This is a genomic window from Nonomuraea sp. NPDC049750 (genome assembly GCF_040659625.1).
In the GTDB taxonomy this organism is placed as follows: domain Bacteria; phylum Actinomycetota; class Actinomycetes; order Streptosporangiales; family Streptosporangiaceae; genus Nonomuraea.
The window spans coordinates 114108-226512 of record NZ_JBFANB010000012.1 but is presented as its reverse complement, the minus strand read 5'-3'; the positions used below and the strand labels follow the sequence as shown (position 1 = coordinate 226512).

Sequence of the window (112405 nt, the reverse complement as noted above, 5' to 3'; positions counted from 1 at the left end):
ACACAGCAGCGCCGGGACGATGCTCAGCAGGAAGGTCCAACGCCAGCCGGGGCCGTCCACCAACCACCCGCCCAAGAACGGCCCGAGGGCCGCGCCGATACCGCCGAAGCCCGACCACAGGCCGATCGCGCGCGGCCGGTCGTCCGGGTGAAAGGATGCCTCGATGATCGCCAGTGAGCCGGGGGTGAGCAGTGCGCCGCCGACGCCCTGCAGGGCCCGGGCAGCGATCAGCGTGGTGGCGTCCGGAGCCAGGCCACACAGCAGGGAGGCCGCCGCGAACCACACGATGCCCACGACGAAGATGCGCCGCCGCCCGAAACGGTCGCCCAGGGACCCGCCCAGCAGGATGAGGCCCGCCAGGGTCAGCATGTAGGCGTTCACCGTCCACTGGAGGACGGCGAGGTCAGCTCCGAAGTCGTCGCCGATATGCGGCAGCGCAACGTTGGTGACGGTCGATCCGAGCAGTACGGCACTGGACCCCAGCACGGTGGCCAGCAGGGTCCACCGGCCACGGGCACTGCTGACGCGGAGGGAGGCGGCGCCGTCTGTGGCGGGGGAGTGAGTCATGGTGTGTCCTGGCGTCGTCCGACGAAGCGCTCGCGGCCGGCGTTCTCCCGCCGCAGTTCGCGCACGTCACGAACGGCCGTAGCGAATGCCGCGGGACGCTCCTGCGGAAGGTTGTGGCCGGCCCCCGCCACTGTGCGGTGGAGCCGGAGGCCGGTGAAGTGATGGGCGGTCGGAGAACCGTCCGTGACCGGAAAGTTGCCGTCGGCCACGCCCAGGACGGCCTGCTGACCCGAGCGCGGAGTCGAATCGGAAAGAAACCTCGTGGGCCCGTGGCCCCGCAGATAGGGGACGACGACCCGGAACCCGCTCTCCGCGAGCAGCGGGGCCACGGCCACGTAGCTGTGGATGTCGTAGGGAAAACCGTGCAGGAGCAGCACGGTGTCGTTCGCCGCAGAGCCCGTCTCGTAGTAGGCAACTTCGAGTACGTCGGTGCGGACCCGGCGGAGCGGCGCAAGTGTGTGGTGTTCGGACATGCGAGCCTCTGGTTTCTGTTGCCCGTGGGACGGACGGTATGTGTCCGGGCGGGTCGGAGCGGCCGACTCAGCCGAACATGCCCGGTGTGTAGTCGCCGGCGGGCTGCCGGTTGATGACGTTGATGCGGTTGTAGGCGTTGATGACGGCGATCAGCGAGATGAGAGCGGCGAGCTGGTCATCGTCGTAGTGCTTCGCGGCGTTCGCCCATGCCTTGTCCGACACGCCGCCCGCGCCGTCCGCGATGCGCGTGCCCTGCTCGGTCAGCTCCAGCGCCGCGCGCTCCGCGTCAGTGAAGATCGTGGCCTCGCGCCACACGGCCACCAGGTTCAGACGCTGCTGTTCCTCACCCGCGGCGAGGGCGTCCTTGGTGTGCATGTCGGTGCAGAAACCGCAGCCGTTGATCTGGCTGGCACGGATCTTCACCAGCTCCTGAGTAGCGACTGGGAGGGCCGTCCGCACCGCCGCGCCGGTCGAGCTGAGGTGTTTCATGACCTTGCCGGCGAGGGCGTTGCCGAAGTAGTCGATACGCGCTTCCATGACGGATCTCCCTGGGTACGGAATAGTTGCCACCTAATGACCGGGAGCCTCCCGAATCTGTGACAACCCGCGCGTACGCCGGCACGGAACACGTGTGAAGACAACCTGTGTTTGTGGCCCCGACCTCGAGAACCACCGACGTGTGCAGTTGCCGGCATCGAATGCGTGGGCGAAGGCCGTCGGCCCGGCGTCACTCCGTCAGGGCTGGTGCGGGATGGTTTCCTCCTGGAAGTCGCACCCCGGGTTCGGCGCGTCCACCGAGAGCGGCGCGCCGTGCGGGATCACGTACAGCACTTCCATGACGACGGGCTTGTCGCCCCGGTGCTGGCCGCTGTGCTCGATGATGGTCTGCCCAGCCTGGTACACGCCGTCGGACTCGCAGGTGAAGTCGAAGTGGCTGAGCGTTCCCATGCGGATGACGCCGTCGTGGTAGTGCCAGCCGGTGCTGCCGCCCGGCTCGACCGTGATCTCGCGCAGGATGTAGTCCTGGTCACCCCCTGTCCTCTGGAAGCGGACCGTGGCGTTGACGCCGCTGCTCGGGGTGGCGTTCGCCGTGCCGGGAAGCAGGGCGATGAGGCGTGGCCGCCGTGGGCTTGGGGGGCGGCCGCCGGTTCGTCCCTGCAGACAGGGCAGCTCCCGATCTTGTGACACGGCTCCGCGACGTTACCCGGGGGCGACCACGCGCGGGGAGGGACGGGTGCCGGTCAGCGCGGGATGGTGTCGCGGTGGGCGGCCAGCCACGTGTCGAACGACTGCAGCCTCGGGTTGAGCTTGCGCAGCAGCTCGAAGTCGATGAGCTCGGCGATGTCCGGGGCGGCCGCGATCAGGTACTGGAGCATGTTGCCGACCTCGCCCGCGCCCGGGAACCCCGCGGCCCGGATCATGTCGGGGCTGACCGCCTGGTAGGTGACGGGCTCGCCGAGCGCCAGGCTCAGCGCGGCGGCGTACTGCTCGCCGGTGAGCACGGACCCGGCGACGCTCACCCGCCTGCCGGCCATCCCGATCCCGTGGCGGAAGATCCCCAGCGCGGTCCTGCCGACGTCCTCCGCAGCTTGCGCGGCCACCCGCGCCTCGTCGAACCCGAGCGGCAGCACCAGCGCGCCCGTCTCGTCACGCCGGGGCGCGAACATGTCCCGGAACGCCTCGTAGTAGACGTTCGCCTGCAGGAAGGTGGTGGGCACGCCCGACTCCAGGAAGAACCGGTCGGCTTCGGCCTTGCCGTCGGCGTGTGGCACCTTGTACGAGCCCTCGAAGCTCGGCGTCCCGTCGCCCGGCCGGAAGTAGCCGCGGGTGTCGGACAGCGTGGACCAGACGAAATGCCGTACGCCGGTCTCCTGCCCCGCCCGCGCCGCGTTGCCGGCCTGCTCCCGCTCCTTGATGGTCGCGGGCCGCGCCCGCTCCTCCTCGGGCATGCGAGGCTCCCAGAAGTTGGTCACCACGAAGGCGCCGTGGGCGCCGTCGAACGCCTTGCGCAGGCTGCCCGCGTCGTCGAGATCGGCCCCGACGACCTCGGCCCCGAGCGCGGCCAGCTCCCTGGCCCGCGCCGAACCCGGGTCCCGGGTCAGGGCTCGCGCGGCGAACCGTCCACTGCGGTCGTCGAGGATCGCGCGGACCAGCCCGCCCCCTTGCGCTCCGGTCGCGCCCACCACGGCGATGATCTGCTGCTCGCTCACAGAGACAAACCCCTCACGTGTTCAGGTTGATGTATCAACCGGATCACCATACAGCCCCAGGTTGATACGTCAAGCAACGGGTAGAGTGGGGGTCATGGGATGGGAACAGGAGCTCGGCGAGGCCGACCGGATGTGGCGCACGTACATCGAAATGGCCAAGCACCTCAACTCGCACCTGCAGCAGCACCTGCAGCGCGAGTGCGACCTGTCCGCGGCCGACTTCGAGGTCCTGGTCCGGCTCACGGAGTCGGAGCGGCGGGAGATGCCCGTCGCGGCGGTGGCCGCCGCGACCCAGTGGGAGAAGAGCCGCCTGTCCCACCAGCTCACCCGGATGGCGCAACGCGGGCTGGTCGAGCGAGTGGACTCCAACGACCGCCGCTACCCCGACGTGCGGCTCACCGACAAGGGCTACACGGCGATCAACAAGGCAGTCCCCGAGCACACCGAGATGGTTCACGCCCTGGTCGTCGACGTGCTGGGGCCCGAACGGCTGGCCGGCTTCGCGCAGGCCTGCGCCGACGTGCTCCGCGCACTCGACGAGCACCGGGAGCGGGACTGCTCGTTGTGATCACGAAGTAGCCGTCGGCGTTGGGCACGGGCCCGCCCGACGCGGAAGGGACCGGCGCGTAGTCCGGAAGGCCGGGCGAGTCGGTCGCGGCAGCGGTGCCCGAGAACCGCCGAGCAGCGAGGCGGCGGTGGGAACTGCGGCGGCGACCGACGTGCGCCTCAAGAACGTGCGGCGGTTGGTTGTGCTCGTCTCTTCAGGAGGGGTGAAGTTCGACAACGACGCGATAGCTGGCAGGTTCTGAGGTGATGTGAAGGCCCGGATCGTCGAACATGCGCTGCAGCGAGGCATGCCACTCGGGATTGCCGGTGGCTTTGTCGAGCGCGGTGCCCGAGGTCCACTCGGCGATGTGGACGAACCGCGCCTCAGGGGCGTCGGCGAGTGGCCTGTGCAGGCGGGAGCGGAGGAAGCCGGGCTGGGTCGACATGATCCGGGCGTTCTCCTGGTACACCTCGACGAAATAGTCGGCTTCGTCCGCCGGCACGGTGTAGCTCTTGATCACAGTTACTGGCCCGTCAACGCCGGTCTTCGATTCCAGGGATTGACTCATACCCATGGAGACCGGCGACGCCTCGAATTTGTGACACCAGCCGGCTGTTGACCTCGATGCCTCAGCCATCAAGCCGACTCGGGTGAGGGCCTCCGCTTGGCGGTGGTTTTCGCCTGACCATCCGTTTTGTGTTTCCGTACGGCGTGTCGTGGACGCCCGAGGCGCTTGGGTGGGCGTCGGCTTCCATGGGCCCAGGGCGGTGTGGTCACTCCTTCGGTGCTCGGCGGGGTGTCTTTGCGCTGGTCAGCCGGGTGCTGGGAGCGCCTCGCGGGGGACGACGGGAGCGGCCATGGACCGTCCCTGCGTGCGCGGGGGGCACGGGCACGTACTGCGTGCCAATGAGGCCGGTCGAGGGACCATCCCCGCGGCTGAGGTTGAAGCCATCCGCGCCTCCGCCGCCCAGCAGCGCATGCGTACAGCCCTGGCCGAGTGGGAGGAGGCGGACGCCATCGCCTGGGAAGCACTCGCTCGCGCGGACGACGGCGACCGCCCGCGCTGAGCAATCCGAGCAGACCGCCGAGGGCCGGTGTCACTCCCCTATTGGATCTGGTCGGTCGGGCGGATGAGGATCTCGTTGACCGCGACGTGCTCCGGCTGGGTGACCGCGTACACGACGGCGTTGGCGATGTCCTCGGGCTGCAGGGTGCGCATGGAGGCGGCCATGTTCTGTGCGGCGGCCCGCATCGTGGGGTCCGTGTTGTGGCCGGTCAGCTCGGTGGCGACGAAGCCGGGCTCGATGGCCACGACACGCACACCCCGGGTGGTGACCTCCTGCCGCAGCGACTCGGAGAAGGCGGTGATGCCGAACTTCGTCGCGGCATACACACCGGCGTAGGCCGACGCGATCCGGCCCGAGGTCGAGGAGACCTGCACGATCGTGCCCCTGCGCTCCAACAGGTGGGGCAGACTCGCATGGACCATGTACATCGAGCCGAGCAGGTTGGTCTCGACCATGCGGGTCCATTGCGTGATGTCCGCACCCACGATCGGGCCGTTGAGCATCACCCCGGCGTTGTTCACCAGGACGTCCAGGGCGCCGAAGCGCTCGACGGTCGCCGCGACCGCGGCCCGCACCGACTCTTGGTCGGTCACGTCCAGTTCGAGGGCCAGCACCTCACCGGGCGCCTTGCGCGCCAGCGACTCCAACCGGTCGGCACGCCGGGCCCCGACCGCGACACGTGCCCCTTCCGCTGAGAGGGCCAGCGCAGTGGCCTCGCCGATGCCCGACGACGCTCCAGTGACGAGGATGACCAGTCCATTCAACGTGTTGCTCATGGCTTCCTTTCCGGAGGGGTTCACAGGTTTGGTCATGCCGCAATAGCTCGGCCGTGCTCAGGACGGGCGAGGAGCGCGGCGGTACTTGCATTGAGCGAGCTCTTCGTCGTCCACCAGGACGAGCACCGGCTTGCCGGGGCCACACAGCATGGTGGCCGTGAAACGGACCGGGAGTCCTCGCGGTTGTCGCCGTCTTGATAACGGCTCACGTCACTACCAGGAGTGCGGGTGCGGCGGCGCCGATCTTCATCGGGATCCCTTTCATCCGCCGGGCCACCTGATTGCCCCCGGTCGCCAGCTAAGACCGGACAGCCTCCAGGCTTGTGACAGCTGCCCTTCCGGCACCGCAGCGCGACGCCCTCGAGACGGTCTTCGGGATACGAGGGGGAACGCCGCCCGAACGCTTCCTGGCCGTACTGAGCCTGCTGTCTGACGCCTCGGAGAAGGGTCCCCTGCTCTGCGTGGTCGACGACGCGCAGTGGATGGACCGGGCCTCGGCGCAGGTCCTCGCCTTCGTCGCCCGGCGGCTCCTCGCGGAGTCTGTCGCCCTCGTCTTCGGCTCTCGCAAGCGGTCCCAGGACCTGCTCGGACTGCCGGAGCTCGAGGTCACAGGCCTGACAGCGGAAGACGCGCACGCCCTGCTGACCTCGGTGACGCACGTCCAGATCGATCAGTACGTCCGCGACCGGTTCGCGGCCGAGACCAGGGGAAACCCGCTGGCCCTGCTGGAGCTGCCGCGTGATCTGGCGGGCGGGTTCGGCCTCCTGGACGCCGAGACGCTGCCTGGCCGGATCGAGCAGAGCTTCCTGGACAGGATCGACGGCCTGCCCGCGCAGACCCGGCTGCTCCTGCTGGTCGTCGCGGCCGAGCCGGTCGGCGACCCCTCGCCGGGAGAGCATCCCGCCGATTCCCGCCGAGATCGCGGCGCTCATGCGCGAGGTCTCGACCGTGGGAAAGCTCGTCGAGTAGCCGGATCTTGTCACAAGTGCCGGGGCTGTCCTGTCTTAGCTGGCAATCAGGCCACATCACTGAACGGGGGAAGTTGTTGTGACCGCGTTGGCGATGGTCGCCGAGTTCGACGATGTCGCGGGCTGGACCGCCGACGCCGTCGAGCTGCTCGGGAAGCGGCATGCCGTACCGGCTGCCTGCCGTGCCAGCGCGAGCCCCGCGGCGCTGGCATGGCTGGCCGAGGCGTGCGAGCTGGCGCACGGGATGCGGCTGCTCGATGTGGGCGCGGGAGTCGGCGGGCCGGCGGCCTGGGCGGCCGAGCGGTTCGGGGTCCGGCCAATCCTGATCGAGCCGATGCCGGCCGCCCCGCAGGTTCTCCAGGCCCCCGACGGCAACCACTTTCCCACCTGCCGGGAGCTCGGCGCGCTGCTCGAAGGCGCCGGGTTCGAGGTTTTCGAGCAGCTCGACCAGCCCGTCCGGGCGCCTCTGTCGTGGTCGCGGCGCGCCGACCAGGTCGCCGCGGTAGTCGCCCGCCGCCACCGGGCTGATCCCGCCTACGCGCTCGCTGCCCGCCAGGGCGAGCGCTTCGCCCGCCTGTTCGCCACCGGCCAGATCGCCGTCCGGCTGATCCACGCGGTCAGCAGGCCGGCCGTACAACCCATGGAGGAGACATGTGCACCCCGAACGGTGAGAACGAGGTCCTGTACGAGCTCCACGTCGAGATCGAGGAGGAGCTGATCATCGCCGAGGCCAGCCACCCGGAGGAGGAGATGGAGCGGCCGGTCACCGAGTGGCTGTACGACCCGGCGGACGTCGAGCGCGAGGAGATCGCTCTGCGGGTGCTGCGCGACGCGGTCGTGGTGCTGGAGGACGGCTCGCGGCCGGGTGGCGACGTTGCCTGAGCCACGGATCGACACGCTCGACAGCCTCCGCGAGCACCTGCAGTGGGCGATCGAGCTGGAGCACGCGACGCTGCCGCCGTACCTGACCGCGCTGTACTCCCTCGACCCGGAGCGCAACCCGGCGGCCGTCGAGGTGCTGAGCAGCGTCTTCGTGGAGGAGATGCTGCACCTGGCGCTGGCGGCGAACCTGCTCAACGCCGTCGGCGGCGCCCCGCGGCTCGACACGCCCGAGATGCTGCCGCCTCACCCCCGCAAGCTGCCCCACGGCGACCTCGAGCTGTCGCTGGTGCCGTTCGGCCCGGAAGCGCTGGAGATGTTCCTGCGCCTGGAACAGCCCGCACCGCCCGGAGCCCCGCCGGAAGACGATAACTACGAGTCCATCGGGCAGTTCTACGCGGCGATCGAGCAGGGGTTGCGCTACTTGTGCGACACGCTCGGCGAGAAGGAGGTCTTCTCCGGCGACCCGGACCGGCAGGTGAGCGGCGGCCACTTCCGCCATACCGGCGGCAGGCTGGTCGCCGTCACCGACCTCGCCTCCGCGCTGGACGCGCTTGAGGAGATCGTCGAGCAGGGAGAGGGCACCGCCCGCAGCGAGGTCTGGGACGGTGACCAGGACGAGGTCGCCCATTACTACCGCTTCATGGAGCTGAAGCTCGGCCGCCGCTACCGGCGCGGGGACACCCCTGAGTCCGGGCCCACCGGTGAGAAGCTTTCGGTGGATCTCACGGCGGTGTTCCCCATGACGCCCAACCCCGCGGACCGCGCCGCGCAGGAGGAGTTCAACCACACCTACTGCGCGATCCTGCACCTGCTGGAGGTGGCCTTCAACGGCAGCCCGAGGATGCTCGCCGTCGCTACCGGGGAGATGTACGCGCTCAAGGCCCAGGCGCAGGTGCTGATGCGGCGGGGCGGCCTCACCTTCGAGTACGTCCCGCCTGAGCTGCGCCGCTGGAGCGCGGGCGACCACCAGCGGATCGTCGTGCTCCGCAACGGACCGTACGTCGTGTACGGCCGCGTCCCCCTGCGGCGCAAGCGGAAGATCGTCTCCGCCGAGCAGAAGAACGCGCTCACCTGGAAGACCGGCGAGCCGCTGGAGACCGAGGAGACCTATGCGCTGTGCCGCTGCGGCCATTCGGGCGCTAAGCCGTTCTGCGACGGCACCCACGCCGCGATCGGCTTCGACGGCACCGAGGCCGCGCCGATGCGGCCCTACCAGGAGCTGCAGCACGTGCACGACGGCGTCGGCATCTCCGCGCAGCGGGTGGGCGAGCTGTGCGTCCACGCCGCCTTCTGCATCGGCCGCGCCAGGCCCATCGCCAAGATGCTCGACGACACCGCCGACAGCGACGTGCGCTCCGACGTCATGGGCCGCATCGATCACTGTCCCTCCGGCTCCTACAGCTACGCACTCGAACGCGGCGGAGAGACGATCGAAGCCGACCTCCCGCGCGCCATCTCGGTGCTGGAGGAGGAGGACGGCCTGGCCAGCGCGCTGTGGGCGACCGGCGGCATACCCATTACCCGGTCGGACGGCCGGCCCGTGGAGACCAGGAACCGGATGACGCTGTGCCGTTGCGGCCACTCCGGCAACAAACCGCTGTGCGACGGCACCCACCGCGAGATCGGCTTCCACGAGTGAACAACCAGAAAGGCAATCCCATGAACCAACCCGTCGTCCTCCTCGTCCACGGCGCCTTCGCCGAGTCGGCCAGCTGGAACCGCGTCATCCAGCGCGTGCGCAGCAACCAGCTCACCACGGTCGCCGTGGCCAACCCGCTGCGCAGCGTGGAGGGCGACGCCGCCTACCTGCGCGACGTGATCAACGGCATCGGCGGCCCTGTCGTCCTGGCCGGTCATTCCTACGGCGGCATGGTGATCAGCCAGGCGGCGGCGGGCAACCCGGCCGTGCGCGCCCTGGTCTACGTCGCCGCCTTCGCTCCCGAGCCCGGCGAGAGCGCGCTGCTGCTGTCGAGCAAGTTCGAGGGCAGCACGCTCGGCCAGGCGCTGCAGGCCTACCCGGTGGCCTCCGGCGGCAACGAGCTCCGCATCGACCCCGCGAAGTTCCACCGCCAGTTCTGCGCCGACCTCGACACCGAGGAGGCCGCGCTGATGGCCGCGACCCAGCGGCCGGTGACCGAGCGCGCCCTGTCCGACGGGCTCGCCGTCGACGAGGCGCCCTGGCGCACCATCCCGTCCTGGTTCGTCCACGGCGACGAGGACCTCAACATCCCGGCCGCCGCACTGCGCTTCATGGCCGAGCGTGCGGACTCTCGCGGCACCCGCGAGGTCGCCGGCGCCTCCCACGCGCTCGCGGCCTCCCAGCCCGACGCCGTGACAGCGACCATCCTCGACGCTGCCGCCCACGCGCGAGGCTGACGAACCCCTGCCCAGGCCAACGGGCGAATCGATGTGGGGCACATGAACGCGGAATCCCCGGAACAGGCGAACGCTCTCGATCGAGCGGCGTCCGCCTTCGTCGAGCTGCGCCCGCGGCTGTTCGGCATCGCCTACCGGATGCTGGGCAGCGCGGCCGAGGCCGAGGACATCGTCCAGGAGGTGTGGCTGCGCTGGCAGGGCACCGACCGCGAGACAGTCGAGAACCCGCCGGCCTTCCTCGCGCTGGTCACCACCCGGCTGGCCATCAACCTGGCCCGGTCCGCGCGCGTGCGGCGCGAGTCCTACATCGGCCCCTGGCTGCCGGAACCCGTGGACACCAGTCTGGACCCCACTGTCGGCGCCGAACGCGGCGAAGCGCTGGAGCTGGCCTTCCTGCTGCTTATGGAGAGGCTCAATCCCACCGAGCGCGCCGCTTACGTCCTGCGCGAGGCCTTCGACTACCCCTATCCGCAGATAGCGGAGATCCTGCGGCTCACCCCGGTCAATGTCAGGCAGATCGTGAGCCGTGCCCGCAGGCGCCTGACCGCCGTACGCCACAAGCCCATCGACAGGCTCCAGCACCGGCGCATTCTGGAGACGTTCCTCGACGCCGCCCAGACGGGAAATGTCGGCGCCTTGGAGGAGCTCTTCGCCGCCGACGTCGTCAGCTCCTCCGACGGCGACGGCATCAGGGGATCGGCCAAGTTCCCCGTGCTGGGCAATGAGCGGGTGGCCAGGTTCGTGGCCGCGTTCTCACCGCGGTTCTGGCCGGGCACCGCCATCACGTGGGTTGAGATGAACGGGCTGCCAGGCGTGCTCGTCACCCGGGGCGGCAACGGCGTCGCCCTGCTCGCCATCGAGGCCTCCAGGGAGGGGATCCACCACCTGTTGTGGATCCTCAACCCGGCCAAGATCGAGGCCTTCGAGCGGTCTCGTAGCCGCTTTGTCACAACGTAAGGGGCCATCCGGTCTTATCTGCCAACAACGAAGGAGGCGGCAGACCATGACCGAGGCGGGCCCGAGTCGCTGGCGGAGATGCTTGACGAACGGCAGCACCTGCTCGAGATCGCCCTGTGGATGTTCGGCTCGGACACCACGGCCGACCACGTCGTCCAGGAGACCTATCGCCGCTGGTACGCCCTTGACCAGGAGGAGCGCGCCGCCATCGCGGTGCCACGCGCCTCGCTGACGCGGACAGCGGGCAGCATCTGCCTGGAGCTCCTCGCCGACCCCGACCACGTGCCCGGCGGCCCGGTGACTCCGGCCCAGCCCGTGCCCGGTCCGACCTCGCACCAGGCCGGATACGGCCAGGCGATGCTCGCCAGGCACGAGCGGGTGGCCCGCAGGTTCGCCGCGGCCTGCCAGGCAGGCGATACCGAGGCGCTGCGGGAAGTCCTGGCCGCCGACGCGATTGTCATCAGCGATGGCGGCGGCAAGGTGCGCGTCGCCGTACGGCCGACTTACGGCGCGGAGGCGGTCACGCGGGTCGTCACGGCGTTGCTGATCGACCAGCCAGAAACCGAGCCGGCCATCGGGTCGGTGAACGGCAGGACGGGGCTCGTCCTGCGGCGGGCGGGCAAGGCCGTGGCGGTGGTCAGCGTGAGCGTGGCCGGAGCCGAGGTCACGGCGGTATGGATCATCCTCAATCCCGACAAACTCCAGCGCTGGCGCTGAAGGGCATACCAGATCCTCTCCACTGACCACGACTACAACGGGGCGGAATTCAAGCCGCTCTACTCCACGCCCGTCGCCGTGACCGGCGGCAGTTCCTTACACGGATGGGCGAGCGGCCAGGCCAGATCCGCTGACGGCGGCTGGGCGAGCGCCGCTCGCGCGCGGTGTCCGGCAGGCCGACCACGGGCTGGGACAGCCTGACCGCCTCCGAGCTGCACATCGTCAGGCTCGTCGCGGGCTGCGCCACCAACAAGCAGGTCGCCGATCGGCTCTACCTGTCGCCGCACACGGTCAACACCCACCTGCGGCACGCCTTAACCAAGCTCGAGATCAGCTCGCGCGTCGCGCTCACCAGGCTCGTCCTCGAACAGGAGGCAGCCTGTCACAACTGAGAGGGGCTGCCTTGTCTTAGCTGACGACAGGGGGCGCACCACAGCGCCCCGAAAGCCAGAAGGGTGCCCACAATGAAAATCGTGGTGATCGGCGGGACCGGGCTCATCGGGTCGAAGCTGGTGAAGAAGCTGGGCGAGCACGGCCACGAGGCCGTGGCCGCGTCGCCGAACACCGGCGTCAACACGCTGACCGGCGAGGGCCTGGCCGAGGTGCTGAAGGGCGCCCAGGTCGTGATCGACGTGTCGAACTCGCCCTCGTTCGAGCGCGAGGCCGTCATGAAATTCTTCCAGACCTCCACCGGCAACCTGCTGGCGGCCGAGGCGGCCGCGGGCGTGGGCCACCACGTGGCGGTGTCGATCGTGGGGACCGAGCGGATGCCGGAAAACGGCTACTTCGCGGCGAAGATCGCCCAGGAGAAGCTGATCGAGAAGTCGGGCATCCCGTTCTCGCTGGTGCACTCCACCCAGTTCTTCGAGTTCGCCCGCGGCATCGCCGACGAGAGCACGGTCGACGGCAAGGTGCACATCGCGCCGGTGCTGTTCCAGCCGATCGCGGGCGACGACGTGGCCCAGGCGGTCGGCAGGACCGCGGTGGGGACGCCGCTGAACGGCCGGATCGAGATCGCCGGATCGACCCAGTACAAGATGGACGAGTTCTTCCGCAAGGCGCTGGCCGCCTGGGGCGACACCCGCGAGGTTCTCGCCGACCCGCAGGCGCGCTACTTCGGCAGTGTGCTCGGCGAGCGGTCGCTGGTGCCCGGTGAGGACGCGCAGCTCGGCACCATCACCTACAAAGACTGGCTCGACCAGTCCACCGCGAAGTAGGGCCGGGCGATGGACAAGCCGCGATCGACCGCGTGGCAGACGGCGCTGACCGTGCTGCAGGAGGCACAGCCTCCGTTCATCCCCGAGGGCGCGCACGCGATGACCGTGGTCATCGAGTACCCGCCCGGAGACCCGGGCGCACCGCCGCATCGCCACCCGGGTCCCGCCTTCGGCGTCGTCCTCGAGGGCGAGAACACGGTCACCATGCTGTGCGAGTCGGGCAAGCCGATGTTCACGCTGGTGGAAGAGGCCGAGCCGGCCCAGCGCAAGGACCGCCGCGCGCCACGCCCGTCCTGAACCCCGGCGAAGTACCCGCAGCGTGACGGCACCGGCTGCCGTCATCGCTGCCTGATCCCAGGATCGAACCAGGCAGCCGGCCTACCGGCCGGCGGTCCGATCCGCCATGCCAACAACCCGAGGTATGACACGAATGAACCACGAACGACCGGTTCGGATCGACACGCTCGGCAGCCTCCGTGAGCACCTGCAGTGGGCGATCGAGCTGGAGCACGCGACGCTGCCGCCGTACCTGACGGCGCTGTACTCGCTGGATCCGGAGCGTAACCCGGCGGCGGTGGAGGTGGTGAGCGGCGTCTTCGTGGAGGAGATGCTGCATCTGGCGCTGGCGGCGAACCTGCTCAACGCCGTCGGCGGCACGCCGCGCCTGGACATGCCGGGGATGCTGCCGCCGCACCCGCGCAAGCTGCCGCACAGCGATCTGGAGGTGTCGCTGGTGCCGTTCGGCGCGGAGGCGCTGGAGATGTTCCTGCGCCTGGAGCAGCCGGCGGCACCTAGCGCGCCGCCGGAGGACGAGGGCTACGAGACGATCGGGCAGTTCTACGCGGCGATCGAGCAGGGGGTGCGCTACTTGTGCGACACGCTCGGCGAGAAGGCGGTCTTCTGCGGCGACCCGGTCCGGCAGGTGAGCGGCGCCCGCTTCCGTCACACTGCCGGATCGCTGTTCGCCGTCGAGGATCTGGAGTCCGCGCTCGGCGCGCTGAAGGAGATCGTCGAGCAGGGGGAAGGCAACGCCCGCAGCGAGGTCTGGGACGGTGACCAGGACGTCCTCCGCCCCGAGCGGGACGAGGTCGCCCACTACTACCGCTTCCAGGAGCTCAAGCTCGGCCGCCGTTACCAGCGAGGCGACACCCCGAACACCGGCCCGACCGGCGAGGAGGTCGGCGTCGATCCGGACGGCGTGCTCCCGATGACACCCAACCCGCGGCCCGCCGCGCAGGGCAGTGCCGTACGGGCGGCGCAGGATCTGTTCGACACCACCTACAGCACCCTGTTGTCCCTGCTGGAGCAGGCATTCAACGGCGACCCGAACCGGCTCACGGACGCCACCCGCACCATGTTCACGCTCAGGGCCCAGGCGCAGGCGCTGATGGCGCTGCCCGGCGGCGCCGGTCCCACCTTCGCCTACGTGCCGCGCGAAGCACGTAGCTGATCCATAGCGAAAGAAGGCACATCATGAACAAGCACATCCTCGAGCCCGCCGCCTGGGAGGTGGCGCAGGCCACCTCGAAGCCGCCGTTCCTGTACGAGCTCGGCCCCGAGGGCGCCCGCAAGGTCCTCGACGACCTGCAGGCCGCCCCGATCGCCAAGCCGGACGTGGACGAAAAGTGGATCGTCGTCCCCGCCGGGGTCGGCAACGTGCGGGTGCGGATCGTCAAGCCGGTCGGCGCGATGGGCACGCTCCCCGTCGTCCTGTACGTGCACGGCGGCGGCTGGGTCATCGGCAACGCGGGCACCCACGACCGGCTCGTGCGCGAGCTCGCCGTCGGCGCGAGCGCGGCCGTCGTCTTCGTCGAGTACGACCGCTCGCCCGAGGCCCGCTACCCGGTGGCCCTCGAGCAGGCTTACGCCACCGCACGGTGGATCGTGAAGTTCGGCGCCAAGGAGGGGCTGGACCCCTCCCGGCTGGCCGTCGCGGGCGACTCGGTCGGAGGCAACATGACCGCGGCGCTGACCATCCTGGCCAAGCAGCGCGGTGACGTGCATTTCGTGCACCAGTCCCTGTACTACCCGGTCACCGACGCCGGCCAGGACACCGACAGCTACCGCGAGTTCGCCGACGGGCCGTACCTGACGGCCAAGGCGATGGCCTGGTTCTGGGACGCTTACACCACCGACGCCGCCCAGCGCGCCGAGATCACCGCCTCGCCGCTGCGCGCCTCCCTGGCCGACCTCGAGGGCCTGCCGCCCGCGTTCATCATCGTCGACGAGAACGACGTGCTGCGTGACGAGGGCGAGGCCTACGCCCGCAAGCTGATCGCGGCCGGGGTGCCCACCTCCAGCGTCCGCTACAACGGCACGCTGCACGACTTCATGATGCTCAACCCCGTCCGCGCCACCGAGGCCACCAGCGCCGCCATGGCCCAGGCCATCGACGTCCTCAAGACCGCCTTGAAAGCCGGAGAATCTCGGCGAGAATCGGCGCCGGTGTTGTCGACTACGCGCTGATCTTGGTCTACTTCGCGATGGTCCTGCTGGTCGGGGTGGCCGTGCGAAGGAGAGTCTCCAGCAGCCTCGATTTCCTGCTCTCCGGGAGGTCGTTGCCCGCTTGGATCACCGGGCTCGCCTTCATCTCGGCCAGTCGCGCGGCTACCGGGATGCCGCTCACCCCCGAACTGGGCCAAGATCCTGCCGACGTGCTCCTTCCTAGCCGACATGATCACCGCTCTGATGTCCATCGAGAAGGAGGACACCACCTGACGCCATGTGCGAGCTCACCAGACGGCAGGCTGCGAAGAGGCCCGCGTGGACGGCGGCAGCGCTCTGTGGCGACAGGTGTCCCAGGTGCCGACAACACCGCCCGCACCCGACATCCGGTCATCTCCCGGCACGTGCCGGGCCATCGAGGGAGGACCGACGCCTCATGCACCCGCTTCCCGGCGGCATGGCTGTCGGTATTCGAAGTCGTCTGCACGAATACGCGAAGTGGTCTGCACGCCCGCAGCGTGCAGACCACCTGGTGACGTACGGCGTAGGTGGCCCATCGCTCGGGTCGGAGCGACGGGACGCAAGGTAGCTCTGTGTAGCGGTCGTGGCTGTTTGTGTTCTCAGAAATGGCTCATTTCTGAGAACGCCAGGCGGCTCAGCCGCGCGGCGCGTACATGATCACCAGGACGCCGGCCAGGCAGATCAGCGCGCCCATGACATCCCAGCGATCGGGCCGGAAGCCGTCGACGACCATGCCCCAGGCCAGCGATCCGGCGACGAAGACGCCGCCGTAGGCGGCCAGGATGCGGCCGAAGTTCGCATCCGGCTGCAGCGTGGCGACGAACCCGTACAACCCCAGGGCGATGACGCCGGCGCCGACCCAAGCCAGGCCGCGCTGCTCGCGGACGCCTTGCCAGATCAGCCAGGCCCCGCCGATTTCGGCGAGTGCGGCCAGGGCGAACAACACCAGGGAACGGACGATCGTCATAACAGGCAGTACAACGCATCCCAGCGGCCAGCCCCTCACCGGGCTGCCGGGGCTGGTGCAGCGTGGCGGGTGTTCAGCATCCGCAGCCGTTCCCGCTGCATCCGCGGCTTCCGACCGCGGCGGACCCGCCGACCGGGTCTCGGCCGGGTGGATCCGGCTACGGGCTGAGGTGTGCGCTCAACGCCGGTTGCCGCTGTCCGCTCCGTCACAGCGAGCGTTTCAGGAAGGCCACGGCCGGCGATGCGCCGTAACGGCGCCGGGCCCCGTGCGGGTCAGAGGCCGTCTCCCTGGAGGCCACCGACCCTGTACGGCGGGTGGCGCCAGCCCGGCGGTGCCGTAAAAGGAAGGACAAAAGCATCGGGACGGAGGTCACGTGGCCACGTGGACGAAGTGACCGCGGCGGGTGGGGAGGACGGCGGGGGACGCGTCGGGCTCGTCGAGCCCGGCCAGCAGGATTTCGGCGAGTTGGCGGCGCTGAGAGCTGGTCAAGGTCATGGGCAGCACGATGGGCATCAGCTCGATGGCGTCGCCGGGTAGCTCGCGGACATGGCAGGGCAGGAGGAGAGAGGAGTGAAGCACGACCCCACTATCGCAGCCGCCACCGACAGATCGCGGCTACTTGGTCTCACCGAGACCTGAGTGAAGCCTGCCCGACGCCGAAGGAGCGCGATTACCCCTCCTGACCTTGGGTAACAGGACCAGAACAAAGGGGGAATCATGATCAAAATGCTCCACAAGATGGGCATCAGGTCCAGTCATATGTACGCGGCCGGTTTCGCGTCGATCGGTGCGTCCGTCACGTCCTGGTTGATGTCGAGGAACCTGGAGAAGGCCAGCCTCGCCCGGGCGGATCGCTGGGGGATCTTCGTCGGCCAGTGGGCGCCCACGTTCATCGGCCTGGGCGTCGCGCTCCGCATCGAGGAGACGCACGCTGAGATCGACGAGGAGGCGAAGGTCGAGATGTTCGACCGCGCGTCCGGCGGCGTGCGCCAGCGGACGCACGCGGGCACGTAACGCGAGCTGGACACACGGCACGAAACGACCGCAGGCCGCCTCTCACCGAAGCGGCCTGCGGTCTCATGCCGAGAGAAAGCCAGCCCCCGAGCCGAGAGACAACCGAGCGGCAGAGAGGGCTAGCGGTGCTCGGCCAGGCGCTTGAGCGGTTCGTCGGTCAGTCTGAACATCGTCCACTCGTCGAGCGGTACGGCGCCCAGCTTGCGGTAGAACCCGATGGCCGGTTCGTTCCAGTCGAGTACCGACCATTCGAGCCGGTGGTAGCCGCGTTCGGCGCAGATCCGGGCCAGCTCGGCCAGCAGTGCCTTGCCGTAGCCGGACCCGCGCATCCCGGGACGGACGTACAGATCCTCCAGATAGATCCCGTGTGTCCCCCGCCAGGTCGAGAAGCTGAGGAACCACACCGCGAACCCGGCCACCTCACCGTCGTGTTCGACGACATGCGCGAACACGGCGGGCTCAGCGCCGAAGAGCACCTCGCGCAGCTGCTCCTCTGTCGCCCGCACCTCATGCGCGGCCTTCTCGTACGTGGCCAGCTCATGCACGAGCTGGAGCATCGCGGGGACGTCGTCAACAGTGGCGCGGCGAATCATGGGCCTCAGAGTAGTAGGGGCAGGCAAACGCCAGAACACCGGAACCGGTTGCAGTGATTTCGGCGCTTAGAGACCCGATGTTTCATGTCCGATAATCCCTCGATCTGGATGTTTCCAAATCCTATCCCTTGTCACATCCGACCTTTGAGCCTAGCTTGAGCGTCAGGTCTGCAACCGACTGTCAGGCAGGAGCACACACCCCCATGAGCGAATCCGCCTTACCAAGAGCAGCCGCATGGGTTGCCGCCGTCGTTCTGGCGATGTTCTCGATCGTCATCCCCGCTCAGCCCGCGGGGGCGCTGGCGGTGTTCAACGTCAAGGACTACGGAGCCACCGGCAACGGCTCCACGAACGACACCTCCGCCATCAACTCGGCCATCACGGCGGCCAACAGCGCCGGCGGCGGGACCGTACAGTTCCCGTCGGGCACCTACAAGTCCGCCAACACCATCCACATGAAGAGCAACGTCACCCTCCAGCTCGACGCCGGCTCCACCATCATGGGCGCCTCCAACGACGACTACGACGCGCCGGAGTCGAACCCGAACGACAACTACCAGGACTACGGGCACAGCCACTTCCACAACGCGATGATCTATGGCGACCGCCTCACCAACATCGGGTTCGTCGGGACGGGCACCATCGACGGCGGCGGCAACCTCATCACCGGCAACCCCGACTCAGGCGAGGCGGACAAGATCATCTCGCTCACCCGGTGCGACGGGCTGACGGTCAGCGGCATCCGCCTGCGGCGCGGCGGCCACTTCGCGATGCTCACCAACGCCTGCAACAACATCACCTCGGACGACCTGCGGATCGACACCGCCAGCGACCGTGACGGCTGGAACGTCATCAGCGCCCAGAACGTCACGATCCGCCGCCCGAACATCGCGGCCAACGACGACGCCCTCGTCTTCAAGAGCGACTGGGCACTCGGCCAGACCTATGCGAACGGGAACGTCACCGTCACCGACGCCCAGCTGTCGGCGGTGTGCTGCAACGCGCTGATGTTCGGCTCGGAGACCTGCGGCAACTTCACCGGCTACCACTTCGAGCGCATCTCCATCAACGGCTCGAACAAGTCAGGGCTCGGCATGGTGTCGATGGACGGCACGGTCATCTCCGACGTGCACTACAAGGACATCACGATGACCAACGTACGGGCGGCGATCACCGAGAAGATCGGCACCCGCAGACGATGCGGCGGCAGCCCCGGCGTCGGCCGCATCGAGAACATCACCTACGAGAACGTCACCTCCTCCGGCCAGAGCGGCAACAACTTCACCGCCACCCTGTGGGGCGAGTCGAACACCAGCAACCGGATCCGCAACGTCACGTTCACCAACGTCGACCTGACCGTCCCCGGCGGCAACGGCTGCATGGGCACCGGCGTGCCGAGCAACGACGCGACCAACTACAACCCGAACAGCATCGGCACCCGGCCGGCGTACGGGTGGTACATCCACAACGCGCACGACATCAAGTTCGTCGACAGCTCGGTCCAGTTCAACTCCAACGACTGCCGGCCCGCGGTGATCGCGAACACGGGCAGCACGGTGTCGTTCGACCGGTTCACGGCCGAGCGGGGCAGCAACAGCCCGAACGACATGGTCTTCCAGACGATCACCGGCTACTGCGTCCAGAACAGCCAGAACACCGCCGGCGGAGCCCTGCGGGTCAGCGCCACCGGCTCTTCCGACACCTGTACGCCGGGCAACCCCGGCACCGAGTTCCTGGAGGCGGAGGACGCCACGATCTCCCAGGGCGTCGTGGAGTCCAACCACGCGGGCTTCAGCGGCACCGGCTTCGTCAACGGCGACAACCTGGTCGGCAGCTACGTGGAGTGGAGCGCGCCGGCGACGCAGGCGGGCAACACCACGCTGACCTTCCGCTACGCGAACGGCACCACGTCCAACCGGCCGATGGACATCACGGTCAACGGCGTGCTGGTCGCCGACGAGTTCCCGTTCCCGCCGACCGGGGCCTGGACCACCTGGCAGTCCGTGACGGTGACCGCGCCGTTCAACGCGGGCGCGAACGCCGTACGCGCCGCCTCCACCACGGCCGGCGGCGGCCCGAACCTCGACTACCTCGACACCGAGGTGGCCGGGCCCGCGCCCACGGAGTACCAGGCGGAGAACGCGACGATCTCCCAGGGCGTGGTCGAGTCCAACCACGCGGGCTTCACCGGCACCGGGTTCGTGAACTATGACAACCTGGTCGGCAGCTACGTCGAGTTCGCGGTGACGGCCGCCCAGGCGGGCAACGCCACGGTGGTCCTGCGCTACGCGAACGGCACCACGTCCAACCGGCCGATGGACATCACGGTCAACGGCGTCCTGACCTCCGACGAGCTGGCCTTCCCCACCACCGGGGTGTGGACGACCTGGAGTACCGCGACGGTGACCGTCCCGCTCAACGCGGGTGCCAACGTGATCCGGGCGACCTCGACCACGGCCGGCGGCGGCCCGAACCTGGACAAGATCTCGGTCGCCTGAGCGAACCTTCCCCCTTCCGCCTTCCTGCGGGCGGAACGAACCGCCGCCCCGCCTCCACCGGCGGGGCGGCGGCTTCGTGAAGAGGCCCGGGAGCTAGCTCGGCGGCTTCGTGAAGAGGCCCGGGAGCTAGCTCGGCGGCTTCGTGCAGAGGCCCGGGAGCCCGGCGGCTCGGCGGCAGCGGCGCGCGATATAAAGATCACCAAGGAAAGCGCGCCATTTGGGAGCGCTCCCATAGGCCGAAAACAGGAGGATCTCTCCTTTGTTCCACAACCGCATCGCCGCGGTGTTCACCGGTATGGCACTCGTGCTCTGCACCATCGCCACACCCAGCTCGGCGACCCCGCCCACCACGACCAACCCCGCGAAACCAACCAAGCCCAGCACCGTCACCCTCATCACCGGCGACGTCGTCGACTTCACGCCGGGCGAGAACGGCGAGCCACCGAAATTAGCCACCCGGGCAGCGCCCCGGCCCGATGGCTCGACGGTGACGTTCGCCACGCTGCCCCACCGCGACGGAGGCACCCTGGTCATGCCGTCCGACGCCGCCGACCTGGTGGCCGCGGGCACCCTCGACGAGGAGCTGTTCGACGTCGAGACACTCGTACGGGAGAACCGCGCCAAGGCGATCCCGCTGATCATCACGTACAGCGGCAACCCCGGCGCGAAGGCCGCCGAAGCCCTGCCCGGCACCGAGCGCACCCGGACGCTCGACATCATCCACGGCGCGGCCATGACGGTGCGGACCACCGAGTCCGGCAAGCTGTGGTCGGCACTCCGGCCAGGAGCCACGCTCAAGAGCGGCATCTCCAAGATCTGGCTCGACCGCCGCGTCAAGGCGTCCCTCGACCAGAGCGTCCCGCTCATCGGCGCCCCCACCGCGTGGCAGAAGGGCTTCGACGGCACCGGCACCAAGGTCGCGGTCCTGGACACCGGCATCGACGCCGAACACCCCGACTTCGCCGGCCGCATCCTCGCCACGGAGAACTTCTCCACCACTCCGGACACCACCGACGTGGTCGGCCACGGCACCCACGTCGCCTCCACCATCGCCGGCTCCGGCGCGGCCTCCGACGGCAAGTACCGGGGAGTCGCGCCCGCCGCGTCGCTGCTCGTCGGCAAGGTGCTCGACGACGACGGCTACGGCGAGCTGTCCTGGCTGATCGCGGGCATGGAATGGGCCTCGGCCCAGGGCGCCGACGTGGTGAACATGAGCCTCGGCGTGTGCTGCGGAGACGGCACGGACCCGACGAGCCAGGCGGTCAACGAGCTGACGAAGAAGTACGGCACGCTGTTCGTCGCCGCCGCGGGCAACGAGGGCGAGCCTCAGACGGTGAGCGTCCCCGCCGCCGCCGACAAGGCGCTCGCGGTCGGCGCGGTGGACAAGGTCACCGGTACGACCCTGGCCCCCTTCTCCAGCATCGGGCCCCGCCTCGATGACGCCGCGGTCAAGCCGAACATCGTGGCCCCCGGCGTCAACATCGTCGCCGCCCGCTCCGGCACCTCCGGCCAGCCGTCCATTCCGGGCAACGACCGCTACACCTCCTTCAGCGGCACCTCGATGGCCACGCCGCACGTCGCGGGTGCCGCGGCGGTGCTGGCCCAGCAGCATCCCGACTGGGACGCCGACGAGCTGAGCGCCGCCCTCGTCTCCACCTCGGCGCGCAACGCGGAGCACAACTGGTTCGAGGAAGGCGGCGGGCGGCTGGACCTCGGGCGCGCGGTCACCCAGAGCGTCTTCGCCGACCCGGTCGTCGACTTCCTCCGCCTCGAACGGGGCAAGGGCAGCGTCACCAAGAAGGTCACGTACCGCAACACCGGCGCCGCGCCCGTCACGCTCGCGCTGAAGGCCGACACCCGTGCCTGGAGCGGCGGCCCCACCCCGGCGGGCGCGATCCGCCTGGGCGCGGAGACCGTCACCGTCCCCGCGAACGGCACCGCCACCGTCGACCTCACCGTGAACCCGGCCCTCGGCCCCGAGGGCGCCTACGGCGGCTGGGTCACCGCGACGGCGGGCGACGCCCGGCTGGCCACGCCCTTCAGCTACTACACCGGCCCGGACACGCACCTGCTGAAGATCTCCCTGACCAACTCGTACGGCGCCAAGGAGTTCTCCTCCCGTCCCGGCCAGGGCGGGCGCCTCGGGCCGCTGGTCTACATCATCCCGCTGCGGCGGAGTAACAGCCCGGATGACCCCTTCCATCCGTACGCGTACTACTACGGCCGCCTCGACCTGACCGGGAACGGCGAGCAGTACCTCCCGGACGGTGACTACGAGGTGATCGCCGTCGCGAACGAGACCTACATGAGGACCCGCACCTCCCTGGTCATCCGCGATGTGACCCTGAAGGACGACCAGACCCTCGACCTGGACGCCCGCGACACCGCCCCCCTCAAGCCGACCTCACGCACCGCCATGGACGCCGAAGGCAAGGTCCAGTACGTCCGGACCTTCACCGACCGCCCCTCCCCCGTCACGATCACGGCGAGCACGGAGAACGGCAGGCACGTGGACCTGTACGCCACGCCGGTGACGTCGGTCAAGGCGGGCACGATGAGCCTGTCGCACATGTGGCAGATGGAGCCCGGCGTGCTGGCCGCCGCCACCGCCGGCCCGCTCACCCTCGACCCGTCCTACGAGGTCGACACGGTCCGCTCGCTCATCACCAAGCCCACCGCCTATCCCCTGGTCTTCGCCGGTCAGGGCAGGCCAGCGGACTTCGAGGGCCTGGACCTCACCGGCAAGCTGGCCCTGGTGGGCGTGCCACTGGGCACCGGCCCGACGCCGTACAGCGACGCGACCCCGCGGATGGACGAGGCGTCCGCGCTGGCCAAGCAGGGCGGCGCCGCCGGTTTCATCGGCTTCTACGACGCCGACGGTGCCGGGACACGGCTGCCGGGCTTCGCCGACACCAGGTTCCTGCGGTTCGGGCTGGACGCGGCGCAGGGTCGCGCGCTGCGGGCCGTCGTCCAGCGTGGCGCTACCTCGCTGCGGCTCACGCCGTACTCCGGGGAGCCCTCTTTCTACCGGCTACGGTACGACTCGAAGGGGAAGATCCCCCGCAAGCCGGAGAAGCTGGACCGGGACCGCCTGGCCCGCGTCGAGACCCGCTACCACGCCGACCAGCCGAACGCCCAGGGACACCTGCTGGTGACGACGTCGGCCGGTGGCACCGAGCTGTCGTTCGGGCAGTGGGTGACGATGCCGTTCGAACGTACCGAGTACTACGGCCCGGCCCGCGATGACGTGCGCTGGTCACGCGCGGTCGGCAACCAGGGCTTGGAGCTGCGCTCGCAGGACACGTTCGGGCGGGCGGCCGGTACGGACGAGGACTGGTTCAAGGCCCCGCTGGTGCCCGGCGCCGCCGCCGGGCCGGCGCCCTGCGCGCTGTGCCGGGACGGAGACCGGTTCGTACCCGCCGAGCAGTGGCTGGACTCGGACCCGCGCCACTACAGCGACCTGAGCACGGTCTCCTCCGCTCCCCGTCTCGTGGCGGGCGGCACCGAGATCCCGGTGCAAGGCTGGGGCCCCCGCTCGTTCACCGTGCCCGCTGGACCGTCGGCGTACCGGCTGGACACGGTGGACACCACCTACCGGACCTTGTCCCCCAAGGTGACCTCCGGCTGGCGGTTCACCTCGACGGGAGCGCCGTCCGGCAAGCCGCGCGACCATACGTGCAGTTTCGGTCCCGCCTGCGCGTTCCAGCCTGCTCTGGTGCTCAGGTACGACCTGCCGGTGGACCTGCTCAACCGGGCCTCTTCCGGGCGGCCTTTCACCTTCGAGCTGACCGCCCGCCCGGCGGCGCGTTCGGCTTCGGAGGCACGCTCGGCCCGGGTGGAGTACTCCGTCGACGACGGCACCACCTGGCGCCAGGCCGAGAACGTGCGCAAGCTCGGCGACGGCCGTTTCCGAGTGCGCATCCTCCACCCAGCACTGGCCGCCACCAGCGGCTTCGTATCACTGCGGGTGAACGCTGAAGACAAGACTGGCGGCACGGTCACCCAGACCGTCGACCGCGCGTACGGCCTGAAGTAACCTCTTCGGCTTCGGCGGCCACGGGATGCTCGCGTTCCGTGGCCGCCTACCCGCATGTCCAGTGCCAGCCGTTCCGGCACAATGGCAGCGAATTTGAGCCCGAGAACGCCGCGACGGTCGACGTTCGCGAGCATGACGACCTTGTCATGTCCCGCGCTGCACGTCGCGACACGCATGCTGGACTTCAGCAGCCCAAGGACACCCTGGCCTCGCCGGCTCCGGGACGTCAGCTCTTTCTTCACCCTGGAGGAGCTCCACTGGCCGGCACCTGGGTCGACCGCCGGGTGCTCTCCCAGTCGGCGGTCGACTGGCAACGGCATGCGGTCGAGCGTCTGTTCGGCGATGATCCAGCGCTCGGTTCAAAGGCTTTCGTCGAGAGCTCCAGGACTGCCTACGCGCTACCCTGACCATCGCCAGTGACAGTCGCCGGAAGCTGCGCCACCTCATCGACCTGGGCCGGCCCGGATACCCCGAAAATTCCGCCGGGGGAGCCGCCATACATACGCCGAAGTCGTGGTGTCACTGGTAGAGCCACGACTGAAGTACCCGCACTACATGCTCAAGAAGAAGGACCGTCGATCACGGTGAGCTTCGGGAGTACTCGACGGCGCTCAGCGGCCGCGATGACGGCCACGTCGAGCAGACGGAGCGAAAGGCCCTCAAGGGGTGCTTTCTATGGCCTATCACGCCGATGTGAAGCGGGGGTGGCGTCCTTGATCTACAGTGACAGTTCGGCAGAACGCCCAATTGGGTGGAACTACTCCGCCCTCGCAACCAGTTCTTCAGGAAGGCCCCGGCGGATGACCTGGAATGCATGGATGGGCGTACTTCACTGGGCAGCGTTCGTCATGGCCTGCGCGGTCGGGGCGTTCGGTTTGCTGGCGCTGAACACTAAGCTGCTGCATGCACGATGGCAGCGTCACCGGGGTGGAATCAGAGCGGGCCAACTGATTGCCAAGGCCGCCTGCTTGCTAGCGGTGTTTCTGATGGCCATGGCTAGCATTGCCCTCTTCGACTTTCCTCGCTGGCTGGTGCCGGCTCTGATCCCGCTTCAACTGGTATGCCTCGGCGGCTATATATGGTTGTGGTTGGTGGCACAGAGGATTAGATCGGAGAATGCGCCTCAATGAGGCACACCCCATCATGCTGGCGGAAACGGCCTGCACATTGGCCTTCGCCTCCGCCTCGGTCACCCAGACCACCGTCGCCTCGTCCTCATGAGCCACGGACAGACTCTAGAACCCCAAACCCATCCCGATCAGGTGATTTCGGGAAGTTTCCGCCGCACCGAGGCCAGGATCTCGCGAACCCCTGGTGACTAGCTGCTGATCCAGTGAAAGGGTCTCGTTCATGGACGAGCTTAGAGAATTGATCGAATCCTTCTTCAAGGCGGTCTCGTTCGACAAGGGTGGCCGGCCGTCCTACGCCGCGATCCACGATCTCTTCATCATGGACGGCAGGCTGATCAGGAGCGGTCCCGGCGACCCGGAAATCCTCACCGTCGCCCAATTCGCGACTTCTCGCGGCAAGCTGTTCGAGGCGGGCGAGCTCACATCCTTCCGCGAAACCGAGTCGGCGGCGACAACGGAGACATTCGGCAACGTGGCTCATCGTTTCAGCACCTACCGGAAAGAGGGCGTCTTGAACGGGGCGCGGTTCACCGTAGAAGGCCTCATCTCAACTCAGTTCGTCCGGTTGGCGGGCGAGTGGAAGATGAGTTCCATGGCCTGGGACGATGAACGCCCCGGCCTGGTCATCCCCCAGCGATACAGATGACCAGGCAATACCGGCGACTGATCCGCAGGCGCCGGATCAACCCACCACGCCGGGCACGGCGTACTTACCTTCCGCGTGGAGCGGGAAGAGCTCACGGGCCTTCCCCGTCCGCACATTCACCGCGTAGGCCACCTCTGACGCACCGCTCGTGGACGACTGCTCGACGGCGATCAGCGTGATCTCGTCGGCCGTCAACCAACCGCCCAGCTTGTCCGGCAGCATGTTCTCCGGAAGGCCGGACACCGCCACCCGCTTCTGGGTGGCCCCGGTGAGGGCGTCGAAGATGACGATCGTTCCGTCTCTCCGCACCATGGGCGCCGTACGGCGCAGGACCTGCCCCACTCGAACGAGCGTGCGGCCATCGGGGTTCAAGGCGCTGAAAGCGTAGGTGAAGTCGGGGATGGTGACCGGCTTATGGCCACGCACCCAGACCTGGGTGGTGTTGTCGTACGGCTTGGCCAGCACCACCGGGCCGTCACCATCTGCCACGCTCACCGGCCACCAGCCCTTGTCCAGTTCCTCCACTGTCCCCTGCTCGACGTCCACGAGCATTTTCGGCTGACGCCGGCCACCCCAACCGGAGACGATGAAACGCAACCCGTTGGGTGACATCCGAAGGGCGTACTCGTCGGCGAAGTCCTCCTTCGGCTGCTTCAGCGGTGACTTCCAGATCCGGCCACTGGCCAGGTCGCGCACCACGATTTCGCGGCTCTGCACGCTGTAGTAGGCGATCCGGCGACCGTCAGCCGTGGCCGTCACCGGCCCCGGTCCGGCGGGTAGCTGGTAGATTTCGCCGCTTTGGGTGACGATGCGCCACCCGTCCTGCTTGCACCCTTCTGCGCAGGACGGCCGATAAGCCTGCTGTACCGGCGCGACCCCCTTCTCGGGCAGCGGGAGCGCCTTGGTCTCCGGTGGTGTGAGTACGACCGGCGGCACCCGCCGTACCTCTTGCTGGAGCAGTATGACGGAGCCGCCGGCGATCCCGACGACCACCGCGGCTGCGGCGGCCAGCGACAGGCGGACCACACGGCTGCGGCGGCGCGCTCCCCTGATCGCCAGGTCGGCCAGGTCGACGTCGGGAACATGGGCGGCCAGCTCGTGCAGATCATCACGGAGCGTGTTCATCTGTCCGCCTCCTGCGGGGTGAGCGCGCGCAGCTTCGACAGCGCGTAATGCGTCTGACTCTTGACCGTGCCCAGCGAGACGCCCATGAGCTGGGCGGTCTCGTGTTCGGTGCGATCTTCGTAGTAACGCAGCACGATCACCGTCCGCTGTTTCGGGGTGAGCTGGGCGAGCGCCTGAAGCAAGGCGAGCCGCCGCACGGTCGCCTCGTCGTGCGACTGGCCGACCTCCGGCAACTCGCTTCCCGGCAGCTCGACCCGCTTGCGTCTGCGCCAGGAGATGTTCTGGTTGACCAGGGCCTTACGGGCGTACGCCTCGGGATTACCGCCCTTGGTGAGCTTGGGCCAGTGTGAGGCGACACGGGTGAGGACCGTCTGCAACAGATCCTCGGCGAGATGGGTGTCTCCAGTGAGCAGGTACGCCGTCCGCATCAGCGATTGCTGACGGGCACGCACGAACTCCTGGAACCCCTCAAAACGGTCCATGCTCTTAAGAACTCCGGGGAAGACTCCGAAGTTGGAATGCTCGCTTACATAGGGCCACCAGCACTACTGGACGTGCCCCTGAAGGAGCCGTTCCCACAGCCGCTTCGCGTCGGCGACCCGAAGCCAAGGACTCTCACTGAGACGGATGCCCTCCGACGACCTCTCCGTACGGCGGATGTGGTGGACTTACTCAGGCGCTCCCGTACTGGCCGAGACGTTCGAGCCATGCAGAGCTCCGGCGTCCCCTATGTCAGGAATCGAGACGATCAGAACACAACTCTCGCCCTCCTCCTCGCCCTGATCGCCACCGCGCATCCCGCCGAACGACACCTCCCCGAGATAACCGCCATACAGCTCCATCGCCTGAACTCCTTTCGCCTGCCTCCGTTGTGGCACAACCTTAGGCTCACCTATACCCACCTGTCTAGGACTAGCCTGGGCGCGACCTGTACTGTTTGGTCTATGTATGTAAGTAGGTGACGGTCTAGGGTCCGCCTGTGATGTTGCCTGACACGCCCTGGACTTCCGACGACTGGAACCCCGAGTTCTACCGATACGAGCAGATAGCCGACTGGGTTGGAGAGCGCATCCAAGCCGGCGACTACCCGCCACGTACTGTGCTGTCCGAGGTACAACTCCAGGGCTACTTCGCCGTCGGCCGTGACACCATCCGCAAAGCGTTCGCCATCCTTCGCGAACGTCAGCTGATCATCACCAAGCCCGGCAGGGGATCCGTCGTCGTACGCCGCGATGACAACGAATCCTGAGACAGCCAGCTTCTTGGAGTTCGAATAGACCACCACTTAGTTTTGTGGTCGAAAGCCCTTAGCGGCTAGGCGCCTTATGGCCTGCACGTAGCGGGCCGATTGCCGAAACCATCTCTCACGCTTGATCGTCTAACGGTGCGTTCCGTTTCTTCGCGATCTGAGGACACACCGATGCGGCAACTTCGCCCAGCACTCCCCGCCCTCTTCGTCATCATTTGCCTCACCGCGTGCGGGCCCATCAACTTGCCCGCACCGGGCAAGACGGTCGCCGGGTCAGATCAAGCACCCACCGCCACCGCAACCAAGGCCACCAAAGCGAAAAAGCCCAGCCCGACCACAGAGGCGAAGGCGTCGAAGAAGAAGCTGCCGAATGTCGTCGGCATGAACCTCCAAGCAGGCCAAGACAGGTTGCAAGCAGCGGGCTTCTACATCCTCAACGACAAGGACGTCACTGGCCAGAACCGTTTCCAGGTGTACGACCGCAACTGGGTCGTCACCCGGCAATCCCCTGCCGGCGGCAGCCGGGTCAGCACCTCCACGCTGATAACCCTCTATGCGAAGAAGTACGGCGAATAACGCACCATAGTTGCATCAGCCCAGGCGCCAGAAAAAGCGCCGCCACCCATGAAAGGGCGGCGGCGCTCATGGCTCAAACGTCAGGTGCGGTGCACGTCAGGTGCAGTGTTCGAAGGGGCTGTTGTAGGTGGACGCACCGGCCTTGCCGCCCCACTTGACGCACTTGTCCGCCGCGCTGGCGACTACCGGGCCCGCGTAGTAGGTGAAATTGCCCGTGTCGGTGGCCCGCGTCTTGCCCTTCACCTCCAGATAGGCGCTGGTGGCGGTGGCCTTGCCGAGGGAGGTCGACTTGATGGTGGCCACGCAGTTCTTGCCGTTGGCCGAGTTGAACAGCAGGTAGACCTTGCCCGCCGTGCCCAGGGCAGCCGAGTCGATCACCTTGTAACCGCTGCCGCACACCGACTCGGCAGTGTTGGGGTTGCCGCCGCCTCCGCAATTCTTGGAGGTGAGGGTCTGGTTCGGGTAGCCGAACGTGACCCCGTTGAAGACGGCCTTCTGGATGTTCGACGGGTAGCTGCTGCCCTTGCGCACCTCGAAGTGCAGGTGCGGCGAGATGCCGTTGCCCGGCTTGCTGGTGTTGCCGACCGCGCCGATCTTCTGACCCTGGGTGACCTTGGCGCCGGCGGCGACGGCGCGCGAGTTCAGGTGCGCGTAGAAGGTCGTATAGCCGCCCCCGTGGTCGATCTTGACCAGGTTGCCGTAGCCGTTGGTCGAGCCCTGGTGGGCCGAGATGACCACGGTGCCCGCCGCGGCGGCGACCACAGTGTCGCCGAGGTCGGCGTTCGCCGTGCTGCCCCGGTTGAAGTCGATCTCATACGACCGGTGCGCGCTGCTGCCGCTGGAGTTGCCGGTCCACTTCTGGCCGCAGGGGAAGGGGAGCTGGAAGCGCGGGGCGGCCAGGGTCGACACCTGCGGCCCCTCCACCTGGTTCGGGGGGTCGTTGTTGTCCGTCCCAGAGGTCGGCGTGGGGGTGGCGGTGGCGGTCGGCGTAGCGGACGGCGTCGGAGTGGCCTCGGCCCCCGTCGTGCTCGCTAACGCGCCCTGGCCCGATGCGAGACAGATGAACAGGGCGAACCCCGCCGTGAGCACAGCTTTGGGTCTCATACCAATCCTTTCAACGCGTGCCGGAGCCGCGCATGGGTCTATGGGGTCGTTCCAAGCGCTCTTGCTGGAGATCAAGAGTGCGGATGAGCCATACAGAGAACATCCAGAAGCCGCATAGAGGACCATCCGCGCCGAGCACACGCCGGCCGGGAAGCACAGTTTGACCTGCGGTTTCAGCCCGCAGGCTCCTCCCCTTCGATCAGGACCCCCTTCGGCCGTGCGGGCAGGAGTGAGACCGTGCCCAGCAGCCAGTCCGCCAGCCGATCGCGTTCGACCAGGATCAGCGGCTGCCGGGCACCGAGCGCCTCCAGCCGGGCCTGACGGGTCAGCTGCCCCGAGGTGACCAGGACGCCGATGTGCCCGGCGAAGGTGTTGGCGAGCGCGCCCAGGAAGTTGCGGACCTCGGGCGCGCCGACGGTCTTGCTGTAGCGCTTGCACTGGATGGCGTACTGCCCGTGTCCGGGAGCGACGGCGGTGATGTCCACCCCACCGTCGCCACTACGGCCGCGTTCGCGGACCTGCCGGAAGCCATCGGCGATCATCCGCTGGGCGACCAGATGCTCGAACTGCGATCCGGACATCCGGTCGATCTTCGCCAACTCGACGTTGGCCGCCAGGAACTGCCGTCTGCGCGCCTCGATGGCCTGGTAGCGCAGGAGCAGCCCGCCGCCGAGCACCCCCAGGACCAGGCAGACGATCGCCGCCGCCCAGACCGGATGGTCGCGGACGAACGAGACCACGACCGCCCCTGCGATGGCCACGCCCGCGACTCCCAGGACCCATATGTCCTGTCTGCTCCTCGACTTTCCCCGTCTGGATCCCCTCGCCATGGGTTCCCCTCCTCAATGGGTGGTGTCCATGGCGAGTGTGAGCCACCGGTCCGACAAAAAACATCGATCAGTAGCCCGCAGGCGCCGGCCAGTGGCGCTCGACCCCGATCCTGTCCAGCTCCCCGGTGAACTCCTCCAGCAAGGTCTCCTTCTCCCTGACCTCCTGCGGCTCCACCCCCCGGCGCAGGCAGTACGCGGCCAGCCGGCCCGCCGCCTCGCCCACGTTCCACTCCACCGGATGCAGGCGGAAACACCCGTTTGAGATGTGCGTGGTGCCGATGTTCTTGCCCGCGGGCAGCAGGTTGCGCATCCTGACCGGCAGCAACGCGCCGAGCGGGATCTCGAAGGGCACGCTGGCGATGTCGATGTAGTTGTCCCCGCCGGTCGACGGGTGCAGGTCGATGCGGTACGCGCCGACTCCGACGGAGTCATGGTGCCGCAGCGTGCCCCGGTCGCCGAGGATGGCCCTGGAGACGTGGTGTTCGGTGACGGTGGTGACCGCGCGAATGCGCCTCGATTCCCTGACATATGCGGACTTCGCCAGCCCGTCGGCGGTGCCGACCACGTCGTGGCGGAGCCGGAGCCCCGGGAAGCCGGTGCCGCCGCCAGGGCGAGGCGCTTCGGTCTGGAGCCAGTACAGCACCGACAACGACAACTGCTTGGCCTCCTTGTGCGCCAGCGCCGCCGTGTCGGCGTCGACCTCGATGATCGGGCGCAGCCAGTAGTCGTTCAGCGGCCAGTTGACCAACGTGATATCGGAGGCGGCGAAGCCGGGCTCGAACAGGTCCCGAGCGAGGATCCTGCGGAACATCCACAGGTCCTTGTCCCCTGATTGGGCACTCTGGTCGGCCAGCACCGCGCGGGGGTCACCGGTCGGGTTGGGGTCGAACCAGCGGGCTTCGGCCTCCAGGGTGCGCGGGTCCGGCGCGCTGAAGCCGAGCAGCGGTCCGGGCCAGAAGTCGGGCCGGTAATCGCGCCAGAATCCGTAGTCCGCGGGCCGGTCGATGACATGGTTCTCGCCGTCGTGATGGGAGACGGCGAAGCAGTAGGTGATGCCCTGCATGTTCAGCGGCTGGTACTCCTCCGGCGCGTGCGGCTCGTCGTACTCGTCGTGGGCCTCCGCGCCCGTGACGTACTCCGTCTTCGCCAGCGGCAGCAACTCGCCGGTCTCCGTCGCGTCGAGGACATAGGCGGCGGTGATGGTGCGCGAGTCGCCGGAGCGGAGGTCCAGCAGCGTGACGGCGCTGACGCGGTCACGGTCCACCTCGACCTCGACGGGGCGGTGTTCGAGGAGGACGCGCAGGCGCCCGGCGGCCACATGGGGAGCCAGCATGGCCTGCAGGACTGCCAGGGAGACGCGTGGTTCGTGGCACAACTTGCTGACATATCCGGCGCCGGGGTTCAGTTCGCGCCAGCGCTGTGCGCCGCCGGTCATGGGGTACCAGCGCCGGTAGTAGTCGCGGATGGAGCCGCGCACCTCACGATAGGTGGCGGTGGCTCCGTAACTCTCGATCCACGGGTGCTCGTCAGGGGGTACGGCCTGCGCGGTGAGCTGGCCGCCGATCCAGTCCGTCTCCTCGGTGAGGACGACGTCGTGGCCCGCGCGGCAGGCGGCCAGGGCCGCGGCGACGCCGCCGAGCCCACCGCCGACGATGAGAATGTCGGTCATGGGTGCTGCCTTTCGAGAGGGCTAGCGGGGAGGTGCCGCGGTCTCGCCCGGCTCCAGCTCGCAGGTCATGAGCTGGTGTCTGGGGACCGTACGGTCTCCCGCGATGAGTTTCGTGAGCAGCCGGACGGCCGCGGCCCCCATCTCGCGACGGGGTACGGCGAAGCCGGTCAGACCCGCCGGGCGGTCAGCGGGGTCGCCGAGCGTGGCCAGGGAGAGGTCGTCGGGGAAGCGGAGACCCGCGCCCTCGGCGGCCACCAGGAGGGCGCGGTGGGCGGCGTCGGTGTCGGTGGCCTCGGTGACCAGCGCGGTTATGCCCTGGTCACGCCAGGCCCGCAGCCGATCGGGCGTCAGGTCGGCGCCGCCGGTGCGGACCACCTCGGCGGCCAGCCCGCATTCGTCCATGCCGCGTCTGAAGCCCGCCTCCCTGTCGACGGAGGTGATCGCCTCGTCGGCTTCGCGTACGTACAGGATGCGCCCATGCCCCAGCCCCGCCAGGTGCCGCACCACGGCGGCGCCGGCGGAGACGTAGTCGGCGCCGACGTAGGGCAGGCGGTCGCCGAACTCGTCATGCCGCCCTATATAGACGACGGGCAGATCGGTGGCCAGCAGGCGGTCCATCTCCGGCACGGGCAGGTGCCTGCCCAGGAACAGGCAGCCGTCGGCCAGGCGTACCCGGTTGAGCACCTGGGCGTGCGGGCGCTCGCCCGTGACGCTGGAGGCGATGAACATCAGCAGGTCGTAGCCCTGCGCCGCCGACTCCTCCTCGATACCTACCAGGAACGGGTAGTAGGCGTGCGACATCTCCGTGGGGAAGGTCGAGGTGAAGGTGTAGAGGCCGAGCAGGTTGTTCTGACCGGCCGCCAGGCGGGTGGCGATCGGGTCGGGCACGTACCCGAGCTGCTCGGCGGCCGCCATGACCTTGCGCTGGGTCTCCTCGGCGATGCCCATGGCGGCGGCGCCGCCGCCGAGGATCAGCGACACGGTCGGCTGTGAGACGCCGGCCAGGCGAGCGATGTCCGCCTGACGAGGACGACCGCTGGGTCTCATGGCATATCCCCCAAGAAGTAGTAGATCACGGAGCTTCGAGCCCGCCGTCGGGCCTGCGCACCCGCGCGGCCCACCGCTCGTGCAGGTGTGTCTCCGGCGGGTATCGCCTGGCGGCGCCCTCATCGAGGTCGATGCCCCAGCCGGGCCGGTCGGAGGGGGTGATGTAGCCGTTCACCGTCCGCAACGTGCCCGGGAAGACCTCGTGCACGGTCTCCGGGTAGACGTGCGCCTCCTGGATCCCGAACGCGGGGCTGGTGACATCGAGCGTGACGTTGGCCGCCGCGCCCACCGGCGACACGTCCGGCGGCCCGTGCCAGGCCGTCCGTACGCCGGTCAGCTCGCACAGCGCGGCGAGCTTGCGCACGGGCGTCAGCCCGCCGACGGCTGAGACGTGCAGGCGCAGGTAGTCGACGCCACCGGAGGTGATGAGCCGCGCCGCGTCGGTCACCGAGGAGACCAGCTCGCCGGAGGCGATCGGCATCGGCGCCGCCGCCCGCACCTCGGGCAGCCGGTCGAAGTGCTCGGGCGCGAGCGGGTCCTCCAAGAAGAACAGCCCGTACGGCTCCAGCGACCGCGCGAGCACGACGGCCTCCTTCGGCGTGAGCCGGTTGTGCGCGTCGTGCAGCAGGCCGAGCTCGTCACCGAGGACCTCGCGGGCGCGCTCGAACAGCTTCGGCGTGCTCCGCAGGTAGTGGCCGACATCCCAGCCGTCGGGGTGGGGGCTGCCCGGATATCCGCCGGGCGTGCCGACGCCGCCGTACGTGCCGAGCCCCGGCCCGCCCGCCTGCAGCCGTACGTAGCGGTAGCCCTGCTCGGCGAGCGCGGCGGCCCGCTCGATCGACTCCTCGACCTCGCCACCGCGAGCCCCGGTGTAGACGGCGGCGGCCGCTCTGACCCGCCCGCCCAGCAGCTCGTACACCGGCACCCCGAAACGCTTGCCGGCGATGTCCCACAACGCCTGGTCGATGCCGGACAGCGCGTTGTTGTGCACCGGCCCGCCTCGCCAGTACGAGGAGTAGTGCAGCATCCGGCCGATGTCCTCGATGTCGGCGGGGTGCCGGCCGATGACCATGGGCGCGATGTGCTGCTCGATCGCGGCGACCACGGCGTGGAAGCGCTGGGTGAAGGTGGCGCAGCCCAGGCCGTACAGGCCGGGTTCTGAGGTGTCGATCCGCACGACGACGAGCGGGACCCCGCCCGGCGCGGTGACGATCGTGCGTACACCGGTGATGCGCAGCCCGTCCCTGGCCTGCCACGGCGCCTGCGTCTCCGGCATGATCATTATTGTCGCTCCTCTGGAAACGGATGCAAGGCGGTGAACCCGAGCAGCCGTCTGGCCGGTTCGAGATCGATGGCCACCGTCCTGCCGGGCAACGCCGTACGGCACGGCACGCCGGGGTGGTGTGCCGCGAGCAGTTCCTCGGTGGGCGTCGTCATGAGCGTGTCGGACGCGGCGACGAAGATGACCGGCGCGCCGGTCATCGGGGCCGTCAGCCCGAGCAGGCAGGCCCGCGCGGCGTCGCGCAGGTCGAGATAGCTCCACATCTCTGAGGCCCCGGCCGCGGGATCCCCGGCCAGTCGCTCGGCGCGCGCGGCGAGCCTGTCCTGGTCGCCGAGGAAGGGGAAGCGCAGCGCGGCGACGGTCATACCGTGCCGCCGGTGCATCATCGCCGCCGTGGCCTCGTCCACCTGCTTGGACAGCGCGTACGGATCCTCGATCAGCAACGGCACCCACTCGTCCAGCGGCAGATACGGCGGGCTCGGGCGCGACCTGGCGAACGGCAGGCCGGTGATCGACAGGCTGCTGGCGATCACCGCCCGCCGTACTCCCTGCTCCCCCGCCTCGTTCAGCACCACGAACGTCGCCTGCGTGTTGGCCGCGAACACCACCTCGGGCGCCGCCACCTCGGGCGAGGCCAGCGCCGCCGTGTGAATGACGGCGTCGGCCCCGTCGAGGGCCGCGCGGACGGCGGCCGGGTCGCGGGCGTCGCCCACGACGACCCGCTCCGCCGCCAGTGGGCCGGGATCCCGCTCGACGAGCGCGGTCACAGCGATGTCGCGCGCGGCGAGCTCTGCCAGTACGGCGGAGCCGAGGCGGCCGGCCGCGCCGGTGACCAGGACCCTCATCCCTTCAACCCCGTGAAGGCGATGCCCCGGATGATCTGCCGCTGGAACAGCAGGAACACCAGGACCGGCGGGATGATCGCGATCAGCATCCCGGCGATGAGCAGGGCCTGGTCGGAGGTGTCGGCCAGCCGGGGCAGGGCCACCGCCAGCGGCTGGCTCTCGGTGTCGGTGATGGCGATCATGGGCCAGAGGAAGTCCTTCCACGCGTTCATGACAGCCAGCAGTGATACCACGGCCAAGATCGGCCGCGACATCGGCAGCACCACCCGGGTGAAGATCCGCCACGGCCCGGCGCCGTCGAGGCGCGCCGCCTCGAACAGCTCCTTGGGTATGCCGTCGAAGAACTGCTTGACCAGCAGGACGTTGAAGGCGTGCGCCCCGGCGGGCAGCCACACCGCCAGCGGGGTGTTGGCGATGGACAGGTCCAGGACGGTCAGATAAAGCGAGACCATCGAGACCGTGCCGGGCAGGAACAGCGTCGCCAGGACCGCGCCGTAGACGTACTTGCCGTAGGAGGGCCGCAGGACCGACAGCGCGTACGCGCCGGTCGTCGCGACGAACAGCTGGGTGAACCAGGAACCGGCGACGAGCACGACGGTGTTCGTCAGGTAGTGGCCGACCTCCAGGGTCGTCCACGCCTCCGCCAGGTTCGACCAGCGAACGTCCGCCGGCCACAGGGCCAGCGGGCTGCGCAGGGACTCCTGGGTGGAGGAGATCGCGCCCTTGAAGATCCAGTAGATCGGCCCGGCGCCCTCCAAGAGCAGGGCCACGATGAGCAGCACCTGGGTGGTGCCCAGTCCGAGGCGCATCCCGCGCCGTTCGGTCTCGGAGATCACTCCCCTCACTTCGTCCCCCAAGTTCTGGTGAGCCGCAGGTACACGGCCGACAGCACGGCCAGCACCACGGCCAGGCTCACGCTCAACGCCGCCGCCGTGCCGTAGTCGCCGTTGACGAACGCGTACCTGTAGATCAGCAGCAGCACCGTGACCGTCGAGTCCTCCGGCCCGCCGTCGGTCAGCACGAACGGCTCGGTGAACACCTGGAAGGTGTTGATCACCTGGAGCAGCAGCATGATCAACAGGATGGGCCGCAGCTGCGGCAGTGTCACGTGCCACAACCTGCGCCACACCGACGCGCCGTCCAGCTCGGCCGCCTCGTACAGCTCGGTGGGCACGCTGGACAGCGCGGCCAGGTAGATGAGCACGGCGCCGCCGGCGCCCGCCCAGGTCGCCTCCAGGACCAGGCTCGGCATCGCCATGCCCGTGGACTGCAGCCAGGGGTACGGTCCCAGCCCGACCAATCCGAGCAACTGGTTGAACAGGCCGGAGTCCGGGTCGTAGAACCACTTCCACATCAGCACGGCCACCACCGGCGGCACCACCACCGGCAGGTAGACCAGCACCCGCATCAGCCCGGAGCCGCGCCGCAGCTCCGACATCAGCACCGCCAGGAAGATCGGCAGCGGGAAGCCGATCACCAGGGCCAGGCCGGTGAACAGCAACGTGTTGCGCACCGCCAGGCCCAGCAGGGGGTCGGCGAGCAGGGTGCGGAAGTTGTCCAGGCCCGCGAACGTCGCCGCCTCGACCAGATTGGTCCGCTGGAAGCCGAGCACCACGCTGCGGATGATCGGCCACCACGAGAACAGGCCGAAGACCAGCACCGTCGGGATGAGGAACAGCGCGGCCGCGACGCCTTTGCCCCGGGTCACTGTGCTTTCTCAAGCAGCGGGGCGACTCTGGCCGCCGCCTTGGCCAGCTCGTCGCGCGGGTCGGCGTCCTTGCGGGTCAGCACGGCCTGCACGGCGGTGTCGAGGGCGCCGTACAGGTCCTGGGCGGCGACCGGGGGCTCGACGACGTACTCCAGCTTGTCGGTGTCCTTCACGTAGGGCGCGAAGTTCGCGACCGGGATGTTGGCGTGCTTGGCGATCGCGGTGTTCACCGGGCCCGCCACCGACGTGCCGTAGAACGGCAGCGTGGGCAGGCCGACGGCCAGTTTGTCCGCCGCGTTGGCCACGGCCAGCTGCTCGGCGGCGGCCGGGTCGTAGTTGGGCTTGAGGTAGTAGAAGTCGATCCACTTCACCGCGGCGGCTCGCTGCGCGGCGGTGGCCTTGGCGTTGACGGCCGCCACCAGCCCGCCCAGCAGCGTCGCCTTGCCCGCGCCCTGCTGCGGCAGCGCCGCGATGCCGAAGTCGTCAGGTTTGCCGGAGTAGAGGGTGGTGTAGCGGTTGTAGCTGTTCACGGTGCCGATCAGCATGCCGATCTTGCCGGCCGCGAAGTCGCGCTCCGCGTCCTGCTGGGTACGCAGCTGGTTGGCGCCCATGGAGTCGTCCTGCCAGCGCATCGCGGACAGGTGCCGCAGTGCCTGCTCGGCCGGGCCGTCCAGGAGCGCGGAGACGTACTTGTCGCCCTCTTGCTTGACGCCCCCCTGCTTCTCCATCCGCCCGCCGAAGGAGTAGGTCATCGCGGTCAGGATCCAGCCGCCGGTGTTCTTGACCGTCATCTGCGTGTAGCCGGCCACTCCCGTCCCGGCGATCTTCTTGGCCGCCGCCCTGACCTCGTCCCACGTGGCCGGCGGCTGGTCGGGGTCGAGCCCTGCCTTGGCGAACAGGGCGCGGTTGTAGACCAGGCCCAGGGCGTACTCGGTGACGGGCAGGCCGTAGACCTTGCCGTCCGCGCCGGTCGCGGGGGCCAGCGCGCGGGGGTCGAAGTCCCCGGCGTGCGGCAGGCTCTTGATCTCGGCGCTGAGGTCGGCGACCTGGCGCCGGGCGATGAGCCCCGGCGGCTCGGTGAGCGGCACGGTCAGCACCGTCTCCGCGTTTCCGCCGGCCAGCCTGGTAGCGAACGTCCTGGCGTCCCACTGCGTGTCGGTCGGCTTGATCTTGATGGTGGGGTTGGCCTTCTCGAACGCGGCCACCGCGTCGAGGAACTGCTTGCGGGTCTTGGCGGCGGTGGTGGGAGGCATGCCCGCCACGGTGATCGTGGTCGTGCCCGAGTCCTCACCCGACGAGCCGGACGCGCAGCCCGCCGTCGCGGCGGCGAGCACGAGCGCCCCCGCCATCCACTTCCTGGAGGCTGATACATCCATGGCTGCTCCTCTACCTAATGCGGATTAGGTGGCATCTAATCCGCATTAGGAGGAGGTGTCAAGGCGTTACCGCCAGATTACGTGATGCGCACAGATCACCCTTGACACTCTCGTTCGGGCCGTACTACACATCTCCCTAATCCGCATTAGGTCGACAGGGAAGAGATCTTCATGTCTGACATCCCCCGACGCCGCTTCCTCGGCGGAGCCGTAGCCGCCGGGCTCGCGGGAGCGCTGCTCCCCACGGCACCGGCCCAGGCCGACACCCCTTCGATCTCCGCCGACGGCATCACGCTGACCGCCGGCACCGACGGCGGCATCACCGTCCGCGACGGCGGCGGCGTCGAGCGGATCAGGCTCACCGGGTTCATGACCAAGGACTCCGTCACCGGCATCCAGCGCACCACCGGCGGAACGCCGTCGCTCGTCACGCTCCCGGACGGCACGCAGGCCATCCAGGTCGACTACACGCTCCCCAGCGCGGCCGGGGGAATCACCGTCCGCGGCGTCTTCGGCGTCGCGGCGCACCGGGCGAAGCTGCGCTGGGAGGTCGGCGGCTCGACCACGCTGATCCCGGCCGGCTTCATGCTCGGCCGCGCCGTCGTCTCGCCCTCGGCGCCCGAGTCGTTCGCCGCGCTGACGACGTGGAACCGGGACGCCGGGGGCGGAGTGCCGTACGAAACCAATGCCGGGGTCGTCTACCAGGAGACCTGGGCCGACACCCGCGCCTACTTCCGGCTGGCCACCACCACCCCGGCCTGGACCAACGCCACCTGGATCCACGCGCCGGGCACCGGGACCGCCAGCGCGGCCGTGACGGAGGCCGACCTCGTGCTCGGCTCGATGCGACCGGCCGCGGGCGGCACCATGGGCGCGGGCCTGCCCCTCGGCGTGGAGGTGTGGACCGACCAGCCCTTCTCCCTCTGGGACGCCGGCGGCCAGGCCATGGCCCTGCACGCGGAGGTGGCCAACGGCGGAAGCGCCGCCCGCAGCGTGAAGCTGACGTGGTGGGCGCGCGACTTCGACGGCAAGACGCTGGCCGGCGGCAGCGTGACCGGCACGGTCGCGGCGGGCGCCGCCTGGAGGCAGACCTTCACCGTCACCTCGCCACCTCGCGGGATCGTGTTCACCGAGGTACGCGCCACCGCGGGCACCGACAGCGCGTTCGCCCGCACCAACCTCGCCGTCCTGCCGCCGCACACCTATCAGGCCGGCGCCGACAGCATGTTCGGCATCGCCAACTACCCCTGGCTGCTCAAGCCCGACACCGCCGCCGTCGTGGGATTGATGAAGCGCATAGGCATCCAGCGCGTCCGCATCTCCTACGACGGCGGGCCGGGCCTGCCGCCCGCCGCCCTCGACGCGGCGGGGATCAGTCACAACATCGAACTCGCCGGGATCCCGCTGGGCGGAACGGCCGCCGAGGTCGCCGCCTGGGCCGACACGAACACGCAGAAGGCGATCGGGTCGGGTGCCGACTACTTCGAGGTCGCCAACGAGGTGAACAAGCCGTGGATGAGCGGCGAGACCGCCGCCGCCTACGTAAGGGATGGATTACGCCCGGTACGCGACCGGCTGACCGCCGCGGGCGCGCCCACCAAGGTGCTCAACGCCGGCCTGGCCGGCATGGATCACATCTGGACCAAGAACTTCCACGACGCCGGCGGCTGGGACCTCATCGACGGGTTCGCCTTCCACCCGGGCCGGGGCAACTTCACACCGGACTACGCGCCGCCTCCTGAGGAGTGGACGCAGGGCAACAACGGCTCCTACTGGAACTTCCTCGGCGGCCTGCGCAAGGCCCGCGAGACGATCGCGGAGTACGGGCACAAGGAGTTGTGGATGACCGAGGCCTACGCCTGCACGAAGCCGAACAGCTGGTGGCACGACACCTACCGGCAGGCCGCGGAGAACGTCCTGCTCACCCTGGCGCTGGCCATGGCCGAGGGGGTGAAGTGCGTGAACTGGTACCAGCTGCACGACAGCGTCCTCGGCAAGCCGCAGATGGCCGACCCGGCCAACCCCGAGTACCACTACGGGCTCATGAACCGCGACCTCAGCGCCAAGCCGTCCATGCTCGCCTACGCCACGGCCGCGCAGGTGCTGGACCGGGCGACGTTCGTCCGCTGGCTGAAGCCGGCCGACCCCGACCTGAAGGGACTGCTGTTCGACACGCCGGAAGGACCTGTCTCGATCCTGTGGAGCAGGAAGGACGGGTACCTGCTCAACACCGATCACGCGCCGGGCGCCACGTGGTTCGCCGCGCCGGAACCGTGGGTGGACGACTGGCCGACCAAGACGGAGCTGAAGGTGGCCGCCGCCGGGCGTTCGGTGCGGGAGCTCGACTGCCTCGGCAGGGAACGGCTGCTCACCACCGACGACGGCAAGGTCAAGGTCCGGCTGGACGGCGCCCCACGCGTCTACTACGGCCTGACGGCGGCCCCTGACCAGCTGCCCTGAGGCCTTCGGCGGCGGTCCCGGCTCTGGTCAAGGAACCGGGACCGCCGCTGACCACCTAGACGAGATTCTCGAAGATCAGCCTCAGGTCGTGCTCGACCTGGCCCATCAGGGTGGCGTCGTTGATCTGGTCGTCGGCGTAGTGGGCCTTGGCACTCTTCTGCTTGCCGTCACCGTCGAGCAACGTCTGGGTCATGGTGAAGCCGCCGTCGTCGTCCACTTCGTAGAAGACGTGGTTCTTGCCCTTCCGGTCCACGGTGAAGTGACAGTAGGTCCAGGACGAGCCGCTCGGGTCCATCGTCGGCTTCTTCGTGATCGTGAGGTGCGCGTTGTAGACCTGACCGTCCAGCTTCACCGTGAAGCCGTCCAGGAACAGCCACGTGCCGGCCTTGCCCTTGTCCCAGTAGTTGTAGCTGGGCTTGCCGAACTCTATGACGTTCAGCCCGATCTTCTTGTACGCGATGCTTTCCCAGTTCTTGATCGTCGTGCTTACCTCTGGCATGGGGTCCCCCAGTTTTGAATGAGATCGACTTCCCCCGAGTCGCCCTCATCCTCACCGCACAAAATAGCTCGCCAATTGCCGAATAATTGCAATGGCCGCGTGGCGATAAATTTCACACCCTCGCCTTGGCGGTAAATTATTGCGCGCGCGATCCGAGCAGGGAAATGCACCAGAAATCGGCGTAACGGCCGCCATGGCGGCCGGCCCGCTAGATCCCGAGTACCATACGGATGACGTCGCGATCCTTCTCCTTTTCGGCTTCGGAGAGCAGTTCGTAGGGGCGGCGCTGCTCTTCGGGGGCCCAGTCCCGGTTGCGGACGAGCCACTTGTCGTGCACCACCGAGCTCGCCTCCTCCATGAACCGCTCGCTTCTGACGTCCACGCCGCTCGTCCGCGCCTCATCGACGAGCTGTACCCCGATGCGCGCGGACTCCTGGTTCTCGCGCTTCCAGTCGGCTGGCAGGTCGCGATAGCGCGTGTTAGCTATGTCGACCTGGTCGGTGTCGTGCTTCTTGATCCAGGCCGGGTCGCTGGTGGTCTTCACCCTCGGCTCATACGTGCCGCCGGGCAGCTTGCGCGGAGCGCGCCACGCGTCGTGGAAGCGGTCGGCGACTTTGTCGACCCTGCGGTTAGTCAGGGTCGTGGACATGCCGCGCATCAACGCCCCGAGGCGGGCCGTGATCTCGCGCAGCCTGCCAGAGACTCTGGCGGCGATGGCTCTCAGCCGGGGCAGCAGGTGGGGCGCGTACGCGACGGCCGCCACAGCGAGGGCGGCCAGCCCGGCCAGCAGACCGCCCACCCAGACCAGCGTTTCCCTGGCGACTCGCAATATGCCGGCCACGTTGGAGAGGCGGTCGGCGAGGTCGCCCGCGGTGAGGGCGATGCCGTCGCGGCCGTTCACATGGTCATCCACCGCGTCGGCGGCTGGCCCGCTGTTTGCCCCGGCCAGCCGGTGGGCGCGTCCGCTCTCCGCGGCGAGTTCCCGGTGATGGGCGGCCGCCGCGTCCAGATCGGCGATGTGCCTGTCGACGCCGTCCAGGTCGGGCAGTGGCGGGACGCCGAGCAGCGCCAGCCCGGCTGCCAATGCCTGTTCCGTCACACGTCCCGCCCACGCGAGTTGGCGAGTTCTGTGCTCGTATTGATGGCGGCCATGGCGACCTGTCCCGTTCCGGCCTGGTCGAGCGAGCCGGACAGCCCTTCGCAAGCGGTGCGGAGGCCGGACGTGAGCTCGTGGTAGCCGACCGAGAACTCCTCGTACGGCAGCGGCGTCTCGCCTCGGCCCCACCCTCCGGCGAGCCCGGGGTACTCGTCGGCCAGCGCGCCGAACGCCCGGCCCGAGGCGGCCCGCCCGCTGGCGTCGATCGTGATCCCGGTCGAGATCTCGGTCATTCCGTGATCCTCCTGAGAGTGTCGTCAAGCCTGCTGTTCACATAATCGAAGTCCCTGTCCGCCTGAGCCTCCAACTCGTCCAGCCGCTGGAGGAGTGCGTCGAGGCCGGGGGAGTCCCGGGGCGGCTGCTCGTGCCCACGCTGCGCGGCCCGCACGACCTCCACAACCCGTCTGGCCAGCTCCGTCGAGCCGAGCCGCATGGCCCGCGGGTCGATGTGGAGGGCGGCCAGCAGCCCGTCCTCGCCCACCTCCGCCGTCACCGGCTCGTCCACCTGCACCTCCGCAAATTATGATCTTCGAGAGTCTATCCACCCGCACCACCGCCGAAGCCGACCGCGTCCAGCGTCGCCGTACCCGCTGATCCCCACGCCATCGGGTAGACCACCGGGTCACGAGCTATTCCACACCAGTAGCACCTGATCATCGTTGGGTCGGGCTCGACTCGTTACCTGGCCTTCAGCAGATCGACCCGATACCGCGTGAGCTCCGGCGCGGAACCTTCGGCCTCCTCGGTGCAGGCGATCAGGAACGGCGCCGCATCGCCCCCGCCCTCGACGACGAACCCGTCATGGCGTTCGCTGAACTCCCGCCGTCCCGCTTTGCGAGCACCGTCCGGATAACCTCAGCGCCCCGATCTCGCACGTCCACATGGGCCGACGGCCCGCACGCCGTACCTGACCTCCGGTTTGTCGTCGCTCACGGACCGCACCGTCAGCGAACCGAGACCTCGATCACAGAGTCTCTATATCACCACAGGCCGGCGCTATATCAGTGGGAAATTTCTTCATTGCTACCGGGACCCCTTGGCTGGGGAGAGGCACGTTGGTGGAGTTCTTCACACTCTGGGCGTCCATCACGTACGCGGTTGGTTCGGCTTTGTTTGGCACGGGCCAGGCCGGTCAGCTCGTAGTTGAGCTGGGCGAAGATTTACTCGTCCAGCCAGCCTGCGTAGTAGGCGTAGACGGCGCTGTACGACGGACAGGTATTTCCAGGCGATTCCCGTTTGGTTGATATACAGGATCGCGTTGAAGACGTCCCACAATTCACCCGAGGCGGGCTGGCCAGTCGATGCTTGGCGCCAGGCGGTTAAGTTCGATTAACGCCCAGCGGGCGTCGGACAGGTCGCTCGGGTACGGCTTCGCTCGCTCATGGCGGAGCTGCTACCCGAGTGGTCTTCGCCTGGTTGGGAGCCTCATACGCCAATCGAAGGCGAGCATCACGATGACGATCGTCAGGGGGATTACACAGGCGGAGATGAACGGTGCCAGCAGATGCGCCGCCACGCTCATCACCTGCAGGAGGCCGCGGCCGGCCATGAAGAACACCTCGCACACCAACGGCACCACGAACGCGGAGGCCAGTTCACCAGGGGCACTGACGTCCTCCCCCACCACCGTGGCCAGCTCGCCGGTCCGGCGCCGGGAGAACCAGCCGATCGGCACCCGCCCCAGCCGCGCTGCCACCTGCTGGCGCAACGTCAGTTGCACCTGGCCGTCGAGAAGGGGCCCTAGTCCGGACAAGGAGGCCGTGATCAGCAGCCCGACGAACGAACCTACCGCACCCGTGATCATGATGGCCCGGACATGAGCGGGGTCGATCAGGCCGGGCGACAGCAACGTACGGCCCCGTTCGACGACAGCCGGCAGCGGCGCCAGGCCCGCGAGGGCGCCGATGAGCTGCAGGAGGATAGCAGCGGCGAAGCTCCATGCGTAAGGGCGCAGCGTCTGTCCCTCCGGTGGTGATGTGTACTGCTCCCTCGGCGATGTCGGTGATGGTCATCGCCCTCCCGTCTGATCACATGGCCTGCGGCTGAGCCTTCGAGGGGTCCGCCCTAGGCATCGGTCCGCTTCTCCAGCCGGCTGCCACGCGGCAGGGTGACGGCCATGATGGTGCTGGGAATGTCCAGCTCGATGCGGTGCCATCGGCCGCGCGGGACGATGGCCGCGGTTCCGGCCACCAGCCTGATCTCTTCCTCCTCCTGTCCCGGCCGGTCCGGCCGGAGGTGGAGGCGGATCTTCCCGATGATGCAGGACACGACCTCTTCGGCCTCGGGGTGGATCTCCCAGTGGTCGGCGTGGACGTCGGCGCCGGTCTTCGCGTGGAAGGCGGTCAGCTGCCAGCCGTCCTGGTCGGAGTCCGGTGTTCTCTTCTCGGTGTGCACCTGGCCGTCTTGGTGAAGGTGGAGAGAAGACGCCAGGAGATCGATCGGGGTAATCGTCATGCCCGAGAGCTCCTAGTGGGCTGATCATTCATCGGCAGCTCATTCATCCGGCGGCCGACTGGCCTGGGTGGCCGCGCCTTGGCCAAGGCACGGCGCAGGGCGGGTGTGATCTCACTCAGCGTCACTCGGCCAAGGCGCGGCACAGGGTGTGGGAGACCAGCGAAACGAATGCTTCCAATTCCGGATTCATAGCGGCCATCCTCCCCGTCACCACTCCGGCGACCGTCCGCCATCCGCCGGGCATTTCACACAGTTCACGCATCGATCGGCGCTGGCTTCTGGCCAGGGAGGCCCTATCCTCCTGTCATGGAGGCACTTGCCCAACGGCTGTCGCACCTGGACTCGCACGTCGAAGGCGCGATCCGTGTCGTCACCTTCTACGACACGCTGATGCGCCGACGGGTGGACCTGCCGGCGCTGGCCCGGGCCTCGGCGGGCCTGGCCGGGTGCGTGGCCGGGATTCGGCTCAACGGCACGGGACGAATGATCCGCGTCTCGCCCGACGGCAGGGAAACCTCCGCCCCACCACTGCCCGCGTCCACCACAGTGACGATCACGCTCGACGAGGAGGAGATCGGCACGGTCTGGCTGGAACGCCCAGGCCCAGCGAATCTGCTCGACGAAGTGCTGCTGGACCGGCTCGCCATCGCCGCCGCGGCCGTCGTCGAAAGGTACGGCCCGGCCCGCACCACCATGGCCGACCCCGCCCTCGTCGAGCTGGTGATCAGCGCCGACAGCGACGAGGCGGCCAGAGCGCGGGCGCTACGCCTCCTGGGCTTCCCCGCCGACCTGCCCGTCCGCGTCGCCGCCGTACACGCGCGGCTTCCGCTCGACCAGGTCGGCGGCCTGATCTGCCCGGACCGCCTCGTCAAGGCGGCACCGCTCGCCGACGTGGGCGTCATCCTGGCCACCACCCTGGACCCGGCCCGCTTTCCCGCGGGCGTACGCGCCGGCATCGGCGCCGCCGAAAGCCCCAACCGCTCCTGGCGCCAAGCCCGCACCGCCCTCCGCTTCACCACCCCACGCCAGCCTGTCGTCCACTACGACGACCTGGGCGCGCTGGCGCTGCTGGCAGAGATACCTCAGGACGCCTCGCGCGACAACACCGACGTGACGGCGATCGCCGCGCTGGCCGATCACCCGGAAGACCTGGAAACTCTGGACGCCTACTGCACCACCGGCTCCCTGCGCCGGGCCGCCGACCTTCTCCACCTGCACCACAGCAGCGTCGCCCGCCGACTCGAACAACTCGGCAAGACCCTGGACATCGAACTCACCGAGCCCACCGGGCTGATCCGGGCCAGGCTCGCCCTCACCGCATGGCGACTGCTCGACGGCTGAGGCCGTGGCGGCAGATTCAAAACAGTCGGGGCGCCAGGCGACCTGCGTACTGACCACTGCCCTCGCCTTTCAGCCTGACGTCGCGATCAGCGCTGCCCGCCACCCAGAAACCAGCCGTCACCGGAGGGTTGACCATCCCCCCGAGGTTGACCATCCCCTGGAGGTTGACCGTCACCGAAACTGGCCGCCAGCCAGAAACTGCCGGGCACCGCGCAACTTGGTGTGCAGGCGCCGCTGTGTCATGGCGCAGTCCAAGCGCACGTCTAGAGGGCCGGGCAGCCTGGTGTCCGCCCGCCGGCCCGAAGGCAACTGGTCCGCGTCCAGGCCATCGCGACGAGCGATGAGCACCCCAAGCTCGTATCGGCTCACCGCATCGGCTCCAGCGACATGATGGACACCGCGATACTCAGCTGCGGCAAGTTCCAGGAGCGCCGCGGCAAGGTCACGTACATGCACGGGACACCGCACATCATCGGTGAACAGCACCCCGCTCGACCTACCGGTGGCCAATGCATGCACCAGTATCTCGTGCGGGGAGTCACCGTCGCCAATGATCAACGATGTCCGGGCTATCACCGCAGCCGGCACGATCGCGCTCACCGCCGTCTCCGCGGCGGCTTTGGCCGCGCCGTACGGGCTGATCGGGTCAGGGACGCACGTCTCGTCATAACGAATCGCGGCGCCGGAGAAGATCGCGTCGCTCGACACATGGACGAGACGCCCACCCACCATGGAGACGGCGAGAGCCACATTCACGGCACCGATCGCGGTGGTCGTCCAATCCGCCTGCCGGTACGCGGCGTTGACGACCACCTCCGGCCGAAAGGCGCCGACCAGCACCTCGACGTCCTCGCGCCGACGCACATCGAGCGGCACCCACTCAACGCCGACGGTCTCCCCAGATCGGGTCAGATACGTCGCGGCGACCTCATACCCCGCCAGCGAACACTGCCGAGCCAGCTCACGGCCGAGAAACCCACTACCACCGACGATGAGGATCCTCACGGCCGGTCACCCTAGCCGATCAGCCACTCCCAGACGCCCGCCGGACGCCCGTCGGACGCACACGAGCCCGTACCCCCAAAGGGCGATTGTCTAGCGTTGCTTGAGGCGGAGTGCTTCTTTGCGAGCCTCGGCCTGGACGGACCGCTCGCGCTCCAGCCACGCGGGGTTCTCCGCCTTCAGCGCATCGATCTCGGCGGTGGTGAGCGGCTCGGTGATCCCGCCTCTGGTCAGGCCGGAAATGGAGACCCCGAGCTTCGCGGCGACGACCTGCTTCGGATGCGGGCCGTTGCGGCGCAGGTCAGCGAGCCAGGCGGGTGGCGTCGACTGCAGCTCGTTCAGCTCGTCCCTGGAGACGACACCCGCCTGGAACTCGGCGGGAGTGGCCGAAAGGAGGACACCCAGCTTCTTGGCCGCGGTCTCGGGCTTCATCGTCTGGATGCTCTTCGATTTGGACGAGGTCATGGCGCCAAGCGTAGTCAGTCGGAACGGGTTCCCCTGACATCGGTAGTCTGTGGAAGTGACTGATGGGGAGACCGGCAGGGTGTTCCGGCTGGCGTACGTGCCTGGGGTAACGCCCGCGAAGTGGGTCAACGTCTGGACCGAGAGGATGCCCGACGTGCCGATCACCCTCGTCTCGGTTCCCGCCGCCGAGGTGGTGGCACTCCTGCGGGACGGCGGCGCCGACGCCGGATTCGTCCGGCTGCCGATCGACCGTGACGGGCTCAGCGTGATTCCTCTCTACGTGGAGACCACGGTGGTAGTGGCGCCCAAGGACCACGCGGTGACGGCCGCCGACGAGGTAGCCCTTACAGACCTGACCGACGACGAGGTGCTGCACCCTCTGGACGACACCATCGAGTGGACCGACCGGCCCGGGCTACCCGCGTTCACCCGCCCACCCACAACGGCGAACGCGGTCGAGCTGGTAGCGGCCGGCACTGGGCTGCTCCTGGTCCCGCAGTCACTGGCACGCCTCTACCACCGCAAGGACCTCACACACCGGCCGGTGCCGGACGCGCCGCAGTCTCAGGTAGCGCTGGCCTGGCCCAAGGACGCGACCACGGACTTGGTGGAAGACTTCATCGGCATCGTCCGCGGCCGCACAGTGAACAGCTCACGAGGCCGTACCCCCGCCTCCCCCGCGGAGAAACCGGCACAGCGACAGGCGCAGAAACCCGCCAAGAGTGGCTCCGGCCGCCGGACTGTACCGGCCGGCCGCAAAAGGAAAGGCAACCGCCCTCGGTGACCTGCGTCCCCGTGACCTGGTGAGAGGCCCAGCCATCCGGCGATCTCCTCCAGGCTCATGCCGACACGCTGCCCCTCGCCGTCATCGATCTCGTGGACGCGTACTCGTTCTGCCACTCGGACAGGCTGGTCACACCTGCGATACGGCGAGTCTGCGTTCACCAGCGGTGCCTGCGGCCTAGGCTCCAAGCGCGGCCCGGCTCGGGCGGCAGATCACCCCGGCCTTGGCTGCACGGGTCGCCTCGCCGCTCCACACGACACTCACCGCGGGAGAGATGAATGGGGTGGTTGGTCTCGCTGCTCGGGGCCACGCTCATCATGGCCGCCCTACGAGATCTTTTCCACACGCTCTGGCACCCCACCCGCCATGGAGGTCTTAGCCGGCTCGTCATGGCTGCGTTGTGGAGGCTGGCCCGGCATCTCCGAGCGCGCAGGCGTGTGGTGGGGCTCGTCGGGCCGCTCGCCATGGTCACGGTGGTCGGCATGTGGGCCGTCACCATCATCCTGGGCTGGGCCATCGTCTACTGGCCCCACATGCCGGAGGCGTTCGCCTTCGCACCCGGTTCCGGACTGTCGCAGGAGCCGGAGCTGCTCGACTCCGTCTATCTGTCGCTCGTCATGGTGGCCACCCTCGGGCTCGGAGACATCGTGCCCGCCGAAGGCTGGCTCCGCGTGGTCTCACCCCTGGAAGCCGTCATCGGCTTCGTCCTCCTGACGGCCACCGTCTCCTGGGTGCTGGAGATCTATCCGACGCTGACTCGCCGACGGGTGCTCGCGATCCGATTGGCGCTGCTGTACCGCTCTGACCCATCCATGCAGCAGCTCGACTGCGCTGCAGGTGCGTCATTGCTGGCAAGCCTGGCCACCGAGGTGGTACGCGTCCGTATCGACTTCACCCAGTACGCCGAGGCGTACTACTTCCATGATGGTGAGGACCACTCGTCTCTGGCGGCCACGATCGGCTATGCCACTCACCTCGCCCAGCGCGGGCAGGCAGCCCGACGGGCAGATGTGCGTCTGATGGCCGCTCTGCTCGCTGGTGCGCTGGAAGACCTTGCCACCATCCTTGACCAGCGTTTCCTCCACACGGATGGAACACCCGCTGAGGTATTCGCCGCGTACGCGGCCGACCACGGCCGCCACGAGTCGGCGGATGACAATGTCGGTGCCCGGCGCTGAAGCGCGATAGGCCACCAATTCCCATAGCGTCTCAATTACCCGTGCGATGACCAGCCGTTCTATACCGGCCGCGGCATGATTACGCCAGATGACGGCGAGGTTGCGAGACCGTTCGGTCGTTGTACGAGTCCCCTTTCCGAAGGGCCGGCACGAGACGAGGTCATCCACGTCGACCACAGCGGGCGAGATGTCTCTTGCGATCAACTGACCGAAGATCTCTCCTGCCACGGAGGTTTTGCCGACCCCAACAGGTCACCGTCCTCGCACAGGCGGAACAGAACGGCGACCGCATGCGGGCTGGGAGCAAGACGACTTCGCGGTCTACGCCTGGCGATCCATCCGGCGGAAGGGCGACACCAAGACAGTCAAGTCTCGTAGGTCGCTCACGTTCCCCCGGCGTTGCGTGGACGCGCCGCGCCTGCCACCTGCCCAAAATCAGATCAGCGACGCGGCCCGACGATCAGCGGCCGCCACCCAAAGTTCTGCGGAACTAGGGACATGCTCGCGTCTACGGGGGAAGTACTTTGCTCAACACGACAGCGCATCCACAGGTCAGGCGACCTGCCAAACGTCCGCTACGGGTGAGTCTGGTGGTGGGGCTCACCAGCGTGGCGATGGCGGGCACCGGGTCACCGGTCTGGGCCGGACCACCAGTTGCCGCCGGACTCTCGACCCGGCAGGCCGCACAGCCATCCACACCATGCGGCCCGTCTCCGGAGGTGGAGTTCTACCAGGATGAGGTCCCGCAGCCGAAGGTGGCGACGCCTGACAACACTCGCTACGGCCATGACCATTACACCCTCACCGCCCACGTGGGTAGGCATTCGTTCTCTCCAGCGAACGACTGGCCTGAGGTAACCACACTGGGTTACAGCGCTTCCAGTGGCAGAGGCAGAGGCGACAGTAGCAGCAGCAGCGCCAGTAGTAGCAGTAGCAGCAGCGGTAGCAGCAGCTCCAGCAGTAGTGCCAGCAGCAGCGCCGACGGCGGCAACGGTGGCAATGGCGGTGGCAATGGCGGTGGCGGTGGCGGTGGCGGTGGCGGTGGCGGTGGCGTCGAGATGGACTTCCTCGGCCCGACGATCGTCACGCGAGAGAACCGGCCGGTCGACGTGAAGGTGATCAACGCCTTGCCGGCGGCGGGAACCCAGATATTCCCGTTCGACCAGCCGAACAACGACAACAGGCTCACCCTGCACCGTCACGGCGGCCTGCAGCGGCCAGAAAGCGACGGAGCACCCGCCCCCATCGGAGTGGAAGTCCCACCCGGCGGCTCGCAGACCCAGCACTATCCGAACAACCAGGCCGCAGCACCCCTGTGGTACCACGATCACATTGACGCGCAGACCTCGTACCACGCGTACGAGGGGCTGGCAGGGTTCATCCCCAACACCGACCGGCGGGAGCGCCAATTCGGCCTGCCCACCGGCGCCTTCGCCAAGGCTTACGTGCTGCAGGACAAGTCCTTCAACGCCGACAGGACGCTGTGCTACACCCACGCCGATCCCGAATTCTTCGGCGACCTCCCCGTGGTCAACGGTATCGTCGCGCCGAAGCAGACGGTGGAACCGCGCCGGTACACCTTTACCTTCATCAATGGGTCAGATTCCCGCTTCTACCGCCTGAGCCTGCGGCAAACCAGCGGCTCGACGGCCTCTGCTCCCAAGATGACCGTGGTGGCCGGTGACTCGGGCTACCTGCTTCACCCCGCTGTGGTCACCGAGCTGCTTGTCGCCCCCGGCGAACGGTACAAGGTGGTCATCGACTTCACCGGCCACCGTTCACAGAACTGGGTGCTGGCCAACAACGCTCCGGCGCCCTTCGGCGCGCTGGATGGCGTCGATCCCACCGGGGCTGGGATTCCGCAGCTCATGCGGTTCGACGTCGGCCCTTCGACCCGCTGGCCAGACCGCTCCCGAGTTCCGCATACGCTGCCGGAGACCAACAACCAGCTCCCACCCGCCGCCCTCCTCGCCAAAGCCAGACTGCGGACCGTGCAGGCCGGTGAGGTCATCCCCGGCGCCCCGCAGCTCGGGGACAAGGTCGAGTTGCTGAACTACGGGCCGGCCGACACGGCCACCGAGACACCGCGGCTGAACTCGACCGAGGCATGGGCCATGCGCAACCACAGCCCAGACGCTCATCCGATCCATCTGCATCTCGTCGAAATGCGGCTGATCGGCCGTTGGCCCGTCACCGAGTGGAGCGACCCCGACCCTGACACCGGCAACCAGGTACCGTTGGAGATCGGACAGTTCGTGCCACCGGCTCCTTACGAAAGCGGCCCGAAGGAAACGTTCGTGTCCCCGCCCGACTTCATCACCGTCTGGGCGACCAAGTTCACCGTCGGTGGGTCATCCGTCTGGCACTGCCACATCATGTCCCACGAGGACGGAGCGAGCACGGGCGGCGCAATCGAGATGATGCGGCCGCTGGTGATCGGCAACAAGCCGCAAACCCAACTGCCGCTGGTCCACGACCAGGTCCAACTCGACGAGTTGATACGCCGGCCATAGAAAGAAACCCGGTGGCCCTCCAGCCTGGAGGCCACCGGGTTCTCCCAGTCTCACGACGCGCTACAAAGTGAGGCGCCCAGAAAATTCCGGACAGTCGGCTACATAAGGCGACAGAAGCCTGGAAGAGGTAGGTGCGCGACGAGGCGTCGTAGACAGTTCTCGCCGGAGTTCGAGGAAGAAGCCGTCCCCATGGTGCTGGAGGGTGAGCGGACGGTCGCGTCGGTTGCGCACGAGCTCGGGATCAACGCGAGCACTCTGGACAGCTGGGTGAACCGGCATCGGATCGCGGCTGATCACTGACTACGAGATTCCCGACGATCTGATCGCTGCCCAGCGCGCCTGTTGATCAGGGGATGTACACCTCGTAGTAGAAGCCCGCCGGATAAGGGCCACCTCCGCGGAACCAGTGGCAGTAGGCGAGCCCGGTGTATTGACCGTTCTGCGCAGCGTCCTGGAAGGCGATGTCGCAGTCGGCCAGGGTCGAGTAGGGGCCCTGCAGGTACCAGTCCGGGCTCGGCCAGCCCGCGGCGGCCACGGCCGCGCTGATCTGGGTGGCGGCGAAAGCGGGTGCGGTACTAGCCAGGACACTGATGCCCAGCGCCACGGCGAGTACAGCGGCAGGTAATCGGCGGATCTTCATTGTGGGTGACTCCTCACATTCGGGAAGGAGAACACCTTCAGATGAGCACCGGCTACGAGCAATCGTCAAGAGCAACAGTCAATGCCTGTGGATCGGCTTGGGTGCTGTTGAGTCAGTGAGGCGGCACCTGTACGGAGTGTTACAACGGCGAGGCCCGTCGGACACGCCGAAGCAGCATCTCCCATCATGGTTGTTGTGGACGAAGAGCGCCTAGCCGGCGGAAACAATGCGTTGGAGGTCGTGCGCGTTGGCGACACGGTGCGCCGCGCTCGCGATCGGGGCGCTGCATTCGCCTCCCGGGTGCTGGCCTACCTGGAGTCCTTCGGCTACCCGCATGCGCCGCACTACCTCGGCATCGACGAACACGGCCGGGACATACTGAGTTTCATCCCGGGGAACACCACCGACCATCCCACGCAGCGAGCACCCGGCGCATACGCCCTCGGAAGCCGGATGCTCCGAGACCTGCACGAGGCGACCGCCGGACACGCCCTGGCAGCCGCCGCCGAGTGCGTCATCCATGGCGATCCCGGCCCGTTCAACACCATCTTTCAAAAGGGCCTGCCAGTGGCACTCATCGACTGGTCGTCGTGCCGCCCCGGCAACCGACTCGATCGCCGACGCGATGAATTCCAAGATCGCCCAGGACACCGATGGACCCTCCAGCGCAGGCTAATGGCACGAAGCCCCGTTTCCATGATCGGAGACGGGGCTTTTCCGCAGGTGGGCGGTACTGGGTTCGAACCAGTGACCCCTCGCTTGCAAGGCTCGCCGCGAGAGGGTGGGACCTCGGGTGATTCGGGGTCACACCTCGGCGAACGTTCCGCCATGTTCCTCGACCGTCCACGCTCGTCCTGGGCCGTTGTCACTCAGATAGTCACTCAGTGGGAACGGCCTGGCCGTGCTCCAGATAGACGGTCCTGCCAAGCTCGCGTGCAGTAGTGGCGGCATTGACGCGACGAGCAAGCCGCTCGATCAACAGCCCGTCCAGTTCCTCGACGGGATGAAACTCGTAGGCGCTCAGCTCGTTGTCCACGAACCTGATCTGCTTGAGCAACTCGCCGTCCAAGGTGCCTCCGTCGAACACGAACAGGACCTTGTCGCCCTCCTTAGGGAGAGGCGCCCAATCGACCACGAGGAGGCGACCGATGGCCGGCTGAATGCCCAGCTCCTCTTGCACCTCTCGAATGCACGCCTCGTACGGGGTCTCCCCCGGCTCGACGTACCCGCCCGGGATGTCCATGGAGGGCTTGTACGTAGGACGGACGAGAAGCACACGGCCACTGTTATCGAAGAACAGCGCACCGGCGGCGGCACGGGCCTGGGCGAACGGCGGAGCCTCCTGATCGTTCACAGCCCCGACCTTACGCCACAGGGACTGCCTTCACACGATGTGCAGTCGCCGGGCGAGAGCTGAGAGCTGGAAACTGGGTTTGCCCTTCTGCCTTCTAATCCACGACATCGTGAGCTGGCGGCTGAGGTAGTGATGGCGCACCTGCTCGGGAGCGATGGTCTCGGCCTCCAACAGCGCGGCCATCGCGTCGTCGGTACGGTTCCATAGGCTCAAGGCATGCGCCACGGCCAGGCCATGACGAGCGCGACGGTCGATCGGAAGCCCGCTGGTATCCAGCTTCGGCCCGAGTTCCACAGCCACCCGGATGTCTCCCAGCTCGATTGCCGTGGCCACCTGATGGATACGGACGTTCGTCGGCCCGAACGCGGTCCAGACATGGTTGGCGTCACCGCCGAGCCGCACCGCCGCTTCCTGTGCCTCAGCGAGGAACGCGCGTGTCGTGCTGCGGTCGTCGTCTCGCGCCGCCGCCATCGACCCGGCGAGGTACAGCGTGCCGTACACCGAAACCAGCTCAGCCGTAGCGTGCGGGAGGTCAGGAGACAGCAGGTCGGCGGCGTCCATCGTGAGCTGCTTGGCTGCCTCGTAACGGCCGTTGGACAGAAGGGCGTGGGTTACGGAGCGAAGCAATGAGGCCGTCACGAGCTGATCACCGGATTGCCGTGCGAAGGACAGTCCCCGCTCAGCGGCGATCCACGCGAGATCAGCCTCACCCACCTTGGTCAGGATGCTGGCAGCGGCATGGTAGACCTGCCCGAGCACTCCCGATGCGGACATGCGCGCGTCACCGTTCGCTGCGCGCGCAGCATGATGCGCCTCCCCCAGGAGTCCGGGCAGAGTCCGTATAACGTAGCCGTACCGGGCTCCCTGGTACGCCCGCCACACCTCGGCAAGGGCACGTCGCAGGTCGGCCTGACCGGAGGGTTCCGCGTTCTCCACGAGGCCGGCCATCGTGCAACCGAACCACCACTGCACACCAGCTCAGACCGGCTCAGTCACTCGAAGTGAAACAGGGAGGCTAGGCCGATTGTTCGCCCGGCACCTTAGCGAGTTGCACACCACGCAGGCTGAGCAGCACCAACCCAGCGCACCCGCAGACGAGCGCGATGTCGGCGACGTTACCCACGAACGGGCCGTAGTCGATGAAGTCCACAACATGCCCGCGGCCCAGGCCGGGCTCGCGGAAGAGTCGGTCGCCCAGGTGGGATACCGCACCGCCGAGCAGCACGCCCAGCACGAGCGCCCAGCCCGCCGAGGCCAGTCGGCGTGCGGTGTAGAGAATGCCGACCACTGCCGCTGCCGTTGCCAGGGTGAACACCCATGTCGCCTCGATGCCTATGGAGAACGCGGCGCCAGGGTTGTACAGCAGCCGGAAGTAGATCAGAGGCGGGATCACGGCGACGCGCTCGCTGTCGGACAGCGCGGAGACCGCCCACAGTTTGGTGAGCTGGTCCGCGAGCAGGACTACCGCCGCCAGTATGAGCATCACGCCGTACAGTCGGCTTGAACCCCGCGCCAACCGCATCATCATGGCCTCCGTGCGTAGCGATATCCGAACCAAGATTCCCTGAGACTATCGGCCCCTTCGCCGTGGCAAAGTGCATGTTGCCGCCGTGGGGCAATCGGCTGAGCTCGTGGCTTGTCAGGCAGCCTTGGCCGGGTATTCGGTCCACTGACGGATCGATGACTCGGGCGCGAAGCGGGTCTTCGGCTCGGCCCGGCTGTTCCGCCAGCGGATGTAGGCGGCGATGGCGGCGTTCTGCTCGTCGTGGGTGCGATGATCGGTGCCGTTCAGCGCGAAGTAGCGCAGGGCTGCGAACTCGGATTCGATCCAGTTCAGCCAGGATCCGTAGGTCGGCGGGAAGACCAGCTCGACGTCGTTAGCTTTGATGCCTTGCCCGTCACTCACCACGCGCGGCGCATGATCCGCACCTGCTGGGACCTCGGCGGACGCCCTGAGTTCAAGGCGCTGCGACTCCGCCCATGGGCGCACATGCTCGGCTTTCGCGGCCACTTCTCCAGCAAGAGCCGTGCCTACTCCCTCAACCTCACCGACCCGCGCAACGCTCGTGCCGCCCACCGCGCGGCCGAAGCCCGCGAGCGTCACGGCCTGCCCGCCCTCGGCGACGCCACCACGCTCGTCCTGGGCCACTGGCGCTTCGCCGGAATCGGCTACACCCCGGGCGAAGCGATCATGGCCGAACACATCCGCCAGCGTGTCCAGACCGCCTGCAAGATCGCGGCAGAGCAGGCGGATGAATGACCCCACCTCTACCCGCCCACGACCGGCGGCTCTACCGCGTCTGCGAGGCCATGTATCTGCTCAGCCTCAGTCGAAGCGTGATCTATGAACTCATCCGCTCAGGACGCCTCCGCTCCGTGACTCAGGGGCGGACCCGGCTCGTCCCCGCCTCAGCCATAGAGGACTACATCTCCCTACTCGAACAGGAGGCTTCATGACCGAACGACGCAGTCGAGGAGACGGCGGCCTGCACCGGGACGAGACGCGGCAACGCTGGATCGCCTCGGTGAGGGTCGGCTACACCCCGGCTGGCAAGCGCATCGTCAAGAAGGCCAGCGGCAAGACCAAGACCCAAAGAGATCGTCCGCGACCATGAGGACGGCCTGGCCATCGCGCCCACCAACTACACGGTGGCCGATGCCGTCCGCTACTGGCTTCAGCACGGCCTCGGCGGGCGTTCCCCCGCGACCGTCAAGATGTGCAACACCTACGCCGACACGCACGTGATCCCCGCCCTCGGTGCTCGCAAGCTGCGGGATCTGTCTGTGGAAGACGTCGACAAGTGGCTGACCAGCAAGACGGGCGAGCTGGGCACCCGGTCGCTCAAGCTCATCCACGGCATCCTCAACCGGGCGGTCAAGAGCGCGATGCGTCGCGACAAGGTGAAGCGCAACGTCGTGGATCTCTGCGACATCCCGGAGGGACGCGCGGGTCGTCCGTCGAAGGCCCTGACGCTGGCTCAAGCTCTCGCCGTCCTCACGCAGGCAGAGACGAGCGGCGAGCGCATGCGGGCCTACATCGTCCTCTCGCTCCTGATCGGCGCTCGGACGGAGGAACTGAGGGCGCTGCTCTGGTCGCACGTCGTGGCTTACGATGAGGCTCGGGCCGCGTGGCTCCCGGTGGGGGAGATGGGCTGGGAGCACGAGGAGTTCGCGATCTACGTCTGGCGGTCCGGCCGGCAGAAGGGCGACACGAAGACGGTGAAGTCCCGCCGGTCGCTCAAGCTCCCACGGCGCTGCGTGGATGCGCTGCGCCTGCTCAAGGAAGCCCAAGAGATCGTTCAGGAGAAGGCGGGGGACCGCTGGAAGGGTACGGATCTCGTGTTCTGCACGCGGACCGGCACGCCTGTCACGGCCCACAACGTACGGCGTGACTTCCGGAAGGTCGTGGAGGCGGCAGGGCTCACCGGACGGGAGTGGTCGCCTCGCGAGTTGCGGCACAGCTTTGTGTCCGTGCTGTCAGACTCCGGCGTCCCCATCGAGGACATCTCGCGCCTCGTCGGGCACTCCAACACGGTGGTCACCGAGACGGTCTACCGGCACCAGATCCGGCCTGTGATCATGCAAGGAGCTGCGGCGATGGACAAGATCTTTGGGAGTTAGTCACTCACTTAGTCACTCAGACGCCGTTTTCAAGATCAGAGATCAAATGTTTACGCAGGTGGGCGGTACTGGGTTCGAACCAGTGACCCCTCGCTTGTAAGGCGAGTGCTCTACCGCTGAGCTAACCGCCCCTGATCGGCACTACACCTTACGACACCAACGGCTCCGATCGCACATCCACCACCCACCCGGCCCCCAGGTCCTCCCGGCCGGCCGCGCGCCAGCCCAGCAAGGCCGCCCCCAGCATTCCCGCGTCGACGCCCAAAGCGGCCGGCAAGAGGGGTGGGGCGTCTCGGAAGGCGAGGCGTTTGACGAGGCGGGTGCGGACGGGGTCGAAGAGGGCCGGGCCCGCCTCGGCCAGGCCGCCGCCCAGGACGATCATGGAGGGGTCCAGGAGCAGCGTGTACGTGGCCAGGGCCAGCGAGAGGGCCTCTACCGCCTCGTCCCACACCTCTACGGCCAAGGGGTCGTCCGAGGAGACCACCTGTTCGGCGCGGATGTCCTCCAGGCCGGAGCGGAGGCTGTAGCGCCGGCCGACCGAGGCCGCCGACGCGTACGTCTCCAGGCAGCCGAACTGGCCGCACGCGCACTGCTCGCCGTCCGGGAAGACCGGGATGTGGCCGATCTCGCCGCCCCAGCCGGAGGAGCCGCCATAGGGCTCGCCGTGGACGATCATGGCGCCGGCGATGCCCGTGCCGATGGGCAGGAAGAGGAAGTCGGGTACGCCGCGCCCCGCGCCGAGGACGCTTTCCGCCAGGCCCCCGGTACGTACGTCGTGGCCGAGCATGACCGGCACATCGAGTGCGGTGAAGTCGGAGGCCTGGACGTCACGCCAGCCGAGGTTCGCCGCGTAGACGGCCACGTCCTCGGACACCAGCCCAGGCACGGCCAGGCCGACGCCTGCCGGGATGCCGTCGCCGGAGGCGGCCAGGTGGCTGATGAACTCCCGGATGGCGGCTACGACGGCCTCCGGGCCCTCCGCGCGGGGGGTCGGGCAACGCTCGCTCAGCAGAACCGCGCCGGACTCGCTGACCAGGCCGCCCTTCATGGACGTGCCACCGACGTCGAGCGCCACCACGAACGAACTCATTGCAGACACGCAGGAGACGATAGCGCAGCTCAGCGAATGTCCGGATAAAGGCGAGACGCTCCCAGGTCAGGCCCGGCCGAGTACCCGGTTCAGCGCCGCCTCGACCTCGGCCGACAGGCCCGGCGGGGCGCCTGAGCCCGCCATCGCGTCCGACCCCACGAACGCGTCCGCCCGCGCCTGCCGCACGGCCCCGCAGCCCCTGCACTCCACCTCGCCCAGCCGGCAGATCAGCGCCGTGGACCCGCACGTGCCGCAGGCGTCGAGGTCGAGGTCGTGCAGCAGTTGACAGTCCGGGCAGATGAGCACCTGCGTCTCGCGGCGTACCCCCCGCTTCCACGGGCTGGCGCCACGGACGGGGTCCGTCTGCCGGGCCCCGCAGCGGTAGCAGGGCATCGTTTCCTCCGTTAAGAAATGTCGGCGAGTGCCTTGACGTAATCGGCGACGTCACGTGCCTGGCTGGTCGGATTGACCACCGACCACCGGATCACGCCCCCGCCGTCGATGATGAAGGTCCCCCGCAGAGAAACCCCCTTCTCGTCGTCGAACACACCGTACGCCCGCGCGACCTGTCCATGTGGCCAGAAATCGGAGAGCAACGGGAACGCGTAACCCTCCACGTCCGCCCAGGCGCGATGGGTGAACATGGAGTCGACCGAGACGGTGAGGAGCTCCGCGTCAGCCAGGGAATCCTGGGCATCGCGCAGCGCCGACAGCTCCCGATGGCACACGCCGCTGAAGGCGAGCGGATAGAAGACCAGCACGACCTTCCTCCCCCGGAAGCCCGACAGCTTCACCGGAGAGCCGTGCTGGTCCCGCAGTTCGAAGTCTGGAGCAAGCGCGCCGACCTCGGCAGGACGTTCGTTCACACACGCCATCCTGCCGTATGGCAGGCGCTCAGACTCCCTAGCGTCGGCCCTTCGGTGAGGCCAGTCTGGTCCCTGACCAGTCAGGCGCGGCGGAGATGCTGCTGGTCTGCGAGAGACCCGCCGTAGTGGCATCCTCCCCGATGTCGCTCGGCTCCACGTGGCCGTCGCGCCCGGCCTTGGGAGTCAGCAGCCAGATCTGGCCGGCGTCGGCGAGTGATCGCATGGCGTTGGTGAGGACGTCGAAGAGATCGCCGTCGCCGTCGCGCCACCACAGCAGCACCACGTCGACTACGTCGTCGGTCTCCTCGTCCAGCAACTCGTTACCGGTCAGGTCCTCGATGGAGTCGCGAAGCTCGTCGTCGACGTCCTCGTCCCAACCGATCTCCTGCACCACCTGACCCGGCTTGAGGCCGAGCCGTTCGGCCAGGCCGCGCTCACTTTGCGCCTGACCCGCGGTCGCGCTCACGTTTATCCCTCCTGCTTGAGTGGCCCCGCATATGCGGTTTATCGCTTCGGGACAGTCCACACGCTGTGACCCTTAGTCGTCAACGGTCGCCACGGGTACGGCCGTAGACGGGCCGCATCAATCCGACAAAAACGACAGGCGTACCTGGCGTTGCGGGTTGTCGACATTAAGGTCGACGATTGCGATGGACTGCCAGGTGCCCAGTGCCAGACGCCCGCCAAGTACGGGGATGGTCGCGTACGGCGGGATGAGCGCGGGCATGACATGTGATCTGCCATGACCGTGCGACCCGTGGGCGTGACGCCACCTGTCGTCGGCCGGGAGCAGATCGCGCAAGGCGGCGACGAGATCGTCATCACTGCCCGACCCCAGCTCGATCAGTGCCACCCCGGCCGTGGCGTGCGGTACGAAGACGTGCAGCAGCCCGTCCTCCCCCAGCGTCCGCACGAAGTCCGCGCAGTCCGAGGTGATGTCGTGCACCGTCTCCCGTGAACCCGTGGCCACGGAGATGATCTGAGATCTCACACACGAATTCTACTTAGGTACGACGACCGCATCAGGGCCGGGAAACACCAGCCCGGTGTGCCCGTCGTCGAACTGCACGATGTACGGGGGCCCACCGTCGGTGCCGTGGATCTCGATGATGATGCCACCGTGATCCCGCTCGCCGACCGTGTTGCCGTGCACCAGCAGCCGGTCGCCTATCGTCGCGTTCATATCTCCAGACTCGTACGGAGAGCTCCGTTCGGAAAGAGGGACACACTCCCCCCTCCGCAGGGAGAGGGAGAATCCTGACCGAAACGTTACGCTGCCCGGATGTGACACATCGTGCCACCCGGGCGGCCGACTCTGTCACACTGACACCGTATCCGCGCTGGTCAAGGCCATGATCGGCGGCCTCTGCCCACCGCCGACAAGACTGGCCAGAGGCTTGCGGCTAGACTCGCGCGGCGCATCGCGCCCTTGGCGGCCCCTTTGGGAGACCCCTACGCCACGCCCGGCGAAATTTCGTAGCTTTTCCGGTCTTGTTAAATTGACGGGCCAAGGTAACCTTGGCCGGGATTCGTCCTACCATCGGTGGTCTAGGCCACTGATCGTGACCCTGCCAGCAGGGACACACTGGTTACCGACCAGTAGAGATGCACTTTCTACGGTAAGCGACCAGGATGGAAGGCGACCTAGACCAGACATCAGTCATCCTCGGAAGGCGAGACCCAGTGGCTTCCGGACGCCAGCGATTCTCGATCATCAGCGACGGCCTACCCAGCCAACTGCCTGATGTCGACCCCAGTGAGACCAACGAGTGGCTCGAGTCCCTCGACAACGTCGTCAAGACGGAGGGCCGCAGCAGAGCTCGCTACTTGATGCTCCGCATGCTGGAGCGCGCCCGCGAGCACCAGGTCGGCGTGCCGGGCCTGCGCAGCACCGACTACATCAACACGATCCCGCCGGAGCGCGAGCCCTGGTTCCCCGGCGACGAGCACGTCGAGCGGCGGATCCGCGCCTACATCCGCTGGAACGCCGCGATCATGGTGTCCCGCGCCAACGCGCGCACCAACGTGGGCGGCCACATAGCCACCTACGCCTCGGCCGCCTCGCTCTACGAAGTGGGCTTCAACCACTTCTTCCGCGGCAAGGACCACGGCGAGTCGGGCGACCAGGTCTTCTTCCAGGGCCACGCCGCGCCGGGTATCTACGCCCGCGCCTACCTGGAGGGCCGCCTCAACGAGGCGCAGCTGGACGCGTTCCGGCAGGAGCTCTCGCACGGCTTCCACGGCCTGCCCTCCTACCCGCACCCGCGGCTCATGCCCGACTTCTGGGAGTTCCCCACCGTCTCCATGGGCTTGGGGCCGATCGGGGCGATCTATCAGGCGCGGTTCAACCGCTACCTACTCAACCGCCAGATCAAGGACACCAGCCGCAGTCACGTATGGGCCTTCCTGGGCGACGGCGAGATGGACGAGCCCGAGTCGCTCGGCGCGATCGGCCTGGCGGCACGTGAGGAGCTCGACAACCTCACGTTCGTCATCAACTGCAACCTGCAGCGGCTCGACGGCCCGGTACGCGGCAACGGCAAGATCATCCAGGAGCTGGAGTCCTACTTCCGCGGCGCCGGCTGGAACGTCATCAAGGTCGTCTGGGGCCGCGACTGGGACCCGCTGCTGGCGGCCGATGTCGACGGTGTGCTGGTCAACCAGATGAACACCACGCCCGACGGCCAGTTCCAGACCTACTCCGTAGAGTCCGGCGGCTACATCCGCGACAACTTCTTCGGCGGCGACCCGCGCCTGCGCAAGATGGTCGAGCACATGTCCGACGACGACATCCGCAAGCTGTCGCGCGGCGGCCACGACTACCGCAAGGTCTACGCGGCGTTCAAGGCGGCCCGTGAGCACGTCGGCCAGCCGACGGTCATCCTGGCCCAGACCATCAAGGGCTGGACGCTCGGCAAGGATTTCGAGGCGCGCAACGCCACGCACCAGATGAAGAAGCTCACCAAGGCCGAGCTCAAGGAGTTCCGCGACCGGCTCTACCTGCCGATCCCCGACTCCGCGCTCGAGGGCGAGCTGCCCCCCTACTTCCACCCGGGCGAGAACGACCCCGAGATCGAGTACATGCGCGAGCGCCGCGCGGCCTTGGGCGGCGTGCTGCCCAAGCGCGTCATGCGCGCCAAGCCCATCAAGCTGCCCGGTGACAACATTTACGAGCAGTTCGGCAAGGGCTCGGGCAAGCAGCAGGTGGCCACCACGATGGCCTTCGTCCGCGTGCTGAAAGACCTGATGCGCGACAAGGAGATCGGCCACCGGTTCGTGCCGATCATCCCCGACGAGGCTCGCACTTTCGGCCTCGACGCGATGTTCCCGACGGCGAAGATCTACTCCCCGCACGGCCAGACGTACGAGGCCGTCGACAGGGAGCTGCTGCTGTCGTACAAGGAGGCCGTCCAGGGCCAGATCCTGCACGAGGGCATCAGCGAGTCGGGTTCGATGGCCTCGGCGATCGCGGCGGGCACGGCCTACGCCACGCACGGCGAGCACATGATCCCGATCTACATCTTCTACTCGATGTTCGGCTGGCAGCGCACCGGCGACCAGATGTGGCAGATGGCCGACCAGATGGGCCGCGGCTTCCTGCTCGGCGCCACGGCCGGCCGCACCACGCTCAACGGCGAGGGTCTGCAGCACGAGGACGGCCACACGCCGCTGATCGCCTCGACGAACCCGGGCGCCCTCTCCTACGACCCCTCGTGGGCCTTCGAGGTCGCGCACATCGTCAAGGACGGCCTGCGCCGGATGTACGGCGAGCAGCCCGAGAACGTCTTCTACTACCTGACCGTCTACAACGAGCCCTACACGCAGCCTCCGCAGCCTGCGGACCTCGACGTGCAGGGCCTGCTCAAGGGCCTCTACCGGTTCGCCGCGGGGCCGCAGACGCAGGGACCGAAGGCCAACATCCTGTCGTCGGGCGTAGCGGGGCCCTGGGCCGTCGAGGCCCAGCGGCTGCTGGCCGAGGACTGGGGCGTGTCGGCCGACCTGTGGTCGGCGACCTCCTGGACCGAGCTGCGCCGCGACGCGCTGGCCTGCGAGGAGCACAACCTGCTCAACCCCGAGGCTGAGCCGCGCGTGCCGTACGTCACCCAGGCCCTCTCCCAGGCCACGGGCCCGTTCGTGGGCGTCAGCGACTACATGAGGGCCGTGCAGGACCAGATCGCGCAGTGGGTGCCGGGTGACTGGTCCTCGCTGGGCACCGACGGGTTCGGCCTGTCCGACACCCGCTCGGCGCTGCGCCGCCACTTCCACGTCGACGCCGCCTCGATCACGCTGGCCGTGCTGACCAGCCTGGTCAAGCGTGGCGAGCTCGACGGCGAGGTGCTGCGCGAGGCGATCGCCCGCTATCACCTCAAGAACGGCGTCACCGAGGCCGGTGGCGCGGAGAGCAACGACACCCAGTCGATGGGCGTCTGAGCGCACAACCTGATGGCGCCCCCGCGGAAGGTCTTCCGCGGGGGCGCCATCGACTTTCAGGAGTGGTACGTGCCGCCTCGCTCCGTTGATATGCACTCGCGTATTGTGGGGAAAACTTCCCCCTGAGATATCGAGGGGGAGATGGACATGCGACGCGTCCTTGCCGTCGTCACACTGGCCGCATCGGCCGCAGCCTGCATGAGCGCGCCGACGAAACCGGCCGTGGATGGGGGCACCGGCGCCGCCCAGCAGATCGCCTGGGGACCGTGCACGGACCTCAAGCGGCCCGACGGGCAGCGACCGGCCAGGCAGGACACCTCGGTGCGGTGCGCCAAGCTGGCGGTGCCCCTCGACTACGCCGAGCCCGGCGGCGACAAGATCGAGATAGCGCTCATCAAGATCCCCGCCACCGACCAGAGCAAGCGGCTGGGCTCACTGGTGTTCAATTTCGGCGGCCCGGGAGGCTCCGGCGTCGACACTCTCGACCAGGCCGCCAAGTCGCTCACCAGCCTGCGCTCCCGCTACGACCTGGTCAGCTTCGACCCGCGCGGCGTGGAGCGGAGCTCGGGAGTGCACTGCGGCGACAGCGCCGAGCTGGACAAGTACATGGCCCTCGACACGCTGCCCGACAACGAGCAGACCCGCGCGGAGGGCGACGCGGCCAACAAGCAGCTGGCCCAGCACTGCGAGAAGGACTCCGGCAAGATCCTGCCGTACGTCGGCACGGTCAACGCCGCCCGCGACATGGACCGGCTGCGCGCCGCGCTGGGCGACGAGAAGCTCAACTTCGTCGGCATGTCGTACGGCACGCAGCTCGGCGCCGTCTATGCCACCAAGTTCCCCCAGCAGGTGGGCCGGATGGTGCTCGACGCCCCGCTCGACCCCACGGTCACCTTCGAGCAGCGCACCCTGGCCCAGACCCGCGGCTTCCAGCACGCCTACCAGAGCTTCCTGAAGTCCTGCGTCAAGGACCGCTGCGAGGTCGGCAAGGACGTGCCGACCGCCGCCGCGAACCTCGACCGGCTGATGAACCAGCTCGCCGCCAAGCCGCTCAAGGTCGGCCAGCGCGACCTCACCCAGGGGCTGGCCTCCACCGGCGTCGCCGCCGCGCTCTACTCCGAGTTCGCCTGGCCGTTCCTGGGCAACGCGCTCGGCGCGGCGCTCAAGGGCCAGGGGCAGGCGCTGATGTACCTGGCCGACTCCTACACCGGCAGGGCGCAGGACGGCACGTACTCCACGCAGATGACCAGCTTCCCGGCCATCACCTGTGCCGACACCTCCGAACGGCCCGACCTGGCCACGCTGCGGCACACCGAGGACGCGGCCGTGAAGATCTCGCCGCTGTTCGGCAGCGAGGGCCCCGGCGGGCTGTGCGCCGTCTGGCCGGTCAAGGGCGACGACGAGGCCAAGCACGTCGACGCGACCGGCTCGGCGCCGATCGTGGTGGTGGGCGGCACGGGCGACCCCGCCACACCGTACGAGTGGGCGCCCAAGCTGACCGCGCAGCTCAAGACGGCCACGCTGGTCACGTTCGAGGGCGAGGGGCACGGCGCGTACCTGTCGGGCAACAAGTGCGTCAAGCGGTTCGTCGACTCCTACCTGCTGGCCGGGAAGATGCCCGAGCGGGGTGCCACCTGCAAGTCGGTCTGATCTAGTCTCGGTCACGTGACGGACTATCCCCGGCTCGTGGAGAGCGAGAGCGCGCGGCTGGCCGAACTGGCCACCGGCGCCGATCCCGGCACCCCGGTGCCGCATTGTCCCGGCTGGACCCTGGCGGACCTGATCACGCACGTCGGCACGCTGCACCGGTGGGTGGTGCACATCGTGGAGACGGGCCGGCAGGAGCCGATCTGGTCCCGCCAGGTGCCCAACGGCCTGGCAGAGGGGCAGCGCGGCGATGCGGCCTGGCTGGGCTCGGGCGCTCGGGAGCTGGTCGCCACGCTGCGCGCGACCGACCCGGACACGCCCGTCTGGACCTGGGGCGGCGACCAGCGCGTGAGCTGGTGGGCCCGCAGGATGCTGTTCGAGCTGGTCGTCCACCGCTGCGACGCCGAGCTCGCGGTGGGCGTGGCGCCCGTCGTGGAGGCACCGGTCGCGATCGACGGGATCGAGGAGTTTCTGGAGGCCCTGCCGCACGCGTTCTGGGTGGCCAAGCGCCTGGCGGCGCTCGACGCGGAGGGGGCCACGATCCACCTCCACGCGAGCGACGCCGACGGCGAATGGACCCTCACCCAGGGCCCGGCTGGCCGGATCAGCTGGGCGCGCGGCCACGCCAAGGGCGACGCCGCCGTTCAGGGCCCGGTGAGCGACCTGCTGCTGATGTTGTACGGCAGGCGCTCGCCGGACGCGCTGACCGTCCACGGCGACCGCGCCTTCCTGGACCGCTGGCTGACGACCGCCGCGCTGTAGTCAAAGGCCGTATCAAGCCGCGGTGATCCACGGTGATGGCCCTGGACGCGCCGCCACTCGGCGGTCGGCGGCGTGTCCAGGGCGGGTGACCGCTCGCCAGAGCGGCTCGCGCGCGTGCCCCGGTCGGCGGGGAAGGTGCCTTCCCGGGTGCACGCCCGGCCAGGTCACCTGCGGTGGAAGACCCCGAAGAGGTTGCCCGAACCGTCCTGGAGATAGGCGAAGTCGGTGCCCGCGCCGTCGTCGATGACCTTCGTGACGACCTTGCCGCCGAGCGACTCGGTCTCGCGGCACTTCTGCTCCACGTCGGCCACCTCCACATGGAAGATCGCGTGGGCGGGGAACTCGCCCTTGGTGTTGTAGAGGCCGCCTCCGGGCTGCTCACGCCCCGGATAGCCGATCGTCCGGTAGTCGATCGGGCCACCGTCGGAAGCCCCGAACGTCCAGCCGAACAGCCCGCCATAGAACCGCTGGGCACCTTCGGGGTCGTCGGTCGCGACCTCGAACCAGGTAACCGTGTTGTCCATCGTCGTCTCCCTGTTTTCTCGAACAAGACAACGATCTAACGCTTGGGCGACAACCCTATGTCGGTGTTTTCGAATGATTAATCGAGCACCGCGCCGTGCACGAACATGTCCGGGATGTCGGTGGAGAACCTCTCCAGCGGCCGGTCGGGACAGCGCTCGGCGATCAGCGAGGCCGAGGCGATCCGGTCGAGGCGGAAGACCCGTACGTCATCGCGCAGGCGGCACCACGCCACGAGATACCAGAAACCACCGCGACCGCCCAGGAACACCCCGGGCTCGACGTCGCGCGAGGTCAGCGCCCCCTTAGCGTCGGCGTAGTCGATCCTGAGCACGCGCCGCCGCTGCAGGGCCTCCTCGATCGCCCGGGAGATGCCCTCGCCGCCCAGTGGCTGGATCTCGGTGCCCGGCTCGGCGGCCGGGGTGACCATCCGCACCCGGCGCGCCAGCTCCCTGGCCAGCTCGCCCTCCCGTCCCGGCATGGCCGCGACCACCTTGCGCAGCGCGCTGCGCGCCTGCCTGCCGAACGGCTGGTCACCCGCCCGGCTCAGCGCCACGGCGATGGCGACCGCCTCGGCGGGGGTGAAGTTGAGCGGGGGTAACGACATCTTCTTGTCGATCGCGTAACCGCCCTTGCGCCCCGGTTGGGCGTAGATCGGCACGCCTGACTCCTGTAGCGCGATGATGTCGCGCTCGATCGTGCGGGCGCTGACCTCGAACCGCTTGGCCAGCTCGCGGGCCGAACGGCAGCGTGGCGAGATCGCGCGCAGGTCCTCGACGAGCGCGTAGAGCCGGTCGGTACGGTTCACACTCGTGACGTTACGCCGCGCCACCGACAATCGCGGGTCGCAAACCCCTTACCAGGCAGGCGATCCCGGTTCAAGCGTGACACGCCAGCACATGACACCCCAGCACATGGCACGCCGGCAGAGGGCACGCCGGCAGAGGGTTCAAGCGTGGCGCGCCAGCAGATCGGCGAGCGGCCAGGTGTTGACGATCCGCGCCGCCTCGATGCCGCACTGGGCCGCGCGCTCGCAGCCATGGCGCTGCCAGTCGAGCTGGCCGGGCGCGTGCGCGTCGGAGTCGATCGCGAAGTCACAGCCCATCTCGTAGGCCAGCCGCAGCAGCCGTTTCGGCGGATCGAGCCGGTCGGGCCGTGAGTTGATCTCGACCGCCACCCCGAACCGGCGGCACGCCTCGAAGACCAGCTCGGCGTCGAAGTCCGACTCCGGCCGCACCCGGCCCCGCCGGCCGCCCGCCTGCACGACCCGCCCCGTGCAGTGGCCGAGCACGTCGACGTGCGGGTTCGAGATCGCCGTCACCATCCTGCGCGTCATCTCATGACCGCTCATCCGCAGCTTGGAGTGCACGCTGGCCACCACCACGTCGAGCCGTTCCAGCAGCTCGGGCTCCTGGTCCAGGGTGCCGTCCACGTTGATGTCGACCTCGACACCGGTCAGGATCCTGAACGGCGCCAACCGCTCGTTGAGCCGTTCGACCTGGTCGAGCTGCCTCTTGAGCCGGTCGGCCGACAGGCCGTTGGCCACGGTCAGGCGGGGCGAGTGGTCGGTCAGCGCCCAGTACGCGTGGCCGAGCGCCTCGGCCGCCTCGGCCATCTCCTCGATCGGTGAGCCGCCGTCGGACCAGTCCGAGTGGCTGTGCAGGTCGCCCTTGAGCGCCGCCCTGAGCGCCGCGGTCTCGTCGTCGAGGTCGGCGCCCTCGGTGGCGCGCATCCTGCGCAGGTACGTGGGCACGTCGCCGTCCAGCGCCTCGGTGATCGCCAGTGCGGTGACCTTGCCGATGCCCGGCAGATCGGTCAGGCCGCCGACCCGCGCCAGGCGTACCAGCTCGTCGGGGGGCAGGTCGGTGACGACGGCGGCGGCGTTGCGGAAGGCCCGCACGCGGTAGGTGGGCTCGCCGGCCCGTTCGAGCAGGTAGGCGATCTCGCGCAGCGCCTCGACGGGTGTCATGTGTTGATACGTACCCAAGCCGATGGCAAGCGGCCGGTGGTAGGCATTGAAGCGTTACGACGTGCGGCTATAGGCTGTTCGGCCAACGAAAGCAGGAGCTTGATGGGTTACTCGCCGCCCGCGCCGCCTCCGATGCCGGAGGCCCCCAAGCGGTCGAAGGCGTCGAAGGTGGTCACGCTGTCCGTCCTCGGCATCGTGTCCGTTCTCTTGGTGGGCTACTGCTCGGCCCAGAACGACGACGACGTGACGGCCGACTGCGTCGACATGAACAACCAGCTGAGCGACGGCTCGTACGAGGTCGTCGACGAGTCCCTCTGCGACGATGACGACGACGGCACCTCCCACTTCTACGGCGGCTCACGCGGCGCCTACCACTGGTACTACGGCGGCACCCGGATCGGCACGCGCGTCCGCGCCGGCACCAGCTACCGCCCCTCCGACGTGAACATCTCCAGCCGCAAAGGCCGCGACATCCAGCGCGGCGGCTTCGGCAGCCACTGGAGCGGCGGCGGCTGACGGTGCGGCGCGAACACGGCACTCCCCGGGACGGCTGGGAGAAGACGATCGAGAGCCATGGGCTGGCCTATCACCGGGCCGCCCATCCGGAAGGGCTCACCCGGCCCTACTGGGACGAGTCCATCCACTACGTCTTCTCCATGGAGGAGGTGGAGGGGCTGGAGGAGCAGGTCGAGGAGCTCCACGAGATGTGCCTGCACGCCGTCGAGCACGTGGTCTCGACCGGCCGCTACGCGGACTTCGCCATCCCCGACTGGGCCCACGAGGACGTGGCGCGCTCCTGGGAGCGGCGCGACTCGCACCTGTACGCCCGCTTCGACCTGCGCTACGACGGCACAGGCCCGGCCAAACTGCTGGAGTACAACGCCGACACGCCCACCTCGCTGGTCGAGTCGTCGGTGGCGCAGTGGTTCTGGCTCAAGGACGTCCACCCCGCGGACGACCAGTGGAACTCCATCCACGAGCGGCTCGTGGACCGCTGGCGGGAGCTGACCCTGCCCGCGGGGCCCGTCCACTTCGCCTGGACGAACATGGACGAGACCGGCGAGGAGGCGATGACCCTGGCCTACCTCCAGGAGACCGCCGAGCAGGCCGGGCTGGGCACGGTCGCCGTCGCCATGGAGGACATCGGCTGGGACGCGCTCAACCGCCGCTTCGTCGACGTCGAGGAGCGGATGATCCGCTCGGCGTTCAAGCTCTACCCGTGGGAGTGGATGCTGGCCGACCCGTTCGGGCGGCACGCCGTCCGGCACGCGACCTGGATCGAGCCGCTGTGGAAGACGCTGCTGTCGAACAAGGCGCTGCTGGCCGTCCTCTGGGAGCTCTATCCAGGCCACCCCAACCTGCTGCCCGCCTACCTCGACGGCCCCCGTGACCTGGACTCCTACATCGCCAAGCCGCTCCTGGGCAGGGAGGGCGCGTCGATGCGCATCGTCACGCCGGACGGCACCCAGGAGACGCCCGGCTCCTACGGCCAGGAGGGCTACGTCTACCAGGGGTTCGACGCCCTGCCCGACTTCGAAGGCGAGCGGCCGGTGCTCGGCGCCTGGGTGATCGCCGACGAGGCCGCCGGAATGGGTATCAGGGAGACTACTGGCCTGATCACCGACGACACCTCTTCCTTCGTCCCTCACCGAATCGAGCACCCATGACCCTGCTGGAAACCCTCGCCCGCGGCGCGGGCGCCATCGCCGCCTACGCCGCCGTGGGCGTCGTGCTGCTCATCGTCGGCTTCTACGTGATCGACCTCGCCACGCCGGGCAAGCTGAGCTCGGTCATCCGCACCGAGCGCAACCCCAACGCCACGCTGCTGGCCACTTCGGCGCTGGCCGCGGTGGGCCTGATCGTCGCGGCCTCCATCTGGTCCTCGGGCGGCCGGCTCACCGAGGGCCTGGCGGGCACGGTGGTCTTCGGGCTGGTCGGCATCGTGGTGCAGACCGTCGCCATGCTCGTCTTCGACAAGCTGGTCGGCATCTCGGTACGCGACCTGGTCAAGGAGCCCGAGCTGCAGCCGGGCGCCCGGCTGCTCGCCGTCACCCACGTCGCCATCGGGCTCATCACCGCAGTCGCGGTCATCTGACCCAGACCCCGCTCCCGTCGCGGTCGGCTGCCCCACGCCGTGAGTCAGGTGACCGCGACCAGGCTCGCGTCGCGGCCATCTGACTCCACCTGGCACTCTAGGAGGCGTGACAGATCGGACCCGGGAGGACACCACCCGCAGGCTGGAGCGGGCCATGGGCTCGCTCGGCACCGCGGCCATGGCGCGCATGGACGATCAGCTGCCGTGGTTCCGCGCCCTCAGCGCCGAGGACCGCTCCTGGGTGGGACTCGTGGCGCAGGCCGGCATCGCCGCGTTCGTGGAGTGGTTCCAGCACGCGGGCGAGAACCGGCCCACGCCCAGCATCGAGTTCTTCGGCACCGCGCCACGTGAGCTGAAGCGGTCGATCTCCTTGCAGCAGACCGTCGACATCGTCAGGGTCGTCGTGGAGGTCGTCGAGGCGCAGACCGACGAGCTGGCCGCGCCGGGCGGCGAGGACCAGCTGGAGCAGGCCATGCTCCGCTACACCCGCGACGTGGCCTTCGCCGCCGCCCACGTCTACGCCCGCGAGGCGGAGGCCAGAGGCTCGTGGGACGCCCGGCTGGAGGCGCTGATCGTCGACGCCCTGGTGCGCGGCGAGGTCGACGACGGGCTGCACTCCTGGGCCGCCGCGCTGGGCTGGACCTCCTCCCCCGTCGTCGTGATCGCCGGCCGCGCCCCTGAGGGCGACCCGCGCGCGGTGATCGACGGGCTGCGCGAGAAGGGCCGCCGGATCGGCATGGACCTGCTGGCCGGCGTGCAGGCCGACCGGCTGATCGTGATCGTGGGCGGCGCCGACAGCGTGGACGCCGCCGCCAAGCAGGTCGTGGCCCGCTTCGGGGAGGGGTCGATCGTCATCGGCCCGGAGGTGCCCGACCTGCACGCCGCCGCCAGATCGGCCAAGGCGGCGCTGGCCGGGCTGAAGGCGTCGTCCGGCTGGCCCGACGCGCCCCGCCCGGTGCACGCCGACGACCTGCTCGCCGAGCGGGCGCTCGACGGTGACGACGACGCCAGGGAGCAGCTCATCGAGAGCGTCTATCTCCCGCTGGCCGGCACCCCGCTGCTCGATACGCTGGCCACATACCTGGAGCAGGGCACCTCGCTGGAAGCGACCGCCCGGCTGCTGTTCGTCCACCCCAACACCGTGCGCTACCGGCTCAAGAAGATCACCGAGCTGACCGGCTACCAGCCGACCGAAGGCAGGTCGGCCTTCACCTTGCAGGTGGGGCTGATTCTCGGCAGGCTTTCGGAGAGCGCTGCCACCTGGCGCGCCCTAACGTAATAACCCCGAAACCCCCACTGTAGGGTTCCTACAAAACCCCTGGGACGAAGTTCGTACGGATCCTTATCCGCGTGTCGAACCTCTACAGGGCAGTGTGGATTTCGTGCTTGTACTCGTCGCCCCGGGCCAAGGTGCCCAGACTCCAGGCTTCCTGACACCCTGGCTCGAACTCCCCGGCTTCGCGGATCGGCTGTCCGCGTGGTCCGAGGTCGTGGGCCTCGATCTGATCACCTATGGGACCAAGGCCGACGCCGACGAGATCCGCGACACCGCGGTCGCCCAGCCGCTGCTCGTGGCCGCCGCGATGGCCTCCGCCGAGGTGCTCGGCGTGGCGCCCGACCTGCTGGCCGGCCACAGCGTCGGCGAGTTCGCCACGGCGGCGCTGGCCGGCGTGCTGACCCCCGAGCAGGCGCTGTCGCTGGTGCGTGAGCGCGCCCAGGCCATGGCCAAGGCCGCCGCCGTCACCGAGACCGGCATGACCGCGGTGCTCGGCGGCGTGGAGGAAGAGGTGCTGGCCGCCATCGACAAGCACGGCCTGACCCCCGCCAACGTCAACGGCGCCGGCCAGATCGTCGCGGGCGGCACGCTGGAGCAACTGGCCGCCTTCAAGGAGGACGGGCCGGCCCGCGCCAGGCAGATCGCGCTCTCCGTCGCGGGCGCCTTCCACACCGTGCACATGGCCCCGGCCGTCGACCACCTGCGCGTCGCCGCCGAGGGCATCGCCCCCGCCGACCCGCGGGTCAAACTGCTGTCCAACGCCGACGGCGAGGTCGTCACCGACGGCGCCGTGCTGATGCGGCGCCTGATCGACCAGGTCAGCAGCCCCGTACGCTGGGACCGCTGCATGGCCACGATGGCCGACCTGGGCGTCACCGAGATGATCGAGCTGCTGCCGGGCGGCACGCTGACCGGCCTGGCCAAGCGCGCGCTGCGGGGCGTGCGAACCGTGGCGCTGAAGACCCCCGACGATCTCGACGCGGCCAGGGAGCTGACCAAGTGAGGATTCCCGACATCGCCCCGGGCGCCAAGGTGCTGGCCCTCGGCCACTACCAGCCGTCCAACGTCGTCACCAACGACGACCTGGCCAAGACCATGGACACCAACGACGAGTGGATCCAGTCCCGCGTCGGCATCAAGGAACGCCGGGTGGCCGGCGCCGAGGAGTCCGTCGAGGACATGGCCGTGCAGGCCGGCGGCAAGGCACTGGCCGCCAGCGGCCTGTCGGCCGGTGACATCGACCTGGTCATCGTCGCCACCTGCACGCTGGAGAGCCAGATCCCCAACGCCGCGGCCGTAGTGGCCCACCGCCTGGGCATCAAGTCGCCCGGCGCGTTCGACGTGAACGCCGCCTGCGCCGGCTTCTGCTTCGCGCTCGGCGTGGCCAGCTCCGCGATCCGCGCCGGTTCGGCCAGGCACGTGCTGGTCATCGGCGCCGAGAAGCTGTCCCAGTGGATCGACTGGACCGACAGGTCCACCGCCGTGATCTTCGCCGACGGCGCGGGCGCCGCGGTGGTGGGCCCCTCCGACACGCCCGGCATCGGGCCGGTCGTCTGGGGCAGCTCGGGCGACAAGTCCGACGCGATCATCGTCAACGACCGCAACGACTCCCTCCACCAGGAGGGCCAGACCGTGTTCCGCTGGGCCACCACCGCGCTGCACCCGGTGGCCAAGGAGGCCTGCGAGCGCGCCGGGGTCGACCCCTCGGAGCTGGCGGCCTTCGTACCTCACCAGGCCAACCTGCGCATCATCGAGGCGATCGCCCGTAAGATCGGCGCCGACCAGGCCGTCATCGGGCGCGACATCGTGACCGCCGGCAACACCTCCGCCGCGTCCATCCCGCTCGCGCTCTCGCGCATGCTGGAGCGTGGCGAGGTGCGCTCGGGTCAGCTCGCGCTCATCCTCGGCTTCGGCGCCGGCCTGACCTATGCGGGTCAGGTCATCGAGATTCCGTAGGATCCGGTACGGCTCATGCCGTACCAATCAGTGCTTGTACGGCCTGAGCCGTACAGAACCAAAAAACACCAAAGGAGAAATAGCGACATGGCTGCCACCGAGCAGGAGATCCTCGAGGGCCTCGGCAAGATCATCAACGAGATCACCGGTATTCCGGTGAGCGACGTCACCCCCGAGAAGAACTTCGTGGACGACCTCGACATCGACTCCCTGTCCATGGTCGAGATCGCCGTGGCCGCCCAGGACGAGTTCGGCGTCGAGATTCCCGACGACCAGCTCAAGAACCTGAAGACGGTCAAGGACGTCCTTACCTTCATCCAGAACTGATCTCACACCCAACCTGATCGACAAGGAGCGCGAAACGTGAGTGCAAACCGGGTACGTGTCGTGGTCACCGGGCTCGGCGCGACGACGCCCGTCGGTGGAGACGTCACCTCGACCTGGTCGGCGCTCCTCGCCGGTCAGTCGGGCGTCGAGACCATCAACGCGGACTGGATCGACACCGTCCCCGTGAAGTTCGCGGGGACGGCCGCGGTCGATCCGACCGAGGTGCTGCCCAGGCCCGAGGCCCGTCGCCTCGACCGCAGCGAGCAGCTGGCCATGGTCGCCGCTCGTGAGGCCTGGCAGGACGCGGGCGCGCCCGAGGTGGCGCCCGAGCGGCTCGGCGTCGTGGTGTCCTCCGGCATCGGCGGCATCACCACCACGCTGTCCGCCTACGACACCTACAAGGAGCGGGGCTGGAACCGGCTCTCGCCCTTCACCGTGCCGATGCTGATGCCCAACGGCCCGGCCGCCTGGATCGGTCTCGATCGCGGCGCCCAGGCGGGCGTGCACGCGACCGTGTCGGCGTGCGCGTCCGGCGCGGAGGCCATCGGCTACGCGATGGACATGATCAGGTCCGGCCGCGCCGACGTGGTGATCGCGGGCGGCACCGAGGCGGCGATCCACGGCCTCAACGTGGCCGCCTTCGCCGCCGCACGCGCCATGTCCACCCGCAACGACGACCCCGCGGGCGCCTCGCGGCCGTGGGACCGCGACCGTGACGGGTTCGTGCTCGGCGAGGGCGCGGGCATCATCGTGCTCGAGTCCGAGGAGTACGCCCGTGCGCGCGGCGCGCGGATCTACGCCTACGCCTCGGGCGTCGGCTACTCCGCCGACTCCCACCACATCACCCAGCCCGAGCCGGAGGGCCGGGGCATCAGCATGGCGATGACCCAGGCGCTCACCGACGCGGGCATCACCGGCCAGGACGTCAAGCACGTCAACGCGCACGCCACCTCCACTCCGGCGGGCGACGTCATCGAGGTGCAGGCGGTGGCCAAGGCCATCGGCACGCACCCGCTGGTCACCTCGACCAAGTCCATGACCGGCCATCTGCTGGGCGGCGCGGGCGGCATCGAGTCGGTCTTCACGATCAAGGCGCTCCAGGAGCGCATCGTGCCGGCCACCATCAACCTGGACAACCTCGACGACGGCATCGAGGTGGACCTCGTCTACGGCGAGAACCGCCCGTTGCCGCAGGGCGACATCGCCGCGGTCAACAACTCGTTCGGCTTCGGTGGTCACAACGTGGCAGTCGTGTTCAAGGGGGCTTAGATGACTGTGCTCGACAATCGAGTGGCGTCGCAGGAGTCCGATCAGGAGCCCGCCGATCCCCGCGATCCGGTCGTCAGGCTGACCGCGCTGCTCGACGAGGGCACGCTGCGGTTAATCACTCCTGAAGACAAGAGCGGCGTACTCGCCGCCATGGGCCGCGTCGAAGGTGTGCCCGTCGTCGCTTTCTGCAGTGACGCCCGCTTCCAGGGCGGCGCGATGGGCGGCGAGGGCTGCGAGCACATCGTGCACGCCTACGACGTGGCCGTCCGCGAACGGGTGCCGGTCATCGGGATCTGGCACTCCGGCGGTGCGCGACTCGCCGAAGGCGTCGAGTCGCTGCACGCCGTCGGCCGGGTCTTCGCCGCGATGACCAAGGCCTCGGGCGTGGTGCCGCAGATCTCCGTGGTCGTCGGGCCCGCCGCCGGTGGCGCCGCCTACGGCCCGGCGCTGACCGACCTGGTGATCCTGGCCGACTCCGGCCGCATCTTCGTCACCGGCCCCGACGTGGTCCGCAGCGTCACCGGTGAGGACGTCACCAGCGCCGCGCTGGGCGGCCCCGAGCCGCACAGCAAGCGCAGCGGCGTCGTGCACGTCGTCACCAAGTCCGAGACCGACGCGCTGCTACGCGCCCGTCAGCTGGCCGTGCTCCTCGGCCACCAGGGACGGGTGCGCACGACGGGCATCGACGAGGTCGACTTCTCCACGCTGCTGCCGGAGTCGGCGCGGCGGGCATACGACGTCAAGCCGCTGGTCAACGGCCTGCTCGACGAGCCGGGCATCGAGCTGCACCCCAAGTGGGCACCGAACATCGTCACGTCGCTGGGCCGCCTCGGTGGCCGGACGGTCGGCGTGATCGCCAACAACCCGATGCGGCTGGGCGGCTGCCTCGACGCCACGTCCGCCGAGAAAGCTGCCCGCTTCGTTCGTATGTGTGACGCTTTCGGCGTCCCATTGGTTGTCCTGGTCGACGTGCCCGGTTATCTCCCGGGTGTCGGACAGGAGCACGACGGCGTGGTCCGCCGTGGCGCCAAGCTGCTGCACGCCTTCGCCGAGGCGTCGGTGCCGCGCGTCACGCTGGTCACACGCAAGGCGTACGGCGGCGCGTACATCGCCATGAACTCCCGCGCACTGGGCGCCACCAAGGTGTTCGCCTGGCCGACGACCGAGGTCGCGGTCATGGGCGCGATCGCGGCGGTGCGCATCCTGAAGCGGCGCGAGCTGGCCGCGGCTCCCGAAGAGGAGCGGGCCGAGCTGGAGCAGCGGCTGGCCGAGGAGCACGAGAAGCTGGCCGGTGGGCTCGAGCGGGCGCGACAGCTGGGCGTGATCGACGAGGTCATCAAGCCGGAGGAGACCCGGGGAGCGATCGCCAAGGTCCTCGCCCAGGCCACCCCGGCCAGAGGCGCCCACGGGAACATCCCGCTGTAGCCGCCCCCCGCAGTCACATGAGAAGGGCCCCGCACCTCCTCTCGGGTTCATGTGGTCGTCGCAACACCTCGATCTGAGGAGTTGCGACGACCATGTCGTTGTCGGAGGGGTCATCGCGTGAGTGCGATGAGTGGGTGCGGGGCCCCTTTCATGTTCAGGCGGGTGCCCCTCGGACGTTCTGGCGAGTGTCCCTCAGACGGGCGCCGGAGTGTGTGTGCCTCAGGCGTTGTGGCGTGCGTGTGCTTCAGGCGGCCTCGTGCGGGTCTCAGACGGCGGCGTGCAGCCAGCGGACGGGCGCGCCGTCGCCGGCGTACCTGAACGGCTCCAGCTCCTCGTCCCACGGCCGGCCGAGCAGCTTGTCCAGCTCGTCCTCCAGCACCGCGCGCCCCTGGGCGGCCATCATCATCGCGGTGCGGAGCCGGTCCTCCGGGATCATGATGTCGCCCGCGGCCCCCACGACCGCGCTGAAGGCGCCGAGCGTCGGCGTATAGGCATGCCGGGACCCGTCGACCCCCGGTGAGGCGTCCTCGGTGATCTCGAAGCGGATCCGCTGCCAGCCCATGAGGGAGGAGGTGATGGCCGCCGCGATGCCCGGACGACCCTCCCACTCCGCCTGCGCCCGCACGACATTGGGCGCGGCGGGTTGCGGCGTCCACGTCAGGTCCACGGGTACGCCAAGAACACCCGCGACCGCCCATTCGATATGAGGGCACAGCGCGGGCTGAGCTGAGTGGACGTAGAGCACGCCACAAGCAGACACCGGACCTCCCGATTCGGTACGAGGTGCGCCTTCCCCAACGGCCTCGCCCCGGGATGATCACAAGTGACTAGGGAGAGACTACCGTCGGTCGCTACCGGGCACCAGAGGGGGGCCATACCAACTTGGTGCCGCAGTGGCGTGTGACACGCGGGTGAGCGCGGAAAGATACCCGCTCATGGACATCCAATCTGTCGGCGAGTCGCTCATCCGGCCAGGTCAGATACTGACCGACCGGGGCGCGCTGTCCGCCGCGGCTCGCTGGACTCAGGCCGTCGCCGACGCCGACGGCGTCTGCGTGATCCACTTGTCACCTGGCGTCGACCCCATCGAGATCACCATGGATCTGCGGGAGCGCGGCTTCAGAGCCTCCCCCAACCATCTGCTCACGGGGCAGCCGCTGTTCTGGGGCGGGCCGGCGTCCCGGCCGTTCCCCACCTCGGCCGTGCCGTACAAACCGGGCAGAGCGCGCTCGGACGTCGTCGTGGGCCTGCTCGACACCGGGATCGCCCCGCACCCGTGGTGGGCCGACAGCGATTGGTACAAGGAGCACCCCGGGGACGACGCCGAGATGCTCGAAGGCCCCCAGGCGGGACACGGGACCTTCCTCGCCGGGCTGCTGCTGCGGCAGGCGCCGGGCGTGTCGCTGCGGGCGTGGCGGGTGCTCGACGGGCAGGGCGTCGGCGACGAGGCGGGCGTGGTCCGCGCCCTCAACCGGCTGCGCGAGCGCCCGCCACAGGTCCTGAACCTGTCCTTCGGCTGCCACACCTTCGACGACCGGCCGCCGCCCCTCCTGGCCGACGCGCTGCGGAGCCTGACCGACACCGTCGCGGTGGCCTGCGCGGGCAACACCGCCGGCGACCGGCCGTTCTGGCCGGCCGCGCTGTCGGAGGTCGTGGGCGTGGGCGCGGTCGACGCGACGCAGGAGCACCGGGCGCCGTTCTCCGCCTACGGCTCCTGGGTCGACGCGTGCGCCCGTGGCGAGTGGCTGGCCAGCAGTTTCCTGGAGCGCGACGACTTCTCCGGCTACGCCGTCTGGAGCGGCACCTCCTTCGCCACGGCCCTGGTCGCGGGCGCCATCGCGAGCGCCGCCAAGGACCTGCCCGTCAAGGAGGCGGCCGGGCGAGTCCTTGACTCTGAGACGACCCGGCAAATTCCCGATCTGGGAGTTCTCATCAGGTCGAGTCTGTAGAGTTTACGCTCAGTCCTCGGCCAATCACGAGGAGGCAGGGTGGCCTCCTCGTCCGTCACGGCGAAGGAGGCCGCATGCACGAGCCACGCGATCCCGCGGAGCTGCTCAAGGCCGCGGCCGAAGACGACCACACGGCCTGGGACCAGCTTGAGTCCAGGTTCGGCTCGCGCATGTGGGCTGTCGCCCGCGCGTGCGGGCTGAACGAAGCCGACGCGGCGGACGCGGTCCAGGGTGCCTGGCTGCGGCTGCTCGAAAACCTCCACACCATCAGGGAACCATCAGGCGTCGGCGCGTGGCTGGCGACGACCACGCGTCGCGAGGCGCTTCTGATCATCAGGAAGGAACCACCCGGATTTCCCTCCTTCGACGTCGTACACGACCCTGATCCGGCGTCTGCCGTCCTGGAGGCCGACGGCAGGCACCTGCTTTGGAAGTCGGTCTCCGCCATGCACGAGCCTTGCCGCACCCTCCTCCAGCTGGTGGCGACGGATATGGGGAGCCAGCAGGTGGCGATGCGGCTCGGCATGCCCGTGGGCACCGTGGGTCCAACCAGGATCCGGTGCCTGGAAAAACTGCGCACCCTGCTCTCACTACAGGAGACGGTGCAATGATCAACGATGAGTATTTCCTGGCGGCTCTCCGGCTCGCCGCCGGGAGCGATCCGATCCCTGGGCATGTTTCCGCCGCCGCACGCGATGCCTTCGGACTCCGGGTCTCTCAAGCCGTGACCGCCCCGCCCGCCGACTGCGCCGCACCCCGTGGCGTACGAGGGGGCGACGGTCCCGGCATGATCCGCTTCGTCGCGGCCGGCCTCACCTTCGATCTGGAGGTGACGGTGGGCGACGGACTCATCGACGTCGCGGGACAAGTGTTCCCGCATCCCGGCGAGGGCAGCCACGTCGATGTGAGGACCCCGCATCTGACGCTCACCAGGCGTCTTGCGCGTTCGGGCCAGTTCGCGGTCACCGGCCTGCCTCCGGGCTGGCTCAGCGTGGTCTGCCACCGGCCCGGCTTCGCACCCGTCCAAACCAGGTGGGTGCGGATCCGCCCATGACCAGCCGGGAGCCAGGCACCGCGTCCCACCCCCTGGCTCCCAACCCCTCCCCTACGAAGCCCAAGGCGCCATGATCGCAACGTCGGACGACCGGTCCGCCCCCGACACCATCGGGCCGCTGGTGATGGCGGCCGAGACGGCGGTGCTGCGTTCGGTGGTCGATCCCCAGCAGGCGCTGCACGCCGGGCGCACCGTCCTGGCCGCCGCCCGGGCGGCGGACTGCGCCGAAGCCGCGGTGGTCGCCCACAGAGCGATGGCCCTGGCCGCCCGCGAGCTAGGCGATCTCGAAGCCGCGGAAGACCACCTCCGGCTGGCCATCGGCACTCCCGGCGCCACGCGACAGCGTCTGGCCCAGGCACGGCTGTCCTTGGTGACGGTACGCACCGAACGCGGCCATCCCTTGCAGGCGCTCCGGGTCGCCGCCCTGGCCTGGGCCTACCTCTCCCCGCTCGACCGGGCCAAGCTCGACACCCAGCGCGCCGTCGCGCTCGCCCACCTGGGCCGCTACCAGGAGGCCATCGCCTCGTGCGACCGCGCGCTCCAGGCGCTCGTGGCCGCGCCGGGCACCATCGACGACCGCCGCTTCCTGGCCGGCGGCCTGCTCAACCGCGGCCTCGTCCACGCCTACCGCAGCGACTGGGACGCCGCGACCCGCGACATCACCGCCTGCCTGGAGATCTCCCGGCACGCCAGGCTCGATCACCTGGCCCGCCTGGCCGCCGCCAACCTGCCCTTCCTCGCAGTTCGCCAGGGCGACATCACCGGAGCCTTCGCCCACTACCGGGCGGCCGAGAACACGCTGTTCGGCTTCCCCGAGCGGCTGGCCACGATGCGGGCCGACTTCGCCGGGGCCTTGCTCGCCGCGCACCTGCCCGGCGAGGCCAGGGCGCTGCTCAGCCTGGCCGTACCCGATCTGGAATCGTCGGCCGCGCTGGTGGCGCTGGCCGAGGCGCGGCTGAAGCTGGCCCAGGTGGAACTGCTCACCGGCGACGCGCGCCGCGCGCTGGCCGTGGCCGAGCAGGCGGCGGTCGAGCTGGCCGAGCAGGACCGCCTCTCATGGCTGCCGCTGGCCACGGAGGTGGTGCTGCGGGCCCGCCTCACGCTGGAGGGCTCCTCCCCGGACCTGCTCGACCAGCTGATCGCGTGCGCCGACGACCTCGAGAACGGTCCCGCCTTCCTGGCGGGCGCCGCCGCGCTACGCCTGGTGGCGGCGGAGGCCGCGCTGGCGCTCGACGACCACCCGACGGCGTCGGCGCAGCTGGCCCGCCTCACCGTGCACGCCCAGCGCGTCGAGCGCTGGGTTCCCGCCGGGACCCGTCTCACGTCACTTGCCTCGGAGTTGCAGGCCAAGCATCTCGAGCAGGTGTCACAGATCCCGGTGCTGGTGCGTCAGCACGCCCTCGCGCTGGAGGCGGCGCTGCGGGAGGACGTCACTCAGGCGTTCCTCGCGGTCCACGACGGGCTGGCCGACATGGGCGGCAGCATGGACTCCTTCGAGGATCCTTCGCTGCGGGCCCACGCGGCGCGGGCGGGTGAGCGGCTGGCGGCGTTCGGGCTGACGATGGCGGTGCGTGACGGGTGCGCCCGGGAGGTGTTCGACTGGGCCGAACGCTGGCGGGCGGTGGCCGCTCCCGCGCACGCCTGCGGGCTGGCCGATCCCGACGCCGTGCGGGCCGGGCTGGGCGGCGCGGCGCTGGTCGAGTTCGTCGTCGAAGGCTCCTCGCTGCTGGCCGTGCTGATCACCGGCGAACGGCTCACGCTGCGGCGGCTGGGCGATGTGCGGCCGATCCGCGAGGCGCTCGTCCGCCTGCGCTACGCACTGCGCCGGGCCGCGCTCGGCGACGGCGGCGCCGCCGCCGCCCGGGTCGAGCCGGCCGCGGCGGAGCTCGAACGCCTGCTGCTCCGGCCGCTGCACCCCGAGCTCGCCGACCGGCCGCTGGTCCTGGTGCCCGCCGGCCCGCTGCACACGGTGCCGTGGGGGGCGCTGCCGAGCCTGCGTGATCGTCCGGTGTCCGTGGCCGCGAGCGCGGCCGCCTGGCTGGCGGCCGGGCGGCGCGCCACCGTACCCGCCGAACGGCCCGTGATGATCGCCGCGGCCGGGCCGGGGCTGGCGCACGCGCGCGCGGAGGTCGCGCAAGTGCTCGCCTGCCATCCCGGGGGACGCGAGGTGCCCGCCCGCTCCGGGGCCGTGCTGGCGGCGCTGACCAGCGCCGACGTGCTGCACCTGGCGGCGCACGGGGTGTTCCACGCGCGTAGCCCGCTGCTGTCGGGCATCACGCTCTCCGACGGGCAGCTCATGGCGTACGACCTGCTCGGGCTGTCCCGGACGGCCGGCCTCGTGGTGCTGTCGGCGTGCGACTCGGGGATGGCGCACACGCCGACGGACGGCGCACCGCTCGGGCTGGCCGGAACGTTCCTGGCCAGGGGTACGTCCTGCGTCATCGCGGGGATGGTGCCGGTGCGCGATGAGGAGGCGTTGGCGGTGATGTCCGCCTTCCATGAACTCCTCGCCGACGGCCGGGCTCCCGCCTCGGCCCTGGCATCGGCCTCGGCCAAGACGGGAGTGCTCGGCTTCGTGTGCTTCGGCGCGGGAAACCGGCGGTTCACCAGAGGCCGGGCAGGGGCTCAGCGCACCGGGGACCGGGCGGGAGCTCAGCCGGTGACGACCGACGCCGACGCTCAGCCGATGACGATCGTCGCTCAGTCGATGGCGGCGGAGGCTCAGCCGGTGGCGATCGGCCGGGTGGGGTCGGCGACCCACTCCGACCACGAGCCCACGTAGAGCGCCGCGGGCAGGCCCGCCACCTCCATGGCCAGCAGCTCGTGCGCGGCCGTGACGCCGGAGCCGCAGTAGGCTCCGGCCGGCACCCCCTCACCCACCCCGAGGGCGGCGAACCGCTCGCGCAGGTCGGCCGCGGGACGGAACCGGCCGTCGGGGCCGATGTTCTCCGTGGTCGGCGCGCTGACGGCGCCGGGCACGTGCCCGGCGACGGGGTCGATGGGCTCTACCTCGCCCCGATAGCGCTCACCCGCCCGCGCGTCCAGCAGCACTCCCGACGTCGCGAGCGCCCCGGCCTCGGCGGCGCTCAGCAGTGGCATCCCGCCCGGCCTGGCGACGAAGTCACCGGGTGCCACCTCGGGCGTCTCCTTGACGACCGGCAAACCCGCGTCGGCCCAGGCGGACAGGCCGCCGTCCAGCACCCGGACGTCCGGGTGACCGAAGTAACGCAGCGTCCACCAGGCCCGCGCGGCGGCCATCGAGCCCGTGTCGTCGTAGACGACCACCGGCCGTTCGCCGGACACCCCCAGCCGCCGCATCGCGCTCTCGAAGTCGTCCGGCTCCGGCAGCGGATGCCGCCCGGCCGCTCCGGCCGGCGCGGCGAGGTCGGCGTCGAGAGCGCAGAAGACGGCGCCCGGCAGGTGCCCCTCGGCATACATCTCGATCCCCGGCGGGCCGCCGAGCCGCCACCGCACGTCGAGCAGGGTCACGCCGTCCAGCGCGGCGAGCTCCTCGGGCGTGATCAACGGGCTCATCGAGTGCTCACCCCAGATGCCATGAATGACGTCATCGGCTGCTTACCTCCAAGAGTGGTACGTGCTGTTCGGCCGTCGTCATCGAACCGTGGTAGCCGGTGAACAGCGCCTCGATCGGATGCGCGCTCGGCGCGGTGAGCGCCAGGTCAGCGTACGGGACGGCCACGACGTCGCCGATGCGCTCCAGCCATTCGGACCGCACGCGCGGCCCGAACCAGCCGGACTCGACCGCCTCCTGCCTCGACACCACCCATGCCCTGCCCGCCAGGGTCTCACGCCACGCGTCGAGCACCTCGGAGGCGGCGCCCGGCTCGGCGTACACATGCCTGGCCCGCGCCTCCCCGCCGAGCATCGCCACGCCCCGGCTCAGCGCCGGGTCGGTCTCGGCGTCGACCTTGTCGGTCACGTTGACCATGCCGTGGTCGGCGGTGATGTAGAGGGCGGAGCCGGCAGGCAGGTCCGCGGCCATGCGCTCGGCCATCCGGTCGACGATTTCCAGCTGGTCGAGCCACTCCTCGCTGCCCCAGCCGGTCATGTGGCCCATCGCGTCGAGGTCGCCGTAGTAGACGGTGACGTGGGCCCTCGGCTCGGCCATCGCCGCGCGTACCCTAGCCACGCGCTCGTCGACGCTGTCGGCGGCCAGATAGCGCACGCCGCGGTAGACGGCCTCGGTCAGGCCGCTCCCCTCGAACTGGGCCGGAGCCACATAACTCGGCACGATCCCCGCGGCGGCGGCGCGCTGGAAGACGGTCTCGGCGGGCTGCCATCGGCTCGGCTCCATGAAGGCGCCGCCGGGCAGCGTCCAGCGCAGGCAGTTGAACAGGTGCCCGGCGCCCGGCACGGCCAGCATCAGACCCAGCATGCCGTGCTCACCCGGCGCCACACCGGTGCCCAGCGAGCACAGGCTGGTGACGGTGGTGGCGGGGAACCCGGCGGTGAGCGTGGTCCGGGTGGCGGCGGCGAGGAAGGGCGCCCGGTCGGCGTGCGCTTGGAGCAGCTCATCGCCGAGCCCGTCCACGAGGAACAGGCAGACGCGGTCGGCGGGGGCGAGCTGGAGGTGGTTCGGCTCGGCCATGCCCAGTGCCGCGAGCAGCGCCCCGGGCAGCTCGGCCAGCGACGCGGTGCCGTAGCTGGGAATCAGTGGCGCGTATCCGCCCATGACGCTCCATTCCGTTCGTCCGAAAACCCGATCATGCAATCCCCCCGAGCCCGAGCTTGTTGTACGGCACCGCCAAGCGGACGCCACCCGTCATACGTGGCTGAGGGCCTCCAGGAAAACGCCCGCAGAGCCCGGCGGGTGGTCTCTTCGACAAACCCCGTCCATCCGTTACGGCAAGCCGCACCCACCGCCACCCGCCACACGTGGCTGAGGGCCTCCAGGAAAACGCCCGCAGAGCCCGGCGGGCGGTCTCTCCGACAAACCCCGTCCATCCGTTACGGCAAGCCGCACCCACCGCCACCCGCCACACGTGGCTGAGGGCCTCCAGGAAAACGCCCGCTGAACCCGCACATGGCTGGGCGCCGATACGTGCGTATTCTTGGCCGTCTTCTTCGCTTGATCGGCTGGGCACCGTACATATGGTGCGGGGCCGTTCGTGGGGAATGTCCGGCTGGAGCGGCGCGCCCAAGCGCGGCCGCGTGGGCACCGTGGATGCCGTGGACGCCGTAGATGTCGTGGAGCAACTGGGGCAGCCGACATCGCAGGCGCACGGCCGCCGCCGTGGACCGGATGGCGCCGCCGGGGCGCTGGCGTCTGGGCGTGGCTCATCGGCCCCGCCCGAGAGCGCCGTGCGCTGTCGTCGAGGTTCCCTCCTGGGCGCGGTCCCATGGACCGGAGTGCGCGTTGTCTGCATGCCTCTTGCCCTGGTGGCGCCGAGAGGGTGGGCGCCTGGGAGTGGTCTTGTCAGGTCGTGGCGCGGGCGGTGGCTTCCGAGAGGGACTTGGAGAAGGCGAGGACGTGGTTGACCGCGTCGGGACCGTCGGCCGCCTCGCTCACCCGGAGCGAGAGGTCGTCCGCGGTGATGGCGCCCGTGTAGCCGTGGTCGGCCTCGCAGTTCTCGTCGCCGCAGGTGGCCGGCTCAAGATCGACGTGGGAGATGGCGCCCCAGCCGATCGTGAGCGTGACCTCCGTGGGAGGGACGCCGGGCACGTAGGAGGCGGGGTCGGGGACGACACGGGTGACCGCGACCGACTGGACGCGGCTCAGGCGCACCGCCTCCGTGGTCGTGGAGGCGTGTGAGGTCGAGACGCCTTCCACCGCCGGGTGTTCGTCGGTGTGGCAGACCAGCAGCCTCGTCGTCGACAGCACCAGGACGGTGACGTGTCTGCGCACTTCCATCGCGGGATCGAAGGTGGCCTCATGATGGACCACGAATGCGGTCACAGCCTCCTTGCCCAGCGCGGATTCGACCGCATCGGTGACGAGGTCGGGGTAGTAGCCGCTGCGCTCGATCGCTTCACGCAGGCCCGCGGCTGAGACTCGGGTTTCCCTCATGGGTCCATCCTGCCAGGACCGCGCAGTGCACTCACCCACCAGACATAACGCTCTATAACGTCTTTTATCCGTTATCTACGTGTACGGCCATGTGCAATTACCGGACGTGCCATTGCGCCTCATCACTGCCACCGCGCCGACCACTCGAGTGACAAATGGTGAAATTTCATAGAAATGAGGTTTGGCGAGCCTCCGAGAACCACCGTCCAGGCGGACGCCTGGGAACCCCAAGTTCGCGAACAGTGAAACGATCACAAGCTCTCAGAAGGACCTAGTTACGGTCAAGACCCAAATTTTCCAGCGACGAGACGTCTCCGCCGCGGATCACGCTGCGCCCTATTGACGAGGCGTGCGCCAAAAGTTACGGTCAGGGCCGAAACTAAGCAGAATCGAACAGCTCGCTGGAGGTACGGACATGCCGCGATCCCCTCTGGTAACCCTGGCCGGGTTCATCCCACGCTTGTCGTCACCGCCACCACCTGAGGCCGGCGACCGAAACCCGGCCGGGCTCAGGCCCGATGAGCGCCGTCTCGCCGTGAAGGGGACATTATGAGGCGCCTGCTGGCAGGGGCGCTGTCGACGGCTCTGCTGACGGCGCTGCTCACCGTCCCGCTCGCGCCGGCGCAGGCCGCCGACCTGCGGATCGTCAACGGCGGTTTCGACGACGGACTGACCGGGTGGAGCGGATCGCACAGCCCGGGCGGTGTCACGGCCGTGACCTGGGACGGCCGCAGCACGGCGCGCGTCGCCGACACCGAGCCGGGCAACGCGTACGGCAGGGAGAGCCAGCCCGGCCTGCCCGCCACCGCGGGTACGCGCTACACCGCCTATGCCCAGGTCTGGGCCGACAGCGGTAGCGCCGAGCTGTACCTGCGCTTCAGGGGAACCTCGGGCCAGCTCCTCGGCAGCGCGAACGCCTCGGTCACGGGCAAGCGGTGGAACGGCGTCACGGCCTCCGGCGTCGCGCCCGCCGGCACGGCCACGGTCTCGGCGCTCATCTACTCGGGCGTCGCCAATGTGGGCACCGCCTACTGGGACGAGGTGCTGATCACCAAGGACACGACCGATCTCGGCGTGCAACTCGAGAGCAGCGTGCCCAACGCCACCACGTTCGCGGGCGGCGACGCGTACGCGATCTACACCGGCACCGCGGACGCCAACCCGCAGCTCGCGGAGATCGACCTGGCCACCGAGAAGGTGACCAAGAAGATCACGATCCCGGACAGCGCCGCCACGCCCACGGTCGGCGGCTGGGCGGCGACCACGGCCACCGACGGCAGCGTCTACCTCGGCACCTACCCCAACTCCAAGCTCTACCGGCACGTCCCCGGCCAGGCGATGGTGACCGACCTCGGCAGGGCGGAGGGCGGCTACTCCTTCATCTGGGACCTGGAGGCGGGAGCGGGCGGGAAGGTGTATGGGGGCACGTACAACGACGGCCGCTACTTCAAGTACGACAACGGCGCCTTCACCACGATCGGCAGCGTGCCCATCGTGGCCGGTGCGCAGTACGTGCGCAGCCTCGCCCACGACCCGGTCGCCAACGCCACCTACCTGGGCACGGGGACGAACGCCGCGCTGGTCAGGTTCGACAACGTCACCGGGCGGACCGACAGCCTCCTGCCCGCCGCCTACGCGCACAACTCCATGGTGGGCGGCCTCACCTGGACCGGAGGCAGGCTGTTCGCCTGGATCGACCGTACGCTGCTCGTCCTGCAGATCATCAAGAACGCCGACGGCTCCTACCGGGCCGTCACCGACGCCACGATCACCGATGTGGACCTGCACCACTCACCGGCCGCCGACGGCAAGGTCTGGCTGGTCAAGGACGGCCTGCTGCAGTCCTATGACTTGGCCGCCAAGGCCGTGCGGGCGACGACCGTACAGCCCGGCTTGGACGTCACCGGCTACACCTGGGTGGACGGCACGCTCATCGGTCTCGGCGCGGCCGGCGACGGCACCAGGATCTTCAAGTACGCGCCCGCGACCGGTCAGTGGAGCAGCCGGGTCGTCGGCGGCACCCCGGTCCTGCCCGCCGCGATCAACGCGCTCGGCGCCGGTCCCGACGGGCAGATCTACACCGGCGGCTACCTGACGGGTGGCACCGGCGTCTACGACCCGCTGCGCGGCGACGCCGACGACGGCAGCCCGGACACGCCCACCCGTACCGGACTCAGCCAGACCGACAGCCTGCTGGCCCACGACGGGCGGCTCTACATCGGCGCCTACCCCTCGGCCAAGCTCTACAGCTATGACCCGGCGGGGCCGTGGCCGCCCACTCTCAAGTACACCGGCGGCGCGGTGGGCGACAAGGCCGACGACTGCGAGCCGGGTAACGGGCCGCCGCCGCAGGACCGCCCGTACGCGCTGGCCGGCGGCCCCGACGGCACGGTGTACATGGGCACGGTGCCCAAGTACGGCAAACGCAGCGGCGCGCTCACCATCTGGAAGGAAGGCACGGCGGGCCGGACCGTGTGCGTGGTGCGGGACCAGGCCGTCGTCTCGCTGGCCTACGCGGGCGGCAAGGTGTTCGGCGGCACCTCCACGCGCGGGGCGCTGGGCGTCGACCCCGTCTACGCCCCGGGAGCCTCGGCCACCCTGTTCTCCTACGATCCCGCGACCGGCGCCGTACGCACCCACCCGCTGCCGTTGACCGCGCCCAAGGCCGTCACGGCCCTCACCGAGGTGGACGGCGGGCTCTGGGGCCTGGCCGGTGGGTCGCTGTTCACACTCGACCCGGCCAGCCCCGACGCGATCACCGTGAAAAGGCTGTTCGCCGACCCCGACTACACCGCCAAACCCAGCCTGGCCTGGCGCGACGGGGTCCTGCTGACCGTGGACAAGGATCCGGGCGGTGTGTACGGCACCTCAGGCGACCAGCTCTTCCGGATCGACAGGTCGACCAAGGCCATGACCGTGCTGCTGACCGACCCGGGGATGGAAGGGCTGACGGCCGACCGGTTCGGCAACCTCTATTACAAGATCAACGAGCGGCTGCACAGGCTCACGGTGACGGCGCCGTAACCGATCTCCCCCTGCACCACGTCCCAGAGAAGGACTTGAGTCCGTGAAAAGACTGCTTTCGGCGCTACTCTCGCTGCTGGCAGGCGTGGCACTCGCGGTGGTCGCCGTGCCCGCCCTCCCAGCCCAGGCCGGAATCTGGCACGAGTATCCGTCCGCGGCCAACAGAACCTGCAATGACACCGAGTCGTACAACGGCACCGCCTACCAGGTGTGCCTGGAGTTCAACGACCCTCGTACGCAGGTACGCGCGGTGGCCTTCATCAACCCGGGCGCGTACACCAACTTCCAGGTCAACCTGACGCTGAAGTTCGGCGGTGGCGGCCCGACCATCTCCGATTCGTGCCCGACGATGACCACGAACGCCAGCCGGGCCTGCTACACCGCGTTCACTGATCTCAGACGTCCCTATGTCGTCGCCGACGCCACCTTCGGTATCGCCGGATCCTGGCGGCCGACCGTCCGGGCCCTGGACATGAGACTCTCGCTCAAGCAGCAGGAGAAGGCGAACTGGTGCGGGCCCGCCGCCGTGCAGATGACGCTCGCCACGATGGGCTACTCGGCTCCGCCGCAGGCCGAACTGGCTGACAAGCTGGGCACCGACGAGGCGATCTACGGCATCACCTGGCCGGGACGGATCCCCGGCGTCATCAACCAATACCTGTCGGCCGCCGACTGGCAGTACTCGTTCGAAGGGCTGGACGTCAGCATCGACCAGACCCGCAAGATCGTCTTCAACCGGATCATCACCTCCCTGTCCCGCGGCAATCCAGTGATGATCATCGTGAAACCCGGCGCGTTGCCGTGGAACAACCAGGCCTCTCTCTTGCGGCACTACCTCGTCATTCACGGGTACGGCGGCTTTTACGCCGACGGGTCCTTCTATCCCACGACGTTCAAGGTCGCCGACCCGGCGGACGCGAGCGAACACTCCATCGACGCGTTGAACCTCGTCCTGGACAACGCGGGCACGGCGTGGAACTGGATCGACAACGTCGCGATCGTGCACGGCTGACCAAGCGCTTGTCCGCCCTCGGCTCGCCGAGGGCGGCGGACGGTTTCGGGGAGGTCGACGGCCCGTCCGCCTCCCCGAAGGCCGAGCAGGGACGATCAGGCCAGCCTGCGGGGACCGCCGTCCGGGCGGGGGCCCGGTGGGGTGCGGATCGTGGCGCGGGCGCCCAGGATGATGACGCCCTCCCGGCCCACCAGCACCTGGTCGAGCTCGAGGCGGGCCACCTCCGGCAGGTCGTTGGCCAGGCGGCCCACCCTGACCAGGAGGTCCTCCAGGGCGTCGACCGCCACGGGCGGGTAGCCGTACTCGCCGAACAGCAGCGGGGCCCCGCGGACCGAACGCACCAACCCGGCGGCGTCCTCCCCCGCGAGTGGTGCGAGCCGGAAGCCCTGGTCGAGGAGGAGTCGCGCCGTCACCTCGCCCAGCCCGAACGACACGACGGGGCCGAACGCCGGGTTCTCGGTGACACTCACCACGGTCGGTACGGCAGGCTGCGGCGCCATCCGCTGGACCGCCAGCTCCACGTCCTCGCCGAACTGGGCGACGAACTCGGCGTGGGCATGCCGCACGCTGTCCGGCCCCGCGAGCCCGAGGCGTACGGTCCCGGCCCGGCGGGCGGCCTCGGCGCCGGCCACCTTGAGCACCACCGGCCAGCCCAGCCGTTCGGCGGCCACCACCGCCTCGTCCGGGGATCGCACCACCTCGGCCGGCCAGACGCTCAGCCCGTAGCAGGCGAGCAACTCGGCGACATCGGCCGCGTCGGCCTCGACCGGCGGCCCGGGCTCGGCGAAGAAGCTCCGCGCGGACGCGGAAGACGCGGAAGACTCGGAAGACGCGGAAGACGCGGAAGACTCGGAAGACGCGGAAGCAGAAGCAGCGGCGTCGGAGGCGGAAGACGCTGAAGCGGACGCCGCAGAAGCGGGGGCCGTGGATACGGAAGCCGCGTCATCGGTGGGGGCAGTAGCGGTGGTGGCCTGGTGGAGGGCGTGGTGGATCAGTGTGCGGGCGCGGTGGGGGTCGATGTCCGGGAGTTCGGGGGGCGGTAGAGACGGCCGGGCGCGCCATCTCGCGTAGCGGACCACGTACTCCAGTGCCCTGACCGCCTCCTCCGGCGCCGCGTACGAGGGAATGGACCCCCGCGAGGGCACCGAGCCCACCAGCAGGTCGGGGTGCATGCCGAGATGCCCCTGGAAGGTGGCGAGCACCGGCTTGGCCGAGCCTTGAGACACCCGCAGGAGTTCGGCCGCGACCGCTGAGTCCTCGCCGGGGATCGGCGGCATGTAGATCACCACCACCGCGTCCACCGACGGCGAGTCGAGCCGGTCCGCGAGGGCCGTACCGAAGGCGGCGGCCCCGGCGCTCGCCCCCAGGTTGACCGGTGGCAGGGGCTCCAGGCCCGCGGCGACGCAGGCGTCGGCGGCGAGCAGGCCCAGGGCGTCGGAGTTGGTGACCAGCCCGACCCGAGGACCGGCGGGCAGCGGCTGATAGGCCAGGAGCTGACCCACGTCGAACAGCTGGATGAGGTCGTCCACCCGGATCAGCCCCGCCTGCGAGAACAGCGAGCTGATCGCCGAGTCGGGCAGCCCGAGTGCCTCGGCGGAGTGACCGGCAGGCGTGCCGCCGCTCTTGACGACCACGATCGGCTTGCTGCGGGCCAGGCGCCTGGCCAGGCGGGTGAACTTACGTGGATTGCCCAGTGACTCCAGGTAGAGCAGGATCACCTCGGTCGAGGCGTCCTCCTCCCAGTATTGGAGCAGGTCGTTGCCCGACACGTCGGCCCGGTTACCCGCCGACACGAACGACGAGATGCCCATCCCCCGCTGCGCCACCCGCTGGAGCAGGGCGGTGCCGAGCGCGCCCGACTGGCTGAAGAAGCCGACCCGCCCCCGGCCCGGCAAGGTCGCGGCGAGTGTGGCGTTGAGCTTGACGGCCGGGTCTGTGTTGGCGATGCCGAGGCAGTTGGGCCCGACCACGCGCAGGCCGTACGCGCGCGCGATGCGGGCCAGTTCGTCCTGCCGCTCACGGCCCTCGGCGCCCGTCTCGCCGAACCCGGAGGAGACCACGACCAGCCCGTGTACGCCCTTCTCCGCGCATTCCTTGACCACCTCGATGACGCCGGAGGCGGGCACGGCCACCACGGCCAGGTCCACCTGGTCGTCGATGGCGCCCACGCTCGGATAGGCGCGTACGCCCGCCATGGCGCGTACCTCACGGTGAACCGGATAAACGGGACCGCTGAAGTCGGCGGCGAGCAGGTTGCGCAGCACGGTGTGACCGACTCCGCCCGGCTCGCGCGAGGCGCCGATGACCGCCACCGAGCCGGGCGCGAGCAGGCGGGCGATGGACCTGGCCTCGGCGCGGTGTTCGCGGGCGGTCGTCACCCCGGTCGAGGTCTCCGTGGGGGTGAGGTCGAGCGTCATGCGGACGACACCGTCGGCGAAGGAGCTCTCAGCCGTGTATCCGGCCTGGCGCAGGACGCCCATCATCTTCATGTTGGCCGGGAGCACGTCGGCGACGAATCGCTCGATGCCGCGCTCGCGGGCCGTGGCGGCCAGGTGCTCCAGCAGCACCGAGGCCACTCCCCTGCCCTGGTGGGCGTCCTCGACGAGGAAGGCCACCTCGCCCTCACCGGGCCCTGTCTTGTCGTAGCGGATCACGGCCACCATCTCGGTGCCGATGGTGGCGATCAGCGCGACCCTGTCGACGTAGTCGACGGTGGTGAACCACGAGACCTCCTTGTCGGAGAGCCGTGGCCTGGGGCCGAAGAACCGGAAATAGATGGATTCGTCGGAGAGGCGGGAGTAGAAGGCGCGCAGTCTGTCGGCGTCGGCGGGCTTGATGGGACGCACATGGGCGGTGCCGCCGTCCGCCAGGACGACGTCGGCCTCCCAGTGAGCCGGGTACGGAGCCTCCACAGTCCCGAGCGTAGACCCGCGTCCCGAATGCCACGTCCGGCAGGGCCTATTGGGCAACGCTTGTGCATCGACTGCCCCCCTGTGTCCGGGGTCCGCCCCACGGGTAGGCCGGAAGCTGTTAGTTTTGCCGTGGCCAGGCTCGTTCTGAAGGCAGCAAGGTGGTGGCATCATGACGCGGGTCGTCGTGGTGGGCGATCTCATGACCGACGCGGTCGCTCGCGCCCGTTATGCGCTCGCCAGGGCGAGCGACACTCCGGCGATCGTGACGATGCACGGCGGTGGATCAGGGGCGAACATCGCTTCCTGGCTGGCCGTCGAGGGTGCCGAGGTGGCCTTCATTGGCCGCCGGGGCGCCGACATCACCGGTCGCAACCGTGACATGGAGCTGATGGGTTACGGGGTCGATGCCCGGCTTGTCATGGATCCTGAGCGGCCGACCGGCACCTGCGTGGTGCTCGTCACGCACAAGGGCGAGCGGACCATGCTCTCCGACCCGGGTGCCAACGCGGCGCTCTCGCCGGAGGATCTGCCGCGCGACCTGTTCGGCGGCGGTCATCTGCATCTGTCCGGCTACACCCTGATCAATGAGGGGTCCCGCGACGCGGGGCTGGCCGCGCTCGACATGGCTCGCCGGTCCGGGATGTCCATCTCGGTCGACTGCTCGTCGTCCGCGCCGTTGGAGCGTACGGGGGCGGAGCCGTTCCTGGAGTGGACCAACGGGGTCAAGCTGCTGTTCGCCAACGTCGATCAGGCGAAGGTGCTGACCGGCCGCGACGATCCCGAGGCCGCGGCCAAGGTGCTCACCGCCTGGTTCCCCCAGGTCGTGATCAAGATGAACGACGAGGGCGCGCTCTGGTTCGGCAACAGCCGATCCGAGCCGGTCCGGGTCGACGCCGAGCCGGTCGAGCGGATCGTCGACGGCACGGGAGCGGGTGACGCGTTCTGCGCCGGGTTCCTGCCGCCGTGGCTGGAGGGCAAGCCGCCGTCCGAGGCGCTGACGGCCGGCTGCCACCTGGCGGCACAGGCGATTGTTCATCTGGGAGCGCGCCCGCGCCTCTAGTGCGATCTTTCCGGCGCCCTTTATCGTAAGAGTCCTTATCGTACGTTTTTCTCGCAAGAGCCCTCGATAAGGACGATAAGGAGCCGGATGCTGGGCGTGCGTCCGTTACGGCCAGGCGACCCCGTGTCGGTTGGCTCCTATCAGGTCACCGGGTTCCTCGGCGAGGGCGGCCAGGGCAGCGTCTACCTGGGGACCTCCCCGAGCGGCGAGCGGGTGGCGATCAAGCTGCTGCACGCCAGGTTCGCCGACGACGAGCAGGCCGTACGACGTTTCCGGCGCGAGGCTGAGGCCGCCCGGCGGGTGGCGGAGTTCTGTACGGCTCGGGTGCTCGAAGTGGGCGCCGTCAACGACCAGCCGTACATCGTCGGCGAGTACGTGGACGGCCCGTCGCTGCAGCGCCAGGTGTCCGGGGAAGGCCCGCTGCGGGGCCAAGCGCTGGTACGGCTGGCCATCGCGACCGCCACCGCGCTGGCCGCGATCCACCGGGCCGGGGTGATGCACCGCGACTTCAAGCCGAGCAACGTGCTGCTGGCTCCCGACGGGCCCCGGGTGATCGACTTCGGCATCGCGCGGGCGCTGGACGTGAGCCAGAGCCTGACGACCAGCGTGGTGGGCACGCCCGCGTACATGGCGCCGGAGCAGTTCCACGGCGAGCCGTCACCGGCCAGCGACGTGTTCGCGTGGGCCGGGACGATGGTGTACGCGGCCACGGGGCACAGCGCGTTCGGGTTCGGGGCGCTGCCGGTGGTGATGCATCGGATCCTGAGCATGGATCCGGACCTTTCGGGAGTGCCGGAGCCGCTCGGGGCGCTGCTGTGGACGGCGCTGGGCAAGGATCCCCGGCGGCGGCCGACGGCGGAGCAGGTGCTGGGAGAACTCATCCGGACGAGCGCCCCACCTCCACCGCCACCGCCACCGCCACCGGCCACGGCCTACCCACAGGCCGCACCACCTGCGGCGGCCTACCCAGGGGCCGCACCCCCGGCCGGGCCGCACGGGAGTTCCGGGCCTCAGGCGCCTGGTGGGCTTCGCTGGGACTCCGGCCCTCATGTGCCTGGGCCGTACCCGCGACCCACGGATCCCGGTGGTGTCACGCCCGTGACCGCGCCCGGCGTCCGGCGGCGCGGTGTGCTGGTGTCGGTGGGGGCGGTGGCCACGGCGCTCGTGGTGGGCCTCGCGGCGTGGATCTTCATCCGCAACCTCCCTGAGACGGGACCGAATGGCGGACCGACAACCCCGGCCACGACAGGGCCCACCGGCTTCGACGCGGCGGTCGCGGCGGTCGCCAACCCGTCCACCAAGACCGGCGGCACGCTCCACCTGGCCTCGGCCTACAGCCTGGACTCCTCCGACCCGGGCAACACTTACTACCCCGACGCCATGAACGCCATCCGCCTCTACGGCCGGTCGCTGACGATGTTCAAGCCCGTGCCCGGCCAGGCCGGTACCCAGCTCGTTCCCGACCTGGCCGAGTCCCTGGGGCAGGCGAGCGACGGCGGGAAGACGTGGACCTACCGGCTGCGCGACGGCGTGAAATTCCAGGACGGCACGCGGATCACCGCGGCGGACGTGAAGTACGCGGTGCTGCGGAGCATGGACAAGGCCACCTTGAGCAACGGCCCCACCTACTTCGACACCATGCTCGACCTGCCCGCCGGTTACAACGGGCCGTACAAGTCGCCCACCGCGAACACGGACTCGGCCATCCAGACGCCGGACGACCGCACGATCGTGTTCCATCTCAAGCAGCCGTACGGCGCCTTCGACAACCTCGCCCAGTTGCCCGAGACCGTCCCCGTGCCCAAGGCCAAGGACACCGCCGCCAAGTATCGGTACGCGGTGGTCTCGTCGGGACCGTACAAGTTCGAGAGCGCGACGGACAACAAGATCGTCCTGGTCCGCAACCCGAACTGGGACCCGGCGACCGACCCGAACCGCAAGGCCCTCCCGGACCGGTACGAGCTCCAATTCGAGCTGGCCGCGGCCGACGTGAGCGCCAAAGTGCTGAACGGCGAGGCGGAGGTCGGCTCGCCGATCGCGACCTTGGACTCGACCAAGATCTACGACAACCCCACGTACAAGAGCCGCGCCGACGCCCCTGTCGGCTCCCGGATCCGCTATCTGGCGATCGATCCGCAGGTACCGCCGTTCGACCAGGTCGACTGCCGCCGCGCGGTGATCCGCGCCCTGGACCTGGCGACGATCAACCGGGCCTCCGTCGGCGGGCTGAACCAGGGCGGCCAGATACCGACCTCGCTCGTACCACCGCTGATCCCCGGCACGCACGCGCCCCTGCCCGGCCTCTCTGCGTCCGGCGACACGACCGCCGCCAAGGAGTCACTCGCCGCCTGCGGCAAGCCCGGCGGGTTCAGCACCACCTACATCTACCGTGACACCTTCGGGGAGTCCGCCGCCGCGCAGGCCGTGCAGGCGTCACTGGCCAAGGTCGGCATCAAGGTGCAGCTGCGGGGCTACCCGATCGCGGACTTCCACGCGAAGTACGGTGGCAATCCCGAATATCTCAAGAAGGCGGGTGTCGGCCTGATCGCCAGGGCGTGGGCGCCCGACTGGCCGGACGTGGAGACGTTCGTCTCCCCGCTGGCCGACAGCAGGGAGATCTTGGAGAAGGGTAACTCGATCAACGTGAACGTCCGCCTGCCCGCGCTCGACGCCCTCATCGACACGGCCAAGCGCGAACTCGACGCCACCACGCGCGCCCGGCGCTGGAACGAGGTCGAGCAGAAGATCGCCGACGAGGCCGTGCTGGTGCCGCTCTCCTGGGAGCGATCACTGCTCGTACGCGGCCTGAAGGCGACCAACGTGCACGTCAGCCCGGCCTACGGCGGCTACGACCTGGTGACGATGGGCGTCAGCTGACTGGCGCCCTGGCGACCTTGAGTATCAGCTGAGCGTCACCACGGCCCTGGCGTTGAGTGTCTAGCTGACCGTCGCCAGGGCGAGCGGCAGCACGGCCGGGGCGCCCGCGTGGCGGACGAGCGCGGCGGCGAGCGTCATCGTCCAGCCGGTGTCGATGCGATCGTCGATCAGCAGGACCGGACCACCGCACGCCGCCACGGCGGCGCCGACCTCCTTCGGCATGGCCAGCGTCGCCCTGACCGCCTGAACCCGCTTGGCGCTGTTGAACTGCTTGCCCGGCGAGCCGTCGCGGTAGCCGAGCTCGCCCAGGTAGGTCAGCCGCCCGACCTGCGCCAGTCGCTCGGCGAAGCCGCGCACGAGCAGAGGCCGCGACGTGGACGGCACGTTGACCACGGCGACGGGCCGCTCCCGCCAGTCCCAGGCGGACAGCACCTGGATCACGGCCTTGAACATGTCGTCGGCCATCGGCCCGTCGGCGCCGTTGAACAGCTCGCGCAGCCGGTTGCCCCAGCCGATGTCGGTGAGCCGCCCGAGTGCCCGGCCCGGCTCGGCACCGAGCTCCGGCTTGATGCGGCCGGACAGGTCGGCCAGGCCGGTCGGCCACTGCCTGCGCGCGTCGATCTCGACGCCGGGCCTGGTCAGCCGCTCGCGGGCGCCCGCCACGGCCTGTTCGGCGATCTGCGGCGAACGGTGCTCGCCGGTGCAGTTGTCGCATCTGCCGCACGGGCCGGCCGTCTCGTCGTCGAGGTGGCCGCGCAGGTAGCGTTCGCGGCATTCGGTCGTGGTCAGGTAGCCGAGCATGGCCTCCTGCTCGGCCTTGCGCTCGCCGGCGATGCGGGCGTAACGCTCGGCGTCGTAGTCCCACGGCTCACCGGTCGCCTCCCAGCCGCCCTTGACCCTGTGGACGGCGCCGTCGACGTCGAGGACTTTGAGCATCATCTCCAGCCGGCTCCGGCTGAGGTCGACGGCCGACTCCAGCGCGGGGGTGGAGAGCACGCCCCGCTCTTCGAGCGCCTGGAGCGTGGCCCGCACCACCGGCTCGGGCGGGAACGCCAGTGAGGCGAAATAAGCCCAGATATCGCGGTCTTCGGTGCCGGGCAGCAGGATCACCTCGGCGCGTTCGACGCCACGCCCGGCCCGGCCGACCTGCTGGTAGTAGGCGACGGGCGACTGCGGCGCCCCCACGTGGACGACGAACCCGAGATCGGGCTTGTCGAAGCCCATCCCGAGCGCGCTCGTCGCCACCAGCGCCTTGATCTTGTTGTTGAGCAGCGCCTCCTCGGCGGCCAGCCGCTCGGCGGGATCGGTCTGCCCGGAATAGGAGGCCACCTCATATCCCTGGTCACGCAGGTATCCGGCGATCTCGTGGGCCGCGGCCACGGTCAGCGTGTAGATGATCCCGGAGCCGGGCAGCTCGCGCAGCGCCTGGGACAGCCACGCCAGCCGCTGCTCGGCGGTCGGCAGCCGCACGACGCTCAGGTGCAGGCTCTCCCGCTCCAGCGGCCCCCGCAGGACCAGCGTGCCCTCGCCCATCTGCTCGGCCACGTCCCGCGTGACCCGCGCGTTGGCGGTGGCGGTGGTGGCGAGCACCGGGATGCCCGGCGGCAGCTCGTTGAACAGCGTGGCGAGCCTGCGGTAGTCGGGCCGGAAGTCGTGTCCCCAGTCGGAGATGCAGTGCGCCTCGTCGACCACCACCAGGCCGGCGCTCTCGGCCAGCTCGGGCAGCACGTTGTCGCGGAAGTCGGGGTTGTTGAGCCGCTCGGGGCTGACCAGCAGCACGTCGATCTCCCCGTCGGCCACCTGCCCGTAGATCTCCTCCCACGCCTCGGGGTTGGCCGAGTTGATGGTGACGGCCCGGATCCCGGCCCGCTCGGCGGCGGCGATCTGGTTGCGCATCAGGGCGAGCAGCGGCGAGACGATCACGGTGGGCCCGTCGCCGAGCTCGCGCAGCAGGGCGGTTGCCACGAAGTAGACGGCCGACTTGCCCCAGCCGGTGCGCTGGACGACGAGGCACCGCCGCCGGTCGATGACCAGCGCCTCGATGGCGGCCCACTGGTCATCGCGCAGCCGAGCGTGCTCACCGGCGAGCGCTCGCAACCGGCTCTCGGCCTCTTCACGCAGCATCTCGGCGTCTGGGGCGTCAATCATGTCGTCCTTGTTACCAGCTCCCACCGACCATTGGTGCATTGTTGCGGTCCAGACAACCTCTTTCATCCGTTACGGCAAGCCGCACCCACCGCCACCCACGTTGTTACGGCCCCAAACCCCTTCCATCCATTACGGCAAGCCACACCCACCGCCACCCGCCGCACATGGCTGAGGGCCTCCAGGAAAACGCCCGCTGAGCCCGCACAGGGCCGGGCGCCGTTACGTGCGCATTCTTGGCCGGTGGCGGCCAGTGGTTCAGCCGGTGATTCCCCGCAGCGGTTCGGCCGGTGGTCGGTGGTGGCCTGTGTCGGGTGGGTGGCTTGAGGGCGGCTGTGCCGTACCGGATGAAAGGAGCTTGTCCGCAGAGACCACCCGGGTTCGGAGGCCATTTCCCTGGAGCCCTCAGCCACTGGCGGCGGGTGGCTGTGCCGTAACAGAACAGGTTTATTGGTGTTCTGGGAAGGCGTTGATCGTGACGCGGTGCATGCGGCGGCGCTCCGTGTAGTCGGCGACCGCGTAGTGCTGCGTCGGGCGGTTGTCCCAGAAGGCCAGTGTGCCCGGACGCCAGCGGAGTCGCAGCTGATACTCCGGCGAGCGTATGTGGTCGATCAGCATAGGCAGCAGCGCCTCGTTCTCCCGGTCGGACAGCCCCACCAGCCGGGTCGTGGACGCCCGGTTGACGAACAGCGCCTTGCGGCCGGTCTCGGGGTGTACGCGTACGACGGGACGTTCGAGCGGCGGCCACTTCGCCTGGACCTCCGCCAGGTCGAACGGATGCCCCTTGGAGATGGCCTTCTTCATCGACATCGTGATGTCGTGCACCGCCGTGAGCTCGTCGCAGAGCCGCTGCAGCGGCGGGGACAGCGTCTCGTAGGCCAGGTAGGTGTTGGCCCAGCACGTGTCGCCACCCACGCTCGGCAGCTGGACGCAGCGCAGCAGTGACCCCATCGGCGGCGTCGGCTCGAAGGTGTTGTCGCTGTGCCACTCGTCGCCGCCCTCCCCCTTGGGGTCGGTCTGGTCGAGTACGTGGATCGGGCTGGCGCTGTCCTTCTTGAAGGCCGGGTGGTTGAGCGTGCCGAAGTTCAGGGCGAACTGCAGGTGCTGCTCGTCGTCGATTTCCGCGTCCCGGAAGAACAGCACGAGGTACTTGAGCCAACCGGCCCGCAGGGTCTCCACCTGTTCCTGGGACAGCGGCTTGCGCAGGTCCACGCCTGTCACCTCGGCGCCGATGTGCTTGGTCACGGGATGGAATTCGATCATGACGCCTCCGGAAGCGAGTCTGCCGCTTTCATTTCCGAACGTAAGCCCCAAGCAATTGCTTGGTCAAGCGCACTATTACGGACCGGCGCGGCCGATGCGTCGCGGGCACTCAACTTTCTTCGGCACAATGTTCGACATGGCCCGACGTACGACTGCACCCCCACCCGAGGACTTCGAGGAGCGGATCGTCGACATCGACGTCTCCTCGGAAATGCGCGCAAGCTATCTCGAGTACGCCTACTCGGTGATCTATCAGCGCGCGCTACCCGACGCGCGCGACGGTCTCAAGCCCGTGCAGCGGCGCATCCTCTATTCGATGAGCGAGATGGGCCTGCGTCCCGAACGCGGCCACGTCAAGTGCTCGCGGGTGGTCGGCGACGTGATGGGCAAGCTCCACCCGCACGGCGACGGCGCGATCTACGACGCCCTCGTCCGGTTGGCGCAGCCGTTCTCGATGCGCCTGCCCCTGGCCGACGGCCACGGCAACTTCGGCTCCCCCGACGACTCGCCGGCCGCCATGCGTTACACCGAGGCCAGGCTGGCCCCGGCGGCCATGCTGATGGTCGAGTCGCTCGACGAGGACACCGTCGATTTCAAGCCCAACTACGACGGGCAGGAGACCGAGCCCACGGTCATGCCGTCGGCGTTCCCCAACCTGCTGGTCAACGGCACGACCGGCATCGCGGTCGGCATGGCCACCAACATGGCGCCGCACAACCTCGCCGAGATCGTGGCCGCCGCCCGTCACCTGATCAAGAAGCCCGACGCGGGGCTCGACGAGCTCATGCGCTTCGTGCCCGGCCCCGACCTGCCCACGGGCGGCACGATCATCGGCCTGCAGGGCATCCGCGACGCCTACGAGAGCGGCCGCGGCACCTTCCGCATGCGGGCCAAGGTCAGGGTCGACCAGATCACGCCGCGCCGCAAGGGCCTCGTCGTCACCGAGCTGCCCTACAACGTCGGCCCCGAGCGGGTCGTCGCCAAGATCAAAGAGCTGGTCACCAGCAAGAAGCTGCAGGGCATCGCCGACCTCAAGGACCTCACCGACCGGCACAAGGGCCTGCACCTGGTCATCGAGATCAAGAACGGCTTCATCCCCGAGGCCGTGCTGGAGGAGCTCTACCGGCTGACGCCGATGGAGGAGACCTTCGGCATCAACAACGTGGCGCTCGTCGACGGCGAGCCACGCACGCTGGGTCTGCGTGAGCTGCTGCGTGTCTATGTGGAGCACCGGCTCGAGGTCGTGCGCCGCCGCTCGGAGTTCCGCCGCCGCAAGCGCGAGGAGCGCCTGCACCTGGTCGACGGCCTCATCATCGCGCTGCTCAACATCGACGAGGTCATCCAGGTCATCCGCACCTCCGACGACTCGGCGCAGGCACGCGCCCGGTTGATGGAGGTCTTCGACCTGAGCGACATCCAGGCCGCCTACATCCTCGACACGCCGCTGCGCCGCCTGACCCGCTTCGACAAGCTGGAGCTCGACCGCGAGAAGCAGACGCTCTCCGACGAGATCGCCGAGCTGACCGGGATCCTGTCCTCGGACACCCGTCTGCGCCAGGTGGTCTCGGGCGAGCTGGCCGACGTGGCCAAGAAATACGGCACCCCGCGCCGCACGGTCCTGCTGGAGGCGTCGGGCGTGACCCGTACGGCGGCGGTGGACCTGCAGGTGGCCGACGACCCGTGCCTGGCGATGCTCTCCTCCACCGGGCTGCTGGCCCGCACCTCCGACGCCTCGCCGCTGTCGGGCGGAGATGAGCGGTCCGCGCACGACGTGCTGGTCTCCGTGGTCCGCACCTCCGCCAGAGGCGAGGTCGGCGTGGTGACGTCGGCGGGCCGGTTGATCCGCGTCGCGGTGGTCGATCTGCCCATCCTGCCGCCCTCCGCCAACCCGCCGTCGCTGTCGGGCGGCCATCCCGTCTCCGAGTTCGTCGCGCTCGAACCGGACGAGACGGTCGTCGGGCTCGGTTCGCTCGACCCCGACGGTCCCGGCCTGGCCGTCGGCACCGCGCAGGGCGTGGTCAAGCGGGTGGTGCCCGACTATCCGGCCAACCGCGACGACTTCGAGGTGATCACCCTCAAGGAGGGCGACACCGTGGTGGGCGCCGTGGAGCTCGAATCCGAGGAGCATGACCTGGTGTTCGTCTCCTCCGACGCGCAGCTGCTGCGTTTCCCGGCCTCGCAGGTACGCCCGCAGGGACGCCCGGCGGGCGGCATGGCGGGCATCCGGCTCGACGACGCGGCCCGGGTGATCTGGTTCGGCGTGGTCGATCCGTCGCGTCCGTCCCAGGTGGTGACGGTGGCGGGCTCGTCCACCGCCCTGCCGGGCACTCAGGTCGGGGGCGGCAAGGTGTCGGACTACGCGGAGTTCCCGGCCAAGGGGCGGGCCACCGGCGGGGTCCGGGCCCAGCGCTTCCTCAAGGGCGAAGACGTGCTGCTGCTGGCCTGGGTGGGACCCGCGCCGGCCAAGGCGGTGTCCTCGGTGGGCAAGCCGGTGCCGCTGCCGGACGAGATCGGGCGCCGCGACGGCTCTGGCGTCCGCCTCACCAACACCATCGGCGCCATCGGCGGCGCCCTGGCGGCGGGCCCGGCCGACGACTCGGCCGAACCCGCTCAGCCGGAAAACGAAGCGCCGCTGTTCTGACGTGCGGGCCGCCGCCGACGTGTCGCGCGTGAGGCGGCGGCCGCTTCCTGGGCCGCCCGGCCTGCGGACAGCCGGGCGGCATCACACAGGTTGACGGGGGTTGTTATAAATCGCTCCCGTGACACGATCCCCTCTAGGAGAGAGCGCTCTCTCTGCTCTTGGGAGGATCCATGTTCCGATTAAGGACCCCGCTGTGGGCGGCGGTGGCCCTGGTGGCCGCGCTGGTCACCGCTCCGCCGGCCCAGGCCGCCGCCGAACCGCTGACCGTCACCGACTTCGAGGCCACGACCCTGCCCGCGGGCGTCTCCGCCTGGGGCAACGACACCGCCTCGACCCCGGCCCTGACCGTCGAGCCCGACGCGACCCGGCCCGGCGCCCCCACGACCAACCGGGTGCTCAAAGCGGTCTACAACGTGAGCCAGTGGGGCGGCTGGTCCCACGACCTGACGACCGCCCAGGACTGGTCCGCCTACGAAGGGTTCTCCTTCTGGGTCAAGGGCACCGGATCCGGGCAGAAGGTGTTCTTCGAGATCAAGGACGGCGGCGGCGGAGCGGGCAGCTCTGAGCTGTTCGAGTCGTCCTTCACCGACGACACGGCCGGATGGCGGCAGGTACAGGTGCCGTTCTCCGGCTTCACCCGCCGCGGCGACTACCAGCCGGGCGGGGCCCCCACCGACGGACAGCTCGACCTTGTCGCCATGTGGGGCTACTCGATGCGACTCCCGGCCGCCTCCGGCACGCTGTTCTGGGACGACGTGCAGGTCTACGGCACCGCCCCGCCCCGGCCCGTACGCCTGGCCACGGACAAGCCGGTCTATCCGGTGAACGAGAAGGGCACGGCCGAGATACGCGTCTCGGTCACCACCGCCACCGGCGGCCCGCTCCCCGCCGACCTGGCCGTCGGCTACCGCACCGGCACCGGCACGGCCACCCCCGGCCAGGACTACACACCGGTCGAGGGCACGCTGACCTTCCCCGCGGGCACCGCCTCTGGCTCGGCCAAGGCGTTCACGGTCAAGACACTGGCCGACGGCGCGGCCGAGGTCGCCGAGACCATCCCGATCGAGCTGTCCGGCACGGGCACCAGACCCCCGGCCGAGGCTCCGGCCATCGTGATCAACGCGCACGGCCTGCCGTACCTCGACGCTCGTAAGCCCGTCAAGCAGCGGGTCGCCGACCTGCTCGGCCGGATGAGCACCGAGGAGAAGGTCGGCCAGATGACGCAGGCCGAACGCGGCGCGCTCGGCTCGCCGAACGACATCGCCACCTACCTGCTCGGCTCGCTGCTGTCGGGCGGCGGCTCCACCCCGGCGACCAACACGCCGAAGGCGTGGGCCGACATGATCGACGGCTTCCAGCTGCGCGCCCAGCAGACGCGGCTGCAGATCCCGCTGATCTACGGCGTCGACGCGGTTCACGGGCACAACAACGTGGTCGGTGCGACGATCTTCCCGCACAACGTCGGCCTCGGCGCCACCCGCGACGCCGACCTGGTCGAGCAGGCGGGCAAGGTCACGGCGAAGGAGGTCAAGGCCACCGGCATTCCGTGGGACTTCGCGCCGTGCCTGTGCGTGTCGCGGGACGACCGGTGGGGACGCGCCTACGAGTCGTTCGGCGAGGACCCGGCGCTGGTCTCGCGGCTGACCACGATCATCGACGGCCTGCAGGACAACGGCGTGCTGGCCACGGCCAAGCACTACGTCGGCGACGGCGGCACCACGTACGGCTCCTCGACCGGCGACTACAAGATCGACCAGGGCGTCACCCAGCTCACCAGGGAACAGCTGGCGGCCATCCACCTGGCGCCCTTCGCCGAGGCGGTCAAGCGTGGCGTGGGCAGCGTCATGCCGTCGTTCTCCAGCGTCGACTTCGGCCAGGGGCCGCTCAAGATGCACGCGCACAAGGAGTTGATCACCGACGTGCTCAAGGGCCGGCTCGGCTTCAAGGGCTTCGTGATCAGCGACTGGCAGGCCATCGACCAGATCCCCGGTGACTATCCGAGCGACGTGCGTACCTCGATCAACGCCGGGCTCGACATGATCATGGTGCCGTACGCGTATCCGCTGTTCACGAGCACGCTCAAGGCCGAGATCGCGGCCGGAGGGGTGCCCATGGCGCGGATCGACGACGCGGTCTCCAGGATCCTGACGCAGAAGTTCCGGCTCGGCCTGTTCGAGCACCCGTACGCCGACCGTTCCGGCATCGGCGACGTCGGGTCGGCCGCCCACCGCGCGGTGGCCCGCACGGCCGCTGCGAAGTCGCAGGTGCTGCTGAAGAACGAGGACCGGCTGCTGCCGCTGCGCCGCGACGCCAAGGTGTACGTCGCCGGATCCAACGCCGACGACCTCGGCAACCAGAGCGGCGGCTGGACGATCACCTGGCAGGGCTCGTCCGGGCCCATCACGCAGGGCACCACGATCCTGTCGGCGATCCGTGGCCGGGCGGCCTCCGTCACCTATTCGGCCGACGCCTCCGCGCCGCTGGCCGGGCATGACGTGGGTGTCGTGGTGGTGGGCGAGAAGCCGTACGCCGAGGGCCAGGGCGACGTGGGCGTCAACGGGCACACGCTCGACCTGTCGGCTGCCGACCGGGCCGCGATCGACCGGGTGTGCGGGGCGATGAAGTGCGCCGTGCTGGTCGTCTCCGGCCGCCCGCTGCTGCTGGGCGACCTGTCCAAGGTCAAGGCGCTGGTGGCGTCGTGGCTGCCGGGCACCGAGGGCGCCGGCGTGGCCGACCCGCTGTTCGGGGCCGTGCCGTACACGGGGCGGCTGCCCTTCACCTGGTTCCGTACGGCGGAGCAGGTGCCGATCAACGTGGGCGACGCGACCTACGACCCGCTTTATCCGTACGGCTGGGGACTGCGCACCGACCGGGCCCGCGACCGGCTCAAGGCGGCCTACGACCGGCTCTCCGGCGGCGACGGAGCCTCCAGGGCGGCTTCGGCGGCGTTGCTGGTGGCGCTGCTGGGCAACAACTGGAATGCCGACGGCTCCGTGCGGCAGACCCGCGTCGTGCTGGGGGCGATCGGCACCGCGGCGGCGCTGCTCGACCGTTCGAAGACGGACGCGTACGCGCAGGACGACGCCGTCGTCTCGGTGGCCAGAGACATCGCCCAGACCACCGGCAGACGGCCCGACCTGCAGGCGTCGGCCGACCATGAGCTGGCGGCCGGCAACGTACACAAGGCGGTGGAACTGCTGACACAGGCGGCCCGCTGACGTAAGGCGGCAGACCTGCTGACGTAGGCGGCCCACTGACGGCGACGGCGGTGGAGCTGCTGCTGACGCAGGCCGTCCGCTGACGCAAGGACCGACTTCTGGCGCCAGCTCGCCAGAAGCCGGTCCACTCGTCTGTTACCGGTCCGCTGACCTGTCAGACGTCCCTGCAGAGGCAGAACGTGTGGCCGGCCGGGTCGAGGAAGACGCGGAAGGAGTCGTCATCGCTCGGCTGGTGCTCGTGCTTGGTGGCACCGATCTCCAGCACCTGGGCCTCGGCCTTGTCCATGTCGCCGACCGTCACGTCGATGTGCATCTGCTGGGGATGCTCCGCACCGGGCCAGACCGGCGGCCGGTAGTCGTCGACGGCCTGGAAGGCCACCCGCGCGGGCGGGCCTCCATTGGTGACGACGGCCCACTCCTCGTCGGACCCCTCCAGGATGGGCCAGCCGAGCAACCGCGAATAGAACTGGGCCAGCTCCATCGGATGGGCACAATCGAGGACCGTGGTCCGGAACTCCGCGATGCCGTTCATTACCTACCTCCGAGACTGTTATACCGATGGCCACCGACGGTTTCGTCGGGGCCAACAGCGACAATGGATGCCATGGCTGCCAACTCGTTCATGGTCCCACTCGGCTCTCCAGCGCCCGATTTCCAGCTGACCGCGATCCACGGCGGCAGCGTCTCGCTCGCGGATCTCAAGGATTCGCCCGCCATTCTCGTGGCGTTCCTGTCGAACCACTGCCCCTACGTGCGGCACATCGAGCGCGGCCTCAGCACCCTGGCCACCGACTACGGCCCCAGGCTGTCGATGGTCGCCATCTGCAGCAACGACAGCGTGAACTACCCCGACGACGACCCGACACACCTGGCCGAGCAGGCGTCGCGGGCGGGCTTCCCGTTCCCCTATCTGCTCGACGATACGCAGGAGACCGCCAAGGCGTATCGGGCGGCGTGCACGCCCGACTTCTTCCTGTACGACGCGTCGTTCCGGCTGGCCTACCGCGGCGAGTTCGACGATGCCCGGCCCGGCAACTCCGTACCGGTGACGGGGTCCTCGCTGCGCGCGGCGATCGACGCCCTGTTGGCGGGCGACCCGGTGAGCGAGGAGCAGAACCCGTCACTCGGCTGCGGCATCAAGTGGAAGCCAGGCAACGCACCCGTCTGACCACTGCCAAGTGTCAGGCGCGGGTGACGGTGGAAGCCAGGTAAGCACGCCCGCCTGACCCCTGCCGGACGTCGGCGGAAGTGGCGATGGGGACGTCAGGCGGAGGTGGCGATGGCGGCCGGCAGGGCGAGCAGGAGTTCGTGGGGCTCGCCCTGCCAGCCCCGGATCAGCCGGAAGCCGGCCTCTCCGGGGTCGAAGTCGTCACAACCCAGCGGCCCGAAACAGCCTGCCTGGTCGAGCAGCACGATGAGCGGGTCGTCGTCGGGCAGGCCGCCCGCGTAGGCGGCCGCGTCGAGGAGCGCCAGCGCGCACCTCGCGTTGAGGCCGTCGTCTCGGGTCTCCACACGGTCGAGGCGGCGCCAGGCATGGGTACGCAGGTACGCGGCGAGCGATTCGGACCTACTCACGACAACCTTCTTCGGTCACACATGGGCTGTTCATACGTTGGGCTACGACATCATCACGCAAAGTGAGTGCCGCGCGTGGGACCTTGGGCAACTTCCGCCGTGTCGCCACCCCGGAAACCACAACGAAACGGACGTGAGGGATCATCTGTCACATGAGCCAGTTCGATGACCTCATTTCCGCCAATGCGAAATATGCTGCTAAATTCCGGAATTCCGAACTGACCGGCCGGGCCGCTCGCGGACTCGGCGTCGTGACCTGCATGGACTCCCGCATCGACCCCCTCGGCCTGCTCGGTCTAGAGGCGGGCGACGCCAAGATCCTGCGGAACGCGGGCGCGCGCGTGACGGACGACGTCCTGCGTACCCTCGTCCTGGCCGTCTACCTGCTCGGCGTAGAACGCGTGCTGGTGATGCCCCACACCGACTGCGGCATGTCCAAGGTCACCGACGCCGATGTGTACGAGCTCACCCAGCGGCACGGTGTCGACACCCGCAGCCTGGAGTTCCACACCGTCCCCGACCAGGACGCGGCCCTGCGCCATGACCTGACGCGGATCCGCTCCTCGCCCTTCCTGCCGCCGGGACTGCCGGTGGGCGGCGCGATCTACGACGTGCACACGGGCGAACTGCTGCCGGTCGACCTGATATGACTCTCCGCTTAACCTGATAACTCTTCGTTTTGTGAGAAATATCGCACCAAAGCGGTCTCTCACTTTGCCGTGCCGTTACCTGTGATATTCCTGTGACCCGTCGGCGATCTTGTCGCCGCGACAGAAACGGGGATGTCATGTTTACGAGCAATCCGGTACCGCCTAACGATCGGTGATCGTCGCCCGGGGGCCAGTCCCCCGCCCGACGCCCTGAAGTCAGCGCATTCGCGCGCTACTCCACACCCATCGATCGTTAGGACGTTGATTTGCGTAAGTCTCTCAACCGTTCCATGGGCCGCCTGGCCCTCGGGCTCAGCGCCGTGACCGTGCTCACCGCCGCCACGGCCATCCCGGCTTCAGCCGCTCTGGCCGCCACCGGCCAGAGCGCGGAGGACGTCGCGTCGGCCCAGGCCGCCGCCGACGGCAAGCCCGTACCCGTGCCGAGCCTGTCGGACGAGTCCAGCACCACCGTCGCCAACCCCGACGGCAGCTTCACCGCGACCATCACCTCGGGCCCGTCCCAGGTGCAGCAGAACGGCCAGTGGGTGCCCATCGACACCTCACTCGTCGCCGACGGCGCGGTACTGAAGCCGCGTGCCTCACGCGCCCAGGTCGAGGTCTCCAACGGCGGCGAGGGCACGCTGGCGAAGATGACCGACGACAACGGCCGCGTGTTCTCGCTCAAGTGGCCGACCGCGCTGCCCAAGCCGGTCGTCAAGGCGAACGTCGCCACCTTCACCGACGCGGCGGGCCCGGGGGCCGACCTCGTCGTCACCGTCCTGCCGACGGGATTCCGTCACGACGTCGTTCTGCGCGAGAAGCCCTCCGGTCCGCTGGAGCTCCGCATTCCCGTACAGACCGAGGGCGTCGAACTGTCCGAGTCGGCCGACGGCCGCCTTCTCCTGACCAGTACGGCCGGCGACAAGGTGATCGCCGCCGGGCCGCAGCCGGTCATGTGGGACTCGAAGGGCCACGGCAAGCCCCGCGGCGACTCGCTCTCGAAGATCGACACCGCGGTCGAGACGCAGAACGGCACCAAGGTCCTCGTGCTCAAGCCGGACGCCAAGTTCCTGGCGGACCCGGCGCGCGTCTACCCGGTGACCGTCGACCCGGTGATCACGCTGCCGAGCGTGACGGACACCGACGTCGCCACCTCCTGGGCCTCGCACCCCGGTGACCCGATGATCATCGCGGGCACGATGCCCTGGGAGAACGGCCAGGGCGGCGACGTCATGCGCAGCCTGGTCAAGTTCGACACCCACAAGCTGACCGGAAAGCGGGTCATCTTCGCCAACATGGCGATGTGGAACCTGGAGACGAACGCCTGCGGCCTCCGCGTGGGCTCCGGCCTCACCGCCCAGCGGATCACCAGCTCGTGGGACGAGACCGACCTGAACTGGGACAACAAGCCCACCACCACCGCAGAGGGCCAGGCGACGAACCGCGCGGGGCGCGGCCGCACCTGGACCGCGCCGTGCGCCGGAGGCGCCGGCTACCTGTCGTGGCCGGTGACCACCATGGCCAAGGCCTGGGCTTCGGGCGCTGCCAACTACGGCGTCCAGCTGAAGGGCGCCGACGAGACGGAGGCCACCAACTGGCGCGCCTTCGCCGCGTCGGAGAACAAGGACGAGGGCGTCAAGCCCCCGACCCTGACGGTCATCTACTGGCGCTGACCATCACCTGAAACCCCGAAGGGGGCCGGGCTCCCCCGGCCCCCTTCGGCATGTCCGAACGAACTCGGCGCGTGGGGACACGCTCGGCGTCCGGATGAGCTCAGCGTGCCTGGACGGGCCCAGCACGTCCGCGCGTGGACCCAGCATGTCCGCGCGTGGACCCAGCGTGCCCAGACTGGCTCAGCGTGCCCGGCGGAGTCGAGGGCGGGGGTGTCAGCTCGTCGAGCCGGAGCGCATCTGCTCGACCTCGTCCTGGAACACGGCCTGCGTCTTGTTCATGAAGTCGGCGATCACCTCAAGCTGCTCATCGCTGTAATCACTCAACGAAGCCCGCCACGCCTTGATCAGCGGCGTGAACACCGGCGCCACATCCACCGCCGCCCGCTCCAGCACGAGCGTCACCACGACCTTCCGCCGATCGGCGTCGTCCCGCTCCCGCCGCACATATCCCACCGATTCGAGCCGATCGATGACCCCGGTGACGGACGCGGTGGTGATCCCGGCCCGCCGCGCCAATTCGCTGGCCGTCAGGGCCCCTTCGCTCAACAGGTTGAGGCAGTGGAGATCGGTGGTGTTGATGCCAATGCGTCCCGCAGCCGCCTGACTCATCGAGACCGAAAGCACGTTGGTCTTGCGCAGCGCTTCGAGCAACGCGGTCACCAACGTCGCACGTCTTGACATCGCCCACCAAACTCTCTAGCTTTTCAAATATCTAGGAAAACTAGAGATAAGCATCTCTAGCAACTAGCCAATCGGAAGGATATCCCGATGAAGGACGTCGTCATGCGCCTGTACGACGAGGTGCTCAACCAGGGCAGGTTGGACGTAGCCGACGAGATCATCGCCAGCACCCTCTCCACCGGCCCCAACGACCCACCCGGCCCGGAGCGCGTCAAGCAGATCTCCACCCACATCCGCTCAGCCCTCCCAGACATGCACTTCGACGTCCAGGACATGATCGCAGAAGACAACAAAGTTGCCACCAGATGGACCCTGAGCGGCACCCACACCGGCACCTTCTTCGGCGTCCCGCCAACGAACCAGCCCTTGGAGATCAGGGCCTGCGTCATCTTCGAACTCAAGGACAACCAGATCACCAACCTGTGGCCGATCCTGGACACCAGCACCTTGCGCCCCATCTGACGCCAGACCGAACCCCCTCGGCCCCGGCGCCCGCCCGCACCCCGATCCCCGGGCCTCCCCGCACCCCGGTCCCCGTGCCCCGCCTGGGTTCCAGCCCCGGCCCCGACCTGGCCCGCCCCCGCGCCCCGGACCCCGCCTGCACCCCAGCCCCGACCCCGGC

General features: G+C 69.1%; 116 protein-coding genes, 1 tRNA gene and 1 pseudogene (1 of these 118 running past the window's edge). 58 read left to right on the top strand and 60 right to left on the bottom strand.

Going from position 1 to position 112405, the window contains the following annotated elements:
* The 5 genes from AB0J16_RS29545 to AB0J16_RS29525 form a co-directional block, all read right to left on the bottom strand.
* Positions 1–567, bottom strand: the 5' end (the start) of a protein-coding gene (locus tag AB0J16_RS29545) for an MFS transporter (protein ID WP_358545165.1). The gene continues 966 nt to the left of window position 1, outside the view; the window shows 567 of its 1533 coding nt (coding positions 1–567); its start codon is at positions 565–567; the stop codon falls past the left edge of the window.
* On the bottom strand, positions 564–1040 hold the full coding sequence (locus AB0J16_RS29540; protein ID WP_358545163.1) for an alpha/beta fold hydrolase: 477 nt from the start codon (positions 1038–1040) through the stop codon (positions 564–566). The genes AB0J16_RS29545 and AB0J16_RS29540 overlap by 4 nt, the downstream gene beginning before the upstream one ends.
* Before the next feature lie 67 nt (positions 1041–1107).
* Positions 1108–1578 carry a carboxymuconolactone decarboxylase family protein gene (locus AB0J16_RS29535; protein WP_358174934.1) on the bottom strand — a complete coding sequence of 157 codons (471 nt, stop codon included), beginning with the start codon at positions 1576–1578 and terminating at the stop codon, positions 1108–1110.
* Between the two features lie 198 nt (positions 1579–1776).
* Complete coding sequence (locus AB0J16_RS29530; protein ID WP_358545162.1) at positions 1777–2229, bottom strand: hypothetical protein; 453 nt, start codon at positions 2227–2229, stop codon at positions 1777–1779.
* A gap of 53 nt (positions 2230–2282) precedes the next feature.
* Entirely contained in the window at positions 2283–3251 is a 969-nt protein-coding gene (locus AB0J16_RS29525; RefSeq protein ID WP_358545161.1) for an NmrA/HSCARG family protein, read from the bottom strand.
* 94 nt (positions 3252–3345) lie between these two features.
* On the opposite strand from AB0J16_RS29525, the gene AB0J16_RS29520 reads away from it, so the two are divergent.
* Positions 3346–3819: a MarR family transcriptional regulator gene (locus tag AB0J16_RS29520; RefSeq protein ID WP_358545159.1), complete on the top strand. Its 474-nt coding sequence runs from the start codon at positions 3346–3348 to the stop codon at positions 3817–3819.
* Positions 3820–4012: 193 nt separating this feature from the next.
* Here the strand turns inward: AB0J16_RS29520 and AB0J16_RS29515 are convergent, their stop codons facing one another.
* The gene (locus AB0J16_RS29515; protein ID WP_225289055.1) at positions 4013–4435 is read right to left on the bottom strand and encodes an antibiotic biosynthesis monooxygenase family protein; all 423 of its coding nucleotides are present in this window, start codon (positions 4433–4435) and stop codon (positions 4013–4015) included.
* Positions 4436–4655: 220 nt separating this feature from the next.
* Here AB0J16_RS29515 and AB0J16_RS29510 point away from each other — a divergent pair, with 220 nt between their 5' ends.
* A complete protein-coding gene (locus AB0J16_RS29510) occupies positions 4656–4865 on the top strand; it encodes a hypothetical protein (protein WP_358545157.1) in 210 nt (69 codons plus the stop codon).
* Between the two features lie 38 nt (positions 4866–4903).
* On the opposite strand, the gene AB0J16_RS29505 is transcribed toward AB0J16_RS29510, so the two are convergent.
* Positions 4904–5641 (bottom strand): SDR family NAD(P)-dependent oxidoreductase, encoded by a 738-nt coding sequence (locus tag AB0J16_RS29505; protein WP_358545155.1) that lies wholly within the window; start codon positions 5639–5641, stop codon positions 4904–4906.
* A gap of 32 nt (positions 5642–5673) precedes the next feature.
* Positions 5674–6573, bottom strand: coding sequence for a hypothetical protein (locus AB0J16_RS29500; protein WP_358545153.1), 900 nt, complete (start codon positions 6571–6573; stop codon positions 5674–5676).
* Positions 6574–6688: 115 nt separating this feature from the next.
* Here AB0J16_RS29500 and AB0J16_RS29495 point away from each other — a divergent pair, with 115 nt between their 5' ends.
* From AB0J16_RS29495 to AB0J16_RS29445, 11 genes are all read left to right on the top strand, one after another.
* Positions 6689–7327 (top strand): hypothetical protein, encoded by a 639-nt coding sequence (locus AB0J16_RS29495; RefSeq protein ID WP_358545151.1) that lies wholly within the window; start codon positions 6689–6691, stop codon positions 7325–7327.
* Complete coding sequence (locus AB0J16_RS29490; RefSeq protein WP_358174929.1) at positions 7261–7491, top strand: hypothetical protein; 231 nt, start codon at positions 7261–7263, stop codon at positions 7489–7491. Before AB0J16_RS29495 ends, AB0J16_RS29490 begins: the two co-directional genes overlap by 67 nt.
* Positions 7484–9130, top strand: a complete 1647-nt coding sequence (locus AB0J16_RS29485; RefSeq protein WP_358545149.1) for a ferritin-like domain-containing protein — start codon at positions 7484–7486, stop codon at positions 9128–9130. The genes AB0J16_RS29490 and AB0J16_RS29485 overlap by 8 nt, the downstream gene beginning before the upstream one ends.
* Before the next feature lie 20 nt (positions 9131–9150).
* Entirely contained in the window at positions 9151–9867 is a 717-nt protein-coding gene (locus tag AB0J16_RS29480) for an alpha/beta hydrolase (RefSeq protein WP_357940500.1), read from the top strand.
* Between the two features lie 42 nt (positions 9868–9909).
* Positions 9910–10824 carry an RNA polymerase sigma-70 factor gene (locus AB0J16_RS29475; protein ID WP_358545147.1) on the top strand — a complete coding sequence of 305 codons (915 nt, stop codon included), beginning with the start codon at positions 9910–9912 and terminating at the stop codon, positions 10822–10824.
* A 78-nt stretch (positions 10825–10902) separates the two neighbouring features.
* Positions 10903–11541, top strand: coding sequence for a hypothetical protein (locus tag AB0J16_RS29470; protein WP_358545146.1), 639 nt, complete (start codon positions 10903–10905; stop codon positions 11539–11541).
* 164 nt (positions 11542–11705) lie between these two features.
* The gene (locus AB0J16_RS29465; protein ID WP_357940493.1) at positions 11706–11933 is read left to right on the top strand and encodes a helix-turn-helix transcriptional regulator; all 228 of its coding nucleotides are present in this window, start codon (positions 11706–11708) and stop codon (positions 11931–11933) included.
* Positions 11934–12005: 72 nt separating this feature from the next.
* Positions 12006–12758 carry an SDR family oxidoreductase gene (locus AB0J16_RS29460; protein WP_358545144.1) on the top strand — a complete coding sequence of 251 codons (753 nt, stop codon included), beginning with the start codon at positions 12006–12008 and terminating at the stop codon, positions 12756–12758.
* A gap of 9 nt (positions 12759–12767) precedes the next feature.
* Positions 12768–13055 carry a cupin domain-containing protein gene (locus AB0J16_RS29455; protein WP_358545142.1) on the top strand — a complete coding sequence of 96 codons (288 nt, stop codon included), beginning with the start codon at positions 12768–12770 and terminating at the stop codon, positions 13053–13055.
* A gap of 133 nt (positions 13056–13188) precedes the next feature.
* Positions 13189–14208 carry a ferritin-like protein gene (locus tag AB0J16_RS29450; RefSeq protein ID WP_358545140.1) on the top strand — a complete coding sequence of 340 codons (1020 nt, stop codon included), beginning with the start codon at positions 13189–13191 and terminating at the stop codon, positions 14206–14208.
* Between the two features lie 23 nt (positions 14209–14231).
* Positions 14232–15224: an alpha/beta hydrolase gene (locus AB0J16_RS29445; RefSeq protein WP_358545138.1), complete on the top strand. Its 993-nt coding sequence runs from the start codon at positions 14232–14234 to the stop codon at positions 15222–15224.
* A 7-nt stretch (positions 15225–15231) separates the two neighbouring features.
* On the opposite strand, the gene AB0J16_RS29440 is transcribed toward AB0J16_RS29445, so the two are convergent.
* From AB0J16_RS29440 to AB0J16_RS29430, 3 genes are all read right to left on the bottom strand, one after another.
* Positions 15232–15384: a hypothetical protein gene (locus tag AB0J16_RS29440; protein ID WP_358545137.1), complete on the bottom strand. Its 153-nt coding sequence runs from the start codon at positions 15382–15384 to the stop codon at positions 15232–15234.
* A 474-nt stretch (positions 15385–15858) separates the two neighbouring features.
* Positions 15859–16191, bottom strand: coding sequence for a YnfA family protein (locus AB0J16_RS29435; RefSeq protein WP_358545136.1), 333 nt, complete (start codon positions 16189–16191; stop codon positions 15859–15861).
* A 369-nt stretch (positions 16192–16560) separates the two neighbouring features.
* Entirely contained in the window at positions 16561–16770 is a 210-nt protein-coding gene (locus AB0J16_RS29430; RefSeq protein ID WP_358545134.1) for a hypothetical protein, read from the bottom strand.
* A gap of 138 nt (positions 16771–16908) precedes the next feature.
* On the opposite strand from AB0J16_RS29430, the gene AB0J16_RS29425 reads away from it, so the two are divergent.
* On the top strand, positions 16909–17205 hold the full coding sequence (locus AB0J16_RS29425) for a hypothetical protein (RefSeq protein WP_358545132.1): 297 nt from the start codon (positions 16909–16911) through the stop codon (positions 17203–17205).
* Between the two features lie 119 nt (positions 17206–17324).
* Here AB0J16_RS29425 and AB0J16_RS29420 read toward each other — a convergent pair whose 3' ends face one another.
* Positions 17325–17798: a GNAT family N-acetyltransferase gene (locus tag AB0J16_RS29420; RefSeq protein ID WP_358545130.1), complete on the bottom strand. Its 474-nt coding sequence runs from the start codon at positions 17796–17798 to the stop codon at positions 17325–17327.
* A gap of 260 nt (positions 17799–18058) precedes the next feature.
* Between AB0J16_RS29420 and AB0J16_RS29415 the strand changes: the two genes are divergently transcribed.
* The 5 genes from AB0J16_RS29415 (at position 18059) to AB0J16_RS29395 (ending at position 26108) form a co-directional block, all read left to right on the top strand.
* Positions 18059–20296: a glycosyl hydrolase family 28 protein gene (locus tag AB0J16_RS29415; RefSeq protein WP_358545129.1), complete on the top strand. Its 2238-nt coding sequence runs from the start codon at positions 18059–18061 to the stop codon at positions 20294–20296.
* Between the two features lie 259 nt (positions 20297–20555).
* The gene (locus AB0J16_RS29410; RefSeq protein WP_358545127.1) at positions 20556–24332 is read left to right on the top strand and encodes a S8 family serine peptidase; all 3777 of its coding nucleotides are present in this window, start codon (positions 20556–20558) and stop codon (positions 24330–24332) included.
* Positions 24333–24370: 38 nt separating this feature from the next.
* Complete coding sequence (locus AB0J16_RS29405) at positions 24371–24739, top strand: hypothetical protein (protein WP_358545125.1); 369 nt, start codon at positions 24371–24373, stop codon at positions 24737–24739.
* 393 nt (positions 24740–25132) lie between these two features.
* On the top strand, positions 25133–25462 hold the full coding sequence (locus tag AB0J16_RS29400) for a hypothetical protein (RefSeq protein WP_358545123.1): 330 nt from the start codon (positions 25133–25135) through the stop codon (positions 25460–25462).
* Positions 25463–25682: 220 nt separating this feature from the next.
* On the top strand, positions 25683–26108 hold the full coding sequence (locus AB0J16_RS29395; RefSeq protein WP_358545121.1) for a DUF4440 domain-containing protein: 426 nt from the start codon (positions 25683–25685) through the stop codon (positions 26106–26108).
* 36 nt (positions 26109–26144) lie between these two features.
* Here the strand turns inward: AB0J16_RS29395 and AB0J16_RS29390 are convergent, their stop codons facing one another.
* The 3 genes from AB0J16_RS29390 to AB0J16_RS29380 all read right to left on the bottom strand — a co-directional run bounded on the left by AB0J16_RS29390 (position 26145) and on the right by AB0J16_RS29380 (position 28075).
* Positions 26145–27233 carry a hypothetical protein gene (locus tag AB0J16_RS29390; RefSeq protein WP_358545120.1) on the bottom strand — a complete coding sequence of 363 codons (1089 nt, stop codon included), beginning with the start codon at positions 27231–27233 and terminating at the stop codon, positions 26145–26147.
* Complete coding sequence (locus AB0J16_RS29385) at positions 27230–27715, bottom strand: SigE family RNA polymerase sigma factor (protein WP_358545118.1); 486 nt, start codon at positions 27713–27715, stop codon at positions 27230–27232. Before AB0J16_RS29385 ends, AB0J16_RS29390 begins: the two co-directional genes overlap by 4 nt.
* A gap of 186 nt (positions 27716–27901) precedes the next feature.
* Positions 27902–28075 carry a hypothetical protein gene (locus tag AB0J16_RS29380; RefSeq protein WP_358545116.1) on the bottom strand — a complete coding sequence of 58 codons (174 nt, stop codon included), beginning with the start codon at positions 28073–28075 and terminating at the stop codon, positions 27902–27904.
* Between the two features lie 140 nt (positions 28076–28215).
* Between AB0J16_RS29380 and AB0J16_RS29375 the strand changes: the two genes are divergently transcribed.
* Positions 28216–28482, top strand: coding sequence for a winged helix-turn-helix domain-containing protein (locus tag AB0J16_RS29375; RefSeq protein WP_357941471.1), 267 nt, complete (start codon positions 28216–28218; stop codon positions 28480–28482).
* 171 nt (positions 28483–28653) lie between these two features.
* A complete protein-coding gene (locus tag AB0J16_RS29370) occupies positions 28654–29058 on the top strand; it encodes a PASTA domain-containing protein (protein WP_358545114.1) in 405 nt (134 codons plus the stop codon).
* Between the two features lie 96 nt (positions 29059–29154).
* On the opposite strand, the gene AB0J16_RS29365 is transcribed toward AB0J16_RS29370, so the two are convergent.
* The 9 genes from AB0J16_RS29365 to AB0J16_RS29325 all read right to left on the bottom strand — a co-directional run bounded on the left by AB0J16_RS29365 (position 29155) and on the right by AB0J16_RS29325 (position 38919).
* Positions 29155–30162, bottom strand: coding sequence for a M23 family metallopeptidase (locus AB0J16_RS29365; RefSeq protein ID WP_358545112.1), 1008 nt, complete (start codon positions 30160–30162; stop codon positions 29155–29157).
* Between the two features lie 173 nt (positions 30163–30335).
* Positions 30336–30923, bottom strand: coding sequence for a restriction endonuclease (locus AB0J16_RS29360; RefSeq protein ID WP_358545110.1), 588 nt, complete (start codon positions 30921–30923; stop codon positions 30336–30338).
* 136 nt (positions 30924–31059) lie between these two features.
* Positions 31060–32661 (bottom strand): FAD-dependent oxidoreductase, encoded by a 1602-nt coding sequence (locus tag AB0J16_RS29355; protein ID WP_358545108.1) that lies wholly within the window; start codon positions 32659–32661, stop codon positions 31060–31062.
* A 21-nt stretch (positions 32662–32682) separates the two neighbouring features.
* Entirely contained in the window at positions 32683–33708 is a 1026-nt protein-coding gene (locus AB0J16_RS29350) for a LacI family DNA-binding transcriptional regulator (RefSeq protein WP_358545107.1), read from the bottom strand.
* Between the two features lie 25 nt (positions 33709–33733).
* The gene (locus AB0J16_RS29345; protein ID WP_358545105.1) at positions 33734–34984 is read right to left on the bottom strand and encodes an enolase C-terminal domain-like protein; all 1251 of its coding nucleotides are present in this window, start codon (positions 34982–34984) and stop codon (positions 33734–33736) included.
* A 5-nt stretch (positions 34985–34989) separates the two neighbouring features.
* A complete protein-coding gene (locus AB0J16_RS29340; protein WP_358545103.1) occupies positions 34990–35835 on the bottom strand; it encodes an NAD(P)-dependent oxidoreductase in 846 nt (281 codons plus the stop codon).
* Positions 35832–36671, bottom strand: coding sequence for a carbohydrate ABC transporter permease (locus AB0J16_RS29335; RefSeq protein ID WP_358545101.1), 840 nt, complete (start codon positions 36669–36671; stop codon positions 35832–35834). Before AB0J16_RS29335 ends, AB0J16_RS29340 begins: the two co-directional genes overlap by 4 nt.
* A gap of 5 nt (positions 36672–36676) precedes the next feature.
* Positions 36677–37543 carry a sugar ABC transporter permease gene (locus AB0J16_RS29330; protein WP_358545099.1) on the bottom strand — a complete coding sequence of 289 codons (867 nt, stop codon included), beginning with the start codon at positions 37541–37543 and terminating at the stop codon, positions 36677–36679.
* A complete protein-coding gene (locus tag AB0J16_RS29325; RefSeq protein ID WP_358545097.1) occupies positions 37540–38919 on the bottom strand; it encodes an extracellular solute-binding protein in 1380 nt (459 codons plus the stop codon). The genes AB0J16_RS29330 and AB0J16_RS29325 overlap by 4 nt, the downstream gene beginning before the upstream one ends.
* Positions 38920–39090: 171 nt before the next feature.
* On the opposite strand from AB0J16_RS29325, the gene AB0J16_RS29320 reads away from it, so the two are divergent.
* A complete protein-coding gene (locus tag AB0J16_RS29320) occupies positions 39091–41379 on the top strand; it encodes a hypothetical protein (RefSeq protein WP_358545095.1) in 2289 nt (762 codons plus the stop codon).
* A gap of 55 nt (positions 41380–41434) precedes the next feature.
* Here AB0J16_RS29320 and AB0J16_RS29315 read toward each other — a convergent pair whose 3' ends face one another.
* From AB0J16_RS29315 to AB0J16_RS29285, 7 genes and pseudogenes are all read right to left on the bottom strand, one after another.
* Positions 41435–41878, bottom strand: a complete 444-nt coding sequence (locus AB0J16_RS29315; protein WP_358545094.1) for a hypothetical protein — start codon at positions 41876–41878, stop codon at positions 41435–41437.
* 208 nt (positions 41879–42086) lie between these two features.
* Positions 42087–42977: a hypothetical protein gene (locus AB0J16_RS29310; protein WP_358545092.1), complete on the bottom strand. Its 891-nt coding sequence runs from the start codon at positions 42975–42977 to the stop codon at positions 42087–42089.
* The gene (locus tag AB0J16_RS29305) at positions 42974–43267 is read right to left on the bottom strand and encodes a hypothetical protein (RefSeq protein ID WP_358545091.1); all 294 of its coding nucleotides are present in this window, start codon (positions 43265–43267) and stop codon (positions 42974–42976) included. Before AB0J16_RS29305 ends, AB0J16_RS29310 begins: the two co-directional genes overlap by 4 nt.
* Complete coding sequence (locus AB0J16_RS29300; protein ID WP_358545090.1) at positions 43264–43545, bottom strand: hypothetical protein; 282 nt, start codon at positions 43543–43545, stop codon at positions 43264–43266. Before AB0J16_RS29300 ends, AB0J16_RS29305 begins: the two co-directional genes overlap by 4 nt.
* 522 nt (positions 43546–44067) lie before the next feature.
* Positions 44068–44388, bottom strand: a pseudogene (locus AB0J16_RS29295) (transposase); the annotation flags it as partial.
* A gap of 39 nt (positions 44389–44427) precedes the next feature.
* Positions 44428–44883 (bottom strand): ABC transporter transmembrane domain-containing protein, encoded by a 456-nt coding sequence (locus AB0J16_RS29290; protein WP_358545089.1) that lies wholly within the window; start codon positions 44881–44883, stop codon positions 44428–44430.
* A gap of 215 nt (positions 44884–45098) precedes the next feature.
* Positions 45099–45488, bottom strand: a complete 390-nt coding sequence (locus AB0J16_RS29285; protein WP_358545087.1) for a cupin — start codon at positions 45486–45488, stop codon at positions 45099–45101.
* Positions 45489–45794: 306 nt separating this feature from the next.
* On the opposite strand from AB0J16_RS29285, the gene AB0J16_RS29280 reads away from it, so the two are divergent.
* Complete coding sequence (locus AB0J16_RS29280) at positions 45795–46829, top strand: helix-turn-helix domain-containing protein (protein WP_358545085.1); 1035 nt, start codon at positions 45795–45797, stop codon at positions 46827–46829.
* A gap of 171 nt (positions 46830–47000) precedes the next feature.
* On the opposite strand, the gene AB0J16_RS29275 is transcribed toward AB0J16_RS29280, so the two are convergent.
* Positions 47001–47834 carry a sugar nucleotide-binding protein gene (locus tag AB0J16_RS29275; protein WP_358545083.1) on the bottom strand — a complete coding sequence of 278 codons (834 nt, stop codon included), beginning with the start codon at positions 47832–47834 and terminating at the stop codon, positions 47001–47003.
* Between the two features lie 90 nt (positions 47835–47924).
* A complete protein-coding gene (locus AB0J16_RS29270) occupies positions 47925–48296 on the bottom strand; it encodes a DUF5997 family protein (RefSeq protein WP_357940420.1) in 372 nt (123 codons plus the stop codon).
* A 55-nt stretch (positions 48297–48351) separates the two neighbouring features.
* Here AB0J16_RS29270 and AB0J16_RS29265 point away from each other — a divergent pair, with 55 nt between their 5' ends.
* Positions 48352–49080 carry a LysR family substrate-binding domain-containing protein gene (locus tag AB0J16_RS29265; protein ID WP_358545079.1) on the top strand — a complete coding sequence of 243 codons (729 nt, stop codon included), beginning with the start codon at positions 48352–48354 and terminating at the stop codon, positions 49078–49080.
* 389 nt (positions 49081–49469) lie between these two features.
* Entirely contained in the window at positions 49470–50258 is a 789-nt protein-coding gene (locus AB0J16_RS29260) for a potassium channel family protein (protein ID WP_358545077.1), read from the top strand.
* An 868-nt stretch (positions 50259–51126) separates the two neighbouring features.
* Here the strand turns inward: AB0J16_RS29260 and AB0J16_RS29255 are convergent.
* On the bottom strand, positions 51127–51258 hold the full coding sequence (locus AB0J16_RS29255) for a hypothetical protein (protein ID WP_358545076.1): 132 nt from the start codon (positions 51256–51258) through the stop codon (positions 51127–51129).
* Between the two features lie 58 nt (positions 51259–51316).
* Here AB0J16_RS29255 and AB0J16_RS29250 point away from each other — a divergent pair, with 58 nt between their 5' ends.
* A complete protein-coding gene (locus AB0J16_RS29250; protein WP_358545074.1) occupies positions 51317–52771 on the top strand; it encodes a multicopper oxidase domain-containing protein in 1455 nt (484 codons plus the stop codon).
* 24 nt (positions 52772–52795) lie between these two features.
* A complete protein-coding gene (locus tag AB0J16_RS29245) occupies positions 52796–53071 on the top strand; it encodes a transposase (protein ID WP_358545316.1) in 276 nt (91 codons plus the stop codon).
* 46 nt (positions 53072–53117) lie between these two features.
* On the opposite strand, the gene AB0J16_RS29240 is transcribed toward AB0J16_RS29245, so the two are convergent.
* Complete coding sequence (locus AB0J16_RS29240) at positions 53118–53411, bottom strand: hypothetical protein (protein ID WP_358545073.1); 294 nt, start codon at positions 53409–53411, stop codon at positions 53118–53120.
* A 210-nt stretch (positions 53412–53621) separates the two neighbouring features.
* A complete protein-coding gene (locus AB0J16_RS29235; RefSeq protein ID WP_358545320.1) occupies positions 53622–54047 on the bottom strand; it encodes a hypothetical protein in 426 nt (141 codons plus the stop codon).
* Here AB0J16_RS29235 and AB0J16_RS29230 point away from each other — a divergent pair.
* Positions 53928–54353 carry a hypothetical protein gene (locus tag AB0J16_RS29230; protein WP_358545314.1) on the top strand — a complete coding sequence of 142 codons (426 nt, stop codon included), beginning with the start codon at positions 53928–53930 and terminating at the stop codon, positions 54351–54353. The genes AB0J16_RS29235 and AB0J16_RS29230 overlap by 120 nt on opposite strands.
* On the opposite strand, the gene AB0J16_RS29225 is transcribed toward AB0J16_RS29230, so the two are convergent.
* From AB0J16_RS29225 to AB0J16_RS29210, 4 genes are all read right to left on the bottom strand, one after another.
* Positions 54289–54765 carry an NUDIX hydrolase gene (locus AB0J16_RS29225; protein WP_358545071.1) on the bottom strand — a complete coding sequence of 159 codons (477 nt, stop codon included), beginning with the start codon at positions 54763–54765 and terminating at the stop codon, positions 54289–54291. The genes AB0J16_RS29230 and AB0J16_RS29225 overlap by 65 nt on opposite strands.
* A 30-nt stretch (positions 54766–54795) precedes the next feature.
* On the bottom strand, positions 54796–55713 hold the full coding sequence (locus tag AB0J16_RS29220; RefSeq protein ID WP_358545069.1) for an XRE family transcriptional regulator: 918 nt from the start codon (positions 55711–55713) through the stop codon (positions 54796–54798).
* Between the two features lie 67 nt (positions 55714–55780).
* Positions 55781–56248 (bottom strand): signal peptidase II, encoded by a 468-nt coding sequence (locus AB0J16_RS29215; RefSeq protein ID WP_357944564.1) that lies wholly within the window; start codon positions 56246–56248, stop codon positions 55781–55783.
* Positions 56249–56404: 156 nt separating this feature from the next.
* Complete coding sequence (locus AB0J16_RS29210; protein WP_358545067.1) at positions 56405–56671, bottom strand: hypothetical protein; 267 nt, start codon at positions 56669–56671, stop codon at positions 56405–56407.
* On the opposite strand from AB0J16_RS29210, the gene AB0J16_RS29205 reads away from it, so the two are divergent.
* The 4 genes from AB0J16_RS29205 to AB0J16_RS29190 are packed head-to-tail and all read left to right on the top strand — an operon-like array spanning position 56657 to position 58386.
* Positions 56657–57025, top strand: a complete 369-nt coding sequence (locus AB0J16_RS29205; protein ID WP_358545065.1) for a replication initiator — start codon at positions 56657–56659, stop codon at positions 57023–57025. The genes AB0J16_RS29210 and AB0J16_RS29205 overlap by 15 nt on opposite strands.
* A complete protein-coding gene (locus tag AB0J16_RS29200) occupies positions 57022–57222 on the top strand; it encodes a helix-turn-helix domain-containing protein (RefSeq protein ID WP_358545064.1) in 201 nt (66 codons plus the stop codon). The genes AB0J16_RS29205 and AB0J16_RS29200 overlap by 4 nt, the downstream gene beginning before the upstream one ends.
* The gene (locus tag AB0J16_RS29195; RefSeq protein WP_358545062.1) at positions 57219–57380 is read left to right on the top strand and encodes a hypothetical protein; all 162 of its coding nucleotides are present in this window, start codon (positions 57219–57221) and stop codon (positions 57378–57380) included. Before AB0J16_RS29200 ends, AB0J16_RS29195 begins: the two co-directional genes overlap by 4 nt.
* 34 nt (positions 57381–57414) lie before the next feature.
* Complete coding sequence (locus AB0J16_RS29190; RefSeq protein WP_358545060.1) at positions 57415–58386, top strand: site-specific integrase; 972 nt, start codon at positions 57415–57417, stop codon at positions 58384–58386.
* Positions 58387–58445: 59 nt separating this feature from the next.
* On the opposite strand, the gene AB0J16_RS29185 is transcribed toward AB0J16_RS29190, so the two are convergent.
* From AB0J16_RS29185 to AB0J16_RS29155, 7 genes are all read right to left on the bottom strand, one after another.
* Positions 58446–58517: transfer RNA gene (locus AB0J16_RS29185), tRNA-Val, on the bottom strand.
* 17 nt (positions 58518–58534) lie between these two features.
* Positions 58535–59476, bottom strand: coding sequence for an ROK family protein (locus AB0J16_RS29180; RefSeq protein ID WP_358545312.1), 942 nt, complete (start codon positions 59474–59476; stop codon positions 58535–58537).
* Between the two features lie 66 nt (positions 59477–59542).
* Positions 59543–59869: a hypothetical protein gene (locus tag AB0J16_RS29175; RefSeq protein ID WP_357940388.1), complete on the bottom strand. Its 327-nt coding sequence runs from the start codon at positions 59867–59869 to the stop codon at positions 59543–59545.
* Between the two features lie 11 nt (positions 59870–59880).
* Positions 59881–60342: a peroxiredoxin gene (locus AB0J16_RS29170; protein WP_358545058.1), complete on the bottom strand. Its 462-nt coding sequence runs from the start codon at positions 60340–60342 to the stop codon at positions 59881–59883.
* Positions 60343–60379: 37 nt separating this feature from the next.
* Complete coding sequence (locus tag AB0J16_RS29165) at positions 60380–60808, bottom strand: DUF3052 domain-containing protein (RefSeq protein ID WP_357940384.1); 429 nt, start codon at positions 60806–60808, stop codon at positions 60380–60382.
* Positions 60809–60925: 117 nt separating this feature from the next.
* A complete protein-coding gene (locus AB0J16_RS29160) occupies positions 60926–61333 on the bottom strand; it encodes a secondary thiamine-phosphate synthase enzyme YjbQ (RefSeq protein WP_357940382.1) in 408 nt (135 codons plus the stop codon).
* Positions 61334–61342: 9 nt separating this feature from the next.
* Complete coding sequence (locus AB0J16_RS29155; RefSeq protein WP_357940380.1) at positions 61343–61525, bottom strand: DUF1918 domain-containing protein; 183 nt, start codon at positions 61523–61525, stop codon at positions 61343–61345.
* A gap of 500 nt (positions 61526–62025) precedes the next feature.
* Here AB0J16_RS29155 and aceE point away from each other — a divergent pair, with 500 nt between their 5' ends.
* The 3 genes from aceE to AB0J16_RS29140 all read left to right on the top strand — a co-directional run bounded on the left by aceE (position 62026) and on the right by AB0J16_RS29140 (position 67182).
* Positions 62026–64773 (top strand): pyruvate dehydrogenase (acetyl-transferring), homodimeric type, encoded by a 2748-nt coding sequence (aceE, locus tag AB0J16_RS29150; RefSeq protein WP_358545056.1) that lies wholly within the window; start codon positions 62026–62028, stop codon positions 64771–64773.
* A 147-nt stretch (positions 64774–64920) separates the two neighbouring features.
* A complete protein-coding gene (locus AB0J16_RS29145) occupies positions 64921–66423 on the top strand; it encodes an alpha/beta hydrolase (protein ID WP_358545054.1) in 1503 nt (500 codons plus the stop codon).
* A 15-nt stretch (positions 66424–66438) separates the two neighbouring features.
* Positions 66439–67182 (top strand): maleylpyruvate isomerase family mycothiol-dependent enzyme, encoded by a 744-nt coding sequence (locus AB0J16_RS29140; protein ID WP_358545052.1) that lies wholly within the window; start codon positions 66439–66441, stop codon positions 67180–67182.
* Positions 67183–67346: 164 nt separating this feature from the next.
* Here AB0J16_RS29140 and AB0J16_RS29135 read toward each other — a convergent pair whose 3' ends face one another.
* The 3 genes from AB0J16_RS29135 to AB0J16_RS29125 all read right to left on the bottom strand — a co-directional run bounded on the left by AB0J16_RS29135 (position 67347) and on the right by AB0J16_RS29125 (position 69673).
* The gene (locus AB0J16_RS29135) at positions 67347–67706 is read right to left on the bottom strand and encodes a VOC family protein (protein WP_358545051.1); all 360 of its coding nucleotides are present in this window, start codon (positions 67704–67706) and stop codon (positions 67347–67349) included.
* 77 nt (positions 67707–67783) lie between these two features.
* Complete coding sequence (locus AB0J16_RS29130; RefSeq protein WP_358545049.1) at positions 67784–68512, bottom strand: YafY family protein; 729 nt, start codon at positions 68510–68512, stop codon at positions 67784–67786.
* A 141-nt stretch (positions 68513–68653) separates the two neighbouring features.
* A complete protein-coding gene (locus AB0J16_RS29125) occupies positions 68654–69673 on the bottom strand; it encodes a PHP domain-containing protein (protein WP_358545047.1) in 1020 nt (339 codons plus the stop codon).
* A gap of 102 nt (positions 69674–69775) precedes the next feature.
* On the opposite strand from AB0J16_RS29125, the gene AB0J16_RS29120 reads away from it, so the two are divergent.
* From AB0J16_RS29120 to AB0J16_RS29080, 9 genes are all read left to right on the top strand, one after another.
* Positions 69776–70189, top strand: a complete 414-nt coding sequence (locus AB0J16_RS29120) for a hypothetical protein (RefSeq protein WP_357940365.1) — start codon at positions 69776–69778, stop codon at positions 70187–70189.
* A gap of 2 nt (positions 70190–70191) precedes the next feature.
* On the top strand, positions 70192–71340 hold the full coding sequence (locus AB0J16_RS29115) for a glutathionylspermidine synthase family protein (protein ID WP_358545045.1): 1149 nt from the start codon (positions 70192–70194) through the stop codon (positions 71338–71340).
* Positions 71337–71768, top strand: a complete 432-nt coding sequence (locus AB0J16_RS29110; RefSeq protein ID WP_225289003.1) for a DUF350 domain-containing protein — start codon at positions 71337–71339, stop codon at positions 71766–71768. Before AB0J16_RS29115 ends, AB0J16_RS29110 begins: the two co-directional genes overlap by 4 nt.
* A 154-nt stretch (positions 71769–71922) precedes the next feature.
* Positions 71923–73047 (top strand): helix-turn-helix domain-containing protein, encoded by a 1125-nt coding sequence (locus AB0J16_RS29105; protein WP_358545310.1) that lies wholly within the window; start codon positions 71923–71925, stop codon positions 73045–73047.
* Positions 73048–73150: 103 nt separating this feature from the next.
* Positions 73151–74047, top strand: coding sequence for an ACP S-malonyltransferase (locus AB0J16_RS29100; RefSeq protein ID WP_358545043.1), 897 nt, complete (start codon positions 73151–73153; stop codon positions 74045–74047).
* The gene (locus AB0J16_RS29095) at positions 74044–75000 is read left to right on the top strand and encodes a beta-ketoacyl-ACP synthase III (RefSeq protein WP_358545041.1); all 957 of its coding nucleotides are present in this window, start codon (positions 74044–74046) and stop codon (positions 74998–75000) included. Before AB0J16_RS29100 ends, AB0J16_RS29095 begins: the two co-directional genes overlap by 4 nt.
* A gap of 87 nt (positions 75001–75087) precedes the next feature.
* Positions 75088–75327, top strand: coding sequence for an acyl carrier protein (locus AB0J16_RS29090; protein ID WP_357648573.1), 240 nt, complete (start codon positions 75088–75090; stop codon positions 75325–75327).
* Between the two features lie 36 nt (positions 75328–75363).
* On the top strand, positions 75364–76596 hold the full coding sequence (fabF, locus tag AB0J16_RS29085) for a beta-ketoacyl-ACP synthase II (RefSeq protein ID WP_357940357.1): 1233 nt from the start codon (positions 75364–75366) through the stop codon (positions 76594–76596).
* Positions 76597–78021 carry a carboxyl transferase domain-containing protein gene (locus AB0J16_RS29080; RefSeq protein WP_358545039.1) on the top strand — a complete coding sequence of 475 codons (1425 nt, stop codon included), beginning with the start codon at positions 76597–76599 and terminating at the stop codon, positions 78019–78021. It abuts the gene before it with no gap.
* 265 nt (positions 78022–78286) lie between these two features.
* Here the strand turns inward: AB0J16_RS29080 and AB0J16_RS29075 are convergent, their stop codons facing one another.
* Positions 78287–78781 (bottom strand): DUF3145 domain-containing protein, encoded by a 495-nt coding sequence (locus AB0J16_RS29075; RefSeq protein ID WP_357940353.1) that lies wholly within the window; start codon positions 78779–78781, stop codon positions 78287–78289.
* Positions 78782–78956: 175 nt separating this feature from the next.
* Here AB0J16_RS29075 and AB0J16_RS29070 point away from each other — a divergent pair, with 175 nt between their 5' ends.
* From AB0J16_RS29070 to AB0J16_RS29055, 4 genes are all read left to right on the top strand, one after another.
* The gene (locus AB0J16_RS29070; protein WP_358545038.1) at positions 78957–79970 is read left to right on the top strand and encodes a S8/S53 family peptidase; all 1014 of its coding nucleotides are present in this window, start codon (positions 78957–78959) and stop codon (positions 79968–79970) included.
* Between the two features lie 74 nt (positions 79971–80044).
* Positions 80045–80581 (top strand): sigma-70 family RNA polymerase sigma factor, encoded by a 537-nt coding sequence (locus tag AB0J16_RS29065; protein WP_357940349.1) that lies wholly within the window; start codon positions 80045–80047, stop codon positions 80579–80581.
* On the top strand, positions 80578–81024 hold the full coding sequence (locus AB0J16_RS29060) for a hypothetical protein (protein ID WP_225288994.1): 447 nt from the start codon (positions 80578–80580) through the stop codon (positions 81022–81024). Before AB0J16_RS29065 ends, AB0J16_RS29060 begins: the two co-directional genes overlap by 4 nt.
* A 70-nt stretch (positions 81025–81094) precedes the next feature.
* Positions 81095–83806, top strand: coding sequence for a CHAT domain-containing tetratricopeptide repeat protein (locus AB0J16_RS29055; RefSeq protein ID WP_358545036.1), 2712 nt, complete (start codon positions 81095–81097; stop codon positions 83804–83806).
* Here AB0J16_RS29055 and AB0J16_RS29050 read toward each other — a convergent pair.
* The 3 genes from AB0J16_RS29050 to AB0J16_RS29040 all read right to left on the bottom strand — a co-directional run bounded on the left by AB0J16_RS29050 (position 83746) and on the right by AB0J16_RS29040 (position 87052).
* On the bottom strand, positions 83746–84558 hold the full coding sequence (locus AB0J16_RS29050) for a sulfurtransferase (protein WP_358545034.1): 813 nt from the start codon (positions 84556–84558) through the stop codon (positions 83746–83748). The genes AB0J16_RS29055 and AB0J16_RS29050 overlap by 61 nt on opposite strands.
* 31 nt (positions 84559–84589) lie before the next feature.
* The gene (locus tag AB0J16_RS29045; RefSeq protein WP_358545032.1) at positions 84590–85717 is read right to left on the bottom strand and encodes an alkaline phosphatase family protein; all 1128 of its coding nucleotides are present in this window, start codon (positions 85715–85717) and stop codon (positions 84590–84592) included.
* A 744-nt stretch (positions 85718–86461) separates the two neighbouring features.
* A complete protein-coding gene (locus tag AB0J16_RS29040; protein ID WP_225288990.1) occupies positions 86462–87052 on the bottom strand; it encodes a DUF5998 family protein in 591 nt (196 codons plus the stop codon).
* A 549-nt stretch (positions 87053–87601) separates the two neighbouring features.
* Here AB0J16_RS29040 and AB0J16_RS29035 point away from each other — a divergent pair.
* Together AB0J16_RS29035 and AB0J16_RS29030 are read left to right on the top strand one after the other, a co-directional pair.
* Complete coding sequence (locus AB0J16_RS29035; RefSeq protein WP_358545030.1) at positions 87602–90076, top strand: hypothetical protein; 2475 nt, start codon at positions 87602–87604, stop codon at positions 90074–90076.
* Positions 90077–90119: 43 nt separating this feature from the next.
* The gene (locus AB0J16_RS29030) at positions 90120–91088 is read left to right on the top strand and encodes a C39 family peptidase (protein ID WP_358545028.1); all 969 of its coding nucleotides are present in this window, start codon (positions 90120–90122) and stop codon (positions 91086–91088) included.
* 95 nt (positions 91089–91183) lie between these two features.
* Here the strand turns inward: AB0J16_RS29030 and AB0J16_RS29025 are convergent, their stop codons facing one another.
* Complete coding sequence (locus AB0J16_RS29025) at positions 91184–94000, bottom strand: GNAT family N-acetyltransferase (RefSeq protein WP_358545026.1); 2817 nt, start codon at positions 93998–94000, stop codon at positions 91184–91186.
* 169 nt (positions 94001–94169) lie between these two features.
* Between AB0J16_RS29025 and AB0J16_RS29020 the strand changes: the two genes are divergently transcribed.
* Both AB0J16_RS29020 and AB0J16_RS29015 read left to right on the top strand, forming a co-directional pair.
* Positions 94170–95060: a sugar kinase gene (locus AB0J16_RS29020; protein WP_357940335.1), complete on the top strand. Its 891-nt coding sequence runs from the start codon at positions 94170–94172 to the stop codon at positions 95058–95060.
* Positions 95061–95147: 87 nt separating this feature from the next.
* The gene (locus AB0J16_RS29015) at positions 95148–97937 is read left to right on the top strand and encodes an ABC transporter substrate-binding protein (protein WP_358545024.1); all 2790 of its coding nucleotides are present in this window, start codon (positions 95148–95150) and stop codon (positions 97935–97937) included.
* A gap of 60 nt (positions 97938–97997) precedes the next feature.
* Here the strand turns inward: AB0J16_RS29015 and AB0J16_RS29010 are convergent, their stop codons facing one another.
* Positions 97998–100085 carry an ATP-dependent DNA helicase RecQ gene (locus AB0J16_RS29010; protein WP_358545022.1) on the bottom strand — a complete coding sequence of 696 codons (2088 nt, stop codon included), beginning with the start codon at positions 100083–100085 and terminating at the stop codon, positions 97998–98000.
* A 444-nt stretch (positions 100086–100529) separates the two neighbouring features.
* Entirely contained in the window at positions 100530–101345 is an 816-nt protein-coding gene (locus AB0J16_RS29005; protein WP_357940329.1) for a TauD/TfdA family dioxygenase, read from the bottom strand.
* A gap of 127 nt (positions 101346–101472) precedes the next feature.
* On the opposite strand from AB0J16_RS29005, the gene AB0J16_RS29000 reads away from it, so the two are divergent.
* Together AB0J16_RS29000 and AB0J16_RS28995 are read left to right on the top strand one after the other, a co-directional pair.
* Positions 101473–103986 (top strand): DNA topoisomerase IV subunit A, encoded by a 2514-nt coding sequence (locus AB0J16_RS29000; RefSeq protein ID WP_358545020.1) that lies wholly within the window; start codon positions 101473–101475, stop codon positions 103984–103986.
* Between the two features lie 170 nt (positions 103987–104156).
* Positions 104157–107204, top strand: coding sequence for a glycoside hydrolase family 3 N-terminal domain-containing protein (locus AB0J16_RS28995; protein WP_358545019.1), 3048 nt, complete (start codon positions 104157–104159; stop codon positions 107202–107204).
* A 154-nt stretch (positions 107205–107358) separates the two neighbouring features.
* Here the strand turns inward: AB0J16_RS28995 and AB0J16_RS28990 are convergent, their stop codons facing one another.
* Positions 107359–107736, bottom strand: a complete 378-nt coding sequence (locus AB0J16_RS28990; RefSeq protein WP_358545018.1) for a VOC family protein — start codon at positions 107734–107736, stop codon at positions 107359–107361.
* Positions 107737–107808: 72 nt separating this feature from the next.
* Here AB0J16_RS28990 and AB0J16_RS28985 point away from each other — a divergent pair, with 72 nt between their 5' ends.
* Positions 107809–108372, top strand: a complete 564-nt coding sequence (locus AB0J16_RS28985) for a thioredoxin family protein (RefSeq protein ID WP_358545016.1) — start codon at positions 107809–107811, stop codon at positions 108370–108372.
* A gap of 95 nt (positions 108373–108467) precedes the next feature.
* On the opposite strand, the gene AB0J16_RS28980 is transcribed toward AB0J16_RS28985, so the two are convergent.
* Positions 108468–108779, bottom strand: a complete 312-nt coding sequence (locus AB0J16_RS28980) for a hypothetical protein (RefSeq protein WP_357940319.1) — start codon at positions 108777–108779, stop codon at positions 108468–108470.
* Positions 108780–108931: 152 nt separating this feature from the next.
* Here AB0J16_RS28980 and AB0J16_RS28975 point away from each other — a divergent pair, with 152 nt between their 5' ends.
* Both AB0J16_RS28975 and AB0J16_RS28970 read left to right on the top strand, forming a co-directional pair.
* Positions 108932–109429: a carbonic anhydrase gene (locus tag AB0J16_RS28975; RefSeq protein WP_358545015.1), complete on the top strand. Its 498-nt coding sequence runs from the start codon at positions 108932–108934 to the stop codon at positions 109427–109429.
* Between the two features lie 266 nt (positions 109430–109695).
* Positions 109696–111102 carry a DNRLRE domain-containing protein gene (locus tag AB0J16_RS28970; protein ID WP_358545014.1) on the top strand — a complete coding sequence of 469 codons (1407 nt, stop codon included), beginning with the start codon at positions 109696–109698 and terminating at the stop codon, positions 111100–111102.
* A gap of 213 nt (positions 111103–111315) precedes the next feature.
* On the opposite strand, the gene AB0J16_RS28965 is transcribed toward AB0J16_RS28970, so the two are convergent.
* Positions 111316–111762, bottom strand: coding sequence for a MarR family transcriptional regulator (locus tag AB0J16_RS28965; RefSeq protein ID WP_358545012.1), 447 nt, complete (start codon positions 111760–111762; stop codon positions 111316–111318).
* A gap of 108 nt (positions 111763–111870) precedes the next feature.
* Here AB0J16_RS28965 and AB0J16_RS28960 point away from each other — a divergent pair, with 108 nt between their 5' ends.
* Positions 111871–112245, top strand: a complete 375-nt coding sequence (locus AB0J16_RS28960) for an ester cyclase (protein ID WP_358545010.1) — start codon at positions 111871–111873, stop codon at positions 112243–112245.
* Positions 112246–112405 lie beyond the last annotated feature (160 nt).

Excerpts from the sequence above, each read along its gene's own strand:
- AB0J16_RS29540 (WP_358545163.1), bottom strand. The coding sequence starts at position 1,040 with ATGTCCGAACACCACACACTTGCGCCGCTCCGCCGGGTCCGCACCGAC.
- AB0J16_RS29535 (WP_358174934.1), bottom strand. The coding sequence starts at position 1,578 with ATGGAAGCGCGTATCGACTACTTCGGCAACGCCCTCGCCGGCAAGGTC.
- AB0J16_RS29520 (WP_358545159.1), top strand. The coding sequence starts at position 3,346 with ATGGGATGGGAACAGGAGCTCGGCGAGGCCGACCGGATGTGGCGCACG.
- AB0J16_RS29515 (WP_225289055.1), bottom strand. The coding sequence starts at position 4,435 with ATGGCTGAGGCATCGAGGTCAACAGCCGGCTGGTGTCACAAATTCGAG.
- AB0J16_RS29510 (WP_358545157.1), top strand. The coding sequence starts at position 4,656 with ATGGACCGTCCCTGCGTGCGCGGGGGGCACGGGCACGTACTGCGTGCC.
- AB0J16_RS29505 (WP_358545155.1), bottom strand. The coding sequence starts at position 5,641 with ATGAGCAACACGTTGAATGGACTGGTCATCCTCGTCACTGGAGCGTCG.
- AB0J16_RS29500 (WP_358545153.1), bottom strand. The coding sequence starts at position 6,573 with ATGAGCGCCGCGATCTCGGCGGGAATCGGCGGGATGCTCTCCCGGCGA.
- AB0J16_RS29490 (WP_358174929.1), top strand. The coding sequence starts at position 7,261 with ATGTGCACCCCGAACGGTGAGAACGAGGTCCTGTACGAGCTCCACGTC.
- AB0J16_RS29480 (WP_357940500.1), top strand. The coding sequence starts at position 9,151 with ATGAACCAACCCGTCGTCCTCCTCGTCCACGGCGCCTTCGCCGAGTCG.
- AB0J16_RS29475 (WP_358545147.1), top strand. The coding sequence starts at position 9,910 with ATGAACGCGGAATCCCCGGAACAGGCGAACGCTCTCGATCGAGCGGCG.
- AB0J16_RS29470 (WP_358545146.1), top strand. The coding sequence starts at position 10,903 with ATGCTTGACGAACGGCAGCACCTGCTCGAGATCGCCCTGTGGATGTTC.
- AB0J16_RS29460 (WP_358545144.1), top strand. The coding sequence starts at position 12,006 with ATGAAAATCGTGGTGATCGGCGGGACCGGGCTCATCGGGTCGAAGCTG.
- AB0J16_RS29455 (WP_358545142.1), top strand. The coding sequence starts at position 12,768 with ATGGACAAGCCGCGATCGACCGCGTGGCAGACGGCGCTGACCGTGCTG.
- AB0J16_RS29450 (WP_358545140.1), top strand. The coding sequence starts at position 13,189 with ATGAACCACGAACGACCGGTTCGGATCGACACGCTCGGCAGCCTCCGT.
- AB0J16_RS29445 (WP_358545138.1), top strand. The coding sequence starts at position 14,232 with ATGAACAAGCACATCCTCGAGCCCGCCGCCTGGGAGGTGGCGCAGGCC.
- AB0J16_RS29435 (WP_358545136.1), bottom strand. The coding sequence starts at position 16,191 with ATGACGATCGTCCGTTCCCTGGTGTTGTTCGCCCTGGCCGCACTCGCC.
- AB0J16_RS29425 (WP_358545132.1), top strand. The coding sequence starts at position 16,909 with ATGATCAAAATGCTCCACAAGATGGGCATCAGGTCCAGTCATATGTAC.
- AB0J16_RS29420 (WP_358545130.1), bottom strand. The coding sequence starts at position 17,798 with ATGATTCGCCGCGCCACTGTTGACGACGTCCCCGCGATGCTCCAGCTC.
- AB0J16_RS29415 (WP_358545129.1), top strand. The coding sequence starts at position 18,059 with ATGTTCTCGATCGTCATCCCCGCTCAGCCCGCGGGGGCGCTGGCGGTG.
- AB0J16_RS29400 (WP_358545123.1), top strand. The coding sequence starts at position 25,133 with ATGACCTGGAATGCATGGATGGGCGTACTTCACTGGGCAGCGTTCGTC.
- AB0J16_RS29395 (WP_358545121.1), top strand. The coding sequence starts at position 25,683 with ATGGACGAGCTTAGAGAATTGATCGAATCCTTCTTCAAGGCGGTCTCG.
- AB0J16_RS29390 (WP_358545120.1), bottom strand. The coding sequence starts at position 27,233 with ATGAACACGCTCCGTGATGATCTGCACGAGCTGGCCGCCCATGTTCCC.
- AB0J16_RS29385 (WP_358545118.1), bottom strand. The coding sequence starts at position 27,715 with ATGGACCGTTTTGAGGGGTTCCAGGAGTTCGTGCGTGCCCGTCAGCAA.
- AB0J16_RS29380 (WP_358545116.1), bottom strand. The coding sequence starts at position 28,075 with ATGGAGCTGTATGGCGGTTATCTCGGGGAGGTGTCGTTCGGCGGGATG.
- AB0J16_RS29375 (WP_357941471.1), top strand. The coding sequence starts at position 28,216 with ATGTTGCCTGACACGCCCTGGACTTCCGACGACTGGAACCCCGAGTTC.
- AB0J16_RS29370 (WP_358545114.1), top strand. The coding sequence starts at position 28,654 with ATGCGGCAACTTCGCCCAGCACTCCCCGCCCTCTTCGTCATCATTTGC.
- AB0J16_RS29365 (WP_358545112.1), bottom strand. The coding sequence starts at position 30,162 with ATGAGACCCAAAGCTGTGCTCACGGCGGGGTTCGCCCTGTTCATCTGT.
- AB0J16_RS29355 (WP_358545108.1), bottom strand. The coding sequence starts at position 32,661 with ATGACCGACATTCTCATCGTCGGCGGTGGGCTCGGCGGCGTCGCCGCG.
- AB0J16_RS29350 (WP_358545107.1), bottom strand. The coding sequence starts at position 33,708 with ATGAGACCCAGCGGTCGTCCTCGTCAGGCGGACATCGCTCGCCTGGCC.
- AB0J16_RS29345 (WP_358545105.1), bottom strand. The coding sequence starts at position 34,984 with ATGCCGGAGACGCAGGCGCCGTGGCAGGCCAGGGACGGGCTGCGCATC.
- AB0J16_RS29340 (WP_358545103.1), bottom strand. The coding sequence starts at position 35,835 with ATGAGGGTCCTGGTCACCGGCGCGGCCGGCCGCCTCGGCTCCGCCGTA.
- AB0J16_RS29325 (WP_358545097.1), bottom strand. The coding sequence starts at position 38,919 with ATGGATGTATCAGCCTCCAGGAAGTGGATGGCGGGGGCGCTCGTGCTC.
- AB0J16_RS29320 (WP_358545095.1), top strand. The coding sequence starts at position 39,091 with ATGTCTGACATCCCCCGACGCCGCTTCCTCGGCGGAGCCGTAGCCGCC.
- AB0J16_RS29315 (WP_358545094.1), bottom strand. The coding sequence starts at position 41,878 with ATGCCAGAGGTAAGCACGACGATCAAGAACTGGGAAAGCATCGCGTAC.
- AB0J16_RS29305 (WP_358545091.1), bottom strand. The coding sequence starts at position 43,267 with ATGACCGAGATCTCGACCGGGATCACGATCGACGCCAGCGGGCGGGCC.
- AB0J16_RS29285 (WP_358545087.1), bottom strand. The coding sequence starts at position 45,488 with ATGACGATTACCCCGATCGATCTCCTGGCGTCTTCTCTCCACCTTCAC.
- AB0J16_RS29280 (WP_358545085.1), top strand. The coding sequence starts at position 45,795 with ATGGAGGCACTTGCCCAACGGCTGTCGCACCTGGACTCGCACGTCGAA.
- AB0J16_RS29270 (WP_357940420.1), bottom strand. The coding sequence starts at position 48,296 with ATGACCTCGTCCAAATCGAAGAGCATCCAGACGATGAAGCCCGAGACC.
- AB0J16_RS29260 (WP_358545077.1), top strand. The coding sequence starts at position 49,470 with ATGGCTGCGTTGTGGAGGCTGGCCCGGCATCTCCGAGCGCGCAGGCGT.
- AB0J16_RS29250 (WP_358545074.1), top strand. The coding sequence starts at position 51,317 with ATGGACTTCCTCGGCCCGACGATCGTCACGCGAGAGAACCGGCCGGTC.
- AB0J16_RS29240 (WP_358545073.1), bottom strand. The coding sequence starts at position 53,411 with ATGAAGATCCGCCGATTACCTGCCGCTGTACTCGCCGTGGCGCTGGGC.
- AB0J16_RS29220 (WP_358545069.1), bottom strand. The coding sequence starts at position 55,713 with ATGGCCGGCCTCGTGGAGAACGCGGAACCCTCCGGTCAGGCCGACCTG.
- AB0J16_RS29215 (WP_357944564.1), bottom strand. The coding sequence starts at position 56,248 with ATGCTCATACTGGCGGCGGTAGTCCTGCTCGCGGACCAGCTCACCAAA.
- AB0J16_RS29200 (WP_358545064.1), top strand. The coding sequence starts at position 57,022 with ATGACCCCACCTCTACCCGCCCACGACCGGCGGCTCTACCGCGTCTGC.
- AB0J16_RS29195 (WP_358545062.1), top strand. The coding sequence starts at position 57,219 with ATGACCGAACGACGCAGTCGAGGAGACGGCGGCCTGCACCGGGACGAG.
- AB0J16_RS29180 (WP_358545312.1), bottom strand. The coding sequence starts at position 59,476 with ATGAGTTCGTTCGTGGTGGCGCTCGACGTCGGTGGCACGTCCATGAAG.
- AB0J16_RS29175 (WP_357940388.1), bottom strand. The coding sequence starts at position 59,869 with ATGCCCTGCTACCGCTGCGGGGCCCGGCAGACGGACCCCGTCCGTGGC.
- AB0J16_RS29155 (WP_357940380.1), bottom strand. The coding sequence starts at position 61,525 with ATGAACGCGACGATAGGCGACCGGCTGCTGGTGCACGGCAACACGGTC.
- AB0J16_RS29145 (WP_358545054.1), top strand. The coding sequence starts at position 64,921 with ATGCGACGCGTCCTTGCCGTCGTCACACTGGCCGCATCGGCCGCAGCC.
- AB0J16_RS29135 (WP_358545051.1), bottom strand. The coding sequence starts at position 67,706 with ATGGACAACACGGTTACCTGGTTCGAGGTCGCGACCGACGACCCCGAA.
- AB0J16_RS29125 (WP_358545047.1), bottom strand. The coding sequence starts at position 69,673 with ATGACACCCGTCGAGGCGCTGCGCGAGATCGCCTACCTGCTCGAACGG.
- AB0J16_RS29120 (WP_357940365.1), top strand. The coding sequence starts at position 69,776 with ATGGGTTACTCGCCGCCCGCGCCGCCTCCGATGCCGGAGGCCCCCAAG.
- AB0J16_RS29110 (WP_225289003.1), top strand. The coding sequence starts at position 71,337 with ATGACCCTGCTGGAAACCCTCGCCCGCGGCGCGGGCGCCATCGCCGCC.
- AB0J16_RS29105 (WP_358545310.1), top strand. The coding sequence starts at position 71,923 with ATGGGCTCGCTCGGCACCGCGGCCATGGCGCGCATGGACGATCAGCTG.
- AB0J16_RS29090 (WP_357648573.1), top strand. The coding sequence starts at position 75,088 with ATGGCTGCCACCGAGCAGGAGATCCTCGAGGGCCTCGGCAAGATCATC.
- AB0J16_RS29080 (WP_358545039.1), top strand. The coding sequence starts at position 76,597 with ATGACTGTGCTCGACAATCGAGTGGCGTCGCAGGAGTCCGATCAGGAG.
- AB0J16_RS29070 (WP_358545038.1), top strand. The coding sequence starts at position 78,957 with ATGGACATCCAATCTGTCGGCGAGTCGCTCATCCGGCCAGGTCAGATA.
- AB0J16_RS29065 (WP_357940349.1), top strand. The coding sequence starts at position 80,045 with ATGCACGAGCCACGCGATCCCGCGGAGCTGCTCAAGGCCGCGGCCGAA.
- AB0J16_RS29060 (WP_225288994.1), top strand. The coding sequence starts at position 80,578 with ATGATCAACGATGAGTATTTCCTGGCGGCTCTCCGGCTCGCCGCCGGG.
- AB0J16_RS29055 (WP_358545036.1), top strand. The coding sequence starts at position 81,095 with ATGATCGCAACGTCGGACGACCGGTCCGCCCCCGACACCATCGGGCCG.
- AB0J16_RS29050 (WP_358545034.1), bottom strand. The coding sequence starts at position 84,558 with ATGAGCCCGTTGATCACGCCCGAGGAGCTCGCCGCGCTGGACGGCGTG.
- AB0J16_RS29045 (WP_358545032.1), bottom strand. The coding sequence starts at position 85,717 with ATGGGCGGATACGCGCCACTGATTCCCAGCTACGGCACCGCGTCGCTG.
- AB0J16_RS29040 (WP_225288990.1), bottom strand. The coding sequence starts at position 87,052 with ATGAGGGAAACCCGAGTCTCAGCCGCGGGCCTGCGTGAAGCGATCGAG.
- AB0J16_RS29035 (WP_358545030.1), top strand. The coding sequence starts at position 87,602 with ATGAGGCGCCTGCTGGCAGGGGCGCTGTCGACGGCTCTGCTGACGGCG.
- AB0J16_RS29020 (WP_357940335.1), top strand. The coding sequence starts at position 94,170 with ATGACGCGGGTCGTCGTGGTGGGCGATCTCATGACCGACGCGGTCGCT.
- AB0J16_RS29015 (WP_358545024.1), top strand. The coding sequence starts at position 95,148 with ATGCTGGGCGTGCGTCCGTTACGGCCAGGCGACCCCGTGTCGGTTGGC.
- AB0J16_RS29010 (WP_358545022.1), bottom strand. The coding sequence starts at position 100,085 with ATGATTGACGCCCCAGACGCCGAGATGCTGCGTGAAGAGGCCGAGAGC.
- AB0J16_RS29005 (WP_357940329.1), bottom strand. The coding sequence starts at position 101,345 with ATGATCGAATTCCATCCCGTGACCAAGCACATCGGCGCCGAGGTGACA.
- AB0J16_RS29000 (WP_358545020.1), top strand. The coding sequence starts at position 101,473 with ATGTTCGACATGGCCCGACGTACGACTGCACCCCCACCCGAGGACTTC.
- AB0J16_RS28995 (WP_358545019.1), top strand. The coding sequence starts at position 104,157 with ATGTTCCGATTAAGGACCCCGCTGTGGGCGGCGGTGGCCCTGGTGGCC.
- AB0J16_RS28990 (WP_358545018.1), bottom strand. The coding sequence starts at position 107,736 with ATGAACGGCATCGCGGAGTTCCGGACCACGGTCCTCGATTGTGCCCAT.
- AB0J16_RS28985 (WP_358545016.1), top strand. The coding sequence starts at position 107,809 with ATGGCTGCCAACTCGTTCATGGTCCCACTCGGCTCTCCAGCGCCCGAT.
- AB0J16_RS28975 (WP_358545015.1), top strand. The coding sequence starts at position 108,932 with ATGAGCCAGTTCGATGACCTCATTTCCGCCAATGCGAAATATGCTGCT.
- AB0J16_RS28960 (WP_358545010.1), top strand. The coding sequence starts at position 111,871 with ATGAAGGACGTCGTCATGCGCCTGTACGACGAGGTGCTCAACCAGGGC.